Origin of the sequence: Bradyrhizobium cenepequi, assembly GCF_020329485.1 — a bacterium.
GTDB classification, from domain to species: domain Bacteria; phylum Pseudomonadota; class Alphaproteobacteria; order Rhizobiales; family Xanthobacteraceae; genus Bradyrhizobium; species Bradyrhizobium cenepequi.
In genome coordinates this window covers 56744-172086 of record NZ_JAGKJI010000004.1, presented here as the reverse complement: position 1 = coordinate 172086, position 115343 = coordinate 56744, and the positions used below count along the sequence as shown (strand labels likewise).

Below are 115343 nucleotides of genomic sequence, written 5' to 3'. Positions count from 1 at the left end.
TTCCGTCGTCGACACGAACAAAGTGCTCTTGTCCGGGACCGCAGAGGCGGACACCACGATCAAGGTCTATGAAGGGACGAACCTGGTCGGCACCGGCACGACGGCCGCCAATGGTACCTGGAGCATCATCACTAACGCCATGTCGGCCGGGTCTCATAACCTGACGGCTACGGCGACGGACGTTGCCGGCAATGTCAGTGCTGCCTCGCAGGTGGTCGATCCGGTGATCGGTAGCCCGACGACGCCGCCGACGCAGCCTTCCGGGACGCCCAAGATCGTTTCCTTCTCGAACGATAGTGGGAAGGCCGGCGACAACGTTACCAACGACAACACGCTGACACTTAAGGGCACGGCCCAGGCCAACGCGACCGTCAAGGTGTTCGATGGCAACACTCAGCTCGGATCGGTCAAGGCCGACGCCAATGGCAACTGGAGCCTGACCACTGCGGCGCTGCAGGACGGTGCTCACAGTTTCACAGCCACGGCTGGCAGCACAGGTACGACAGCAAGAGCCAGCAGCGCGACGTCCGCAGCGCTTGCCATCACCATCGACACCAAGGCGCCGACTGCGCCGGCGTTGAAGGCGAACTCTGTTGTCGATACCAACCACGTGCAGGTGTCTGGAACGGCCGAGGCTGGCAGCACTGTCAAGGTCTATGACGGGTCGAATGTCGTCGGTACCGCCACGGCGGGGACGAACGGGAGCTGGAGCGTCACCACCAGCGCTCTGTCGAACGGGACTCACGACCTCATGGCCACGGCAACGGACGTTGCGGGCAATGTCAGCGCCGCGTCGCAGGCCTTCCATCCGGTGATCGGTGGTGGATCGACCACACCGTCTGGATTGACTGGCCTTGTCGAGGTCGGCAACAATTATTTCCTCGGAAGTAACGGCCCCGAGCTGAAATATCACGGCGCCGCTGTGACAGCCGGCCAATTCGATGGCTGGACTCCAATCAGCTCAGTCAAGCTGGATGGCGGCGGCTACGATGTTGCGTGGAAAGACGCAAGCGGGCAGTTCACCTTCTGGACTACGGATAGTCAGGGCAACTTCAAGTTCTACCCGACGCACGGCGTAGCTCTTGCTGCCAACGGCACAACGGTCCAATCGTACGAGACTATTTTCCATCAGGATCTCAACGGGGATCACACCATCGGTGTTCCGGGCACAACGCCGACGACCCCGACAACCCCAACCGCTCCAGCTTCAGCGGTGAATTTCAGTTCGCTCACCACGAGCTCGAGCAATGTAGTTACGATGAAAGGCACCGCTGATGCATTCAGCCAAGTCAAGATGTACGACGGCAAGGCGTACATCGGGACGACGACTGCCGGTGCCGACGGTAACTGGAGCTTCACGAGCACGTCTGCCGTATCCAACACCGTGCACTCGTTCAAAGCGGTGGGGGTCGACAGTACCGGTCACACAACGGCCAGTTCGGGTAGCGCGATCCTTGGCTCGAACGGTAGCAATACGTTGACGAGCACATCGGGCAACGACTTGTTCGTCGGCAACGGTCACCCAGACACGTTCGTGTTCGCTGCGAATTTCGGTAAGGATGTCATCAAGGATTTCGATGCTTACGGGCGTTCGCACGACACGATCCAGTTCAGCAAGAGCGCGTTCAGCGACTTTGCCAGCGTTCTCAACCACGCTTCGCAGGTCGGGCAGGACGTCGTCATTTCGACCGGAGATGATTCACTCACGCTGAAGAACACGAAGCTTAGTTCACTTCAGAGTCACGACTTCCATTTCGCGTAAGCGAAGGGGCGCAATAAAGCGAAGAACATTCAGCGCCGTGGAGATTAATCTCCACGGCGCATGTTAGGGGACGTGTCATGACTGACTTTGGACGGCGGGGAGATGCCTTCCCGCCGGCGGGTGTTGATCAAATAGAAGTATCGAGATGGGCGATCTTTGTCGCCGCCTTGGGGCTTCTGGCAGAGCGGGCGCGATCATCGTCGCGAGAGCTGACCAGGTTGGGAGAGCGTTCGGTCGAGGTCGTGCGAGCGCGGCTATTTGCCCATCCGCCTCGTCCTGCCAACCCCTATGATGAGCCGCAATCCGAGATATCGGCATTCCTAAGTTCGTGCCGCCGGATATTCTGGAGCCTTGCCGCCTTCAGCGGCCTGAGCAATCTCCTGATGCTCACCGGCTCGTTCTTCATGCTTCAGGTCTATGACCGGGTGCTGCCCGGTCGCAGCATCCCGACGCTGGTTGCGTTGTTGGTGCTGGCGATGGTGCTTTATCTGTTCCAGAGCGGTCTCGACCTGGTCAGAAGCCGGATCAGCGTTCGGATCGGGCGTTACTTCGATGAGAGGCTCGGGCTTCGTGTGTTCGATGCGGTTGTGCGGCTGCCGCTCAAGACGCGCGGCGACGGTGATGGCATGCAGCCATTGCGCGATCTCGATCAGGTCCGCAGCTTCTTGTCCGGCGGGGGGCCGACCGCGCTCTTCGATCTGCCCTGGATGCCGATCTATCTCGGCATCTGCTTCCTGTTCCATTTCTGGATCGGCGTGACCGCGCTGGTCGGCGCGCTGGTGCTGATCGGAATTACAATCCTGACCGAGACACGAACGCGTGGTCCAGCGAGGGCGTCCTCGCGCCTCGGCATCGTGCGCAACGCACTTGCCGCAGAGGGGCGACGAAACGCCGAGGTCCTGCAGGCAATGGGGATGAGGCGACAGGCGGCGCTGCGTTGGCAGGATGTCAACAGCAAGTACCTCTCGGCGCATGAGCAGGCGAGCGACGTTGCGAGCGGACTGGGCGGGCTTTCGAAGTTCTTTCGCTCGTTTTTGCAGTCGCTTGTTCTTGCTGTCGGCGCGGCTCTCGTCATCAACCAGGAATCGACTGCCGGCATCATCATCGCTGGCTCGATCCTGACCGCGAGGGCGCTCGCCCCCGTGGAAATGGCTATCGCGAATTGGAAGGGATTCATTGGCGCCCGGCAGTCTGCACATCGGTTGGATCGATTGCTGAAGCTCCTGCCTGATGAGGCTGCGCGTCTCGGATTGCCCGCTCCCAAAGAGGCGCTCGTGGTGGAGCAGCTCTATGTGGCGCCCCCGGAATCGGAGAAGCTGACCCTGTCCGATTTCTCGTTTCAGCTGAAAAGCGGCGAGGCCGTCGGAATTATCGGTCCCAGTGGATCCGGCAAATCGACGCTGGTTCGTGCGCTGGTCGGTGTCTGGCCGCGGCTGCGCGGCAAGATCAAGCTCGACAACGCGGCGCTCGAACAGTGGTCACCGGACGAGCTTGGCAAGTGTATCGGCTATCTGCCGCAAGACGTCGAGCTGTTCGAGGGCAGTATTGCTGTCAATATTGCGCGGTTCGATCTTCAGGCAACGTCGAAGGGGGTGCTGGATGCCGCTCAGGCAGCCGGTGCGCATGACCTCATCCTTTCGCTCCCGGATGGCTATGCCACCAAGGTCGGCGAAGGCGGAATGGCCCTGTCCGCCGGTCAGCGGCAGCGCATCGGGCTCGCCCGGGCGCTCTACGGCAATCCCTTCCTGGTGGTGCTTGATGAGCCGACATCGAATGTCGATTCCGAAGGCGAAGAGGCGCTTACGGAAGCTATCCTGAATGTCCGTAACCGCGGCGGCATCGTTGCCGTGGTTGCGCACCGGCCGAAGGCGCTTGAAGCGGTCGACCATGTTCTGGTGATCGGCGAAGGAAGACTTCAGTCCTTCGGGCCGAAAGAGGAGGTGCTCAAGAAGGTGCTGCGACCGACAGCGCCGCTCAGGGTGGTGGCAGACGGACAGGGAGGCGGACAATGGATCGCCAGGTAGCGATGGATCGCCAGGTAGCAACGCCGGCGCTGCAGTCCATCCAGCGCTACATGATCGTCGGCATGTTCATGGTGGGCTTCGTCACGTTCGGCATCGGCGGCTGGGCCGCGACGTCGCAATTGTCGGGTGCCGTGATCGGCCAGGGCGTCATCGTGGTGGACTCAAGCGTGAAGAAGGTTCAACACGCCACCGGTGGCATTGTCGGCGAACTGCGCGTCCGCGACGGTGATCGAGTCAAAGCCGGAGACATTCTGATCCGGCTCGACGAGACCCAGACGCTTGCCAACGCAACGATCGTCACCAAGAGTTTCGACGAACTGCTTGCCCGCCAGGCGCGCCTCGAGGCCGAGCGCGACGGCGCCGATCAGATTGTATTTCCGCCTACGCTCGTTGAACGGGCGAGGGACAGCAATCTGGAGGCGGGGCGCGCAATCTCGGCGGAGCGCACCTTGTTCGATCTGCGCCGGGAGTCCCGGAGCGGCCAGAAAGCACAGCTCAGAGAGCGCAAGGCGCAGCTTCAGGATGAGATCAAGGGTTATGCCGGTCAGGCCGAGGCAAAGCAGAAGGAAGTCGACTACATCCGCCAGGAACTTGAGGGCGTCCGGACACTGTTCCAAAAGAACCTCGTGCCCATCACACGGCTGATCGCGCTCGAGCGCGACACCGCGCGGCTGGAAGGTGAGCGTAGCCAGTTGAGCGGCATGATGGCGCAGTCAAAGGGAAAGATCGCCGAAATCGAGCTTCAGATCATCCAAATTGATCAGGACCTGCGAACCGAGGTTGGGAAGGATCTCATCGAGACGCGCTCCAAGCTTTCCGAGCTCACCGAGCGGAAGACCGCGGCAGTGGATCAGCTCAATCGCATCGATATTCGCGCACCGCAGTCCGGCCGCGTTCATCAGCTTTCCGTTCATACTGTAGGAGGTGTGATCGCTCCCGGTGAGCAGATCATGCTCATCGTGCCGGATGCGGACGCGCTCGCGGTTGAAGTCAAGATCACGCCACGAGATATCGATCAGGTGTATGTCGGCCAGAGCGCGACCATGCAATTCGCGGCCTTCAATCAGAAGACGACGCCTGAGGTCGACGGAGAGGTCAGCATGGTATCGGCGGACCTGACACAGGACCAGCGGACCGGCGCGAGCTACTACACGGCGCGCATCCTGCTCAAGGCGGAAGAGCTTGCACGACTTGGATCGGCCAAGCTGGTGCCGGGCATGCCGGTCGATGTCTTCATCAAGACACCGTCGCGAACCGCGCTCTCGTATCTGGTCAAGCCGTTGCGCGATCAGGCGGGGCGCGCGTTCAAGGAGCGCTGAGATTCGCGAAGTGGGCGTAAGCGTCGTTCTCAGGCTGCGGCTTTGAGGGATTGCCCCGCGATAGGCCTAGCGAAGAACTGGTCGAGTTCGCGGTTTGGATGCCTGTTGACGATTCCTGATCAGGACGTCGGTGAGATAAGCGAGCGGATCGACGTCGTTGATCTTGCGGGTCTCGGTCAGGGATGCGACGCCAGCCCAATGTTCGGCACCGCCGTCGGATCTGGCAAAATGATGCATTCTTGCGACTGAGCTTGATGCCATGGCTTGGTCGTTCGACCGCGGTGTTGTCGAGTTCTGTGATTTCCATGTAATTAATCGTATAATATTGACTTGAATATACGTGAAAAATATTTATCATTTAATTTTCAGTTGTAGTAATTTTGAGGACTGTTCGGCTCAATGATCGATTGGTTGAGGGGAGAGGTGGTGTGGGACGGGCGGGCCCTTTTGGTCCCCGCAGCCGTGCCATCCGGTCAAGCCATTTGCCGAATACCTCGTGAGACGGTTCACGTGCTGCGATTGTACTCTGACGCGATTGGTCGAGAGATAGATCTTGAACGCCAGAACATAGTGGAGAAGCTTGCTCCATTCCTGATTACGAAGCTGGCCCGAGCCAGCCACGGCGAAGTCGTTGAGTTGCTCCCTTGGGAGGTCGAGGACTAGACGAGCGGGGCCGTTTCATCACACCTAAGGGAGCTCCAAGAGCAGTCATGAATCATGTTTTGACCGATGATTCGTGGAGGAGCGTTGAAGCTCATCCCACGGAAGTCGTTCGGCGTTGCAAGATGAGTTCTCCGCGACACTAATGACCGGCGAAACGGTTCTGGTCAGGCGAAGCTCGCGAAGAAATCTGGACCAAAGATAATCCAGCACGGTCCAGACTACTGGTTGCTGCGTATACATCTCGCCGCGAAACACGACGAATGAGCGTTGCGCTCCTGCGGTGAGATGCCGAATGAGATTCGCATTCGATCCATCGGGAGTTAGCTTGGCGACGTGCATCTGGCACAATGCTGTAGTGGCGCGGATGATTAGCGTTCCAGTCTCGTAGGTCGCGACCACATCGAAGTTTTTGCGTTCAAGAAATTCAACAAGGTCTTCCTTTAGATGACCTTGATAGTCAGGCGGGAGCACGATCTTCCATCCGATGGCCAGGGCGAGCACGGCAGCAAGTGTCACCTTAAATGCGCTGGAAAAATTCACGCCTTACCCCTAGCAGGCAGCAACTCAGGATCAAGCCCATGATGACCGTATTTGTAACAGCAGCTCCCAATTCGCTATGGAATGTTTCATAGTGCCATTGGCTTAAGCCCATGACACTCATGCGTATAACGTTCACCGCGATCACAGACGCGCAAGCCAACAAGCACCACAACAGATCGTAGACAGATCTCTTATGGTCGATCAATCGGCTCACGGTAACCCAGCAGAGAAATGCAAGCGACATGTTGGCGAGCGAAGAACAACCGGGCAGGATGACCAGAACTCCCGAACCGTCGGCGAATCCAACGATGTCCCCGGTCCGGGGAGTGTTCAACAACCAACCGACAAGCGAGGCATCAATCCGCAATATCAGATCGGCAAAGAACTGGAATAGTAGTCGGCTCCAGAGCACGGGCACGGTGGTTGCCACTAATATGAAAGCACCACGCCGCGCTGACGGGTCCTCCGAGAAGATGATGACGTAGAAGCCCAGCGCCGTTACTGCGAGCCAGCTCAAAGCGCCGATTGGCAGAATGACCAGAAAGGCAAATACTGCGCCTATGGCGAGTTCAAAAGGACGAACCCCGATTGTGCGGTCTTGAAGAACGAGGTATACGCCCGCGGCGCACGATATCCAAACAAGTATACTTACCTCGAACGTATCGAAGAAGGCATGTGTCCACCCAAGTTTGTTTGCCGATTGGAGGACGCGTGATGCGAGGCCGCTTATGCAGCCGAGGGCAAAGAGGCCTGCGAAGAACTCGCCGCGGGACTGATCGCTCGCCACTTTCGATCGGATTTGGTTCGAGATTAATACATTTAAAATCGTCATTTCTAATTTAATATCCTAGTGTATTTAATTTGACCATCGAAAATGTGTGCGGCAACGCAAGTTCGGGGACGCGGTATAACCCGGCAGAGTTCGGTGTCGGCAAGCGGGAGGGAACTTTCGGCTTCAGGGGCACCGCTTTCATTATCGACAAGCGCAGCTTCGCCCGGCTGAAAGGCAGCCTCGACCGTTCGGGCATTCGGTCTCGAGGAGGATATTCCTGCGGGGAAGGTTGTTCTTGGCCCCATACGAGAAGGTCGTTTTCCGTACTCAGGGACTTGATCTCCGCCGGCATGTTGTCCCCCAGCTTGCCCGGCCGACGTCTTCACCAAGACGCCCGGCGCGAACCGCGCTGTCGTACCTGGTCAAAGCCGTGGCGGGATCGGGCCGGGCGCGGATTCAAGGAGCGTTAACGGGAGTTCAGATTCAAATATTTAAAACGATTGATTAAATTCTACTGCCATCGTAGGGACTAGTTAGCCCGCCCAGGGTTCGGCTGAGCAAGGGGCTTCAGATGTCGCCAGACCTCAACTCCGGAATGTCCGAAGAGCGCGCCGATGAATGGCTCGGGCTCATCAGGCGTTTTCTGCAGATTCTCGCAGTGCGCAAGAAGCTTCAATTCTCTCGAAGGGTGTCGATCGGCGATCTTCTCACGGAGCGAGGGGATAACGCAGCCGCGTACGGTTTCGGCGAGGGCACCACGATGTACGACAATGTGCTCGTGCTCGGAGACGTCCGGGTCGGCCGGCATACGTGGATCGGACCCGGCTGCATTCTGGACGGTTCGGGCGGGGGTTTGCAAATCGGAGACTGGTGCTCGATATCCGCGGGCGTTCAAATCTATACACATCACACCGTCAATCGCTCCATCTCGCTCGGAGAAAAGCCGGTCGATTACGCCCCGACCAAGATCGGAAATGGTGTTTATATCGGACCGAATACCATCGTTCAGATGGGTGTGACGGTTTGCGACAGAGCCGTCATTGGCGCAAATTCTTTCGTCAATCGGGACGTGCCGGCGGGCGCCAAAGTATTCGGATGTCCCGCCCGTGTACGAGTGGCCGTAGAATCGCCCTCTGGGGACGTCGGCTGCGATCGCGGCGTTAGGCCTTCCCCTCGTGCTTCTGCCAGCGCTGCCGATTAGACTTGGCGACGACGTAGCGTTTGCTCGAGATAGAGTGCCAAGCGGCCTGTAACGATGCCCATGATGCCGCCCGCCATCTTTTCGACGGCGTCAACCACTCGCGCATGGCGATCTATCGTCACGAACTGCATGAGTTCAAGGAGCACGGCGCTGCCTATGACGATGAACCACACAAACATGGCGTGGCGTGGATAGGCCAGGTGGAAGAGGAGGCCGACGGTCGCAAATGCGGCAATATGTTCGAGGCTCGTTGAGGCAGGGAGCGTTGGCCTCGCGCCGATTGGCGACACCGAGGCATAGGCAAGAAAGCACAGCAGCACCCAGGCGGCGACCGCGGCGAGTTTCTGAGGCGTGAGGGGCATTGGCTCTTACAGAAAATCCCGGAGGCGAGCGATTTCGACGATTTGTTCGGCGGACAATACAGCCGTCACAAGTTGCGTTTGCGGCTCAGTGCGTATCTCGTAAAGATGGCGTTGGTGCGCAGGCTTCGCCAGGAATGCCTGGATGCATGCATCCAGAGAGCCCTCAAACAAGAGATAAGGCTCAGACGAGCGCATTCCCTTTGCCCGCTCATTCCCAATTGAAGGCCATTTCCTCAGTGTCGCAGCTGCGGTGAAATCGACGGACGGGCAGCGCAAAGATCCAATATGTGCATCCGCCTCGCGCGTCCGGTGAGGCGGCGGTGCGGTCGTTTCCGCCGCTGTAATCATGGGGTCAATCGATGCCGGACCGGCCACGATCCACGCCCCAAGAGGCATGGGAGTGTCTTGGCCTCGCCTTCGTCGTCGATCTCGGACGTCAAGCCATCGTGCAGGGGCTTCCACGGCTCAATCAAACCTGGCGGCATCATCTCGGTCCAGGCGGAAGCTCCGGCCCTGACGCCGGTACGCAGATGGCAGATACTGTGCTGGAACACCGTTCTCTCCTACTGTGCTTGGTTGTGCTGCACCAACTCCCGGGGTGGAACCTCCTTAATGCCAGAACCCGCCTACCCTGCAGACTGGGCTGCTTGCTCTAAGGTAATTAGATATATTTAAATCAGATGTGATTTAAAAGTAAATAATTGCGCGCCTCGCCGGCCACCGCCCATGGCCCCCGATCGAAAGTTGCAAGGTACGGCAAGCGGCCAGCATCATCGATGATGATGCTCACTGCGCGATGACGGTTAAGCGCGCCGAGTTCGACATGACCTCCGCACCGGAAATCGAGCTCGAGGTCGAGAGAGGGGCCCGCTCAAGCGCGAGTGAGCGTCCGCCAAGCCTCCATCTGGCTCGGACAGGAAGATCACGAAAGGCTGTGGACCTTTGTTAACGAGTCCCATCACATAGCAGTGCTCAGGCCCATGACGGGTGTGTTAAGAGGAAAAATGTGAAACCTCATGCTCTCAGTAATGTTGTTTTCTGGTGGAAATCCATTCGGGGTTGACCCGTGGTTCCACCCTGACTACTGTATTGTACAGTTAAGATAGCTCGTACTTCACGAATTATGTGAGCTCGAGAATTCCAACGCAGGGTCATGGGCCGAGATAGTTTTGAGCCTCGCGCTGCGGTATTCTGATCTCGGCACAGTCGGACGAAACCATTTGTTCGTTGCCTTTAGAAGAAACCGCTTGAATGCGCGGACCGCTCAATTGACCTCGCAGCCCAATCGGATATGAGCGGTTCGACTGTGTCGAATTGATGCGATCGAAGTTAGCGTTGTTGAGGCGCCCTCCGTGGAGCGCCAATGATGTCCAGCAATGATTAGGAGGCGGGATCACGATGACCGTGATAGCGGTAAGTTTAACGCGCAGCGAGCGGGCGAGATCGAATTGATATGCGGTAGCGGCTGGGAAAATCAGGTTGCACCGCATCTAACACGAACGGCTAGCTTGCACGAATGATGACTAACACTCTATCTGGAACATGGGCGTTGGCGATACCTCCGGTGTTTCGCGTCTCGTTTCTGAATGTACGTATTTATGATAATTGTGATGCTGCTCGGGTTGAGTCTTCGGCTGAGTCGGGTGGCGGATCCGGCCGCTAGCTGTCGGCCCGAGCGCATTTAGGCGGAAAGATGAAGAAGCACTCTCACGAGGAGATCCTGTTGAAGCTCGTTCGAGCAGACGAGCTTGCCCGAGCGGGCAATTCCCAAGTGGAGATTTGCAAGGCGCTCGGGGTAAGCGTCATGACGCTTCATCGTTGGCGGAAATTGCCTCTGCGCAAGTCTGATGCGATCGTTCCGTCCGATCCTGCGGGTGATGGGAAGGTGCCAACCAACTCGCCATCGATGGATGAAATGCGTCGTGTGCTGGAGGAACTCACGCTCGAGAACCAGCGGCTGCGGAAGATCGTCACAGACCTACTGTTGGAGAAGATGCGGCTCGAAGAAGCTTCGGCTGAGGCCTTTCCCGTTAGCCAAGCGCGTAAGGCCTGATTTGATCAAGCGCTGTTGAGCCTTCGTGACCGCGGGTGGCTTAGTGGTTCGCTGGCGAGAATCGTAGACTCCAAGGCAAAGATTCCGACGGCAAGGGTGTTTGTCTGCACGGCGGAGCTTTGTTGCGATCCCGGCGCGGGGACCGCCGTCGGATGTTGCGCTCATCCGAACGCTTAGGACTGCGAACAAACTCGCTCAGGATGGCCGGTGTATGCCGCAGACGCGCTTCGTAGACATCGCGCGACCGTCGGCTTTGGTTGGAGATCACGCTAGTCTTTCCCAACAGCCCTTTCTATCGCATCTGCGAGCTGCTGGATTTCCTGATCCGCTGCGTCGCCGGGCATGAAGCTCGCGACCGATTGACCGTTTGTAAAGGAGCGGACGAACGCCGAGCGACTGGAGATGGGAGGCGCGACGATCTCACCGAACTCGCTCAACTCCTCGACCAGTTGTCGGCCCTCGAGGGTGCGGCGATCGAGCCGGTTTGGAACCAGAATGACCTTGATCGCATCGCGCCGGCGCTCGCGTGCCGCATCGATGATGGCAAGCGTTTGTGCGGTCGCGTCGAGGTCAAGTCCGGAAGGGGTGCAGGGGACCAGAATCAGGTTTGCGAGGGCGATCGACGCGCCCATTTCACGCGCGTTCGGGGCGGTGTCGATCACCACGAGACTGGCCCGGATATTTCGCACCTCCTGAGCCCAGGCGGATACCGAGGTGCCCTCCAGGGCCATTTCGTAAACGGGGAATTCCAGATTGCCTGGCTCAGCCCACTGCGATGCGGAGCGTTGCGGATCGCTGTCGACCAGAGCGACGTCATGACCGCGGCGCGCCAGCTCGGCTGCGATACAGACCGCAATCGTGGTCTTGCCAACCCCACCTTTTCGCTGGGTAACAGTAATGGTCCTCCGCATTGGTCTAGGACAGTTCCACACGGCGCCACACTAACAAATCCTCACATTTTGAAGTAAAATCAGCCGGTTACTCATACCATTACCTAACGCATCTCTACAATTGGCTCCCTTCATCACGCCTCCTGGGACGTTCGATCGCTTGCCTGATTCTGCTGCATGCCTCATCCGCGAATTTCGAATAGTTTTGGCTGCAAATCGCGCTGAAATCGCCCAAAGAAGCGGCAGTTGAGGCGAGTGCGACGACGCCGGCACGGCGATTAACAATGGCGTGACATTGAGTTCAAATCTGAGTTAATCGCGCGTGAATTTAGTCCTTGACTCTGATTGTGCAGCGCGACTAACAATGGCTTAACAAAAGACGCGATGCACGTTAACATTGAATGCGGTTGTGTCGGTCGAGCTGACCTCTTCGCTCTCGTTGTAGTTGTAGCACCTTCAACCTTGCAGCACATTGGCGCTGACCGGCGTGTCAGCTGATCGGTGAAATCTTGAAATCTTGCTAGAGGGTACCATGGCCGTTACCTACTTGACGAAGACTGAGCTGGGTCAATTTCTCCACCACAGCGGTAACAACATCGAGGCGAGTGTCAGATCGGCATTGATCGACTCGCTGGAGCAGAGCGGTGTGTTCAATGATGGCGGGGAGGATGGCACGAGGGGATGGTTTCAATCAGGACCATTTCCCGGTGGGGCGGTCCCGCCCACCGTCCAGATCCTGGACGTGTCCAACTCCACGAGCGTCGAGACCAATCCCAATCTGAAGGCGATTATCCTCGATGACAATAGCGCCAGGCTCAACGTAAATGGCGGCGATAATGACGTGTTCGTTGCGGCGGGCAAGGGTGCCGACACCATCAACCTGTTCGACAGCGGCGACGACACGGTCTATGGCGGTGGCGGTAGCGACCTGATCCAGGGCGGACACGGTGATAGTTCGCTGGTCGGCGGGGCTGGCAACGACAGCATCTTTGGTGGCACCGGCAATGACACGTTGGACGGCGGCGACGGAAACGACCGCCTGACGGCGGGTACGGGTGCTCAATCGCTCGTTGGCGGCGATGGCAACGACTTGCTCAGGGACGCCACGTCGGGACACAGCACACTTTCGGGTGGCAGCGGCAACGACACGCTGGTCGGTGTGCAGGGCGACGTTCTGGATGGCGGTGCCGGCAACGACCAACTCTGGCTCTCCGACGGCGGTGCGGGCGCGAACTCGACGCTGCAGGGTGGGAGTGGCAATGATAGCTTCCACATCCAGTCGCATACCGGCAACGACACGATTATTGGCGGCAGTGGCAATGACACCGCCACCTTTGCGGATCGTTCGTTCTTTGATGTCACCAAGATTGACGTCGACGCGAGTACGTCAACTTACACACTCCATTTCAGTGACAACCAGACGGTTGCGGTCAGCGGAGTCGAAGATCTCCACTTCACCGACCAGGTCGTCACTCTGCCGAAGCTCTAATTCGGCTGCTGGACGCTACATTGGTGAAAGCCCCGCTCCCGCGGGGCTTTTGCTTTTGTGATCTGCAGATGGCTTGAGACGCGATTTACGCCTTTGTGAGGCCACATCGATAAGGTGATGGTAGTTTACGTTCGAAATTCGTCTTGTCCTCACCCGCGCCCGATGCACCCAATCGCGACGTCAGGAGCCGATTTGTCCGCCAGTATGAAGCGCTTGCTCAATGCGGGCTCCGGACCCGGACCTGCCCGGCGAATTGCCCGAATGGTGGACGGGCAAGGCTGGGAGGAAGTGCGCTTCGACATCGATCCGGAAGTGAAACCGGATGTTCTCGGCTCAATCCTCGATCTCGGCGATTCCTTTGCGCCGCAATCATTCGATGCAGTCTGGTCGTCGCATGTGCTTGAGCATCTCTACGCGCACGAAGTCTTTCCCACGCTGCGTCAGTTCCATCGAGTCTTGAAACCCGACGGGTTCGCCTTGATTACAAGCCCGGATGTTGAATCGGTCGCTCAATTCATCGTCGAGCACGGGATTGCCGCGGTCGCTTACAATTCGCCGGCCGGTCCGATCAGGCCGCTGGACATGCTCTACGGCCATTCGCGCGCGATCGAGGAGGGGCACGTCTATATGGCCCATCGCACTGGGTTTACGGCCGAGCGCCTCGGCAACCTGTTGTTGATGGCGGGCTTTCCGACCGTGTCGATAACGACGGAGAACTTCGAGGTCTGCGCGCTCGCGCTGATGCCCGAGGCCGATAGCGAAGGCATCCAGAGGGCTTTGTTGGAAACGGGCTTTAATTTTCAGGAGGCGTCGGCCTAGACGCTCGTCATAGTGTCGCTCCGGGCGCCGACGCAACCTGCTGTCAATAGCCCCGAGTGATTGCCATCACCCTAAATGTTAGTGTTCCTGTCGTTTTTGTTGTATATATGTTGGTGCTAACATCCGGGCATCGCCGATCGTGCAGCGGTGTGTGAGTAAAAGATCGTAACTGATGTTCGTAACAGACACATGGGCTGAGCTTTCATGATCATCCAAGCGATCGCCGAGAATAGTACTGATGCAGATCCGGTCCCTCCGTCCGCGCTGGGCTGTCTGATCATCGTGGCTCGACAGCATGGGCTGCACCTCACCTCAACGCAGCTTATCAAAGATAACCTGCTGACCAATCAGGAGGTGACGCCTGATCAGCTCGTCCGCTGCGCGGTGAGGGCGGGCATGCGGGCGAAGCTCGTCAAGCTTGATTGGGACGGGCTTTCCCACCTGAAAAAGGCGCTGCCGGCCATCGTTCGCTTGCGCAACGGAAGCCACATGGTGCTGTTGCGCGTCGATGGAGACGCCAACAACACGCGCATCGTGCTGAGTGATCCGAATGCAGCGGAAGACGCGCTGCTTGTGATCGACCGGCCGCGTTTCGAAGACATCTGGTCCGGGGATGTCGTTCTGGTCAAACGCAACTATGAAATCTCCGACGAAACGCAGCCGTTCAGTCTCGGTCTCGTGGCCGCGCTGCTGTTTCGCGAGCGTCGCATGGTTCGGGATGTCGCAATCTCCGCGTTGATCCTCGGATTTCTGGGCCTGGGCCCGATCATGTTCTGGCGCCTGGTATCGGACAAGGTGATCTTCTACCAAGCATACAACACTTTCTATGTGCTCTGTCTCGCGATGCTGGTGATCATCGCCTTCGAGGCGATGTTCTCATTCTTGAGGCAATTCCTTGTCCATCGCCTGACCACCCGGCTTGACGTCAAGCTGTCTACTTACGTCTTCGAAAAGGTTCTCAACCTTCCCATTGACTATTTCGAGCAGACCGCTGTCGGTTTGGTGGCACGCGACGTCCGTGAAGTGTTTCGCATCCGCTCCTTCCTGATGGGTCAACTGTTCGGCACGATTCTGGATTCAACGACACTGATCTTCTTCCTGCCTGTCATGTTCTTCTTCAGTCCAATCATGACTTTGACGGTGTTGGCATTCTCGGGACTGATCGTCGCATGGCTTATCTTGATGCTGCCGACCTACCGCAAGGCCTCGTCTGCCGTCCTTGCAGCGGAAGGCGCGCAGGGCGCATTTCTGGTTCAGACGCTCAATGGTATCCGGACGGTGAAGTCGCTTGCCCTCGATGCGCGGCAGCGCCATATGTGGGACGTGCTGGTCGCGCGCGTCGCCAAGGCCCGGCTTGCGGAAGGGATGACCGGAAACGCGATCCAGGTGGCCGTGCGCCCGCTGGAGCGGCTGGCGGTGAGCGGTTCGTACGCGCTCGGCGCCTATCTCGCCCTGGTAAGCAATGATCCCGTCTACGTCGGCGCGCTGTTTGCTTTTCTGATGTTGTCGCAGCGCGTCTCCGGTCCGCTGATGCAGATGGCGCAGCTCATTAACCAGTACGACGAGGCGCGAAGTGCGGTCGCTGTTGTCGGCAATCTCGTCAACCAGCCAGCCGAGGAAGGGCGCTCGGGGCACGGCGTCCGCTCGCCCCTTGAAGGCAACGTGGAGTTTTCCGGCGTCACGTTCAAATACAAGGGCGCAGTCTCGCCGGCGCTGAACCGCATTTCGTTCGAGGTACCCAAAGGAACCGCGCTTGGCGTGATGGGCAAGAGCGGATCGGGCAAGACCACGATCACGCGATTGTTGCAGCGACTGCATTCGGACTATGACGGATTGATCAAAATCGACGGGATCGATGTTCGCGAATACGATGTCGATCATCTGCGCCGTAACGTCGGTGTCGTGCTGCAGGAAAATTTCCTGTTCAGCGGCACGATCCGGGAGAACATCTCGGCGGCCAAGCCGGATGCTACGTTTGACGACGTCGTCAAGGCGGCGAGGCTCGCGGGCGCAGAGGAGTTCATCGACAAGCTACCCCGCGGCTACGAGACCTACGTCTATGAAGGTTCTCCCAATCTCTCCGGAGGGCAGCGGCAGCGGCTTGCCATCGCACGTGCGCTGATCGTCAACCCGCCGATCCTGATTCTTGATGAAGCGACCAGCGCGCTCGACGCCGACAGCGAAGCGATCGTGAACGCCAACATTTCGCGAATCGCGAATGGCCGAACGCTGATCATCATCTCGCATCGGCTGTCGTCGCTAACGAGGGCGGATGCCATTCTCGTGCTCGATCGGGGCTTGGTCGACGACATCGGGCGGCACGAGGAACTGCTGGAGCGCAATGATATCTACAGTTCGCTGTGGTACCAGCAAAACACGCATTTGGCGCCGGCGAACCGCAACGACAGGCCGAACTTCCGGAGTCCGACCCTTGTCTCCTAATCAAGCTTCGCTTGCCACCGTTCGCCAATTCCAATCGGAGACCGACGCGATCCGAGAGGAGGCCGAGCCGCTGGTTGCGCGAGCGACCTTGTTTGTGCTCTCCGCCTTCGTCGTTGCCATCGTCGCTATCTTGTGCCTTACGCGAGTCGATCGGGTCATCACCAGCGTCACCGGGAAGATCGTGCCGGCCGGCCAGATCAGCGTTCTGCAGGCGCTGGATCCTTCGATCATCAAGACGATTGACGTGCGGGAAGGCGAACAGGTGCAGCCGGGACAGCTGCTCGCGACGCTCGATGCAACCTTCACCTCCGCTGATCTGACGCAGGCGAAATTGCAGCTCGCGAGCCTTGAGACGCAGGTGGCGCGCGATGAGGCCGAGCTGAAGCAGCAGCCGCTTGCGTTCGCCGACAAGCCAGACCCTGACTTCCAGAAATACGCGGCGCTGCAGAAGGCGCTCTATGATCAGCGGATGGCGCAATATACTGCCCAGCTCAACAGTTTCGAATCGAAGATCAAGCAGACCCAGGCGACGATCGAAAAGCTTCGCGGCGATGATGCCAGGTACCGGCAGCGCGACGAGGTTCTGCAGAAGATCGAGGCGATGCGCACGACTCTTGCCGAGCACGGCACGGGCTCGCAGCTCAACATGTACATCTCCCAGGACACTCGGCTGGAATTGCTGCGGACGTTGGAGAATACGCACAACAGCCTGATCGAGGCCAAAAATACGCTGGGATCGTTGATCGCCGATCGCGACGCCTTCAAGCAGCAGTGGTTCGCGCAATTGAGTCAGGATCTGGTTACGACGCGCAACAAGCTCGACGACGCGAGATCGGCCTATGAGAAGGCGGAGAAGCACCAGGATCTCGTCCGCTGGACCGCGGCTGAACCCTCCGTGGTGCTGACCATCGCAAGGCTTTCGGTCGGCTCAGTCCTCAAGCCCGGTGATCCCTTCATCACACTCATGCCCGTCGACATCAAGCTTGAAGCGGAAATCAGGATCACGTCGCGGGATATCGGCTTCATCCGGGCTGGAGATGCCTGCACCATGAAGATCGATGCCTTTAATGCGGCGGAGCACGGCACGGCTGAAGGCAAGGTGCGCTGGCTCAGCGAGGGGGCATTTACGACAGATGAGGACGGTAAACCGCTCGACTACACCTACTACAAGGCACGATGCTCGGTGGACTCCGCTAATTTCAAGGACGTGCCGGCCAATTTCCGACTGATTCCCGGAATGACCCTTCAGGGGGACGTCAATGTCGGCACCCGATCGGTCGCGATGTATCTGCTCGGCGGGATGCTCAAGGGCATTCGAGAGGCCATGCGCGAGCCATGACACTGTCGGCGCGATCGCTCTTTCAGTGGATTCGACCGGCTTCCGCGTTCTCTCAGGAAGCACCATTTGAGCGCGGAAAGGCTGCATACGAGAACGGCCAATATCTTGAGGCGCTCAAGCACTGGAAGCTCGCGGCGCAGGACGGTGAGGCCGAAGCAAGCTATCGGATCGGACTTCTTTATGCGAAGGGCGAGGGGGTCGTGAGAAGCGTCCCTGATACCGCCATTTGGTACGAGCAGGCGGCCCAGCTCGGCAACGTCGAAGCGCAATTTCAGCTCGGCCTGATTTTTCTGTACGGAGTCAACCCCGTACTCGGTCCTTACAGGCATGAAACATGGTACCAGTCCTCCGCCGCTCGATCGGGCGACGGGGCATCAAACGTGCAAGATTTGATATTCCCGCATGGAACGAGCGTCGCGAAAGACGTCGAGGCCGCTTTTCGCTGGATATCGGCCGCAGCGGAAGGCGGGAAAGCCGAGGCGCAGACGGTTCTCGGCAACATGTACAACGAGGGGGTGGGTTGTACGAAGGACCTCCAGGCGGCGCTCGGATGGTATCGGGCCGCGGCCGAGCAGAAGTGTGTGCCGGCCGAATTCGCGCTCGGCGATGTCTACTATCAGGGCCGAGGCGTCCACGCAGATTTCGAGCAGGCAGCGATCTGGTATCGGAAGGCCGCCGATCAGGACCATGTGAGGGCGCAGGTTGCACTTGCCTTCATGAACCTGAAGGGAGCAGGGATGCCCGAGGCTCCTGCCGAGGCGGCGCGCCTGTTCCAGAGCGCGGCCAAGCATGACGATGCGATTGCGCTCTACAACATCGGTCTGTTGCGCCTGAACGGCACGGGGATCGCCAGAGATATCGACCTAGCCGAAACCGCGTTGCGCAAGGCGGCGCGCAAGGACTACCTTCCGGCGATCCAGGCGTTGGCGGAGTTCTATTCACACGGGGCAGGTGCCGAGCCGGATCTGCGGGAAGCGGCGACTTGGTACGAGAAGGCCGCCGAGCGCGGCGACGTGCAGGCGCAGTTCTTCATTGGTCGCTTCTATGCGACCGGAACAGGTGTTTCTCCGAACATCCGTCAAGCCGCAAAGTGGTTCGAGCGTGCGGCCGAGAATGGTCACGCTACGGCGGCGTTCAATATCGCGATCTTCTATCTCAACGGCTCCGGGGTCGAACGCAATGTGGAAACCGCGATCAAGTGGTTTGAGCGTGCTTCGGAGGGCGGCATCAGTGCCGCGCAGGTACAGCTTGGCAGGCTCTATTCCGCAGGCAATGGCGTTCCGCGCGATCAAAAGCTCGCGGGAGAATGGCTGAGCAAGGCCGCTGTCGGCGGAGACCCCGACGCCAAGACCGCTTACGCGCTTTTCCTCCTTCATCACGATGGTTCGGCGGACCGCCTTGCTCAGGTGCAGTCGTTGTTGACCGAAGCTGCCGGCGCGGGTTACGCGCCGGCAGCATTCCAACTCGGCGCGCTGCAAATGGGAAAGTTCGGCGGAGTTGCGAATGTTCAAGGCGCCATCCCATGGTTCACGCGTGCGGCTGAGGCAGGGCATGTCGAAGCCCAATACACCCTCGCACTTCTATATGCCGATCCGAAGAGCGGCGTGAGCGATGCGCGAGCCGCAGCGTCCTGGATGGCCGCGGCCGCGCGCGCTGGCAATGCTGCCGCGCAGTTTCAGCTTGCCGTCATGTATTGCACAGGCAATGGCATCGACCAGGATGTCGCTCAGGGTGTGAGCTGGTACGAGGCCGCCGCGCAGCAGGGACACACGGTTGCCCAGTACAATCTCGCCGTGATGCTCGGAAGAGGGCAGGGCCGCGAAGCAGATCCGAAGAAGGCGGCCGAATGGTTTCAGAAAGCGGCAGAGCGGGGTATGGCGGAAGCGCAGTTAGCGCTGGGAGACGCACTGATGTCGGGCGCCGGTGTTGCGGAAGACAGGCACATGGCAGTGCATTGGTATCAACAAGCGGCGCGACAGAAAAATGAAGGCGCAGTGAGCCGTTTGAGGGCGATCGGCCTGACGCTGGTGGATGCTGAGCGATGAAGAATGACATTGTGCGTTCTGGAGCGGAAAGATGCGAAAGGAGGCAAGCAACAGCAACAATTTGAGCACAACTCAAGCTTGCCTTCATATCGAAGACAGAAAGAGTCCGCTAATCTTGCGCTTGCGAAGTAGAGTCCCCAACGCTGAAGTGAATGTGTGACGATGGCTGATTTTCTTTCGAAGCTCGCGCGCGACGCCGGTCAAAAGGAACCTCGGACGAGGCGCGGCGCGACCGCAAGGCCTCAACCCAAGGGAGAGCCAAACGCTGCAAAGACCAACGGCGCGGCCGCCAAGGAGATCGTGAGCAAGCAACCAGAGCGTCCGCCTCCACCCGAGCCGGCTGCGCCGGCCGTCGACCTCACGGGTGCCGCGCGAACGCTTAAGGGGCTTGGACTGTTCGATGAGAATTTTTATGCGACGAGCTACCCGGACGTGATCGCGGTCGGCGCCGATCCGTTCGAGCACTTCTTCCTCTATGGCTACAAGGAAGGTCGCAAGCCCAATCCGATCTTCGACCCGATCTGGTACGTCACGACCTATCCCGATGTGAAGGACGTCGATGTGCAGCCGCTACTGCACTATGCGTCGATCGGCGAGCCCGAAGGGAGGCGGCCGAGCCCGTATTTTCAGCCCGCCTGGTATCGCGAGAAGTACGGCATACCGGAGAAGGAGAGTCCGCTCGCGCACTATCTGAAGAACCGTACCGGACCGTTCAGCCCGATTCCGGAATTCGACGCGCAATATTATCTACAGACCTATCAGGATGTCGCGACCGCCGGGGTCGATCCGTTCGAACACTTCATCCTCCACGGCTACAAGGAAGGGCGCAACCCGTCGGCGGAGTTCGACACCAAGTTCTACATCCAGCGCTATTTCAAGGGTAAGACCGACCAGAATCCGTTGCTGCACTATCTGGAGCACCGGCACGAGGACGGCATCTATCCGTCACCGCCGGAAAACGAAGCCACCATCCCGGCCGAGATCAAACGCTTCACCAAGCCGAGCCCGCAGTTTGAGGAACTGCGTCCCCTGCCCGCGAGCGCCAAGCCGCGCGCAAAGATCCTGGCCTATTACCTGACCCAGTTTCACGCCTTCCCTGAAAACGACAAATGGTGGGGTACCGGTTTCACCGAGTGGACCAACATTGCGCGCGGCGTGCCGCGGTTCAAGGAACATTATCAACCGCGAATTCCCCGGGATCTTGGCTTCTATTCGCTCGCCGACGTCGAAACCATGCGCAAGCAGGTGAAGTTCGCGAAGGCGGCGGGAGTTTATGGCTTTGTGTATTACTACTACTGGTTCAACGGCAAGCGGCTGCTGGAAAAGCCGCTCGAGCAGTTCCTGAAGGCACGCGACATCAACATGCCGTTCTGCCTGATGTGGGCGAACGAGAATTGGACGCGACGCTGGGACGGCATGGAAGGCGAGGTCCTGATCTCGCAGGATTATCTCGCTGACGATGACGAACGTTTGTTGTCGGACTTCAACCGGCACTTCAAGGACAAGCGGTACATCCGCGTCCAGGGCCGGCCGCTCTTGATGATCTATCGTCCGCGTCTCATTCCGGATACCGCGAAAGTGATTGCGCGCTGGCGTTCGATCTTCGCGAAGAAGTTCAATGAAGATCCGATCATCATCATGAGCCAGAGCTTTGATGATTACGATCCGACTCCGAACGGCATGGATGGCGCGATCGAGTTCCCGCCGCACAAGCTCACCAAATACGTGCCGCTGGCCAATTCCGAAGCCAAGATCCTGGACGATACGTATTCGGGCCAGATCTATAGCTACGACGATGTCGCCAAATATTCGATCGAGGAACCGCGTCCGAATTTTCCATTGATCAAGACCGTGGTGCCGAGTTGGGACAATGACGCGCGCCGGCAGGGCACAGGCCTTGTGATTCAGGGGTCGACGCCGCAGAAATACGAGGCATGGCTGGCGACGCTGGTCGAGCAGGCGCAGAAGCGCACGTTCTTTGGCGAAGCCTTTGTCTGCGTCAATGCCTGGAACGAATGGTGCGAGGGCGCCTACCTTGAGCCGGATCTGCATTTCGGATCCGCTTATCTGAACGCCACCGCGCGCGCAGCCACCGGCCTGACGCGGGATCTGTCGCTGCCAAAGATTCTGCTGGTGGGGCACGATGCGTTTCCGAGCGGCGCGCAGCATCTGCTGCTTAACATTGGCGGGACGCTTCGCAGCGCCTTCAACGTTGAGGTCGAGTATCTATTGCTGCAGGGCGGTGCCATGGAGGCCGAATACGCTTCGGTGGCTCCGCTCACCGTTCTCAAGCAGGCCTCGGAAATCCCTGCGACCTTGCGGCACTTCCGGGAGAAGGGGTTCACGGCCGCAGTCGCCAACACCTCGGCGAGCGGACGCGCCACCAAGTTCCTCGCCGAAATGGGTTTTCGCACGGTTTCACTGGTGCACGAACTGCCGCGGATCCTTCACGAAAAGAATCTGGAGGACATCGCACGCATAGCGATCGGCAGCGCGCAGCATGTTGTGTTCGCCTCTGAATTCGTTCGTGACAGGCTGGTGGAAGCGCTCAAGCTTGACGCCGGCGACGGGCGCTTCCTGATCCGCGCGCAGGGCAGCTACAAGCAGATCGAGCCGGCGCCCGCGGAAGCCGTTTTGGTTCGCAAGGAGTTTGGCATTGCCCCCACCGACAAGATGGTGCTCGGGGTCGGCTATGCCGACCTGCGCAAGGGGTTCGACTTGTTCCTGCAGGTGTGGAGCTTGGTTCGGCGACAGCACCCGAACGTTCATTTCTGCTGGGCTGGCGGCATCGATCCCGGCCTGCAGGAATGGCTAGGACCTGAAATCAAGCGCGCCGAGGCCACTGGCCATTTCCATCTCGCGGGCTTCCGTTCCGACATGCAGGCGCTCTATTCTGCTTCGGATATCTATGCCCTGACCTCGCGCGAGGATCCGTTCCCGACGGTGGCGCTGGAGGCGCTTAGCGTTGGCGTGCCGGTGGTCGCCTTCCGGGACTCCGGCGGCATCCCCGGCTTCCTTCTCGAGGAGAATGTCGGCCGCGTCGTGCCCTATTGCGACGTCCCGGCGATGGCGCAAGCAGTGGAGAATTTCCTGCGCTGGGTGCCATCGGCAGCGGAGCGCGCGCGCATGACCGAGATCATCCAGACCAAATTCGCGTTCGCGGATTACGTCCGTGATCTGCTCCGGCTTGCCGTGCCGTCGTTGCCGACCATCTCGGTTGCGGTTCCAAACTACAACTACGCGCACTGCCTCCCGGAGCGCCTCTATACCATCTTCGACCAGAACCATCCGGTCGAGGAGATCATCGTGCTGGACGACTGCTCGTCCGACGACAGCATCCCCGTCATCATGAGACTCGCCGATGAACGCCAGCGCGATCTCACGCTCGTCATCAATGAGCAGAATTCCGGTTCCGTGTTCGCGCAATGGGCCAAGGCGTCGGAGATGGCGAAAGGCGAGTTCCTCTGGATCGCCGAAGCCGACGATCTCTCCGAACCCACCTTCCTCTCCAGCCTGCTCGCATTGATGAATGCCGACCCCGACGTTGCATTCGGCTTCACCGACTCGAAATCCATCGACGCAGACGGTGCCCATCTCTATGCGAGCTACAAGCCCTATTACGCGACCATCGCGCCCGGTGCACTATCACGCACCGAGGTGTTCGACGGTCGCGATTTTGTGACCCGCTATCTCGGTGTTAAGAACACCATCCTGAACGTCAGTTCGGTGCTGTGGCGCCGGGAGGCATTGTTGCGCGCGCTCGAAGCCTGCCGCGACGATCTGAGCGACCTTCGCATGGCTGGCGACTGGCGCATCTATCTGGAGGCGCTCGGCACGCGAGGCGCCAAGATCGCCTACGTCGCCGATCCCCTCAACATCCACCGTCGCCACGCCGCAAGCGTCACGCATTCGCTGAAAGCGCAGAAGCATATCGACGAGATCAACAGCATGCACCGCGTCGCCCGCGAGCGATTTGGCCTCACGGACCGTGAAACAAAATTGCAGGCCGCCTATCTCGAAGAGGTGACTGCGCAGCTACTCGGCGCGCCGCAGGAAGCGGAAAAGCAGAAGCGAGCCGCGGCGAAGCCGCTGGCCAAGGAAAGCGCCAAGGCGTAGGCCTGGGAATAGTCAGTAGAGGTTGGGATTATCAATGTTCGTTCCGTCTGCCGCTTCGTTGTTCAACGCGCTCAAGATAGACTACGCGACCTTCGAGAAGGGAGGACGGGTTGAAATACCTGCCGGACTTTTCAAGCTGCTGCTGCAGATTGCCGTTGCTGCCGCCGAGTTCGACGAAGATAGCTATTTGCGACAGAATCCGGACGTTGCGAGGGCGGTCGCTCGTGGCGAGTTGGAGAGTGGGCACATGCACTATATCGGATTTGGCTATTTTGAAGGTCGCCGAGGGGCGGGGCCGACCGTGGACGCAGAGTGGTATCTTGGCAAATATCCGGACGTTGCGGCGGCAGTTAGAGATGGCCGCGTAAAGTCGGCGGAGGCTCATTTCCTTTCGATCGGCGCCGGAGAAGGCCGGTCGCCCGCGGCTGACTATGAAGCCGAGGCGGCTCAATGGAAATCAGCTATCAAGGGAATATAGGATGATGACTGTTGTTGCGGCTGCCGTTTATTCGGATGCCTATAATTAAAAGCAATACGGCCGGAGAATCCGGTACATACCGGTTTAGACCTGATACCACCGCCGGAGGAGTGCTGTGAACATTTTCCTGCTTGGAGCAACCCCGAGCATATCCGCGGAAGTGGGTGAAGACCCAATCTCAAAACTGGCGAAGACCGGCGGCAATACCGGTAATCAGCTGATCGCGCGCGGTCTGCTCGATCGGATTGCATACGACGATATCTCCTGGGATCATCGTATTGATCCCAGGGCCGTGCACGAGCGTTTCGACATGATTGTGGTCGCGGCCGCCAACTTTCTCTTTCCGAAGTTCGACTTCGGAGGCATGGCGGACTACATCGAACGAGCTGATTTGCCAGTGGCGATTGTTGGCCTGGGAGCTCAATCCAGCAACTACGATCCCAATATTAACTTGATGCCCGGCACGGAACGGTTCGTGAAGGTCATTGCGGAGCGTGCCGTCAGTATCGGCGTGCGTGGCCCGTACACCCAGGAGGTTCTGGCCCATCGCGGTGTGCACAACGTAATGGTAACCGGCTGTCCATCCTACTACATGGGAGGATCTGGCGGAATCAGCATAAAGCTGCGGCCATTCGAGGAGATCAAACGCATCTCGATCAATGCGTCTCGCGACGTTATCGCTCACTCCTTCGATAAGGAGAAGATGCGTCGACTCGTGCAGGAGATCTACAGCACGGGAGTGGCCTGGAAAGCGGACTTCATCGCGCAAAGCGAACAATCCGAAATCAGATTGGCAGATAAGCAGACAAAAGCTGTCGAAGAATCATTGAAGGAGCTTTCGACGTTCTTGGCCGACATGGTTCCCGAAGCAGATGTGCGAAGCTGGGCCAGCGATCATGTACGCGCCTTCTTTGACGTGGATGATTGGTTCAACGTCATTAAGACCTATGATTTTGTCTTCGGTAGCCGCTTCCACGGTTGCATGATTGCTTTGCAATGTGGTGTTCCTGCCATCGTCGTCTGTCATGACACTCGGACGGAAGATATGTGTCGGTTCCTCGGGATGCCTTATGTGAACATCGTGAATTTGAGGAGGATCAGCGTTGACGAGCTTTATGCGATGGTCGATGCGGCGGCGCTTAACGCGCGTTATGCGGAACTCTATCCAATATACTGCAATTTCTTGAGATTGAATCGGCTCGTCGTGAAGGAATGAGGATCTGAGAAGAGGTTATCGCAACATTTGCGCGGCCGACGCAAATGGCTTCATTACAATGAAACTGGAAGGCGGGCGGCAACGCTGTCTGCTGTTCTCGGTCCAGTGAGAAAGCAACCAAGGGTCAGGTTCTCAGATTAGCGAGAGCTTATTTCCGACATCGCGCGTAATGATATCTGGAAGGCACGTCTGCACAACTTGAGGCAAGTCGAGGCAGAGCAACACTGGTTCATTCAGTCGGGTATGGCATAATCGGAAAAAGGTAGCTTAAGGCCGCCCTTGGAAAGTATCTCTTGTAGTGCTGGTGCCGAGTACTTCTTGTGGTTCTTGAATTGAGCCACGAAGTCCTTGTACTTCTCTGGCGCCATATGCAGAAACTGCCCGAGCCTATTCGTGGCTGGTATGTTGCTGATATCAGAGACGTCGTAGTCCCTTGAGAGTTTTTGTTTCGAGTGGGCGACCATGATGTCGAATGGCTTGTAGTGGTAGTGTATGTACGCGAAATCGGTGTTCTCAAAAACGGCTCCCTCCGTGCCAGTCACGTTGTGGAATCCATGATCGGTGGTGTTGAACGATCGGCGCGAGAAGAAGTGTTTCTTTTGCGCCCAATTCATGAAAACTCCCACCTTGCCAATCAAGTTGGGGTAGGAATGATATGCTTGGAAGATTGCATGCCTTCCGGCAAGTTCCTCCAGCTCTGTTAAAATTGATAGTCTGTCGCATCTGATGGCTTGATCTACGTCGCGCAACGCGAAAAACTCATCGCAATCGAGCGGAAGGATGAAATCGTAGTTGTCGTTTGCGAGTCCTTTAATGAAACGTCCAAGCCAAATACTCCGCGATCTGTGATCTTCTAGCGTGTTCCGGGAATAGTCGAGTTTCACCCCACGCTTGCTGTAGCGTTCCAAAACCGAAAGTGTGGCCGAGTTTGTCGATCCGTTGTCGAACACATAGAGGTGCTCGAATCCGAACAGCTCGCCGTGATAGAAAAGCCAAGGCTCAATCAAGTCGTCCTCGTTTTTTACGACCATCACGCAAGCGGCTTTGACGCTCATCGGTTTTCCTCCAGGATTTGCAGGGGCACGCGGACCAGATCTCTGTTCAATCCGCCGCTACAATCGGTCCAATTCGCCCGCGTCAGATACAAATAGAGTTTCCCGTTTGCGCTGTCGAAAAAGCGGGAAGTGCTATCGTGATCGATCAACGATGGATATTCGTAGAAGATGCCGCATCCAGTTCCGCCAGACCAGGGCTGGACCTTCAGAAGGTGCCGTGGGCTGGACCAGTGTATCAAGTCCGTCGAAGTGGAATAATAGACGCCAGTGGTGTCTGGGCTCGTGGTCCTGCGCATGAAGACGGCTACCCAGTTGTTGCCAATACTGATTACGGATCGGATTTGACCCGGCACATTACCGGGGGATATGGCATCGCATTCTGGCGTCTCGCTTGTTTCGTTGTCTTCTCCGATGAAAGGCTGGCTGAACGAACCGTTGCGATATGACAGCCAGTTTCCGAGCACGTTGTTCAACGGCGCCCGAAATAGGCAGTTGTGGGGTTTTGAATCGAGCGCTGTCCATATGAAGACGTAAGCAAAGCCGTCCTTAACAATTGCATTCGACGTGGTAAAGAATCCGTACCGCTTGCCGCGGTTTGCATCGTAGCCTCTCGGAGGAATTGCTACGGACTTCGCTTTCGGATCGCGGGGAAAGTCGAAGTGCAGGCTTTCGTCCTCAGGTACGAGCGCGAGTATCGAGCTAAACCAGCACGAGTCGGTTTTGGCTGACTTGACCTGGCATTGATGATGACGATAGCCAGAAAATTCGTGGCTTGCGAGTGCAATGACGGTTTCGTTCGACGGAACGAATGCTTGAATCCAATATCTCGTATCCAACGTTGCCGCGTCCTTTGACTCTGATCCAAAGGACGAGACGAGGCAATCCGGCCGAAGATTGGTGAAGCTGCTTCCAACGAGAAATTGGTTGTTGTAGTGCGCGGCTATCAGCGCAATGGAATTGTCGCGTCTTCTGAAAGCTCGTGCGGGGGAGTCCGGGATGAAGTTATCAGAGCATCTCTGCGTTGACCATTGAAACACGACTTCTTCAGATCCGGCCGGTCGAATCGTCGGGCCGTCGGGCGAGCCCGCGACGGCGATCGTAGCCGTCAAAAGAACCAGAATGGAGACCGTAGCTGCGAGGAGTTGGGTGCGAACAGTTGGCATGCTGATTATCGATGGCTAAGGGCCTTTGACGTTTCCACCGCGCCGATGTTGGCTTGGCGCCAGATAAATCCAATCTGCGCGCGGAGTTCCTCATTCCCAGTCTGTAAGTTTCGTAGCGGCAGCGACCGCGCTTCTGATTTCGTTGTGCTCGTGCTCGGTGATCTCAAGGGGGTATCGGTTCCAGTGCCACTCGACCCTCAGATCGCTGATACGCTTGAGCATGCCAGTATCAAGCAACCTCTTCAGGACTTTGTACTCCGCGCCTTCGATGTCCATCTTCAGGACGATGAGATCGTCTTCCGACGTATTCTCTCGCAGCCATCGGTCAAGATCGATACTCTGCGCTCGATATGGAAGTTCGTAGTTCACTGACCAATTAGGCGATGTTTTCTTGCCGATTAGAACGGTCGAAGATTGGTCAGAGGCTGTACCGAAGTAGAAATTCACTATTCCATCAGTGATCCAAGCGGCATATTCCATGACGTGCACATTTGAATCGTGCGCCCTGAAATCGCGTCGCAGCTTGTCCGCTAACGATGGAGTAGGTTCGAAGGCAAAGATAATGAAAGCCGGGTTCTCTGCCTTAAATCGTCTGACGGTATGCCCGTGATTTGCACCCAGATCGACATATACTTTTCGCGCCATTGCTACGAGCTCCGCAGATTGGATCAATTTCGTCCGACGTGGCTGCCGTTCGCGCCCAACGCGATGAGCTGATTGAGATCCGGCTCGTAGATCGGAATCTCGCGGTGCTTCAGCCGCGCGAGTCTCTGCTCATTCTGGTCGATGCTTGTGGCCTCGTGGCGGCCGAAACGGGCGCAGGGTACCAAGCCGATATGGCCAGGTCCAATCATCGATATACGCATCGTGTTACCGATCCAACGTGCCGATCACGGCGGGAGTGAGGCGATGTCGTGCGCAAGGACGGGCTCCCGCTACTGGTTCAAGCCGACCCGCTTGGCTTGATATCCCCGCTCCAAGATTGCTTGCCACCAGGGTTGCTGGTCGATGTACCAGTGCACGGTCTTGGCGATGCCGCTCTCGAAGTTCTCTTCTGCGCGCCAACCGAGGTCGCGCTCGAGCTTGGAGGCATCGATGGCGTAGCGGCGGTCGTGGCCGGGGCGGTCGGCGACGAAGGTGATCAGGTCGCGGCGCGGGTCCTGTGCGCTCGGTGCGATCTCGTCGAGGAGATCGCAGATGGTTTCGACCACATGCAGGTTGGTGCGCTCGTTGCGGCCGCCGACATTGTAGGTCTCGCCGATCACGCCGCGCTCCAGCACCAGCGTGAGCGCTTTGGCATGGTCCTCGACGTAGAGCCAGTCGCGGATGTTCTTTCCATCGCCATAGACGGGCAGGGGCTCGCCCGTCAGGCCCTTGATGATCATGTGCGGGATCAGCTTTTCCGGGAAATGGTAGGGACCGTAATTGTTCGAACAGTTGGTGACCAGCGTCGGCAAATCGTAGGTCTCGCGCCAGGCGCGCACCAGATGGTCGGAGGACGCCTTGCTCGCCGAATAGGGCGAGTTCGGCGCGTACGCCGTCGTCTCCATGAAGAAGCCGTCGTCGCCGAGCGAGCCGAACACCTCGTCGGTCGAGATGTGCAGAAAGCGGAAGCGTGCACGTTTCTCGGGCGAGAGCGTCCGCCAATGGCGCAGCGCTTCCTGCAGGATGGTGAAGGTGCCGACGATGTTGGTCTGGATGAATTCGCCGGGACCATCGATCGAGCGGTCGACATGACTCTCGGCGGCGAGGTTCATCACCGCGTCGGGCTGGTACTTCTCGAACAGGCGGCGCAGCCCGGCGCCGTCGCAAATGCATTGCTTCTCGAAGGCGTAGTTCAGGTTCTCCTTCGCGCCCGGCAGCGAGTCGATATTGGCGGCATAGGTGAGCTTGTCGATATTGACCACGCGGGCGTGGCTGTCGCGCAGGAGATGACGCACCACGGCTGAGCCAATGAAGCCGGCGCCGCCGGTGACAAAAATAGTCGAGCCCTTAAAGCGCATGATCTATCGCCTCCATGCATGGAATCAGCCCATATGCGAGCGGGCAACGGACTTCAGATATTCGCCATAGCTGCTTTTCGCGGTCTTCTCGGCCACCTTCTCGAATGCTTGAAGCGAGATGTAGCCCTGCCGCAGCGCGATCTCTTCGGGGCAGGCGATGCGCAAGCCCTGGCGCTGCTCGAGGATCTGAACGAAATGGCTGGCCTCGACGAGGGAGGAATGCGTGCCTGTGTCGAGCCAGGCAAAGCCGCGGCCGAGCACCTCGACATAGAGATCGCCGCGTTCGAGATAGGCGTTGTTGACGTCGGTGATCTCGATCTCGCCGCGCGCCGACGGCTTGATCCGGGCGGCGATCTCGACGACGTCGTTGTCATAAAAATACAGCCCGGTGACGGCTACGTTCGATTTTGGCTGTTTCGGCTTCTCTTCGATCGAGAGCGCGCGGCCGGTGTGATCGAGCTCGACCACCCCATATTGCTCGGGCGTGTTGACGACGTAACCGAACACCGTCGCGCCCTTCTTGCGGAACGAGGCGGTGGATAACATGCTGGGCAGCCCGTGACCGTAGAAAATGTTATCACCTAACACTAGGGCGACCGAGTCCTGGCCAATGAAGTCGCGCCCGACGATAAAGGCGTCTGCAAGCCCACGCGGCGTCTCCTGCGTGGCATAGGAAAAGCGCACCCCGATCTCGCTGCCGTCGCCGAGCAGCCGCTGAAACAGCGGCTTGTCTTGCGGCGTCGAAATGATCAAAATGTCCTGGATTCCGCCCAGCATCAGCGTCGACAGCGGATAATAGATCATCGGCTTGTCGAACACGGGCAGAAGCTGCTTTGATACGACTGTCGTTACCGGGTAAAGGCGCGAGCCCGTCCCGCCGGCTAGGATAATGCCCTTCATAGCCCCTCACGTTTTACTATCACAAAACATAACATATAATGTGAGGTGCACAAGGTTGTTATCAATGCAGTGATAACATTGTGAGCCAGCAATTTCGAAGTGTTGTGAAATGAATGTCATCCAGACCGAGCTTCCCGAAGTCCTTATCATCGAGCCCAAGCTGTTCGGCGATCAACGCGGCTTTTTCCTCGAAACTTATCAGTCCTTCCGTTACGCCGAGCACGGGATCGCGCGGCCCTTCGTGCAGGACAACATGTCACGCTCGAGCTTTGGCGTGTTGCGCGGGCTGCATCTGCAAAATCCCGTCACGCAGGGCAAGCTGGTCACCGCGCTGCGCGGCAAGGTGCTGGATGTCGCCGTCGACGTGCGGGTCGGCAGCCCGAATTTTGGACGCCACGTTGCCGTCGAATTGAGCGAAGAGAACAGGCGGCAATTCTGGGTCCCCCGCGGCTTCGCGCACGGCTTTGTCGTTCTCTCCGAGACCGCTGACTTTTTCTACAAATGCGACGATCTTTACAGCCCAAAGGATGAGGTCGCGATCCGCTGGGACGATCCCGCGATCGGCATCAACTGGAGCCTCGAAAAGCCGTCGTTGTCCGCCAAGGACGCCGTGGCGCCGCTGCTAGCCGATCTTCAAAACCTTCCAGTCTATGGGCAAGTCTGATGCGGATATTGTTGACGGGTACCAATGGCCAGGTGGGCGGCGCGTTGCAGCCGCTGCTGGCAAAACACGGCACGATCATCGCGCCGTTGCGTGCGGAGTTCGACCTGTCGAAGCCCGAGACACTCGCTGAAAGGCTCGACAGTTTTCGACCCGATCTCATCATCAACCCTGCCGCCTATACCGCGGTGGATCGCGCGGAAGACGAACGCGAGCTTGCGTTTCTTGTCAACGCCAAGGCGCCGGAGACGATCGCGAAATGGGCAGCACAGCACCGCGTGCCGCTGGTTCATTTCTCCACCGACTATGTCTTTGATGGCTCCGGCGACGAGCCGTGGCGCGAGGACAGCCCCACGAATCCGCTCTCGGTCTATGGCGCTAGCAAGCTGGCCGGCGACACGGCGATCCAGGCAGCCGGCGGGCTGCATCTGATTGCGCGCACGTCCTGGATCTATGCCGCAAAGGGTGCCAACTTCCTGCGCACGATCGCGCGGCTGGCCGGCGAGCGCAAAGAGCTGCGCATCGTCGCCGATCAGATCGGCGCGCCGACGACGGCGAGTGCGATTGCCGACGCGATCGTCGGCATCATGTTGCCAAATGTGTTGGATTTGAACGCGCTGTTCGTGCGCAGCGGCGGCGTGGTCAACCTCGTCTGTGCCGGTGAGACCAGCTGGCACGGCTTTGCAAGTGCTATCGTCGCTGGCCTAAGGTCGCGCCGTGTGGAACTCGCCGCGGAGACCATCGTCCCGATCGCGACTGCCGATTTTCCAACCAAGGCCAAGCGGCCCGGCAATTCGCGGCTCGATCTGTCGCGCCTGAAAAATCAGTTCGGAGTGACAACGCCGGCCTGGCAGGATGCATTGACGGTGGAACTCGACAATTTCGTCGCGCTGCAAAAGATGCCGGCAAACTCGTGAATGATCGCTCCAGCCCCAGCGCGGCTCGGCATGCTATCGATGTGCCGAGCGCCCGGAGCGCATGGCCGCGATAGATGGCCGCTGCGTTAAAATCCCAGCGGCAAGTCGCGGGCGGCCGGGACGTGGTTATACCGGGGGATGCGTGGTCCCGGCGGCCAAGCCAGGCCGCTGTAGGGCACTCCGTCGCGCGACAGCTGCGGGTTGTAGGTCGGGTCTTCATTGAGCAACTCGCCCCAGCGCGCGCGAAGCAGACTGAGCTCACGTTCGAACCGATCTCGGCGGTCCGCCCGATCGTCCTTGCCCCGGCTGGCGGATTCGGCGTGCACCAGTTTCGCATGTGGCGTGAAGACGATGCGCTTGCCGGTCTGACGCAGGCGCAGACAATAGTCGACATCGTTGAAGGCCACCGCAAAGCGAGCGTCGTCCATTCCTCCGATAGCAAGATAATCGCTCCGGCGGGTCACGAGGCAGGCCGCGGTTAGCGCACTGCATTCATGCGCGACGAGTAGCTGATCAGAAAAACCGGGATCATCGCTGAATCTATCGGTATAGGCGTGGGTCGCTGCGAAGTTCATTCCCAACACGACGCCGCCATGCTGCACGACACCGCCTGGCCACGTTAAGAGTGCACCGACAGCGCCGACGTCCGGCTCGGCCAGCCGCGTCAGCATTTCTTCAAGCCAACCGTCGGAGCTTGCCTCGATATCGTTGTTGAGTAGGCATAGGACGCCGCTATCGAGCATCGCAGCCGCTTGATTGTTGAGCCTTGCGAAGTTGAACGGCCCTTCGATCCGCAAAGTTCGGATACCGCGCCCGGGCAGATCTGCGAGATAGCCCACCGTCGCCGGATCGGCGCTATCGTTGTCGACGACGAGGATATCGGCATGGCAACGTGCGACCGCAGGCGCAATGCTCTCGAGGCAGGTGCGCAAGAGCGAGAGGCGGTCGCGGGTCGGAATGATTACCGTCACCCGCTCGCGCGGAATCGGCCGCTTAATTCGGACTGCGGGGAAGAGATTGCCTTGCTGCTGGGTCACCTCCGCCCCGATGCCGCGCGCGAGCAAATGCATGTGGCTCGCGGTGGAAAGCCGAGAGCCGGCGTTCGCCCGGTTGAATTTCGGCAGCGTCGCCAAGGCTCCCGGCAAGTGCAGAATGTCTGCCTGTCGTGGACCGGTACGATCGAGCAGGCAGTTGAAGAGGCGGTAGAGATCCTTTGGACGCGCCTCAAGCCCCGCTAGCAATGCTTTTCGTCGAACTGCGAACAGGTGTGCACAGTACCCTTGCTCGAGCATTCTCTCGTAGTCGAACGCCGGAAGCGCGAGCGGCCAGAGCCGGCCATCGTCGGCGAGGAAGTCAAGATCGCCGTACACGGCCGTGGCATCCGGATAGGCGTCGAATGCGGCTGCGATGCGAGCCAGCGCGTTTTGTTCGAGCGACGTGCCTGCCATGGTGACGACGACGTGTTGCGCATCGGGCGCGGCATCTTCGAGAAACTCCAGGAGCGCATCGCTATCGACGGAAAGCGGCTGACCGTCGATCACGCCTGCGGTCCAGTTTTCGTGGCTCTGCGTCTCCAGGGTGGAGAGCGTTTGCTGAGCTCCGGCGCTGCCGGCGACAACGACGGCCAGTTCAAGCCGGCTTGCCTGCGGTCCTGGCAACGGGAAGCGATCGCGCCAATTCGCATAGTCGGCGAGGGGCAGCGAAGCCGGAATGAGCTGGTCGTACAATGTGCCGCGCAGGCGCTCGGCGCCATGATCCCCGATCGCGTCAATCATTCCGGCAAGGCCATCGGGAAACGCGACGAAGACTGCCGTTGCCGGAACCTGCTCGCCGTCGTCCTTGCGCAGTCCGATTCGATGGACACGTCCGTCGGCGAAGCGCTGCGGGACGTGGAAATCGAAAGCACGGGCGTTGCGCGATCCTTGTCCGTTGACATCATCGCCAATGTGCGTCCAGTCCGTTGCGCGGACCTGCGCAACAGTTTCTCCGTCGACGATTGCTTCGAGCGTGACCGCGATTTCGCTATCGATCCAGCCCTCGAAATGCAGGCCACCCAGCCAGCGCAATTCGCAGGTCGGTCGCAGGTCAACAAGTGCGCTTTCATTGTCCAGATCGATGGGATGGTCGATGGGAGTTCCGAGGTTGGCCAGGCGTGCCTCAAGGACGCTCGCGGCTCGCAGCAGATCCGGCTCAAGTGCTACTGCGAATCCGTAAGCACCATCCACGCCTTGCCGAAGGAGCTCTGGGACGAGGGCATCAGCGTAGGCCGTTCTCAAGACCAGACCATCAAGGACGATATCGACCGTGAAGCGGCGTTCCGGAACCTCAGGATCGAACACAAAGCCCGACACCGTGCCGTCGTGAGCGAGCGCAAGCCGGCTGATCAGTTTCGGCTTCGCCGCCGGTGCGGTGCGGGTGACGCGTGCGATACTCATGATCGTCCGACCCAGTCAACGACGGCATCGACAAGTCCCGCTTCGTCCACATTGGCAGGAATGGCAAGGTCACCTTTGCGGGGCCCAGGCGATCCGCCCGACCAGTCGCGATATGCGACGGGTCTTGAGGCTCGCTTTGCGATCTCAATCAGCGGATCGCCGAATATTGGTTCTTCGAAATCGGTGAGCAGCCAGCCTGGATTGTGCGGCGCCAGCACAGCGCCGAGTTCGTCGGCTGCTACCGAGCCCGTTATGAAGACATTTGGATAGGACATCAGGCGATCGTCGTCACACGTCGTGCCGGCGATGACGATCGATCGGGATGGCGTTCGTCGGCGTAGGCAATCCGCCAGGCGCCGCATCACACGCAAGGATGCGGGCGAGGGCGCAGATGGAACGATGATGAGCGATCTCCGTGGGCCGGAAGGCGGGGGCAGGTCGGGAGAGCGAGTTGGCCATTCCTGGAGGACGATGTTGCGTTTGGACCACCGGGCTTCGGCAAAAGCCTTGGCCGCTTTGGTCGGAACAAACAGCGGAGTTGGGTCGGGAAGCGAGGCAGCCGCCTCGCCAAGGCTTCCTTTCACCAGCCAAAAATTGAGCGGAAGATTGAGTTCCTGCATCAGATCGATCAGCCGCCGCAACGGATTTGGCTCGAGGATTTCGACACGTTTTGCACGCAGCCGCGCAAGGATTTCGGCGGCATCCGTGATGGCCGCTTCCGTGCAGAGCCTCAAATGGATCGCCTGCGGACTCGTGCCGTCGGCGGCCTTGAGATGAAGGACATCGCGTTCTCGCAAGAGCAGAATCGCGCGCTCGCCACGTTGCCGGAGGTGGCGCGCTCGCTCCTCGGCTACGGCTGCGCTGTTTCGTTGATTGCCGACGATCAGCACGGATGGTTCTGACGACCAGGGCAGCGCGCGCTCGAGCGCCGCACGTGCCGGTCGCAACGGATTGGCGGCGTCAAACGCGCGGCATTCCTTCCGGTAGCTCGGGAATCGCTGGTCCAGAACGCCTAGATTGCGAAGCACCAGGCTTCGCTTCTCGTGCAGGAAGGATTTCGAGCCGTGATGCCCGACATAGACCGACGGTGCGCAAACATTGCGAAAGCCTTTGGCGCGTGCGCGAAGGCACAGATCGACATCCTCGAGATAGCCGCGCTCAAACGTTTCCGACAGCCCGGCGACGGCATCGAGACAGGCGCGCGTGACATAAAGACAGAAGCCGATGCCGCTTGGGACGTCGATTGCACCGCCGGCGTTGGCAACGCCCGCGATGCGATCGATCTCGAGTATTTGCTCATAGCCTGGCATCGGATTGGCGTCATTCGGCATCGGGAACGAGAAGATGTCGCCGTTGTTGGACAGTGGCGTGACCGTCCCGATGTTCGGTGCCGAACACGCCACCGCCGCCAAGCGATCAACAAAGCCGGGGGCCACTATGGTGTCGGAGTTGAGCAGCACGAGGTCGCCCGTCGGCACCTCCTTCAGCGCACGATTGATCGCTCCAACGAAGCCAAGGTTTACCGCGTTCACTACAAGGTCGATCATGTTGGCGGCGGCAAGCTCCTGCAGATAGCGCCGCAGTTCCAATTCCGGGCTGGCATCATCGACGGCCAGAATGCGGAACGGGTCCTTTCCAGGCCCACCCGAAGCTCTTGCCTTGAGAAGGCTTTCGAAGCAGTCGATTGTCACCTGTACGTCACGATAGACGGGAACGATGACGGTCGGGGCGGCGGTGCGAGACCTTGGCCGAGCAGAGGGATGCACGCGCGCCCGGATTCGCGCCGGCGGAGACAGGTTGGGCGCAAGCCGTCGAATGTGGAAGATGTCTGCGTCGCATTTCAATGTCAGCGTCTGAGGTGTCGTGGATGGTGGCCGCCTAACGAGAAAGGCGGTTGCCTGAACGTCCGTGCTGGCCAAGGGGTGAAATGAATTGGGCTCGAGCAGACTCGTTAAGGTGCCGCCTTCGGTCGCAAGGCTCGCTTCGACGGTGGTCGCCTTGGTCCAAGCGACCCAGCCTGTCACGTGATTGTCAAACGTCGAGCAGGCGGCCCAGTGTCGATCCCCAGCACGTCGCAGCTCTGCGATGGCTGCTCGCAGGATCGCCGGATTGCCGTCACGGCTTATCAGATTGGCGGCCGCGGCGCGCCGCCGATCGTCTGAGGCCCAGGCGAGCATTCGACGATTGGCACCGACATCGGAAGGGTCGACAAGAAGCGCTTCAGTGAGGTCGGCGAGCGCCGTCTCTCCGCGTCCAAGCTTCCAGTTCGCCTCCGCGCGAAGAACAAAGCAATGGGCAGCCGGCGGTGGTTCAACGCGACAGCGTCGATCCGCATATTTGAACGCCGCGGCAAAGTCCTGAGCGGTGAGCGCCTGCGCCGCCAAGCGCTCCAGCGCGATATGTGAGCGAGATCCGACCAGTGCTGGGGCGTCAGTGACGGTGCCGAGAACCATTTGACGGGGCCCTGACCAATTGTGATCGCCTCCCGGCGCTCCGAAGTCTCTCAGTGTCCGGATCGCCTCAGGTGACCGAACTCTCTTGGCGCGGCCGGCTGCGGAATACCCGAACGCGGCCCGAACCAGCAGGCTTTCGCGGCTTTACGGGCGCCACGACTTGTTCTGCGGCTGCGATCCGTTCGATGCCGATGCGAATGCCGACCAGAGGCTCGCGATTGGTCGGGCCCGATAGCACCACACGTCTGCCGACCGCGCGCAAGGTCGGTGCGTTCAGAAACCCCGCTTCCGCGACGAATTCCAATTCATCCGTGCCGCTCATTTCCAGGACCACGCCTGTAATTGGTAGAGCCCGCCCACGTGTACCAGCGTAGGCGCCAAGCGGCACCATTCGGCCGCTCCCCGCCTGACCGTTGGCAAACTGGACCGCATAGCGGATATCAAGACCGGCCGGTTTCTCCGGCCATTCCAGGGCTACGCCTTCCACGCGCGACGGTGCCGTTGGCCCCGCGATCCATGCGTTGGGCCCGACAATGACGTCGCCGCGACCTGCCACGTGGCCAAGCACCTTCAAGCCCTCCGTCGCGGCATTCGCGTGCAAGCCCAGGCTTTCGCTTTGCGCGGCGACGAGGTGGGTTCGGCCGGACTGGATCGGTTCGATGCGAACCACGGCGGCTCGTGATCCTCCAAGTCGCATGGGCTGGACTTGGACCTGCAAAGTGCAGGGCATGTTGACGCGCACCACCAGGCCGGAATTCGGTTCCCAAAGAGTTGGTTCGGTGGCGTCGGGGTGCAGGATGATCTCCATCCGCCTTTCGTGCCCCTCCGCCGGGGTGACCGTTACGTAAGGTGGAGCGAGGGAGTCTTCGGCACTCCTGTAGTTCACGAAGAACAGTCCGCGGTCGAGATTCACCACTTTCTGCTGCTCAGCATCGCTCATCAACACCCCCCGAAACAGATCGTAACAAATTGTAATCCACTTCAGTTCGCCAACATATCATATCTAGTCGCCCAAAAGTTAGACATGATTGTTATCGCAAACTGAGCAAACCCGAAGCAAGACGGCGTCATGCAACCATAGATCGTGGCGCGCGTCTTTTCGCCTTCGAATTTTCGGCCTTGCGTCCAGACCTGTTCCTGCAAGCCGAGACGCCGCGGAGAGAACCATCCAACGCGCTCAAGACAGGAGCGGTGTGCTTGTCAATCTCAACCTTCCGATGCGCGAAGCTGGTCACGGCAAGACGCCTGCTCCGTCAGCAAAGGCAAGTCAGGGGAGCGCTCTCAAACGTGAGGACGAGCGCCAATGCGTGGATCCTGAGGGCGAGAGAGAGCGGCGGATGTACTCGGTCTCTGCACTCAATAGCGCAGCCATCCGGCGTAGCCTGTCGTTTTCATCTCTCAGCAGTGCGATGGAGTCGGCGATGTTCTCAACGCTGCTCAGATCGAGATGCCGGATTTGCGATTGGCAGTCGGAAGGAGGTCGTTTGAATTTCATAGCGTTGCCCACACGCCTGCCCCTTGTATTCCCGAGACTACACTGAGTTTTCAACATTTGTATGCCCAAGGCAAAACCAAAAGTTGCACGTAGTTGCGACTAATCGACGAATTTTGGGGCAGGATGATGTCAGGACGGAGTGAATGCTCTTCGGTTGGTACAGAATTTCGGTTGGTACAGAATTGCGGCATTCTAATCACAGGGAACTTTGTCAGCGCATAAGTGCGAGTGTCGCACGATCGTTCGACGACTAGCGATTGATGCCTTCGCTGCAGAAAATTCTTGCTATAAACACGACGCGCAAGCTTCAGTTCGCTCTCGATCGGCCGCGCAACTTCGCGCAACTTGAAGCAGACAGGCGACACTATCGTCGATGAAGATTCTATTCGTTCACAATAACTTCCCGGCACAGTACCGCAATCTGGCGGCTGTATTGGCAAACGAACCCGGCTTCGAACTCGTTGCCGTTGGCGCATCGAGCGCGCAGTCGATGCCTTTGGTTAAGTTGATTAAATATATGCTTCCCGAAGCCGATGTTTCCGGAACTCATCCTTTTGCCAGGCGATTCGATCTCGAGTGCCGCCGCGCTGAGCAAGTGCTTTACAGCCTTTCAACTTTGGCGGCATCGGGCTTTGAACCGGATTTGATTCTGGCCCATCCGGGATGGGGCGAGACATTGCCACTGCGCACGATGTTCCCCAAAGCGAGGTTGTTCGTTTATTGCGAGTTCTTTTACGGTGCCGAGGGGCGCGACATCGGATTCGATCCGGAATTTCCGATGTCCGGGCTAGATGGCCATATCGGGCTGCAGTTGAAGAATGCGACGACATTGCTTGCGCTGGCCGATTGCGACTTCGGAATCTCGCCTACCAACTGGCAGCAGTCGACCTTTCCTTCGCATTATCAAAGCAAGATCGAAGTGATCCATGAAGGAATTGATACATCGCGCGTGCGGCCGAATCCGCAGGCTCGCCTGATGCTGCCGAATGGCAGGGAAGTCGGTTCGTCGGAGGAGATTGTGACGTTTGTTGTACGCAATCTTGAACCGCTCAGGGGCTACCACATCTTCGTGCGTGCGCTGCCCGAAATCCTCAGGCGGCGGCCCAACGCGCAGATAGTCCTCATCGGCAGGGATGGATTGTCGTATGGACTTCCTCCGCCGCCCGGAAAAACCTGGAAGTCGATTTTCCTGGAAGAGGTGCGTGACCAGTTGGATCTATCGCGCGTTCATTTCATGGGGGGCGTGCCATATCAGACCTTCATTTCAGCGCTCCAGGTATCATCGGCGCATGTCTACTTGACTTATCCCTTCGTGCTGTCCTGGTCGGCGCTGGAAGCGATGAGCGCTGGCTGCTTGGTGATAGGGTCTGATACGCCGCCGGTGCGCGAGGTCATCAGTTCTGGCGAGAACGGCCTGCTGGTTCCATTTTTTGCGGTCGATGAGCTTGCCGAACGCGTGATTGAAGCGTTACAGGAACCCGCGAAGTTCTCGTCAATGAGGCAGGCTGCCCGCCGCTTCGTTATCGATCACTATGACGCAGAGCAGGTCTGCATACCACGAATGCGTCGCCTTCTCGATCTGCAGACGCCCTCGGTGTCGTCTCCGCGGAACGTTTGGCCGGGGCGTTCGCCGTCCGAGTTGTCGAAAGGCATCAAGCGTGCTTCCCGGAAATCGTCCGTAGCCGGATTTGGAATGCCAGACGAAGAGGGCGCGGGTCTCTCGTAGGCCGAGCGGCGTGTGGCCGGGCCATCGAGCGAATGCATCAACCGGAGGCCGGGTGTGTGCGGCACTATCGATCGATCTCCCCAAATACGATGTCGAACGCGCCAGTGACTGCGGAGACGTTGGCCAGCAAGTGCAGCGGCTGAGAATTCCATCTATCTCAGGTTGTATTCGTGAGGCTGCGCGTTAAGCAACGCTATGTGCGGCCCTTCTTGGTTGCGCGACGTTTCGCATACGTCCTTCCTACTTCAAGATCATGACGGGCCCTCCGTCTCGTCTCCTCGGCATAGCGGCCCTCCCGGGGTGCGGGAACCTTCTTCCCCGCCCGCCGCTCGCGTGACAGCTTGATGGCGAATGCCTGCCACTGCTTCTTGCACTTGGCCGTGCTGAACTCTGTCTTCGACCAACAACGGATCACGCCTTCAATCGGAGCGAGGCGCCAGTGTTCCTGTCTTGGCTGCAGGACAAGCCATGACGCGCCGACCGAGGTCGCATGATCCGGCGACGGCTAGGACTTGATGCGGTGAACATCGTCTTCAGTTCCCCTTAAGCTTCGTCGAGACATTCGCTCGGTCCGCAAGTTCCAGCTTAAACGGACCTGCCGCTGGCGATGTCGGCTGCTCGCCTCTGACCGTCCAAAACCATCTTCAGGAACGCTCGAATGCGCGTCGGGGTTAAGGGGCGAGACAACATAGCAGAGCATCGACGGATGCAGCGGCACAGGCTTGAACACGGTGACAGCTTCTTTCTTTATCGTCCGGCACTCGGCGAGGAAGACCAGCGTGCCTACGGGCTGACGCTTCCAGCGCAGGCAGGCGACGCCGCACATGCTGACATCTTTCGCGAGTTGCACATCGCGAGGTCGCGACAGCGCGTCAAGTCGCTGTTCGAAGCCAGGCACCACGAGTGTCACTTTTGCCTCGCGGCAACGTGATTATATGAGAATAGTCATATAATTGAAGAGAGCAGCGTCACTCATATTTCCATGTAAAGCAGAGCAATGATGTGCCGCTCGAGCAGATTTAGATCGCGATCGGTCTGCTCGCCAAATAGACAGCGTGGAGAGCAAAATTGGTGCTGGACCAGCGATCTGGTGGCACGCGATTTGCGAGCTTCGCGATCAGAATACTGGAGTTGGGTATCGGATATGATCACAGCACGGATTGGCCACGGACTGAGTACGGATTGCAGGCAGTCAGCGCTTCTTATTCTTGCTGTCGTGTTGTCGTTTTTTGCAGTTGGGCCAGCCCGCGCCCACGATTCCGGGCATCCCGAGTTGAACCGTTGGTATGAGAGCTTGCACAGCGGGAAGGGCCCCTGCTGTGACGGCACAGATGCAAAGCGCGTCGATGACGCCGATTGGGAAAGCAAGGATGGCCACTATCGGGTGCGCATCGATGGCGAATGGGTCGACGTTCCCAGGGAAGCTGTCGTCGATGGACCGAACCTCGCGGGTCGCGCGATGGTGTGGCCCTACTATCAAGATGGCCACCCGAAAGCGCGATGCTTCATACCGGGAAGCATGAGCTGATGGATGATCGAAGTCAGACCGACTCACGAGCTCGCATGAGCCTGCGTCGCAGGGCCCTACTTTGACGATTGTGCGCGCCGAAGCGCCAACTGCGCCGCTGAAGTAAAGACGCGTGACCGCATGAGAACGGTGGCGACGAGCCCGGTGATCCCTGACGCAGCCAAGATCATGGCAACGACCACGAACTGGTAGATGGCCGCGTAGACCGGACTGGCACCGGAGACCATCATGCCCGCCATGACTCCCGGGATCCACACCAGTCCGAGAGACTTCAGCATATCGAGCCGCGGCAGAAGGCTCGCATAGACGGCGCTCTGGAGATAAGGCGCAACCGTAACGGCAGGCTCCGCGCCCAGCGCAAGGCCTGCCTCGATCTGGCCGACATGGGCGACGATCTCGGCCCGGAAGCGTTCGGCGGCTTGCGCGCACGCATTCATCGCATTGGCGATGATCATGCTGCCCACAGGCACGAGGATCGCAATGTCGGCCTGAAGGCTCCGGGTCGCGAGCATCGCCGCGATCACGGTTCCGGCGCCGGCAGCGATCGCCCAGAAGCACAGCAGCAGCGCGCCTTCCATTTGCTGGAGCCGGCGGGCTGCCGTGAATGCCGCAGCGATCATCATCATCAACAGGATGAGAGCGCCGATCAGCAGGCTGCCATGCAGCAACACCGCCAGCAGCATTCCAACGAGGATCATTTGCACGAGGCCCCGTGCCATCGACACCGCAGTCTCGCGCTCCACGCGGACGGCGTGCCACCGGCAAAGCGCCACCACGACGGCGCATAGCGCGATGGCACCGACGGCTTGGGCGAGGCCCATCAGCACGTCGCTGCCTATGCTGCTCTTGAGCTCAGTCAGCACGCAGCACCTCCCTGGTTGGGCCGATTGCGACAAGCCGGCCTGCTTCCATGATCATGGTCCTATCGGCGAGGCGGATCGCCTGCTCGCGGTTGTGCGTAACGATCACGCAGGCTATTCGCCGCTCTTGGACGATGCCGAATACGAGCTCTTCGACCCCCCGCACGGAGGCCTCATCGAGTGCGGAGGTCGGCTCATCGAGCAACAGAACCTCAGGGGCATTCGCCAGTGTTCGAGCCAGCGCCACGCGCTGGGCCTCGCCGCCGGAAAGGTTGCCGACGTCTCGGTCGGCAAATCCGGGTAAGCCGACCCGCTCGAGCAGCGTTGCGATCTGCGTCGGCGCCATGGCTTCCCCGCGCTGGCGCGGTCCGAAAGTAATGTTCGCGGAGATTGTGCCGGGAAACAGAAAGGCCGTCTGCATGACCATGCCGACGCGCCGCCGCAACTCCTGCGGGGCGATCGACCGATAGTCGGTGGACTCCAGCAGAACCGTGCCGGCCGTGGGCTCGTCCAGTCGATTGAGCAGCCGCAGGAACGACGACTTCCCGGCTCCGCTCGGGCCGACTACGGCGAGAACCTCACCCGCCGAGACCTGCACACTGACGTCATTGACGAGCAGCCGCTGTCCGACGCTCCGGGACAGATGCCTGGTTTCCAGCATCGTGCTCGTCGGTTGAGGACGTTTCTCGCCTTGGCCCGATGCGTGCGCTAACGTTGCCGCATCGCCGGGATCGTTCGATAGGGCAGGGTTCGTCACAGGGCCTCTTTCGACACAACTCTGGATGCCGCGCGTACTCCCGGTCACCGGCCTCCTTGTATGGAGACCTAGTCAGCGGGGCAAGAAACGCAACCAGGTCATCGATCTCGGACTTTGTCGTGGCCAGCCCTGGAAATTTCTGATCCGCACGCATTTGCCCGAACGAACACGTGGTCCGGACGATCGTCCTACTGCTTCAAACGAGCAGATGCGTCCGCGATATGCTGCGCGCTCGCGCGTAGTGCGGCCTCTTCCTTCTCGTTCATCTGCGGCATGAGAACGCGCTCAACGCCGGCTGCCCCGATGACCGATGGCAGGGAAAGGCTGCTGCCCCCAAATGCTTTTTGGGGGCTCGACACCGGAAGAACAGCCTTCTCGTCTCGGAGAACCGCCTCGACGATTCGGGCGGATACGATTCCGATCCCGTACTGACTGGCGCCGATCCCCTCGATGATCGTGATGTTGGCCTGCCGGACGTCCCGTTCAATCTGCTCCTTCGTTTCCGCCGGTCGATCGAGAAGTGTCTCGACCGGATTGCCGGCAATGCGGGCGGAGGACCAGAGAAAGACGCTCGTGGTCCCGTGTTCGCCGAGCACCAGAGCATCTACGGCAGTTGGAGCAACGCCGAAGTGACGGGCGAGATGAGTCTGGAAGCGCAGGCTGTCAAGAAATGTACCGGTTCCGAACACGCGCTCATGCCCGGCAACCGCGCGGGCAACATCGGTGAGCGGATCCGGTGGATCGGTCACGACAATGATCACGGCGTTCGGTGCAGCAGCGACCATGGCAGGGACAAGTTCCCGGTAGATCTTGGCATTGGCGGTGAGGAGCTTCAGCCTGCCTTCCTTGTCGCTTCGGTCCGTTGCGCCTCCGGTCTTTTCGTTGATGCCGGCCGTCAAGAGAATGGCTGAGCAACCCGTCAAATCCGCGATGTTCCCGCTGCGAATGGCGGTGACGTCGCCCATCGCCGCGCCATAGGTCATATCCGTCGCGATTCCGATGCTTTTTGCTGGTGTCCTGTTGACGAGGATGACTTCGTCCGCGCTGCGCCGAAGACCCAGCGCCATAGCGCAAGCGGCGCCAACCGCGCCAGCCCCGACAATTCCGATTTTCCGCATGGTCCATGGCTCCCGCGCAGGTATCGAACTCACGTCCTCCCATGCGAATATAACAGTGGGGTGCTGAGCGATAAAGCTAGCGCACCAGTGCGTCATCGCAAGACCGTGCTTATTTGAAAGCACCCGCGGTGAGGCAGACGACATCCCGTCTCGCGTAGGGAGTCACCAGCTAGGGCGATTGCACGCCGACACGCTCGAACTGCCGCTCTTCGTCGTTGGTGGCGAGCAGGGCAGCGAGCCCGGCGCATTGAGTGCGGATATCGGGAATGGCAATGATCTCCCAGAACGCGGCGCGGGTGAGCGGACCCACGGCGAACAAGCGCCGTGACGGAACGCCGTCGCGATTAACGATCGCGCAATCCGCGCTGGTCTCGATGCCGATGCAAAGCGGATCGACGCACGCCAGACCCTGCTCGAATAGGCTGCGCACGGCTGGATTGGTGGTGGCGCTCTGATCCTTGACGATGCCCGTGCAATCGACGACGGCACCGATCTGCCGGTTGAGGATGTCACGCTGCCCGCGTCGCAAGGCCACGCCCGATATCCGGGCGCTTTTCGATCAGCGTGACGTGAAAATCGCAAGCTGGATGGTGCAAAAGCTGATAGGCCAGCAGAACGCCGCTGGCGCCACCGCCAATGATGATCGCGTGTCGCGATGCGGATCGGCTCATGCCAACTGCCCGTCACATCTGGATACGTGTAGCACGGGAAATGCCGGGCTACAGAAGAAGACAATGTGATTTCTCCAACTCCGTCAGGCGTAGTGGTTTACTTCCAGGAACCGACGACAACGCAGTTCGTTCCGTCGCCGAAACCGACCGGTTATGCGAACGGCGTGCTTCGCGAAAAGCTGTTTGGCGTCGGTCCTAACCTGCCCTTATCGCATGCCGGCTCGCAGTTTCGACCCAAGACGGCGTGCATAGCCTGGAACTATATCCGATTCTCGACGACCAACTCGGCGGCCCCTGCGGCTGTGAATCGCTCCGACAGATCGTCGGCAATCCGCTCGAATAGCTGGTCGCCTTGACCAGGATCAAAATCCGTCCTGAATCGCTTTTTCACGCCGAACTGCGTGAGATCGTAATGGATCGCGGCTTGGACGCCATGACGAGCCAGGCAACTCTGGACGCATTTGAGCGCGCAGCCGTCGATGGTGACTATTGGCCGACCCGAGGTCGCAACCCGCACTAGCGAGGGAACGTCGCCTCCGACGCCCGCGATGCAGGACATTTCCGCCTTCCCGGATCGATCCAGTCGAATCGCGAGATGGTTCGCCAGTTGAGCGGCGCTTGAACAGCCGGAGCAGGAATACACAAGGGGAAGATCGGTTCGTCGCGCCATTTCCTGTTCCTTTAGCACACTGCAATCGAGCCGGAAAACTCGTGCCCGACGTTGCTCCGGCGCAAACTCGCGGACTGAATGCCTATCGCTAAAGTGGTGCAAACTGTACCCAGCGATGCCCGCAGCCGGTCTTCGCTACTCCTTGATTTGGAGCTCAGGCCTGACCGCGTGGAAATGCCAGGCCTGCGGCCAGCGCATCGGCGAAGGCATGGTGCAGGTCGCGATGGATGGCTTCATCCTCGCGCATGGCGAGGATTATGTCAGTGACATCCGAATCTGGCGGCAGATTCCAGTACGTGATGGCCGATGCGGGTGCGGCATCGCTGCCTCGATCATCCGATCCGAGGCGAATCAGGTATTCCGAGTATCCCCGGACTGCCTGCTCGGCAAAATATCCGGCCAACCGATGCGCTGTCCGGGCGGATATCAAGTAGAGGATGAAAAATGCGTTGTAGAACGCCGCCTGCGCGATGGCGATCAAGATGCGTTCTGAGACGCGAGGCTGAGCTAGCGCAATAAACGACATCAGATGAACGCGCTGGTTCTCGGCCTCGTCCATGAAGGTCCGGATCCAACCGCGATCGTCGAGCATCCGGCGCAGGCATTTGAGATGCAGTAATGTTGCAGCGACCATCGGCGGGACTGCGGCCACGGTCTCAAGCACAACGACACGGTGGCCGTATCGGCCGCCAAAGAGAGCTCCGGCCATCGATGTCCCTGCGCGCACGATGCCCAGCGCAATTCGGTCAGCCAAAGTGGCCGGTACATGATGTCGAAACAGATCCGTCTTGTTGACGAGCAGCATTTTCGATCCCGTGTTGGGGCAACCCTCGGCATCCATGACCGGTCTCTGGTTAGCGGGCAGGGGCTTTCCCATTGTGTGACAAGCCTTGGTATCGTGCCGAATTATTGGGAATAATCGATCTTTTGCCGGCTGCATGTTTGCGTTGGCGCAAATTGCAGGGCGTTGCCGCACACTAGTATGTGACAGCGGAGGTACCCGCCAGATGTGCAGCATGAATTCGGCGGCATGGATTACTATCCAGACCTCGATCTCTTTGCCCGGACCGAACTGTTCCAGGGAACTCCTGCGGACGCTCTCCGAGATCTTCAAGCGTCAGCGGCACGAAAGCGTCTTGCTGCCGGCGACATCCTGTTTCAACAGGGTGACGGCACCACGTCCGTCTTTGTAGTGATCGCAGGCCGGTTGCGGGCGTCTCAGATGGCCCAGGACGGTCAGCAGATTATCATCCGTTATATTGGTCCGGGAGAGGTCGCGGGTTACGCCGCACTTATGGGTGGCGATACCCATCCCGGCACTGTGACCGCGGTGGACGATAGTCATCTGATCGGCTGGACGAGCGCCATTGTCAGACAGATCATGGAGCGTTATCCCATCGTTGCCATTAACGCCGCCGCACTGTTGGGCCGGCGGTACCACGAGATGCAGATCCGTCTGCGTGAACTCTCAACCGAACGGGTCGAGCGTCGGATCGGCCATATGCTTCTTCGCTTGGCGCATCAGTCGGGGCGCCGCACGGCGCGTGGCATCGAGATCGCGTTTCCGCTGTCGCGCCGTGACCTTGCCGAAATGGTCGGGACCACTCTGCACACGGTCAGCAGAACCCTCAGCGCCTGGGAGGAGCGGGGCATCGTCACCTGCGGGCGGTGCCGTGTGGTCCTGTGCAAGCCGCATGCTCTTGTGGCCATCGCAGATGAGGAAGACTAGTTCGAGCCTCGTGACTCGAATCTAACGATCGCATTTCATTGTGGTGGGCGGCTGCCTACTCCGTTGCGATTTGCCGCAGTGCTAGAGCGCCGGCGAAAGCGCAATCAACAATTTCGGAAAACAGGAGTTCCATCTCCTTGAACGCGGTCCGGTCGGGTTCGCTCTCCGCGAGCTCGTCAAGCTCCGAAAGAAGCGAGAGAAAGGCAGCGATGCTATTTCTGCACTCGCGCGCCTGGACAAGCTGACGCCGGGAAAAGCGGCGCCTTTCAAGCGTCGCAAATCGATCGAGGGCTCCAGCCAGAGAATCCTGGCACTTGCAGTCCAGGTTAACCTGCGTGAGAACGTGCCGCAGCCGGTTGACAACGTCAATGGTCCCGTCCCGCGGTAGGCGCCGTGCTGCAATCGCCATGTGAAGCCCCAAGCTTGCTAGAGCATGTGCGGTTCGATCGGTTCGCGGAATCCGTGTTGCCGGCTGGACCGGGCATCGGGTGCAACCGAGACAAAGCCGGCCACGCCGTGGAGAAACCCGTTGGAAAATGGCGCGTTCGGATACAGTTGCGCGAGACGTCGCGTTCCACTCTCCGCATCCTCCCGGCCGTCAAGGGCCGCACGGAAAACGCTGATGACCGCGACCATGTCGCAATCCTGCGGCGACAGGCGAAATGACCCGACGCCGGCCTCGCTCAAGGCATTGGCGTCGCCCAACAGGTTGGTGCAGGTGGAGGACAGGGTCTGAACGCCGTTGACCGTCAGGAAGTCTGCGCCATCAAGTGTCCTCAGCATCAATCCATCCGGGTCCCGCTCGCAGACGAACTGGCAATTGTCTTTCGTCAACTTGTGAAGGCGGGCGTGATAGCAGCGGGCAGAGATTGCCAGAGGCACCCGGCCGAAGGCGAAGATGTCGATCAGGACGTTCGGAACCGCGGCCGCAATTGCGGCGACCGACGACATTGGTAGCTCCGGCGGGAGACAGATTCGCGTCGCGCCACGCTGGGCGTGGAACGCGGCGCTTGCTTCGTTGTAGATGTTGATGAACGGGCCGATCGCATGCGGTCGGCCGATAAGCGGCTTGAGACAGGTCAGATCGTTCACCTCGACCAGGAGCTCTTCCGTATTGACGAGATCGGCCATCTGACGCCGCTCGCGCGGCAGCGACGTCAGGATCAACGAGCCGGGCAGGACCTGCTTGCCGGCGGCGCGGAGCCGCTCAACGACCGCAGGCAGATGTGGAGCGATGAAGGGTGATCGCTTCGAGCAAACGATCTCTCCAATCGCGACGGTGTCGACCGGCGCCTCGTCCGCAATGCGAAAGTAGAAGTCGCGCCAGCGTTCCGGCGCCCAATTATAAAGAACTGGGCCGAGGCTGAGCTGCATGAAACAAGTCCTCCGGTCGGTCTTCTTTGATCATTCAACAAAACGCCTGGGACATTCACCTCCAGGTCTTGCGATAGGCACCCACAGTCGTAGCCTGGCCTTCGGTGAACGGCGTGAGTTGCCCGGCATCGATCGGCCGGCCCGAATCCAGCGCGTTGAGCGCCTGACGGAAGTGTCGCACGACACCCTCGACATAGGCTCGGCCGCGCTGGCGCCCTTCGATCTTGAGCGCCGTGACACCCGCGTCGCGCAGACCCGTAAGCAGGGTGGCCGCGTCAAGGCTCACGGGATCCTCGAAAATATACCCGGTGCCGTATTTGGTCGTGAAACGACCCTTGCAAAGCGTCGGATATCCAGCGGCTTCGCCGATCTCGAAGCTGTTGATCGTGAATCCGCCAAGGCGTGACTTCGTCCTGCCGTTCTCCTGCTCATAGGCGACATGGCTTGCCGGGGAGCATACGCCCTGCATGTTCGGCGACTGCCCGGTCGCATAGGATGACAGCGAGCAGCGACCTTCGGCCATCACGCAAAGACCGCCAAAGACGAACACTTCAGTCTCGCAGGTGACCTCGCGGACGATGGCGGCTATCTCTGCGACGCTCAGGACGCGGGGCAAGACGACCCGGCGGGCCCCGAATGTCTCGGTATAAAAACCGATGGCATCCGCATTGGCGGCGGCCGCCTGCACCGAGACGTGCAGGCGCTGGGCGGGGTGGCGGCTCGCGGCATATTCCAGCAGGCCAACGTCGGCCAGGATCAGCGCGTCGGCCTTGGCCGCGACGGCGTCGTCAACTGCCCGATGCCAGAGAGAGACGGCGCCAGCGCGCGGGAACGTGTTGATGGCGACCAGAATTTTGACGCCTCGGCGATGTGCAAGAGCGATCGCCTCGCGAAGCTCGTCGCGGCTGAAATTCAGACCTGGAAAGTTTCGTGCATTGGTTTCGTCGTTGAATCCGCAATAGATCGCGTCGGCTCCGGCATCGATGGCAGTCTTCAATGCGGCTGGTGTACCAGCCGGACAGATCAGCTCCATCGTCAAATCCCTTTACGCGATCGATCCGAGACGCTGGCCACCGTTCGAGCAACCTGCAACACGCGCTTCAATGGCTCGGCCAGCGGCCCGAACATGCCGGCGATCTCCGCTACAGGATCGAGTTGCGCGTCATCAATCGCGTTGCGAAGCGCAAGCACCGCTGCGACATCACCTTCCACTACAAGGTCGCGCGAGAACAGCAATGCATCGCCATCAAGACTCCCTTCGACCAGACCAAACAACCCGGCCAACGAACTGGAAATTCGTGCGTCGAGATCGTCCGGCAGATCGCGCACCACAGACAGGCGCGGGCGGGGAGGGGCGGGCTCGAGCAGAAAAGAAAAAGGCAGATCGGTCGGCTCGATGCCGAATCGTTTCCGAGCATGCTCGCCCAGCCTGTCGAATATCTTTGGATGGCTCCTACAAATGCGAAGCAGCACGATCGAGAGTACGGTCTGAAGCGGCGGTAACGGTAACGGGCGCACAGCAAGCGCCAGCAACGGAGGCACCGACAAGTGTGACGACGCAGGAGGGGTCACTTTCGAAAAAGTCATCGTGCCAGAATAGAGCAGCGATCCCTGACGTAGTTTGTGCAGGAACAAAGAAGGCCTGGAATTTTGCTGCATAAGAGTCTCTGTCTTAAGGAGAAGCCTCTTGTTGCGCCGCGACGTGCCGCACTTTCAGGATCTGCACGACTTCCTGGGTTTTCTCGAGAGCAAGGGACAATTGCGACGCATTCGCGAGAAGGTGTCGGTAGTGCACGACATCACGGAAATCCATCGTCGCGTCCTTTTCGAGGAAGGGCCGGCCCTTCTGTTCGAGCGACCGGTCAGGGCAGATGGGGCGCCCTCGGATATGCCGCTGCTGACTAATCTCTTCGGTACGATCGAGCGGGTGGCCTGGGGATTTGGCGTGCGGCCGGACCGACTTAGAGAGCTTGGCGAGCTGATGGCAGAACTGCGCGCGCCCCGGCCGCCGCAAAGCCTGATCGACGCGTGGCGTAAGCTTCCCCTTGCACGGGCCGCGCTGGCGACCAGGCCGCGTACGACGTCGGCTGCGCCGGTGCAGGAGTGTATTGCAACCGGCGACGCCATAGACCTCGGCATCTTGCCGGCCCAGGTTTGCTGGCCCGGAGAGCCGGCACCCCTGATCACGTGGCCACTGGTCATGACTGCACCGCCCGAGCCTGCCGCTTTGAACCAGGACAACATGGGAGTCTACCGAATACAGGTGCTGGGGCGCGACAGAGCCATTATCCGGTGGCTCCCTCACCGGGGTGGTGCCCGTCACCATGACCAGTGGAGAAGACTCGGCCGGGACATGCCGGTCGCCGTCGTCATCGGCGCCGATCCGGCGACCATCCTGGCCGCGGTCTTACCTGCGCCGGAAGCCATTTCCGAGCTGCGGCTGGCTGGCATGCTGCGCGGGCAGCGGCCAGATCTGGTCCGCTGCATTACCGTTCCGCTCTCGGTACCAGCTGCGGCCGAAATCGTCATCGAAGGTTTCGTGTCAGCAACGGAAACGGCGCCGGAAGGTCCTTATGGCGACCACACTGGTTACTATAATTCCGTCGAGGAGTTTCCGGTGCTGCGCGTGACGGCGCTGACTTGGGGACGTGGTCCAATCTATCTTTCGACCTTCACCGGACGCCCGCCGGACGAGCCATCCCGTATCGGCGAGGCGCTCAATTATCTATTCCTGCCTCTGGTGCAGCGGCAGTTTCCAGAAATCATCGACTTCTGGTTGCCGCCGGAGGCGTGTTCTTACCGGATCGCGATTGCCGCGATTTCGAAGCGCTATCCAGGGCAGGCGCGGCGCCTGATGCTCGGGCTGTGGTCGATGCTGCCTCAGCTCACCTACACCAAATTTCTCATCGTCGTCGATGGCGACATCGATATCCGCGACTGGCGTGCTGTGATGTGGGCGGTCGCAACGCGCAGCGACAGTTCGCGCGATCTCGTCACGCTTGCCGATACCCCGATCGATTACCTCGACTTCGCCTCGCCAAAAGCAGGTCTTGGCGGCAAACTCGGTATCGATGCGACGACAAAGATGCCGCCGGAAACCGAGCGGGCATGGGGCGAAGTGCTGGCCATGGATCCAACCGTCGTGGCACGTGTTGATGCCATGTGGTCGGATCTTGGTCTGTCGAACAAGCCTTCGCCCGACGGGATGTCGCATGAGCGAAGCGACCCAGGTGAGAGCCGCTCATGACCAACGGCGGCCATTCGTTCTCGGTCATGAGCATGACAACGAGTTTGATAGTAACCCCCTACTACTCGTGAGGCCTACTGAGGCTCGATTCCCGCGGCCTTGATGATCCGTGCCCATTTGGCTATTTCGGCCTTCAGGAAAGCTTCGTGTGCTTCAGGAGTTGCACGTTCGGCCTCGACCGGGGTCATGCTGAGTTCGGCAAAGCGGCTGACGAGTGGCGGATCCTTGAGGGCGGTCTGCAGGGCGCTGACCAACGTGTCGACCACCGACTTTGGCGTGCCGCGCGGCGCATAGAGGCCATACCAGGTGGTTACATCGAAGGCGGGAATGCCGGCTTCCGCCGAAGTCGGAACGTCCGGCAACGTCGCGACGCGCTTTTTGCTGGTGATCGCATAGCCCTTGATGGTGCCAGACTGGATATAGGGCGTAGGTCCTGTAGCCGGATCGCAATAGACATCGATGTGGCCAGCGATGACGTCGTTGAGCGCTGGCCCGCCGCCCTTGTAGTAAACCGATGTGAGCTTGGTGTCGGTCGTGCTCATGAACATCAGGCCGCAGAGCTGCGAAGCGGAGCCAAGACCAACATTGCCGAATGTGATCTTGTCGCCATCGCTGCGAATACGCCCGACCAATTCCTTCAGATCCTTGGCGGGAAAGTTCGGACGTGCGACCAGGATCATCGGCACGTCGGTGATGAGGCCGATCATGGCGAAATCGCCGACCGGATCGAACGGCAGCTTGGCGTAGAGCGACGGGGCGGTTGCCTGACCGACATGCATCAGCAGCAGCGTGTAGCCGTCAGGCGCCGCCTTGGCGACGCGGTTGGTGCCGAGCGTGCCACCGGCGCCGACCACGTTCTCGATCACGATCGACTCCTTCAGCGTCGCGCTCATCGCGCTGCCGAGAATTCGCGCGATTACGTCACCAGGGCCGCCGGCCGAGAAGGGCACGATCATGGTGATCGGACGGGAGGGATAGTCCTGCGCGAATGCGGTCGCGCATGGGAACAACAGCAGAAGCAGGATCAGTGATCGCATCAAGGACATTATCGCGCACTCCCTCCCTTTGCGCTTCACCTAAGGGGCGGGAAGCGTCATCTCTTTGGCCGATGTCCGCTCGATCATGTCGAGCGCTGCGACCGCTGCTGCCTTGACATGATCGACACAGCAGCGTTCGGCGAGTTCCTCGTCGCCGCTCTGGATCGCGCGCCAGATCGCCGTGACCTCGCGCAAGCTCTTGTTGATCCGTTTCGGCTGCGACATCGAGGTGATCCGCAGCAGTGTGATCCGGTCATGCAACGGCTTGAGCATGCGCTCGACAAAGGCGTTGCGGCAGCCGCCGATCAGCGCGCCGTAGAAGTCGGTCTTGGCCTCGAGACACCCCGCGAGGTCCTGTTTCGCGGCTGCCGCTTTCAGCCGGGTCAAGGCATCGCCGATCCGGCGTACCACTTCGGGATCGTGCAGGCGGGCGCATTCGCGGCCTGCAAATCCTTCCAGCACCGCACGGGCGGCATAGAGCTGCCGGGCCTCCTCGAGGCTGATTGTGCTGACCATCGGGCCGCGGTGGGGAACCGTGTTGACCAGCCCGTCGGCCTCCAATAGCCGCAGCGCTTCCCGGATCGAAGGCCGGCTGACGCCCATCATCTCGCAAAGTTCGCGCTCGACCAGCCGCTGGCCGGGCTTGAGCGTGCCGGACATGATTGCCTCGCGCAGCTTTTGCGCGACCATCTTCCTGACGGTCGGAACGTCTTCGATGCGAAGCGTGGACTTCAGTTCGGCGCGTCGGTCCATTTTGCGAGGTGCCTTTATTCTAGCGCGGGTTCACCAGCGATTTACCGGCAGAATCAGCATTTGTCGCTCTCTCGAAATCGGTTTGTTCATGCGATCGACCAGCCTCCATCGATCGGCAGGTTGGCCCCGGTGATGTCCTGCGCCGCAGCGCTGCAGAGGAACACCACCAGGGCGCCAACAGCTTCCATCCCAACGAAGCGGCCGGAGGGCTGGCGCTCCCTGAGATATTTTTCTGTCGCGCGGTCCGCAGCTTCGCCAGCCGTGGCCGCGATGGAGGCGATCTTGCTCAGGATGGCGGGGGTCGGCAGCGTCCCCGGCGAGACAGCGTTGCAGGTGATTCCGGTGCGGGCGGTCTCGAGTGCGACCGCGCGGGTGATGCCGAGGATTGCCGTCTTGGTGGTGACGTAGTCGATGCGGTCCTCGACGGCGCGGGTCGAATAGATGGAGGCCATATTGATAATGCGGCCCCAGCCGCGTTGCTTCATGGCGGGCAGCGCGAGGCGGATCAGATGGAAAGGCGCGGACACGTTCACCGCCAGCGCCCGCTCCCATTGGTCCGGCGGAAAGTGCTCGACATCAGAGAAATGCCGGACCACGGCATTGTTGACGAGGATATCGATTGCGCCGCAGCGGCGAAGCAGATTGGCGAGCATGGTCTCAATGGCGGAGCGCTGTGACAGGTCGGCTCCGGAAGCGATGACGTCAACGCCAAATTGCGCGCGTAGCCGGTCCGCGGATTCGTTCGGCGCGACGAGATCATGCAGGACGATATTGGCACCCGCGCCGGCAAGGCTTTCCGCCACGGCCAGTCCGAGGCCCGCGGTGGCCCCGGTCACGAGAGCCCATTTGTCCTTCATCGCGGCGGTTCCCTACGGCGTTGTCAACTCTTCGGCCAGAACGGCTGCGCCAGCGCGAGCTCCGGCGGGAAGACTGTCACCGGCACGCCCGACTGCCACTGCACGATGGTCATGCCGGCGCCGACGCGGCGGCCCTTCTCGTCGAACTTGATCTCGCCCAGCGGGTAGTATTTAGAGGGACCGGCATCCATGCTGCGCAGCGCCTCGGCGACGGCGACGCGGTCGGCCCTGCCGGCCTTCTCCAGCGCGTCCTTGATCACCCACATGTCGCCATAGGTGGAGATCGCGTTCTGCGTCATCCACGGCTCCTTGTAGCGGCTCTTCAGCTCGGCGATCAGCGCCTCGTGTCCCTTGGCGCCCCAGCTTGCGACGCAGGTCAGGACGCCCTGAAGGAGCTCGGGGCTGACGGTCTGCAGCATGTCCGGTTCGGCAATCGCGATGCCGAACGAGATGGTCGGTACCTTGCCCTGGCCGAGGCCGAACTCGTTCATCTTCTCCAGCAGCAATTTCGCGTCCGAAATCACCGTCGGCAGGAAGAAGAGAAGATCGGGTTTCGCGGAGCGAATCCTCTGCACCAGTGACGTCGCATCCGCGAGTGGCGGCGTGAACGTCTCGTCGACGATCAGCTGTAATTGGTTCTCCGCCAAAAGGCCCTCGCGCATCGATTTCGCGGATGCGATGGAAGCCGCCGTATTGTCAGTGAGGATCGCAACCGTCTTCGGTCGCTTGCCGGAAGCCGTCTCTGCGAGCTTGATGATCTGCGGCAGCGCCTGACGAGCCTGCGAGCCCGCCGTTGCCGAGGTCTGGAAAACGTACTTGAAGCCGCGATCGGTGATCAGGTCCGAGTAGGAGAGGGTGAGGACGGGCAGGTTGGCGCGCTCGGTAACCTCGGTGACCGCGAGCGTGAACGAGGAGAGATAGGCGCCGCTTGCGGCGACCAGGTCAGGCTCCTGCGCCACCATGCGCTGCGCGGCATTCTTGGCCTTTTCGGTGGTGTCGCCGGAATCCAGCACCACCAGTTTCAGCCTGGCGCCGCCGAGTGCCCTGATGCCGCCTTGGGCATTGATGTGATCGACAGCCATTTCGGCGCCTTCACGCATCACCGTCCCCGGGCGCGCATAGAGCCCCGAGATTGGTACGAGCAGGCCGACCTTCACCTCGGTCGGCTGCTGTGCCCACGCGCGGGATGCGATCAGGGCGCTGGATGCGCCGGCGAGCAGCGTTCGCCGGGTGACTTGGGCCGGAATTTTCGCAGTCATCACGATTTTCCTCCCTGAATGGTCACGAAGCTGGGTTCAGGATTTCTTCGGCCAGAACGGCTGCGCCTGCGCGAGTTCGGGCGGATAGACGGTGACCGGCACACCCGATTGCCACTGCACGATGACGACACCGGCGCCGACTCGACGGCCCTTCTCGTCGAACTTGAGCTGGCCGCCCGGATAATATTTCGACGGGCCGGCATCCATGGTGCGGAACGCCTGCGCGACGGCCTGGCGGTCAGCCTTGCCGGCCTTCTCCAATGCCTCCTTCATCAGCCACATGTCGCCATAGGTCGAAATGACGTTCTGCGTCATCCAGGGCTCTTTGTATTTGGCCTTGAGCTCGGCGATCAGGTCCTCATGGCCCTTCGAACCCCAGTTGGCGACGATCGTCATGATACCCTGCACGACCTCAGGGCTGACGCTCTGCAGCATGTCGGGTTCGGCGATCGTGATGCTGAAGGAGACGGTCGGAATCTTGCCCTGGCCGAGGCCGAATTCGCTGATCTTCTCGAGCCCCAGCTTGGCGTCCGAGACTGCGTTGGGCATGAACAGCAGAAGATCGGGACGCGCTGAGCGGACCTTCTGGATCAGGGGAGTCGCATCGGACAACGGCGGCGTCCAGACCTCGTCGACGACGAACTGCAGCCCTTCCTGCGCGAACAGCTTTTCCTTGAGCGCCTTGGCGGTTGCGACCGAGGTCGCGGTGTTGTCCATCAACATCGCCACCGTTTTCGGCCGCTTGCCGGAGGCGGATTCGGCGAGTTTCATCAGCGTCGGGAGTCCGAGTTCGGACTGTCGACTTGCGGGAGCGGCGGTCTGGAAGATGTACTTGAAGCCGCGGTCGGTCAGGAGATCCGAATAGGACAAAGTCAGCACCGGCAATTCGGCGCGTTCGGTCACTTCAGTCACAGCAAGCGTGAAGGATGAGAGATAGGCGCCGGTCGCGGCGACGAGGTCGGTCTCCTGCGCCACCATGCGCTGCGCTGCGTTCTTGGCTTTCTCGGTCGTGTCGCCGCAGTCGATCACGACCAGCTTCAGCTTGGCGCCGCCGAGCGCCTTGATGCCGCCCTGCGCGTTGATGTGCTCGACGCCCATCTCGGCGCCCATCTTCATCACCTGGCCCGGTCGCGTGTAGATGCCGGATAGCGGTACGATCAGGCCGACCTTGACCTCAGCCGGTTGCTGTGCGCGCGCCACCCGCGTGAGGCCCACCGCGGCGGCAGCCGACAGCACGCTACGGCGGGTCAATCCCTTGGTCGTTTTGTTCATCTTGTTCTCTCCCTCCCCATTTTTCGTTGGCTCGTCACATGCCGAGATAGGCCTTGCGCACGCGGTCATCGGCGCGCAGGGTTTCGTTGTTGCCTTCGAGCACGACGCGTCCGGCTTCGAGGACGTAGCCGTGATCGGCGGACTCCAGCGCCTCCGCCACGCGCTGCTCGACCAGTAGCATGGTCAGGCCAGACTGGCGGCGGATCTCGATCAGCCGTTCGAAGACGAAATCCGCGGTCGATGGCGCAAGCCCCATCGAAGGCTCGTCCAGCATCAGCAGCTTTGGCGAGGAGGCGAGCCCACGCCCAATCGCGAGCATCTGCTGCTGACCGCCGGACAGGGTGCCCGCGAACTGGCCGCGGCGCTCCGCGAGCACCGGCAGCCATTCGAAGATGCGCTCGATGTTCGCCGCCCAGTCGCGCCGGCCGCTCTCGGTCATCGCGCCCATTTCCAGGTTCTCCATCACGGTCAGCGACGGGAAAACCTGGCGACCCTCGGGGACGTGGGCGATGCCGAGATGAGCGCGCTGCGCGGGTGGTACTGCGAGGAGATCGACACCGTTAAAGAATATCCCTCCGCCGCTCGGCTTCAGGATGCCGGAAATGGTCTTGAACAGGGTCGTCTTGCCGGCGCCATTCGGACCAACGATGGCGACGAACTGGCCTGCATCGACATTGATGGACACGCCGTTCAGGACGGCCTTGGCCGAATAGCCCGCGCTCAATCCCTCAATGCGGAGCATGGGCCATCCATTTTTTGCCGAGATAGGCCTCGATCACGCGGCCGTCGCGCGTGACCACCTCGGGCGCGCCCTCGGTGATGACGGCGCCATGGTCGAGCACGAGGAAGCTGTCGACCAGGCGAACCATCGCCTGCATTGTGTGTTCGATGATGGCAATCGTCATGCCGTCGCGCGCAAGCTGCTGGATCACGGCGACGACCTCGTCCGCCTCACCATGGCCGAGGCCTGCGAGCGTCTCGTCGAGCAGCAGGATGCGCGGCTGGCCCGCGAGTGCACGTGCGAGCTCCATCAGCCGCAGTTCCTTGGTCGAGAGCTCGCCGGCGACCCGGTCTGCCACCGCGGCGAGACCGACGCGAGCGATCGCGTCAGAGGCAAGCTTTCGCGCCTCTTCGTCAGTTCGCGCGCGCACGTAGGCGCCGACCACGACATTGTCGAGGATCGACATGCGCAGGAATGGACGCATGACTTGGAAGGTGCGGCCGACGCCGGCCTCGCAGATCGTATGCGGTCGCTCGCCGGACATGTTGCGGCCGTCGATCAGCACTTCGCCTTGGTTCGGTCGCAGGAAGCCATTCAGGAGGTTGAAAAGCGTCGTCTTGCCGGCACCGTTCGGACCGATGATGCCGAGGATTTCGTTCTTGTGCAGTTTGAAGCTGACGTCCTGGACGGCTTTCAAGCCACCGAACGAGCGGGAGAGGTTCCGGACCTCGATCACGACTTCGCCGGTTGCGGCGCGCTGTCGGGCAGGCCGCGGCACCGTCGCGGTAGTTGTCGGGGCTTGCAAATCACTCGGCGTCGCGGCCGCTTTTGAGGCAAGCCGCTTGCGCAGGAGATCTCGCAATTTCCAGAACAACCCTTCCGGGGCGATCAGAATGACGCAGATGATGGCAAAACCGAAGATCACGCCCTGAATGCCGGGAAAGCGCGCGCCGGCTTCGGCATGCAGCGTCTCGGCCAATGGGATCAGGATCACGGAGCCAATGACAGGGCCCCAGACCGTGCCGACGCCGCCGAACATCGCAACCGTCAGCGCCTGCGCGGACACCAGCATGCCGAACACCGATTGCGGGGTGACCACCAGCAGCACCTGTGCATAGAACGCGCCGATGGCGGCAGCTATCGCGCCGCTGAGCGTGATCGCGCGCAGTTTCCAGGCCAGCGTATTGATGCCGGCAGCTTCGGCTGCGGCCTCGTTCTGCTTGATCGCGAGCAACGCCATGCCAAAGCGGGATCGTTCGATGATCCGCGTCAGCAGGATCGTGGCCAGCATGATCGCCAGCGCCAACAACGTGTAGAGCCGGGGATCGGCAAACTGCATATAGGCGATCGGCGCGTCGCGCTTGATCGGGAGCGTGACTTCCTGGAAGCCGAGCCACTCGAACACGTAGAGAATGGCGAGTGGATAGGCCAGCATCGCCAGCGCGAAGTAGTGGCCCTGCAGTCGAAAGGTCGGAAATCCGATCAGCAGCCCGGCAATGCCGCCGAGCATTGCGGCGACTGGAATCAGGAGCCACGGCGAGAGGTCGAAGTGGATCTGTCCGAGTGCTGTCGTATAGGCGCCGATCCCGAAAAAGGCTGCGTGCCCGAACGAGATCAGTCCGGTGTATCCGCTCAGCAGATTCCAGGACAGCCCGAACACCGCCCATACCGGGACCAGCGTCAGAACCAGTTGATAGTACGAGTTGGTGACGCCGAGCGAGATAGCCGCATAGGCGATCGTGAAGACGAGGGCAGGGACCAGCGAGCGCAGTTGGGGCACGGTCATGTCCTCTCGACCATGCGCCCGAAGAAACCTTGCGGGCGGAAGAAAATGATGAGGAGGAACACGACAAAGATCGCGGCGTTCTGCAACTGCGTCGGCAAGATCAGTGTCGACATCTGCTGGACCAACCCGATCGTCATGCCGCCCCAGAAGGCGCCGATGATGCTGCCCATGCCGCCGAGAACGACGCCGGCATACATGACGATGACGTATTCGAGCCCGACGAAAGGATGGAACGGATAGTTGGTGGCGAGCAGACCGCCGGCAATTGCCGTGATGCCGGAGCCGAGCGCGAAGGCTGTGCGGTGCGCACGGTCGACGTCAATGCCCATATAGGTCGCCGCGGTCGGATTGTCGGCGGCAGCGCGAAGCGATTTGCCGATCCGCGACCGCGTGATCAACAGAGACAGCAGCGTCATGATTAACAGCGAGACGACCGCGTCGATGCCGCGCGCCTTGTTGATGAAGATGCTCATATCGAAGAACGGGCCGAGCTCCCACGCCGAGCTCGACAGCGGCGTGCGGATCGAAGCCAGCACCGATCCGAAGATGATGAGGCCGCCATTCTGGAGGATCAGCGCAATACCGAGCGTGAGAATGAGCTGCGCGTAGTGGCCTTCACCCTCGAGCGACGCGGTGCGCGTACCTGATACGTGTGAGATCAGCGCAAGGTGAACGAAATAGCCGAACACCGCGAGCACCGGACCGGCCAGCAGGATCGCGATGAACGGCCCGACCGCATTGCCGAAAACGGCCTGGATCCCAGCGGTGGTGAACAGGTAGAAGGCGACATACATGCCGAGCATCATGAAATCGCCGTGGGCGAAGTTGATGACCCGCATGACGCCGAAGATCAGGCCAAGCCCGACGCACATCAGGCCGTAAACGGCGCCGATCAGCAGTCCTGCGGCGAGCGCTTGCAGAAAACCTTCCATCAGCAAGTTCTCCGCGGTGCCGTGACGGTTTGCCGGCGATCCTTCGCTATTGTCGCTGCAACGCTGGTCTCCCGGTCCGCCATTTCACCTCCGAAATGTCTGGCGTTTCTTATGATGCCGATCGCAAAATCCGCTCCGGCGGTTCCGGCCGGCATTGCGCCGCGATCACGCTGGCGTCGCCGAGCTGCTCGCAGCCATCGATGAGTTGTTCGAGGCATCGCACGCGCTCTTCGCCGATGACGCGCGTTGCCGCAGTTCGAAAGCGTGCGCGAATGTCTGTGCGTGTTGCCGCGGCGACGTCGGCCAAGCAGTGTCTGATTGTCCTGCCGTCGCGCAGAAACACAGCCACTTCCGCGCCTTGCTTGCCGGGGAAGGTGGCAGTGAAGCCGGGATCAGCCTGCAGGCTGGTTGCCGCAACAAGGCGAAGGATCTCGGGATCGTCCAGTTCCGCGTAGTTCTCTTCCTCGATCTCACCCCGCGCAAGCGTTGCTGCGACGGTGAACGGAATGCTCATCTTCGCCTGGAGTGCGTTTTGGTAGGGCCCTTTCGAGTCGCATCCGGGATAGCGAACGGCGGCATCGGGAGTGCAAATGGCGATGCGATCAACGTCATCCATGCTGGCGAGTTCGTGCGAGGCACGGAGCGCCGCCTGCGCTGCGGTTTGGGCGAAATTGCAGGCCGGCGCCGGCTTGTTGTACACGGCCATGATCTCACACTCGCCACCTGCGAAGAGTTCGATGCTGACGGGCGCCCTCTCGCGCCGATAGGCGGCGAACAGGCCGGCTTCGCCTTCGAGAATCGTCTCCGACCCAAATGCGCCGGCGGCGGCGAGACCGATTGCCTTGATCGCATTGCACGCCGCGAAGCCGGGATGAAAATACATGTCGGAAGCGCCGGTGTGCGGCCACTCGTTCAGGCCGCTTGAGGTGTTGGCGGCGATCGCCATCGCGCTGGTTGCGGCGTCTTCGGATAGTCCGAGCGCAAAGCTTCCGGCCAGTGCCGCACCGAGCGGCGCAACCAGCCCCGTCGGGCGGTACAGACGCGCGAGGTCGGACGTAAGAAGCGCGCGACCAATCCGCGCGCCGGTCTCGTAACCGATGATGGCGGCGGCGAGCAGGGTGGTGCCGCGCAACGGGGCCTGCTCCGATAGTGCGAGCAGGGTTGGCCAGATCACGACGCCATGGTGCGATATGCTGGCGGCATGCATGTCTTCGCGAACCAAACCGTGCCCCATCACGGCGTTAGCGAATGCGGCGTCGGCCGGCGATGCAAGCCGCGAGGTGCCGATGATGGTTGCGCCATCGCTGGCGGCATGCGCGATCGTAACAGCCTGACGGCTCCAGGGGTGAGCGCCTGCTTCGAAGGCGCAGGACAGGAAATCGAGCAGGCAGACCTTTGCCTTCGCGATCACCTCAGGGCCGAAATCGCCGGGATCGACGGCAAGCGCGGATCGCGCCATCTGCCGCGCGAGCGATGCCTTGCCGGATCCGGTCGGGCCGATCGTCATCGCAATCGCTGCTCCCCTCAAGCTTTGTGATCAGCCGCGCATCTGCACTCCGGCCCATTCCTCGATCACCTTGGCGATCGAGGTAAAATCGGATGCGGCGCCATATTTGGCGTTGGTAATCGCAAGCATTTGCCGCACGACAGCACCACACACCATGGGCACGCCCATGGCTTCGGCCTCGTCGATGCAGAGCCGGACGTCCTTGTAGGAGAGGCCGGTGGTGAAACCGAAATCGAAGGTGCCGGGCAGCACTGAACGAGGGAATTTGTCTTCGGAGGCACTGTTGCGGCCGCTGCTGGCGTTGATGATATCGATCAGGACCTTGGCGTTGACGCCGCCCTTGACGCCCATCGCCACCGCTTCGGATGTGATCACCAGAGCCGCCGCTGCCATCAGATTGTTGGCGAGCTTGGCCGTCTGCGCCACGCCGGGCTTGTCGCCGGTGTAGAACAGCTTGCCGAAATTCTTCAGGATCGGTTGGACAGTCTCGTAGGTCGTCTGCGGGCACGACACCATCACCGCCAGCGTGCCGTTGACGGCACCCTTGATGCCGCCACTCACGGGCGCATCGACCAGTGTCATGCCTTTTGCCTTCAGACCCTCTGCCACCACCTTGGCGGCGCCCGGGCCGGTGGTCGACAGATCGATCACGATTTGCGCGCGGCTCCCGCTACTGATCCCCTCGGGACCGAGCGCGACCGCCTTCACAATGTCGGGTGTGGGCAGGCTGGCCAGCACGATATCCGCACGAGAGGCGACATCGGCAGCCGATTTGGCCAGATGCGCACCGCGCTTGACCAGCGGCTCGGTTGCTTCGCTCTGTGTGTCATAGACGACCAGCGGATAGCCGGCGTCCATCAATCGCCCTGCCATGGGGCCGCCCATGCGGCCCGTGCCAATGACGCCGAGCGTCTCTCCCGCCATCGTTCACTCCCGTGCCCGCGTTTCCAGGACGAACGCGCGCTTGATGTTATCGTCTTGTTATCGCCGCCTGTCGTCGGTCGAGGCAGCAGTTCCTGCGCCCGCAACCCTAACTCTTCGGATTGTCAGTCAATCTGTCAAGCAGAACATTTTGTGGTCGACAGTTAGCCGCGGGTCGGCATAAGGTTTTCGGAAAGAAGAGGAACGCGCTCAGGTGCCACAAGACGAGGTTTCAAGCGTCAGCCGGACGCTCGCCGAATTTGTCGCCGCCACGTCATGGGCTGATGTCGCGAGGGAAGCTCATGATGCCAAACGGTCAATTCTCAATTTCTTTGCGACCGCGCTGGGTTCGGCCCATGATCCCGCGGTGACAACCGCGTTGCGGACATTGTCGCCGTTCAGCGGCTCGCAGACCTCAACGATCATCGGCCGCTCTGAGCGGTTCGATGCGCTTTGCGCGTCATTCGTCAACGCGATCTCTGCCAACCTGCTCGATTTCGACGACACGCATCCCGAAACGATCATTCATCCGGCTGCGCCAGTCGCCGCTCCGGTGCTGGCGCTTGGGCAGGCGCGCAGGCTACCGGGATGCGATGTGTTGACCGCATTCATCCTCGGCGTCGAGGTCGAGTGCCGCATTGGCAATGCGGTCTCGCCGCGCCATTATGCGCGTGGCTGGCACATCACCTCGACCTGCGGGATATTCGGCGCGGCGGCGGCTTGCGCAAAGCTGCTGGGGCTGCCGGCGGACGGCATTGCGAACGCGATCGGGATCGCCGCGAGCCAGTCGGCCGGCAATGTCGAGAACCTGCCGACCGCCGCCAAGAATGTGAGCGTCGGCAATGCTGCGCGGAACGGGCTTTTTGCCGCGCTGCTTGCTCAGCAAGGATATGAGGCCGCACCCCGCGCCATCGAAGGGCCGCTGGGCTGGGCGCGCACCATGGGCGACGAACCCGATCTCGACCGCCTGCTCAGTGGCCTTGGCAACACCTGGGAGATTGCAAGAAATACCTACAAGCCCTATCCGGCCGGCATCGTATTCCACGCTGTTATCGACGGTTGCTTCCGTCTTCGCGATCGGATCGACCGGCGAACCGATCAGATTGATTCGGTGACAGTGCAAGGCTCCGCATTGTTGCTGGCGCGCGGTGACCGGCCAGTGCACACCGAGCGCGATGCGCGCGTAAGTATCCATCATTGTGTCGCATGCGGCTTGCTGATCGGCGCGGCCGGCATTGCGGAATTTACGCGTGAGACGGTGTTCCAGCCAGACGTCGCGGCGTTGCGGCGGAAGGTGAGGGCTGAGTTTGACCACGTGCTGTCCGATGGCGCGGCACGCGTGAGTGTGCGCCTGGTGACCGGCGAAGTCTTCACCGAGACCGTCACGTTCCCGCGGGGCAGTCTGGCCGATCCGCTCACCGATCGCGACATCGAAGCCAAGCTGCGCGACTGCGTGCGGACTGGTGAAAGCGATTGGGACGCGGACGGTGTCATCGAGGCAGTCTGGCAAATCGACGCGCTCGATGACATCTCGGACTTGATGCAACGCTCTCCAAACCTGAAAGGATGATCATGAGCAAAAGCGAGTTGTTCGAAAAGGGCCTCAAAGTTCGCAAGGAAGTACTCGGGGAGGACTACGTCAACAAATCCATCGCGGGTGCCGACGAATTCACCCGGACGATGGCGGAATGGTCGACCGAGTTTTGCTGGGGCGCGCTGTGGACACGGCCCGGACTCGATCGGCGCACCCGCTCGATCGTCAACCTGGCGATGCTCGGCGCGCTCAATCGGCCGCATGAACTGAAGCTTCACGTCAAGGGCGCCCTGAAGAATGGGCTTACCAAGGACGAGATCAAGGAAATATTGCTGCAGGTCGCGGTCTATTGCGGAGTGCCCGCCGGCATAGACGCATTCCGCAATGCACGTGATGCTTTCAATGAGGTTGAGACGAAATGATCTGCAGCAGGCTCGTCGGCTCGCTTCTCGGCGATGGCCGACGGGCCATCCTGGGATCAGATCAACGCCTCTGAGTTGTCCGCCTGTGGCCTGATCGTGGCACAGCCGTTAGCCGGCTGGCTTTTTGATCAGTTCTCTCGCGACCTCGATAAACCGAGTGGTGAGCGGGGACAGGCTGTCCTCTCGCCAGGCGAGCGCGATGTCCAGCGTTGCTCTGGCATCTTTGATTTCGAGCGGCTTGATCCCCGGCGGTAACGTCGGAATGAAGGACGCATCGAGAATGGTGCAGCCGAAGCCCGACCGCACGAGTTGAAGCAGCACCGGCAAGTCGTCGGCCTCCTCGACAACGTTCAGTGTCACTCCTTTCGCCGCAGTCATATCATCGACAAGCATCCTGAAGCCGCGCCATCGACTTGCAGTACCGATCACGATCGGTACCGTCGCCATGCGTCGCAGTGTTATCGATCGTTGCCTGGCCCAAGCGTGACTGGCGGGCACAAGCGCGATGAGCCGTTCAGACGAGATAGGAATGGTTTTCTGCGGACCCGACGACACATTGGACATCATGAATCCGAGGTCGATAGTGCCTTCATTCAGCGCTTCGGATTGCTCCGATGATGCAAGCAATCGGAGACCGACCTGGGCTTCCGGATACTTCTTGCGGAACTCTATGATGACATCCGACATTGGGCCAGTTGCGGCGAACGTTGAGTAGCCGACCCTCACCGTACCGCTGAGACCCTGCGCCACGGCGCCGGCGCGCGCGAACGCACGTGTTAGCCGTCGCATCGCTTCGGCCGCTTCGCGATACAAGGTTTCGCCGGCGGGGGTTAGCGCCACGTGACGCGTCGAGCGCTCAAACAGGGGGAAGCCGAACTGGCTCTCAAGCTGCCGGATGCTGCGGCTGAGAGCCGGCTGTGCAATTCCGAGCATCCGAGCGGCTTTTCGGAAGCTAAGCGTCTCCGCCACGGCAAGGAAGTATTGCGTCTTGGCGTGAAGCGAGGGATGGACCATCTGGGGAATTGATATCACCTGGTTATCAATTAGCGCTCACTTGGTATTGGACAGGCATGAATACTATTTGCCAAACCGGTGAGCAACAATGCGATTGCGGAATGCGGCCGTAGTTCTCTGCTGCTGCGACCCCATCAGTGAAGTGAAACGGAGGAAACATGCCCCAAGCGAAGGCGATGATTGTTGCGGCACAAGCCGAAGCGGCCGAGGCAGGGGCGACGATGCTGCAGGCCGGCGGCAACGCTATCGATGCAGCGATCGCGTGCGCGCTCGTGCAGGGCGTGGTGGACCCGCTGATGACCGGCATCGCCGGGTTCGGAAGCGCCGGCATCTACTTCCCGGCGCAGAACTTTCACAAATATCTCGACTTTCATGCCCCGTCGCCCGCCGCTGCGCGCCCCGATATGTGGGCGCACCTGATCGAAGGTGAGGCGAGGGATGGCTATGGCTTTATTCTCAGGGGCAAGGTCAATGACGTCGGTTATCAGTCGGCCTGCGTTCCGGCGTCGCTGAAAGCATATTTCGAGGCACACGCCAGATTCGGTGTCCTGCCGTGGCGCGATATTGTGGCTCCAGCCATCGAGTGGGCCGAGCGCGGCTGGATGGTGCGTCCGCACGTCGAGTTTTTCTGGTCTGATCCTGGCACAATGGGGCGTGCTTCAGGCGTGGAGCGGCTGGCATTCTCGCCATCCGGGCGCAGCCTCTATTGCCGTGACGACGGCACGCCGAAGCGCGTGGGCGATCTCGTGCGCAATCCGGATTATGCCAGGACGCTCCGCCTGATTGCCGAGGGCGGCTCGGACGTTTTCTATAAGGGTGAGCTAGCGCAGCGCATCGCACGCGACATGCGGGAGCACGGCGGCCTGATCACGGCTGAGGATCTCGCATCGTATCAGCCCAAATGGCTCGATCCGCTGCGAAGCACATATCGCGGCTACGAAGTTACCACCAACAATCCGCCCGGCGGTGGCCTCATGCTGATCGAGATGCTCAATATGCTTGAGCGTTTCGATCTGGCGGATATGGGACATAACAGCGCCGAGTATCTCCGCGTCGTATGCGAAGCCATGAAGCGCGCGACCATCGACAAGGATAACTTCATAGGCGATCCCGGCTTCGTCGACGTTCCCATTTCACGCCTGGCGTCAAAGGACTACGCTGCCGCTATGGCGAAGGACATCGCCGCGCGGGTCAAAGCAGATGTGCCACGGCTCAATTCCGGATTTCCGTCGAAGGATACAACCCAGGTTTCGGTCATCGACCGCGACGGCAACTGCGTGACCATGACGCATTCGCTTGGAATGCCGTCCGGCGTTATCACCGATGGCCTTGGCTTCTTTTACAACGGCTGCATGGCCGTGTTCGATCCTCGGCCAGGCCGGGCTGGTAGCATTGCGCCAGGCAAGGCGCGCTTCACTTCGGTGTGCCCTTCGATCATTTTTCGTGGGGGCAAGCCCCATCTGGTGATTGGCGCTCCGGGCGCCACGCAGATTGCGATGGGCGTGCTGCAAGCGATCCTTAACGTCCTCGATTTCGGCATGACGATGACCGAAGCGGTGAGCGCGCCGCGGTTCTCGGCAACCAGCAATGCCATCGACGTTTCAAATCGGATCATCCATCGCACGACCAGGCAGCTCGAGGCCGAGGGCTACGAGGTGATCCGCAGTCCGTACACGTTTGGGTTCGCGGCCGTCCACGGCATCCACATTGATGGCGACAAGCTCGACGGCGGCGCCGATCCCGGACACGACGGGATCGCACTGGGGATCTGAGCCTCAGACAACAACCGAAATTCCAGAGGGGAGAATGATTGTGAAGGCATCAAGCTTGGGAGTGGTCGTTGCGGCTGTGTTGGCATCGTGCGCCACAGCGCATGCGCAGGTTTCCGACGACGCGGTCAAAATTGGGGTATTGACCGACCACTCAGGTGGATTCTCATATCTCGTCGGCAAGCATTCGGTTGAGGCTACACAGATGGCGGTCGATGATTTCGGAGGGAAGGTGCTCGGCAAGCCGATCGTCGTCGTTACCGCGGATCATCAAAACAAGGCCGACATCGCCTCTACGTTAAGTCGCAAGTGGTTTGACACGGAGGGCGTTGATGCGATCACGGATGTGGCCGGCTCCGCGGTCGCGCTGGCGACGCAAGAGATTGCGCGTCCGCGCAACAAGATCCTCTTGATCTCTGGCGCAGCAACCACGGAGCTCACGGGAAAGTCCTGTTCGGCGACCACGACGCAGTGGAGCTACGACACCTACTCGTTTGCCAAGGGTACCGCGAGCCAGATGACCAAACAGGGTGGTACCTCTTGGTTCTTTCTGACCAGCGACTATGCCTTCGGTCATTCTCTTCAGAATGATGCGAGCCGTTTCGTCGAGGCGAATGGCGGCAAGGTAGTCGGCAGCGTGCGTTTTCCCTTTGGCTCACCGGACTTCTCCTCGTTCCTCTTGCAGGCGCAAGCGTCGAAAGCCAAGGAAATCGGACTGGCGATGTCGGGCGCCGATCTGCTGACCGCCATCAAGCAGGCTCGTGAATTCGGTATCGTCCAGTCCGGGCAAAATCTCGCGAGCCTGGTGATCTATATCAACGACATCGAGGGGCTTGGACTTCACGTAGCCCAAGGTTTGACGCTGACCACTTCATTCTATTGGGATACTAACGATGAGACCCGCGCCTGGGCCAAGCGCTTTATGGAACGCTCCGGCGGCTTTATCCCGAATCTGATCACGGCCGGAACTTATGCCTCGGTGATGCACTATTTGAAGGCTGTGCAGGCGGCCGGCAGCGATGACGGCAAGGCCGTCGCCGCGAAGATCCGGGAAATGCCGGTGAACGATTTCTACAACAAGAACGTTGAAGTCCGGGCCGACGGTCGTGTGATGCACAAGACTTACCTGATGAAGGTGAAGTCTCCCGCCGAATCCAAATATCGCGGCGACTTCTATCAGGTGTTGGCTGAGATGTCCGGCAAGGAATCCTTCCGTCCGCTCTCCGAAAGCCAATGTCCGCTGATTGAAAAATAGCTCTGCATTTAGTCCTGGTGCGTAATGCTTAAGGGGACGCCAGAACCAGCCTGTTCAAGTTCAAGCCGACGGTCTGCTGAAGACGTAGACCAGACCCGTGAGCATGAGTACTCCAACGCCTGCCGTCAGGATCGGGCCAGGCGCGGTCCCGATCCAGAATAGCAAGAATCCGACACTCGTGCCGGCAAGAGCCAGCAGTTTCGCTCTCAGGGGGATCGCGCCGTGCTCACGCCACGCATGCAGCGGCGGCCCGAAGCGGGGATGAGAGAGAAGCCAATTTTCAAGCCGCGGCGAGGATCGTGCGAAGCAGGTCGTGGCAAGGATCAGGAACGGCGTTGTCGGGAGCACCGGCAAGAATGCACCGACAACGCCGATGGCGATGAAGATAAGACCGAGAACAAGATAAACGCGACGCATCAGCCGCAACCACGTGCAAGAGCGAGGGCTTGTGACGGATGCCGAGCTTATCATAGTCCCAAGCAGGCCATGCGCGGACCTTTGCCGATCTTCGCTGAGAACTCGATCATTGGGCAAGCTTCACGGGCGCTTTGTCGGCCGATGCGTCAACCTACGCGGCGAGATCAGACGCATTTCCTCCGGCATCGATGAGGTGCACTCGCTCGACCTTCGCAGGAACGAGCAAGGAGCGGATCTGCGGCTCCGCCATCAGGCTGAAGGCGGTCGACATCGCGTCGGCGGCGGTCGCGTCGGCTGCGACGGTCGTCACGCTGCGGTACCGTTCGGCGCAGCCGCCGTTCGACGGGTCGAACAGGTGGTTGAAGCAGGCGCGGGCATCGAAACGGAAGCCGTAGCTGCCTGATGTCGATACTGCGCGGTCGACGATCGGAATGACTGTCGCGGTGAGGCCCGCCGAATCGGGGTCGGCGATCCCGATTTCCCAAGGCTGTCCGTCCGGACGTGGTCCGATGGCGCGGCTCTCGCCCATGTCAACGAGACTGCGCGCGATACCTTGCGCGCGCAGGAGGTCGACGATCCTGTCCGTGATATAGCCTTGCGCAATGCCGTTCAGGGTGATTGCGGCACCGCGCGGTATCGTGATGCGGTCGCGGCTGACGCGAAGCCGCTGGTAGCCGACCTTCGCAAGGGCTGTCCGCATTTCGGCCCGGGCCGGGCCATTGGGATCGGCATGAGGCTGCGAGAAATGATCTGCGTAGAGGCGCCACAGCGGCTGTACGGTTGGATCGAACGCGCCGTTCGTCAGTTCCGCATAGCGCAGCGAAATTTCCATGAGATGCACCAGTTCGAAGGCAGGGTCGACCAGCACACCCGTTCGGTTCAGCTCGACCAGCGCGGAGTCGTCCAGATAAAGGCTGAACAGCCGCTCGAGCCGCCGTGCTTCCATGCGGGCTGCCGCAATCAGCCGTTCTGCTTCACGCGGATCCTCGTGATGGATCTTCATGGTGGCGACGGCGCCGAGCATCGTGCCGCGCCACGTGAGGAGCTTGGCGTCCGCGCTTGCTTCGTGTCCGAATGGGACGAGGGAAAGGCCTGCCGCTGCGGCGCTGATGCTGATGAAACGGCGGCGCGACAACACCTGGGCCATGAATGTCTCCTCCTCAGTTGGTCGAGCCGGGCGCGGATGCCTTGTCATCCGGCACCGTGCTGGTCTCGTTCGATCCCAGCACATAATCCCGCGGCACCTCGGTGAAGCCGACGATCCGCCCGCCGTGCTCGGCGGCAAACTTTTCTGCCGCGCCGCGGTCCGAAAACGGCACGGCCTCGGCACCGCCCATTCCGCCCTTGACGCGGCTGTCGATCACGAACAGTGCCTTCCGCGCTTCGACCCAATTGTCCGCACCGGGCTTGTCCCAGCTCGCCGCCTTCGCCATGTCGGAGACGTAGATGGCCTGGATGTCCTTGGGTTCGTCCGGCAGCATCGTGAAAGCGATCGCGTCGCGCGCCGAGGAGAACCACACCGGTTCGATCAGGCTCGCCGCAAAGATCTGTCCTTTCGGCCCCGGATGCTCGCTCACGTTCATGCCGCAATAGTGGCCGGTCGCTTCAGCCGTCATCTTGAGCGGCGGCGGCAGCGCAGCCTGTTGCTTTTCACCGCAGCCGGCGAGCAGGATCATTGCGACCAGTGCGTGGACGAGGGCAATCCGCCTCATAGCTCCCTCCGCGAGAACGACAGGCTTGCGAATGCCAGCGGTACAAGGGTCCACAGCGCCAGCACCGCGACCAGGAACTCCGCGGACAGCGTCGCGCTTCCGACAAGGCCTGCCATGCCCGAGAACATGCTTACATTGGCAAATCCGGTCAGGTTGAACAGCCGGTAGACATCCGTCGGGTTGAGCAGGAGCAAGGCATTGAGCGCGCTGCCGGAAATGTTTTGCCCCTTGTCCAGCACGAGCAGGCCGAGCAACGCCATGTCGTAGACCAGCACGAGCAAGAGCCACAGGCCGATCGAGATGCCCGCAGCGGTGCCGCGGTCGCGCACCAGCGCGCTGACCCAATAGCCGATCGCGACGAATACCGCGCCCAGCAGCACGGACGAGCCGATCATGGCGGCGAAGGCGGCGAGCCCCTCCCGATCCATCTGGCTGCCGGTTGCCAGCAAGGCGCCGACCGCCGCGCCGTAGCCGAGACAGGTAGCAAAGGCCAGCACCGCCAGGTGCCCGAAGAACTTGCCGATCAGCACCTGCCAGCGGGCCACCGGATAGCTCAGCAGCAGCAGCATGGTGCCGCGTTCCATGTCGCCGACGATGGCATCATGCGAGATCAGTAGCGCAATAAGCGGCACCAGGAAGATCGTGAGACTCGACAGGCTGACGATGACGATATCGAGCGGTCGCGCACCCACATTGCTGCCGCTCGGTGCGCTGCCCAGGAAGGTCAACGATAGCGCAAGGGCCGCCAGCAGCAGCGTTGCGGCAAGCACCCAGCGGTTGCGGATGGCCTGGCGGATTTCCTTGGCCGTGATGGTAAGGATGGCGTTCATCGCGGCGTCTCCGCCGATCGCAGGAAATGGGCATAGAGCTCATCAAGACTCGGCGACATCACGTCGAGGTCCTCGACCGACGTCCCCGCCGCCATCACGCGACGCAGGAGGTCGAGCTTTTGCTCGGGCGCCGCGTCGATCTCGACGATATGCCCGTTCAGCCGCCGATGTGGCGTAGATGCAGCTAGCCAGGACGGCACCTCGCCGGAAGCGAGACCGGACACTTTGAGGCGGATCTTGGTCGGCAGCCGTGCAAGGCGTCGCAACTCGTCGAGCGATCCGTCGGCGACCTTGACGCCGCGATTCATGATGATGACGCGTCCCGCCCGCTCCTCCAGTTCAGTCAGCACATGCGAGCAGAGCAGAACCGTGGTGCCTTCGGCGGCAAGCCGCTGGATCGCGTCATAAAAGGTCTGGCGCAGTTCAGGATCGAGACCGGTGGTCGGCTCGTCGAGCAGCAGCAATTGCGGCCGTCCGATCAACGCCTGCGCCAGGCCGAGCCGCTGGCGCATGCCTTTCGAATAGGTGCCGACGCGCCGGTCGGCGGCTGCGCCGAGCCCTACGACGTCAAGCAGTTGCTCTGCCTTTGCGAGCGGCTCCTGCTTCAGTCTGGCATAGAATCGCTGCGTCTCGCGGCCCGTCAGCGAAGCATCGAAGGAAACGTTTTCCGGCAGGTAGCCGAGCCGGCGCCGTGCCGAAAACTGACCTGCGGCGGGATCCTCCCCCAGAACCCGGATCGAGCCGTGCGTCGGGTGAATCAGACCCAGCATCAACTTCATCAGCGTGGTCTTGCCGGCGCCGTTGTGGCCGATCAAGGCGACCATTTCGCCTTGGCCGAGTTCGAACGAGACGCCGGACGCCGCATCGATGCGGCCATACCGCTTGCTGACGTCGGTTATTTGTACCGTAACGGTCATGGGCGAATCCCTTCCGCAAGCATGCGGCGTGCCGGCGGCGACATCAGCGGATGACTGTCGACGACGCCGCCGGGGAGCAGGGCGGGAAATTGCCCCTGGGCCCACCGGATCACCTGCACGGCGGGACTGTTGATCAGCACCTTTGCGGCAGGTGCGGTCCATAACACCCGGTCGATCAGGTCGTTTGGCCGGTATGCCGTGTCGGCAATGCCGTCGCCGTTGAGATCGAACGCAGGGTTGTCGCTCCAGTAGTTGCCGCGGCCGCCCTTGGACCAGTCGAGATGGCGGGTGCCGACATATTTGACCTGGTTGGCATTGTTGACGAAGGCGTTGCCGGTGATGGCGTTGCCTTCGGAGCCTGCGGTGAAATGCACGCCGATTTCACAGCCTTCGAACCAATTGTTCTCCAACCTATTGTTGTTCGTGTTGTAGATGAACACGCATTTCTCTGGGCCCAGGCGCGGGCCCTTGGCCGGGCCTGCCGGCGCGGTGGCACCCATCTGCGACATGCCATCGTCCGCCGTTCGGGTATCGGACGTCGCCCAGCGCTCAGCCTGCTGCAATCCCCCGATCACGGTATTGCCTGTGATCTTCGAACCATTCGCAGCGTTGAACAGGATACCTCGGTCGCGATCGTGGTCGGAAACATTGTCCCGAACTATAAGCCGGTTCGAGAACATGAAGGCGTAGCCGATGGTATTCCTGGTCGAGACATTATTCGTGATCTCGCCGTCATTGGCGTACATGTAGTGGATCGCAAAGCGCAGGTCGCTGAAGCGGTTGCCGCTGAACAGATTGTTGCGGCTCGAGATGACGAAGATGCCGTCGCGCCCATAGCGAAATTCGTTGTCGATCACCTTGGCGCCCGGCGCATTCCACACCGACACGCCGTTGCCGGCCTCGCTGACCCGCGCCTGGCGAAGGCCGGTGATGCGGTTGTGGCGGACCACGGCATCGGGAGCCCCGTGCACATAGATGCCGAACAGATTGTCTTCGAGGCGATTGTCCTCGATGACGGCGTCGCGTGCGGATTGTTCGACGAAAATGCCGGAGTCCATCGTCTCGAGCGAACGGCCGGACCCGCGCACATCGAGGCCGCGCACCACGGCGCCGGCAGCGGTTACGGTCACGACGCTGCCCTGGCGGGATCCCGTGACGACGGCGCCTGCTTCGCCGGCAAGGATAATGCGGTGGGCGATCCGCAGCGGCCCGCGATAGGTGCCGGCGGAGAGGCGCACTTCGTCGCCTTCCGCCGCCTGGTCGAGCACCGCCTGCAGGTCACTCACCTCTGGCGTAATCGCAAGCTGCGCCGCCGACGCGCGCGCGACAAGGATGGCGGCGGCAAGCGCCGCCATCCCGAACCACGCCATATGGTGTGTTGCCCGCACGGTCACGCGTTTCGCGGATGCACCAGCATGCGCCCGCGCATTTCCATGTGCATGGCGTGGCAGAACCAGGTGCAGAAGTACCAATAGACACCCGGCTTGTCGGCGACGAAGGTCACCGACGACGTCTGCTGCGAGTCGATCTCCATGTTGATGCCGTAGTTGACGATGCAGAAGCCGTGGGTCAGGTCCTCGACGTCGTCGATGTTGGTGACATAGACGGTCACCTCGTCGCCTTGATTGACCTCGAACGTGTCGAGCGCGAAGGCGGGCGCGGCGGAATACATGTAGACCCGCACCTTGTTGCCGTCGCGGATGACCTTGGCGTCGCTCTCGAGCGTGACGCCGTCGGCCGCCGCCTGTTTGCGCGCGTCCTCGAAGAACGGATCGTCGCGCTTCCAGATGCTGAGAACGCGGCCTTCCAGCTTCGAACGGTGCACGATCACGGCATCATGGGGCTCGGCGAAGCTTGGACCGTCATGGACGAGGCGCATGCGGTCGGCTGAGATGTCGATCAGTTGATCGTTCTCGGGCTTGAGCGGACCGACATTGAGGAAGCGGTCCTTGGAGAACTTGTTCAACGACAAGAGCCATTTGCCGTCGGCCTCCTTGGTCTCGCCCATCGAGGCATGGTTGTGACCCGGCTGATAATGGACGTCGAGCTTCTGGATGATCGGGTTGACCTTCTCGCCCTTGAACGCTCGCTTGGCTTGATCGATGTTCCACTTGCACACCTGGCTGTCGAGGAACAGCGTGGTGTATGCGTTACCCTTGCCATCGAAAGCCGTATGCAGCGGGCCTAAGCCGAGTTCGGGCTCGGCGACCACAGCATCGCGCGGCTTGATCTTGTCGTCGAACACCTGGTCGAGCAGGCGTACGTCGATGACGCTTACGGTCGGCGCGAGCTTGCCGTTGGCGACGACATGGATGCCGTCAGGCGCGGTGTTCAGCCCGTGAGGGCTGTTGGATACGGGAACATAGCGCGTGTAGGCCGAACCGTGCCGCCCGTCGATCACGGGCACGCCGTTCATCTCCTTGTAGTCGCCTTTCTTGACCGCCTCTTCGATCCGCTTGATGTTGAAGACGACGACCCAGTCCTGCTCGCTCGCTGTCATTTCGGCAAGCGTCACGCCCTTCTCGGAGTTGTAGCAGGTCGAGAATGCATATTTGCCCTGGTAGTCGCAGTCGGTATTGTCGAGGTTGCCATCGACCATCACCTGCCAGGCGACCTTCATGGTGTCGCCGTCGACGGCGGAAAAGATCGACCAGTACTTGCTCTTGTCGTCCAGTACCTTGCCATCGTTCGGCAGCGGCACTTCGTATTCGCCGTTGCAGAACAGATATCCGGTGCGCGGATATTTCTGGGGGCGCATGCCGTGGATCGTGTACTGGTTGGGAATCTCGATGATCTTGTCGCACTTCATGATATCGGTGCGAATGCGGGCGAGCCGCGTATTTGCCTTGTCGTTGATGAAGACGTAGCGGCCGTCATAGGTGCCGTCCGTGAACGACATATGCGGGTGATGGCAGTCACCGTTCATCCAGATCCCGAGCCGGTCCTTCAGCCGCTCCCGCGTCTCGGGCATCAGGCCCTCGGTCATGATCTTGCGGCTCTCGTTGGTCTGGCCCCAGCCGGTTGCGCTGCAGCGGTTGAACACCGGAATGCGCATCAATTCGCGCATCGACGGCATGCCGATGATGCGGACTTCACCGGTCTGGCCGCTAGAGAAGAACACGTAATATTCGTCGAGCTCGCCGGGCGCGATCTCCGACTTCAGGCCGCCGGCGCGTGCCGGCGCCGCCTTGGTCTGTGCCGCAGCCGGCTCGGGCGCAAGGCCCCTGCTGAGGCTCAACCCACCGGCAATGCCGGCGGCGCCGATCGCGGCTGTTCCCACGATCTGACGACGGCTGATCGTCGTTGGCTTGTCGTCGTCATGCTTCTCACTGGCCATGTTCGTCTCCTTTGTGTGAACGGCTGGTTAGAACTTGTGAGCGCGCAGTAGCCGGCAGCGGCACCGGCTTGCCCGCGTGTGTGATGATGGTGTTGGGTCCGGCTCCGCCGGCACGCATCGAAGGCGATGACATGGCCTGGAACTTCTCGCGCTTGAGCCGCACCTGGATCATGTGCGGGCAGCGCTGGTCGTCGTAATAGAGTTCCTGGCAGTGCATGCAGTAGATACATTCGTTGACGTTGATGTGTCCTTCGGGATGGATCGACTGCACGGGGCATTCCTTGGCGCAGCGCTGGCAGGGCGATCCGCACTCTTTCCAGCGGCGCAGCCATTCGAAAGTCCGGATCCGGCCGGGGATCGCAAGTGCGGCGCCGAGCGGGCAGAGGTAGCGGCAGAAGAAGCGCTCAATGAACAGGCCGATGAAGAGCAATCCGCCCGCATAGGCGACAAACGGCCAGCTGCGGGCGAATTTCAGGATGATCGCCGTCTTGAACGGTTCGACTTCCGCGAAGGTCTCGGCAAGCGCAACGGAGTAGAGCGAAAGACCGAACAGGGCGAGGAAGATAACGTACTTGATTGGCCAGAGGCGTTCGTGAAGACCCCAGGGCACCGTGATCTGCGGTACCTTGAGCCATTTTGCGACCGTATTGGTGAGTTCCTGCAGGGCACCGAACGGGCACAGCCATCCACAGAATGGACCTCGCCCCCAGAATAGAAGTGCAGCCGCGGATGCCGACCACAGGATGAAGATCAGCGGGGCGGCGAGGAAGAATTCCCAGTGGAAGCCGGTCACCAGCGCGTTGATGAAGGTCACGACATTGACGACGGAGAGCTGCGCGTTGGCGTACCAGCCGAGCCAGATCAGCACGAAAGCGAGATAGAAGCGGCGAACCCAGGTGTAGAGCGTCGGCCGTCGCACCAGGATGTTCTGAAAGAAGAAGATGGCGGTCAGTACGACCAACGCTATGGCCGCGATCGCGATCGAGACCGGTTGCGAACGCCAGATCCGCATCCACAGTGGTTCTTCGCCATCGTCCGCTGGCAGCGAAACCTGCGCGGCGGGGACGGAGGTCTGCGTCGCGGGCACAGGTGCGTTGGAGGGCACCGTCACAGCACGTTGCTCGCGCCGCAGGTAGCGATCAGGCAGATTGTAATCGAGATCGAAAGTGAGGAATGCCTTGTCGCGGCCGCCGACATTTCTCTGCACGAGCAGCTGCAGTTCCCAGGGCTGCGTCGGGTCGAGCGTGAATTCGGGCGGCGTGACGAACAAGCCGATTTCGCGGAAGTCCGGCGCGCCGGCGGCGGCCAGCGTGCCCAGGCGCGTATGATTGCGGTCGCGAAAGCGGGTGCTGGAGCCCTCCTGAAGGATTTCGACGCGGTCGAAAATGCCGCCTCGCACATAAGCCGAACCCTTGAAGGAGTAGACGCCGTCGCCAGCGATAATGATCGCCTGCTGTCCCGGCTGCAGGCGCTCCTTCAGTCTCTCATAGCCGTCGTCGCCGAGCAGGCTGCGGCCGATCGTCGGGGCGCTGGCAAGTGCGACATAGAGGTCGACGAAGGTATCATCGGCCTGGCCCGCTTCAGGGTTCTGTGCGGCAGCCGTGTTTCCTGATTTCGCGAATGCGTCATTGACCTCGCCGATCGTCAGGTGCAGCCGCCGCACCGAGCCGTCGCCGACAAGACTGGCCCAGTCGCGAATCTCGCTTTGCCCGAGATCAAGCGTCTTTGTGACCGGCGGCAGCGCCGCAGCGGGAGCGGCGCTTCCTCCACCGATTCGTCCGGTCCGGATCAGCCGCACCGCGGAGCGCACGACGCTGTCGCTCATGACGAGCACGGTCACGGTCGCGCCGCTGACGATGTCGACCTGCGGCGGCCGCTCCGCACCTTGCGCAATCGGCTTCATGTCCTTGCCGATCAGGCTGTTCAGGGCGGCGACGATGCGCGGCTGCGGAATTCCGATCAGGACGATCGGCTCCTTGTGGTCGACGAGCTTTAAGCCCCTGACGGTGCCGTCGGGGTCGATGCCGACCAGGATGTGGATCGGCTTGCCCGAATAGCCGACTGAATTGGCGAAATCCGAGTTGAGATAGACAAAGCCCTGCAGCTGGTCGCCGCGATAAACCGGAACAATTGGCGGGTCACCCTGCGGCGGACCGAATCGATCCGCATTTGCGAAAAAGTCGCTGGGTTGGGCTTTTGGTAGGTAGGTGACCAGATCGCTCGCGGCCAGGGCCGCGCTCGTCCAGAGGGTGACGCCGACTGCGACGATCATGGCCAGCGCGAGTGCGGCAACCCGTCGCCGGACGACGGACGAATTCCGGGCCATGAGGCACCCCAAAACAGACTCGCGCGCCCGAAATCGGGCGCGAATTCCATGACACGCTGGATCTGGAGAAGGGGCCGTCAGCGCTGACAGCCCCAGGAGCACCGATCCAATCACCGCAAGTTGACTCCCGTTGTGGTCGGCTATCTAGTCGCAAGGGGAACGCTCGAGTTTGCTCTAGATCAAGCGCAGCTATGCAGGTGGTTCATGCTGTTGATGCGAACGTTGCTGTTGAAGAACGAACCGGCAGGAACCTTGCATTCGCTGGAAGAGCTGTTTGCGCTTGCCAGCGCGATGGAAAAGGAAGCTGCGGATCGCTATTCCGGGCTTGCCGAAGACATGCAGGCGCAGAACAGAGCGGATCTCGCGGCGGTCTTCGCCCAGCTTGCGGCCGCCGAGCGCGAGCATGTCGATAGCGTGACACGTTGGTCGCAGTCCCGACGCGGCAAGGCCCCTGATCCGGCGCTCGTACGCTGGGACGCACCGGAGACCTTCGATGTCGAGGCCATGACGGAGATCAAGGCGTCGCGGTTAATAACCCCTTACCGCGCCCTTGCGATGGCCGTGCGCAATGAGGAGCGCGCGTTTGCCTTCTGGTCCTATATCGCGGCGTTCACCGCCGATCTCGAGATCAGGAAGGCCGCCGAAGCTATGGCACGGGAGGAGCTTGTGCACGTGGCGACCTTGCGCAAGGAACGCCGCAGCGCTTATCGCCGCGAGCACAAGGAGCGCACGAGTGAGGGGGCTGCTGACGCTATCGCTCAGGTGGATGCCGGCGCCCTGGAATCCCGTCTGGCTGTGCGGCTCGCGGATCTCGAGGCGCGCCTCCAAGGACATTCGCGGAGCCGCGTCCACGAGCTTTGCGAAGAGGCCCAACTGATGTCGACCCGAGCCGCGGGATTAGGATCGTTTCCTGCTGCGTTGCAGGAGACTGATGCCCAAACCATCGCCGAGGCTCTGACCGACGCCTATCTGGACGGTGCCGAACGCTCGGACGATCCGACACGTCTCGAGCTTCTGCAGATGCTGGCCCAGCGTGCCATCGCCCGGCTTGCTTGGCTGCGCAGCCTGGAACCCGTTAGCCCTTCGGGCAAATGACTGGACTGGGGTCACGCTGAATCCTTCCGCAGACCAAGGTGGTCAAACAGATTCATCGGGAGCGGAAAGACCACGGTCGAGGACCGTTCGCCGGCGATATCGTGCAGCGCTGCGAAATAGCGTAGCTGCATCGCCTGTGGCTCCTGGGCGATGATCCGGCCAGCTTCGACGAGCTTTTCTGCGGCCTGCTGCTCGCCCATCGCATTGATCACTTTGGCGCGTCGCAGCCGTTCCGCCTCCGCCTGCTTGGCGATCGCGCGTACCATGGTTTCGTTAATGTCGACGTCCTTGATCTCGATTCCAGTGACCTTGATGCCCCAGACGTCGGTCTGCTTGTCGAGGATCTCCTGGATGTCGGCGTTCAATCTATCGCGTTCTGCGAGCATCTCGTCGAGTTCGTGCTTGCCGAGCACCGAGCGCAGCGTGGTTTGCGCGAGCTGGCTGGTCGCGGCCATGTAATCGCCGACCTTGAGGATCGCGCGCTCGGGATCGACGATGCGAAAGTAGAGAACTGCGTTGACCTTGACCGAGACGTTGTCGCGCGAAATCACGTCCTGAGGTGGCACGACCTGCACCATGACCCTGAGATCGACCTTCACCAGTTGCTGCACGACCGGAATGAGGATGATGAGGCCCGGGCCCTTCACTCCGGTGAAACGGCCGAGCGTGAAGATGACGCCGCGCTCGTATTCCCGCAGGATGCGAATGGCCTGCGTGAAAAAAATGATCACGACCAGCGCGAGCGCTGCATATGTCAAATAGTCGAGCATCATGATGTTCCTCCCTTGCCGGTCGGGACGGGCGCGCGCCGCACCACCAGAGTCAGATCGACAATGTTGGCGACCTCAACCACCTCGCCCGGCTTGAGGGTTTCGGTGCCACGCGCTTTCCATCGCTCGCCATGCGCAAAAACGTGACCTTCATTCTCGCACCAATCGAGGACCTCGGCGGATAGGCCTCGCATGGCCTGCGCTCCGACCCGTACCGGGCCGCCGCGGGCGCGCCGAAGCGAACCGAGCACCACGAAAACAAAGCCGATCAGCGTCGCCGTTACGATGGCGATGAGCCACCACGACAGTCGGTAACCGGGCGCTTCGGCCCTGAAGAGCATAACTGCTCCGAGTACAAACGCGATGACACCTCCGATGCCGATCACGACGGTCGGGTTGAAGGCCTCGAAGGCAAGAAGCGCGATCCCGACCAGCGCCAAGGCGAGGCCGGCGTAGTTGATCGGCAGCAAATTGAGGGCGTAGAGGCCGAGCAACAGGCAGATCGTGCCGACGATTCCCGGGGCGATCGCGCCAGGGGACATGAATTCGAAGATTAGCCCGTAGATGCCAACCATCAGGAGAATGAACGCGACGTTGGGATCGGTGATGACCGCCAGGAACCGGGATATCCATCCGGGATCAATAATCTCGATGATGGCATCCTTCGTCGCCAGGCGTTGCGTCTTGCCACTTGGAACCTCGATTACGCGACCATCGACCTTCCCCAGCAATTCGGCCGGATCGCGTGCAACGACGTCGATGACATGCGCCTCCAACGCGCCGTTGGCAGAGAGGGTAGCGGCCTCGCGCACCGCCTTTTCGCCCCAGTCGGCATTGCGGCCACGCAGTTCGGCGAGGCTGCGGATGAAGGCGACAGCATCATTCGTCGCCTTTGCCGTCATGGCATCCTTTGGCTCGTTCTGGCGGTCGCTATCTTTCCTATCTTTGCCGTCTTTGTCCGGGGTGCCCGGTAGACCCGGCATCGGACCGCCAATCTGCACCGGCGTCGCGGCACCGATATTGGTGCCCGGCGCCATTGCCGCGATATGGGTTGCATAGAGAATGTAGGTCCCGGCGCTTGCGGCATGGGCGCCGGAGGGAGCGACGTAACCTATGACAGGAACGGGTGAAGCGAGCACATCCGAGATGATTTCGCGCATGCTGGTGGTGAGCCCGCCAGGTGTATTCAGACGCAAAATGACAATCTCGGCGCGTTGTTCGCCTGCCTTGACCAAAGCGTCCTTCACGTAACTCGCCGACGCCGGTCCGATCGCTCCGTCGAGCGAAATGGTCAATGCAAGCCTCCGGTTCTCCTCCGCTAAGCCGGGAAGGATGGAGACAAGCAGAGCGACGACTGCAATCGCCGCAACGAGGGCCGCCTTTACGGTCTGCACGGCAAGGACTCCCTTGCAGAAAATATGGGGTTCCGTTCCGGGACCTCAATGGCCGTGGACCACCTACACGCAGGCCGTTGTGCAGTGCGATGGCTAGGGCACACCGCATGCACCGCGAGATAGTTTGTCATCTCTCCGCGATCAGCGGAGGATTGCGGATGCGTTTTTCAAGCTGACCTGATACCCGCGGCGATCAGAACCAGCGACGCGGTGTCGCCCGAGGCAGTCGATAATGTACTTCCCGATGCCTTGAGGCCGGCGCAGCAAGCAACGTTCAGTGTGCGTAAAGTCCCTCCACGATCGGCAAGCGCGCGGCTCGGAATGCGGGAAACAATCCACCGATCAACCCGACGATCAGCGCGAGTGCGACGCCCTCACCAATGAGCTGCGGACTGAGCTTGAAGTCGAACACCACCTGCGTGAAGTTGCCGCCGAGGGTGGAGGCCGTGACACCATCAAAGACCAGATATGTCGCGGCGGCACCGAGCACGCCGCCTACGGCGGCGAGCAGTAGCGACTCGGCCAGCGTGCCGACGAAGGCGGGAAAGCCGCCAAAGCCGATGGCGCGCAGGGTCGCGATTTCCGTCGCGCGGGCTGCTACCGACGAATACATCGTGTTGAGCGCGCCTGCGAGCGCGCCTAGCGCCATCGCAATTGCCAAGGGCCAGCCGAGTTTCTGGATCAGATCTGAGGTCTGCGACGCCTGCTCGGCGAAGTAGGTTGCTTCGGATTTGACATCAAGCTTCAACCGCGGATCGTTGTCGCTATAGCCCTTAAGCTCACTCAGAGCACCCGGCCCGGTGAGACGCGCGCGCACCGTCTGAACGATGTTGTTGCGGTTAAACAGGCTCTGCACCACCGAAAGGTCGGCCCAAATCTCGGATTCGAACACGCTGCCGCCGGCCTCGAACACGCCGACGACGGTCCAGCGCGTGGCGCCGAACGAGACGGTGCTGCCGAGATCAAATCCTTCGAATTCCCGAAGCAGCGCCTTGCCGACAACCACCTCGTTGCTGCCGCGATTGAACATGCGGCCGGCGGTGATGGTGATGTTCTTCCGTAACGCCACGCCTTGTTCGCCGATCCCGCGCAGCGGCAGGTTGGCCTTGGTCTTGGTGGAGCGCTTGAGACCGTCGACCACGAGATAGAGTTCCGGCGAGATCAGAGGCTTGCCGTCGGTGCCTCGTGCAATGCCGGGTCCGTCCTCAATCAGCCGCACCTGATCGCGGCTCACGGTGCTGTTGATCTCCGTCTGCGAGCCGGCGCGCAGCACGATCGCGATATCATCGGCGCCGGATCCGGCGATAGTGCGCTGGAATCCATTGGCCATCGCCAGGAATGCGAGCAGCACGATCACCACCAGCGCGATCGCAATCACCGTTGAGAGCGATAGCCAGCGACGCTGCGTAATGCTCTTGAGGTTGATGGAGGTGACGGCAGCCACCTGCAGCAGGAGCGAGCGCATCTCTATCCCCGTCCAAGCGCGGTTGCGATCTTAAGCCGCATGGCGTTGACCGCCGGAATGATCCCGGTGATCAGCCCCAGCGCGATCATCAGCGCGACTCCCTCGAGCGCGATAACGGGCGATAGGGCAAAGGCCGGCGCGACATTGGCAAGGCTCGCGCGCAGTGCCATCGCAATCAACGCCGCAATCGCAAGGCCCGGCAATCCGCCGAGCAGAGCCAGCAATATGGATTCGCCGAGCACCAACCCCAGGATCCGAGGACCGGAAAAGCCAAGTGTCTTGAGCACGCCGATCTCTCGGGTGCGCTCCCGGATCGACAGCGCCATGGTATTGCCGACGATCATCAGGATGGTGACGAAAGCTGCACCAACCACCAGGAGCACGATCAGCGCGATGTTGCCGAACTGCGCCGCGAACGCTTTCCCGAACGCCTTTTCGGTATCGGTCGAGGTCTCGGCGGTGGAATTGGCGAACATGGCGTCGATCGTTTTTGCCACGCGATCATTATTCTCCGGCGACGTGGTCTGCAGGATCATCCAGCCGATCGTGTCCTTGCCGAACGAGCGGGTCTCGTCGAAATAGGCGTACTGGAACAGCAGGAAGTTGGTATCGATGTGATCGGCCTTGCCCTTGACGATGCCGGCGATCGTGAGGTCCCAGGTGTGTCCGCCACTCTTCTGGCTGAAGATGTTGCTCGCGACCGGCACGCGATCGCCGATTTTCCAGCCCCACTTCCGCGCCAGCGATTCGCCAATCAGTGCACTGCCGCGGTCGCGGATGAAGGCCTGAAGCTGGTCGGGGGGAACGTCGAACTCGCTGCGATAGACATCGAAATAAGTCGTCGGCTCGACCGCGAGCGACATCAGGAAATTCTTCGGATCCTGATAGTAGCCGCCGAACCAATTGGCGAAGGTCACCTGCCGCACCCCTTCCACCGCGCGCACACGATTGTAATAGGCGATCGGCAGCGGTTGGGTGAAGTTGATCTTGTTGACCGTGATCATTCGATCGGCGGCGGCGCGATCCTCGCCGGCCGTGAAGGCGCGGTAAAATCCAGCGAGCACGCCGAAGATCATGAAGGCGATCAGGATCGAGACGATCATCAGCACGGCGCGCAATTTGCGGCGGAACAGGTTCTTCCGCACCAGGTCGAAATCGTTCACGCGGCAAGCTCCCGTTCGACGAAACGGCCCTTGTCGAGGTGCAGGATGCGCTTGGCATAGTTTGCCGCCGCGGGATCATGGGTAACCATCACGATGGTCTTTCCCAACTCGCCATTGAGCAGTTGCAGGATCGAAAGAATCTCGTCGGCGGAGTGGCGGTCGAGATCGCCGGTCGGTTCGTCGCACAGCAACAGGTTAGGATCCGAGACGATGGCGCGCGCAATCGCAACGCGCTGCTGCTGGCCACCGGACATCTCGCGCGGACGGTGCTTGACCCGATCGGCCAGCCCGACCACCGACAGCGCCGTCTGAACGCGCGACGCGCGCTCCTTGCTGCGCAATCTGGTAAGCAGTAGCGGCAACTCCACGTTCTGCGCGGCGGTCAGCATCGGCATCAAATTATAGAACTGAAAGATGAAGCCGATATTGGCGGCGCGCCAGGTCGCCAGTTCACCCTCGGAGAGGCCGTCGATGCGACGGTCGGCCACCGCAATCTCGCCCCCGTCGGCGCGATCGATGCCGCCGAGCAGATTGAGCAGCGTCGTCTTGCCGGAACCCGACGGCCCCATCACCGCGATAAAATCGCCGCCAGGGATCGCGAGATCGAGATGATCGAAAATTGAAATCGTTTCCTTTCCTTTGGTGAAGCGCTTGCTTACGCCGGTGAGACGTACCATCGGAGATTCGGTTGTCACTTCTCTCTCCCTGAATGCTACTGCGACGAGTTCGTCGCAGTGGTGTCCGGCGTGGGCGCACCACTTGCCCTTCGGTCACGCAAGAAATTCACTTTTACCGCCATGTCGGGCAGAATCCGTGGGTCCTTTTGCTCGAAGCGGATGCGCACTTTGACGGTGGCTTTTTCGCGGTTCGCCGTCGGCACGATCGCTATAACCGAAGCGGGGATGGTCCAGTCCGGATAGGCGTCGAGCACCGCGTTCACGGGCCCTCCAGGAGCGACTCTGCCGATGAAGGCCTCGTTCACGTCAACTTCGATCTCGATCGAGTCCATGTCGACGATGGTGCAGATGCCGGTTCGGGTGAAACCACCGACCGACATCGGCGAGATCATTTCGCCGGGCTGTGCGCTACGATCGATCACGATACCTCCGAACGGCGCCCGGATTTGATGCTTGTCGAGCACCGAGGCACTGCGCTTGGCGTCGATCTTGGCGGTCTCGAACTGCGACTGTGCCTGGCGCAATTGCGCGGTCAGCACGCCGACCCGTGCCTGCGCCTTGGTCAGATCGGCCTCGGTCGCAAAATTCTTCTGCGACAAGGTCTGCACCCGCGACATGATTCGATTGGCGTCCTGCAGGTCGGCGCTGATCGCGGCGATGGCAGCATCGGCGGTCTCGACGCGCGAGCGCGCCAGCTCATAGTCTTTTTCGGCAAGCACGCTATCCAGCCGCGCGACGATTTGCCCCTCCGTCACCGTCATGCCCTCGTCAATAAAGACCTCGACGACCTTGCCAGTGATCTCCGCCGCAACGGTTGCCTTGCGGCGCGCGACCACATAACCGGATGCAGCCAGGCTGCCGGCATCCCGGTCGTTTGGGGCGGCCTGTTGTTGAGGCAGCGGCGTTGGCTGCTGCGCCGGTGCGGCCGGCTGCGGTGCCGCTTGCTTGGGAACGTCTTCACCGCGGAACAGGTATATGCCAAGGGCCGCAAGGACGACCGTACAGGCGGCAAGGGCCGCCGAGATCGACAACCACCGGCGGCCTGACCGCTCCACCTTGGTTTCGCTGCGATCAATGGTGAGCGATCTCAGCAACTCGCTCTTGTCGTCGGTCATCTTCAATTCCATCCGGGCGCACGCGGCTGGCGCGCCCGCCGCGACCTTACGCCAGGACTCCCGCCGCAGCTGGCCTACATATCCCGACACACAGCCTCGCCCAGGCCCTGTTCGGTGATTCCACACACCCACTTCAATTACTATATCGGGTTGTGCATTTGGCGCCTTATATCCTCTTCATGACCAAGCCCATAGAGCGCGGGCAAGCCCTCCGCGAGAGCTCATCGTTCTGCTGGGATCATCGTGCCGGTTCCCTGAACCGCGACCGTCTGTCGCGCAGCCATGCGACAGCCTCGGGCGCAAGCACCCACATCACGCCCGATCGGTCCTCATTTGTGCCGGCACGTCACAGATAATATGCCTGATCAGCCTCTTGTTGACACAAATGCACCAACCCTAAATCCCTGACCCAGCAAGGAGCACCGGGAAATGAAGGTATTTGTGACAGGGGCGAGTGGATATATCGGCGGCTCGGTCGCCGTGCGTCTGGTCGAGGCCGGGCATGAGGTGAGGGGCCTGGTCCGCGGGCCGGAGAAAGGGGCCGCGGTTAGGCGACTCGGGATTGAACCGGTGCTTGGCAGCCTGGACGATCACGACCTCCTGGCCGATGAGGCCCGCCGCGCCGATGCCGTGGTGAACGCCGCGAGCAGTGACCACCGTGGTGCAGTCGAGGCGCTGGTCGAGGCCCTTGCCGGTTCGAACCGGCCGTTGCTGCACACCTCGGGCTCGAGCATCGTCGGCGATAACGCCGGCGGCGAGCCCTCGGATGCGGTCTTCGATGATGATGCGCCCATTCAACCGACGCCGGACAAGGCCGCCCGGGTCGCCATCGACCGTTTCGTGACCGGATCAGCCGCGCGCGGCGTGTGCTCGACCGTGCTCTGCAACACGTTGATCTACGGCCGCGGCCTCGGGCCGCATCAGGAAAGCATCCAGATCCCCTCGCTGGTTCGGCAGGCGCGCCGTAGCGGCATCCCGCGGCACATCGGGCGCGGCCTGAATGTCTGGTCCACCGTTCACGTTGCCGACGTGGCGGATCTCTATCTGCTTGCGCTTGAGAAGGCGCCGGCCGGCAGCTTCATGTTCGTCGAAAACGGCGAAGCGTCGTTCCGCGACATGGTCACTGCGATCGGCACTGCACTCGGGCTCGGCGAGGCAAAGCCGTGGCCGCTGCAGGACGCGATCGCGGAATGGGGATATGAGCGCGCAACCTATGCCTTGGGCTCAAACAGCCGCGTGCGGGGGCGCCGCGCCCGTGCCTTAGGCTGGATGCCGCATCATGCCTCGGTCCTGGATTGGATCGCGGAGGAGTTGCCAGCAATCGCGGGGGCAAACGAAACCGATAAGGCCTGAGAACGTGCCACGCGTGTTCCGCGAGCCCTTGACCGCGTTCACCGCGATTCTGGCTCGTCGGCGCAGATCCGCCGGCCTCGATAGTCCTTCGATATCCCCTACGAAGCAGGGGCCAATCCCGCTGCTGCCGGATTGGCAGCGGCGGTGACATCCTCTCGTCCCTCGCCGGTTGACCGATTGACGGAAGCTGCACTGTCCAAAGGCGGAAGGCTGATCGTTGCGCGCAGTCCGCGCTGTGCATTGTCGAGGATAATATCGCCACCATGGCGGCGCACGATCGTTCGCGCAATGGAAAGGCCAAGTCCGACACCGCCGGTTTCCCGATTCCTTGAATTCTCGATGCGATAGAAGGGCGCGAAAACTTGCTCTTTGGCGGTCTCAGGAATGCCCGGCCCATCGTCGGCGACCACGATATCGATGCTATCCACCCGTCGCTCGATGCTGACACGAGCTCGCTCACCATAGCGGACCGCGTTTTCGACAAGGTTGCGGCACGCGCGGCGGAGTGAATCCGGTCGGCAGCGATAGCTGATCCTCTGTCCCTCCGAGAAGGAAACATCATAACCAAGCTCGACAAGGTCGTCGCAGAGGCTCTCCACAAGGGCCGCGAGGTCCACTGTTCGAGTGCTCTCGGCAGTTGCCTCTTCGCGGGCGAACGCAAGAGTCGCCTCCGCCATGGTCTGAATCTCTGAAATCGTCGCGAGCATCTTCTCCCGCGCCTCTTGGTCGGGCACGAATTCCGCCCGGAGGCGGAGCGAGGTCAGTGGCGTGCGCAAGTCATGGCCAATGGCAGCCAGCATCCTGGTGCGGTCATCGACGAACCGGTGCAGCCGCGCCTGCATGCGATTGAATGCCTCGGATGTGCGCCGGATGTCGTCAGGGCCGGTTTCCGGCACCGGTGCGATCTCCTGGCCGCGGCCAAGCGCTTCGGCGGCGGTGGCCAGACGGCGCAACGGCCGGGCAATGCCGCGCGCAGCCAAGGCAGCTATGATCGACAGCACTAGCGCAGAGAGGCCAAGTGATACGGTTGATTGAGACGTCCAGAAGCCGTCCTGCGCGGGTTTGGCATAGGCGGTGTTCAGCCATGTGCCATCCGCCAGCCGCACCGCCAGCCCCATGCCCATGGCATCGTCGAGATAGAGAAACTTCGCCGGTCGCGATAGCGGCCAGGCCTCAGGTCGTAGGTCGATCCAGGGGGAGGAGACCGACTTGCTCGTTTCGGCGCCGGCTCGGATGAAGTCCGCTTTCACCTCGATCGGGACGCCCGGGAAAGATACGCGCGGCAAGGGCTGGGCGAGATGCTCCCAAGCCTGTTGCCGTCACGCGGGGGCGTCACTTAGACTCGCTGAGATCCAGTATCTTGCCGAATTGGTATTGCTGGCAGCAAGGATATCCTGCTGAAGCGTCGGTGGCGTTGCCTCCAGGACGCGCGCGAGCGAGGCGCATCGGCTGAGTATTTCGCCTTTCGCAACCTTGCGCATCGCTTGTCCGTGCTCGTCCCAAGAAATGAAGAACACGATCGCCTGGGACAGCAGCAGCGACAGCAGGGTGAAACAAATGAATTGAGCAGCAAGGCTGCGCTTCCACAGGCTCATCATGATTGCAGGACTTCCGCGATCAGACTGTAACCGCCGCCCCAGTGGGTCTTGATCAGGGCGGGCGTCTTCGGATCGGCCTCTATTTTCTTGCGCAGGCGGCTAACCTGGTTGTCGATGCTCCTGTCGAACGGATCGGCATCCCGGCCGACGGTCAGGTCAAGAAGCTGTTGGCGGCTGAGCACGAGGCCGGGATGGTCGAGAAATGCGCGCAGCAGGCGAAACTCGGCCGTACTGAGCGGCACCGCGAGGCGGTCTTGATCGAGCAACTCGCGGCGGCCGGCATCGAGGATCCACCGATCGAAGCGCACCAGCTTTGCCGTCAGGCGGCCTTTTCGGGGCGGCAGGCTGTTTACACGTCGAAGGACCGCCTTGATGCGGGCGAGGAGTTCGCGCGGATTGAATGGTTTGCTCACGTAGTCATCGGCGCCAACTTCCAGACCCACGATCCGGTCGGTCTCCTCCGCCATCGCGGTCAACAGGATGACCGGCAGCTCCGTTGTGCTGCGCAGGTGGCGGCACAATGACAGGCCGTCCTCGCCGGGCATCATCACGTCGAGCACCACGAGGTCGAGCGCGCTGCGTTCCAGCAGGCGACGTAACGCGACGGCATTCTCCGCAAGGCTGATGCGATAGCCGTGCTGCACAAGATATTTGCCGACCAGATCGCGGATATCGCGATGATCATCCACGACGGCAATGTGCGGTACCGAGTCCATCCAGTTGCTCCATTTCGGACCCTAATTGAGTCCGGAAGCCACGCCACCGCAAAAGTGTATCAGAGTGTATCGTCAACTCTGGGCGGGACAATCTGACATAAAATGACTTGCCGGACTCTTGATCGCGCCGCTGCCGTATCGGCAGCTTCGCCTCGATGTCAGGGAACCATCCAGGGCTGATGGCTCGGATCCGGAGCGTACGTGGCGCAAAACACGACAACGTCGGGGTGATCGTCTTTGCTGGACCGCTGTCGTCAGGCGGCCAGAATTGTCGTGAATTATCCGATGCAGCGCTTCTGAGACAGAATGCGACAAATCTCTGCCGATCCAGGCAAAGGTCTGCGACATCCCAGGCCCATCATGCGCGCAGTTAGCAAGATGGGATGCGTCAGATGCGCGATGCGGTGCACGCCGTCGCCCGTGAAAGAGTTCCGGCTGTCTCGGTCGTCCTGCCGTTCACGCGCCGCGGTGCCGATCGGCCGAGTTCGTTCAATATGGTCTCGTTCACCCTGGCAGCCGTACGGGTGAGCTGTCTACTCGTGTTCGCGCTGCGGCGGCTCTCGACCTCGGCCGCAGTCCTCGATCCGACCCATGGTCGAGAACTCACGGTTATCTCGCAGCTTGTTCCGGCGCGCGATCGCTTGCCATTCGAGCAGATAGCGCCACCGGTTGCGCTCTTTCCGGGTCGGATAAGCCGCGTGCACCGCGGGCAAATCTGACCGCTTCTGAAGCGGTGGGACGATAGGGCAAAGCCGCTACGCCGCGTGGCGGGACCTTTAGCGACGATTTCCAATTTTCAAGCAACCTCCGGCTCGGCCAAGCGGTCCTGAACAGGCCTTTGCGATTTCGTTAAATCGTTTCATTGACACGGCATGGGGAGGGGTACATAATTTCGAAACAAGTGCTGAAGAACAATCAAAGGGAAGGGACGTCGACGCTCGGACCGAACGCGTATTTGCCCAAGCAATAGGCCGCAATATAAATAAAGCTATAAAATCAATGGCTTGATTGTCGATCGCGTCGGTTCTCTGACGCGATGAGGCGATCGCCCGAGGCGTGGCATTGCGTGCCTCGCGACGGGCGCTGGCGGAATAATAAATGAAACGATCCATAAACGGGGAGGAGATGGAATGGAAATAACGCGTCGTAACTTGCTGTTGGCCGGCGCCGCGATCGGCGCTTCGAGTGCTGTATCCCGGCCGTCCGCACTGGCCGCCGGAGCGGAGCTCAAGCTCGGCGTCGTCGGTGTGCTTTCGGGGCCGGCTGCGCAGTGGGGGCTCGCCCTAAAGGGCGCAGCAGAGTTCGTCGCCGCGGAGGCCAATCGGGACGGTCTCGTCAAGATCGACGGCGCGCCCTGTCAGGTGAGTGTTGTCGCTATCGACAGCAAATACACCGCCGAGGGTGCCGCCGCGGCTGCAAACACGCTCGCGGGACAGGGCGTAAAATTCATCATCGGTCCGATTGGCTCGCCCGAACTCACCGGGCTAAAGCCGATGGCCAAGCGCAATTCGATGCTGGTGATGGGCAATGGCTACGCCAAGGACGCGCTGGGTCCGCAATGGCCGTTGGTCTTCCATGTGGGGCCCGGCCCATCAGGATGGGCCGATCCGATCATCAAGATCGCCAAACAGAAATTTGGCATCAAGAGCGTTGTGCTCGTCGCTCCGAACGATCAGGGCGGCACGGACATCGCAAGTGTCGATGCGGACGCCTACAAGAAGAACGGTATCGCTGCGACCGAGGAATATTACCAGCGCGGCACCACCAATTTTGCGCCGATCGTGACGCGCATCATGAACGCGAAGCCGGCGGCCGTGGATCTCGCATCCTCTCCACCTGGCGATGCCGGCATCATGGTCAAGCAATTGCGTCAAGCCGGGTTCGAAGGACCAATCGGTCGCCTCGGTGGTCCAGGCTATAGCGAGATCTCCCGCGTCGCTGGCGGCGACGCCGTGCTGAAGGACTTCTACTGGTACGAGCCGGTTCTGGTCGACGAGAAAGTCCACTTGATCGCCGACGAATACAAGAAGCTGTTCGGCACCGAGCGGCCGGAGAACAATTTGTTCTTCCAGTGGGTGTCCGGCGCCCGCATGGTCGTGAAGGCAATCACAAAGGCGGGCACTGTCACCGACACCGAAAAGGTGGCCCAGGCTCTACGTGCATTGCCCGTGAACGATCCAAATATCGGTTCAGGACATTGGATCGGCCAGGATTTCTTCGGCATCAATCAGGAGCTGTCGTTCCCCTTTGGGGTGGGGCTGGTCACGAACGGCCAATTGCAGCCGGTCGTTCCGGTCGAAGCGGCCACAGGCAAGTAGCGGAGCTCCCTGTGGAAGGCATCGTTGCCACCGGCCTCATCGGCGTCAGCTTGGGCGCGCAGTATGCGCTGCTCGCCCTCGGCTTCACCCTGATTTTCGGCATTCTCGGCGTCGTCAATTTCGCCCACGGCGGATTCTACGTGCTCGGAGGCTATCTCGCTTATTCCGCTGTGACCTATCTTGGAGTGCCCTATGCACTGGCGGTGATCGCAGCCGCGCTCGGCACGACAGCGCTCGGCTATCTGTTCGAGCGCTTCGTCCTCGATCGGCTGATCGACGATCACTTGGCGACGCTGATGCTGACGCTCGGGCTCTATTTGATGATGTCGAGCGGCCTTCTGGTGCTTTTTGGACCGCAGTCGCCTGCGTTCAGCTTTCCCCTGAGCGGCGTCCTTCGCGCGCACGGCTTCTACGTTCCGATCGAGAACCTCGTCGTCCTTGTTGTCTGTCTCGTGGGGATCCTCTCGATCTACGCCTTGATTTACCACACCGATTTCGGCCGCGCCTTGCGCGCGCTCGCGGACGACCGCGCGGTCGCCACCGCGCAGGGATTGCGTCCAAAGCTGCTGTTTCCGACGGCATTTGCGCTCGCGACCGGGCTTGCGGGCCTCACCGGCGCGCTGGTCACGCCGATCCTGTCGCTTGCACCGCATGTCGGCGATCCCGTGCTGGCGACATCCTTCCTCATTGTCATCCTTGGTGGTCTGGGAAGCATTGGCGGTGCAACCGTTGCGGCCTTTATCGTCGGCATGGTGGAGGCATTCTCGGCGGTCTATCTCGGAGGTTCGAAAGGCGCCCTCGCATTGTTCGTGCTCGTGCTGATCATGCTGGTGGTCAGGCCGTCCGGTTTGTTCGGTCATCGCGTACGTGGAGCGTGAGCCATGGCAAGCATTGATCTTGGCGCCGCACGCGGCGGATCCATCGCGGAGACGGCAAGCGTGGTTATCATCGCCGCCGCCTTCGTCATCCCCTGGATCAGCCAGAATCCGGCAATCTACTCGCTGGCCAATCAGATCCTGATTGGGGTCACTGCTGCCTTCAGCGTCTACATCATGCTGCGCATGAATCTGATGACGTTTGCGGTGCCCACGTTCATGGCGATCGGAGGCTATACCATGGCGATCCTCGGTCTCCGCCACGGCGTGACTGACGTTCTGCTGCTCGGCATTGCGAGCTTCATGGTGCCGGCGCTGTTCGCGCTGCCGCTGGGCGCGTTGGTGCTCCGCCTCACCGGCGTCTACTTCGTATTGGTCACCTTCGTTCTTACCGAGATCACACAGCTCTTGCTGTTCGAGATGCCGGGCTGGACTGGAGGGGCCAACGGTCTGGTCGGCATGCCGGCCGTGACCTTGTTCGGCATCGAACTCGGCGACAATCGCGCGGTGCTCTTGGTCACGACCGGCCTGGCGCTCGCCGGTGCACTGATCACGGCCGCAGTTACTCGCGGTTTGCGCCAGCATTTCGCGGCGATCGAAGAGAACGAGTTGCTGGCGCAGTCTCTCGGGCTCGTCGTCTGGCACTATAAGGCGTTCGGCTTTGCGGTCGCCGCCGGCGTCTCCGGGCTCGCCGGCTTTGCGCTGGTCAACATGCTGCTCACCGCGCATCCGACCTCGTTCAGCCCACTCTCGTCGGTGAACTACATTGCCTACACGATCATCGGCGGTAAGAGCACCATGCTCGGGCCGCTCGTCGGCGGAGCCTTGCTGATCTGGGCGGGAGACATCTTTGCGCTGCGCGGTGAATTTTCCCAGCTCCTGTTCGGATTCCTCATCGTGGTCGTGGTGCTGGCGGCGCGCGAGGGCATTGTTGGCACCGTGGCTCGGCTTCTCGCGCTCCTGAGTTCGCGCATTCCGCGCCGGTCCACGATCAACCGTGGGGCCGACGCGCTGGGTGCCCCGGCCGCCACGGAGTCGCAACCATGACCAGTGGCAGAGAACAGTTCTCCAGAGAAGTAACGCGGGCCGAGAGCAATTCCGGCGAGGGGCTTGTGATGCCGCCCGGCGACGCACTCGGTGTCGTGGAACGGCGGTTCGATCGCCGCGAATTTGTCATTGGCACAGCGAACTCAGGGGGGATGCGTCTCGAGGTTACTGGCATCTGCAAGCGCTTCGGCGGGCTACACGTCTTCAATGATGTGAGCTTCTCGATCTCGCCGGGAGAGGTGCTTGGCGTGATCGGTCCCAACGGGGCCGGTAAGACCACCTTGATCAACGTGATCTGCGGCATGCTCCCGCCAACCAGCGGCCGCGTCTTGCTCGACGGCCGGGACATGACGGCAAAGCCGCTCCACGTCGTGAGCCGCGCGGGCATCGTGCGCAGCTTTCAGCAGACCAACACGTTCCGTACTGCCACGGTGCGCGAGAATATTTCGCGCGCGGTGCGTTTCAGCAATGGCGGAGAGGGCGTGTGGCAGGCGATCGCGCCGCTGATCGACGAATTCGAGCTTGCCGCGCACCTCGACGAGCAAAGCGACAAGCTGCCTTATGGATTGCAGAAGATGCTCGGCCTCGTGCTTGCCTGTGCGGTGCGGCCGAAAGTGCTCTTGCTGGATGAACCGGCGGCCGGCCTCGAACGGCGGGAGCGCCTTCGCATCGATGCGTTCGTCCGCCACGCCGTGACGGAATTGGGATGCGGCGTTCTGATCGTCGAGCACGACATGGAACTCGTGCGTCGGCTCTGCCCAAAGATCCTGGTGCTCGATTCCGGTCGCGTGCTCGCCGAAGGCTCGCCCGCGGACGTGCTGTCGCGCAAGGACGTCATCGACGCTTATCTCGGGACGATGGATGAGGCAGAGGCATGATGCTCGCGGTGCAAAATCTCGAAGTCCGCTACGGCGGCATCACCGCTCTGCGCGGTGTCTCGATTGAAGTTGCGGAGGGCGAGACGGTCCTATTGGTCGGTGCCAACGGGGCAGGTAAATCGAGCTTGATCAATGCTGTCATCGGGCTGGCTGGCGCTTCGCGCGGCACGGTGCGTTTTGCCGGCCGGGACATCAGCGCGCTCGCGTGCGACGGCAGGGCGCGGGCCGGCATGGGCTATTCTCCAGAGGGCCGCCGCGTCTTTCCGACCATGTCGGTCGCCGACAATGTTCTGAGCGGCGCCTGCGGGCGAGGCAGTGCCGCACAACGCGAAGCCTGGGACTGGCTCTGCGGTCTCTTTCCGATGCTGCAGGAGCGCGCGAGCCAGCCGGCGGGACAGTTGTCCGGCGGTCAGCAGCAGATCGTGGCTCTGGCCCGGGCGATGAGTGCGTTTCCCAAGCTGCTGCTGTTGGATGAGCCTTTCCTCGGGCTTGCGCCGGTGTGGATCGCGCGGATCAGCGAGGCGATCCGCCATATGCAGGCGCGCGGCACCACGATCCTCATGACCGAGCAAATGGCCCGGCCGGCGCTCAAGCTTGCGACGCGCGGCTATGTGATGCGCGGCGGCGAGATCAAGCGAAGCGGTTCGGTGGCCGAAATACGCGACGTCGCGTTGGCCGAGGAGTATCTGTGATGGCTCAAATCAACGCAACTACGCGTCTTGGCGCCTTTGTCGCCGCAGCGGCTGAGACCAAACTCTCATCCGAAATTGCTGTGAAGGCTGCGATCTGCCTGCTCGATTCGCTTGGGCTTGCGCTGGCGTCGCGTGACGAGCCGACGGCCACGGCGGCGCGGGCGATGGCGACGGATGTCGCGCCTGGCCCGCGAACTGCGCGGATCTGGGCCAGCGGCAAACATGTGCCACTGTCCGAAGCGGTGCTTGCCAATGGCATTGGCGTGCATGCGCATTTCCAGGACGACACCGACCACGATTCGTGGACCCATCCGGGATCATTGATCTCACCGGTGGCAGTCTGCTTGGGTGAAGCGCGCGATGCGCCGCTGCGCGTTGTCCTCGACGCGCTCACGGCCGGCTATGCCACGTTGAAATGGCTCGGCGCCGGCGAGACCGTCGCCAGCGGTCTGATCGGGCGAGGCGTGCGCACCAGTCCGACCTTTGGCACCATAGCCGCGGCCGCTGCCGGTGCCGCCGCGCTTGGTCTCGATCCATCGAAAGCCACGAGCGCGGTCGCCATCGCGGCCTCCACCACAGGCGGCACGCTGGAGCCGGTGCGCTGCGGGTCCGACGAATGGCGCGTGCAGAATGGGCGCGCCGCCCACGGCGGGTTCGTTGCCGCTGAGCTCGCCGCGCGCGGCGTGCAAGGTGCGCCGGACGCGCTGGAAGGGCCGAAGGGTTTTCTACGCTCGCTTGCCGGCCTCGACCGCACGCCCGAGGCTTGGCTGAAAGATCCGGATCCCGCGACGATGATCGGCGTCATGGCTAAGCCGTTCGCCACCCTCGGCGACAACATGTCTGCAGTGATCGCGGCCAACCTGCTCAACGGCGACGGCATCGACCTTGCGCGCGCCAGGCGGATCACGGTGACGATCTGGCGTCCTTACACGGAATATCCCGGGACATCCTTCAAGGGACCATTCACAAGCATCGTCCAGACACAGGCCAGCACCGCCTTCGCGGTTGCCGCCATGCTACGCTACGGCCGGCTCGATTACGAGATGGGCGCCGAGCACCAGCGGGATCCAGATATCCTGGCACTGGTTGAGAAGACGACGGTGCTGCCCGACGATATGGGCACGCATCTTGATGCAACCGTCGAGATCGAGATGAATGATGGCGGTCGCTACCGCCGCACCGCGCGCGAAGCCCCTAGGACGTTGGTCTTGCAGGACGAGGCGCGCGCTACCGAAGTGTTCGAGGCCCGGATGACGCGATCGGGATTCCCATCCGGCGCCGCAAGCCGGCTGGCTGCGGAGGTCTTCGCCTCCGCACGCAACGACGGAACGATGCCGATCCGGGTGCTGCTCGATCGTATCACCTCGCCTCAGGGAGAAAACAGATGAAACTTGGATTGGAAGGCAAGACGGCCATCGTCACCGGCGGCAGCAAGGGCATCGGTCTCGAGACGTGCCGGCTGCTAGCCGAAGAGGGCGTCAAGGTGCTTATCTGCGCACGGCGCGAAGATGCGCTCACTGAGGCGCGCGCCGACATCGAGAAGACCACGGGCAAGAAGATCGAGACCTTGTCGCTCGACGTGACTGATCTGAAGCAGATAGAACAACTGCCGATGGTTGCCCGCGACCGTCTCGGGCGCATTGACATCCTCGTCAACAATGCCGGCACCGGCACCTACAAGCCGTTCCTCGAGGTCACCGACGAGGAATTGCAGTACGGCATGGCGATCAACTTCTTCGCCCAGTTCCGCATTTGCCAACGCATCATTCCCGTCATGATCCAGCAGAAGGGCGGCAGCATCGTCAATGTCTCGGGCGAGACCGGCATCATGGTGACGATGCCGCCTTTCCTGTCGTCCTGTACCGGGCCGGCCAAGTCGGCCGAGATCCGTTTCTCCAAGATCCTCGCCAACGAATTCGGGCCGCACAACATCCGCATCAACTGCGTGGTTCCCGGCTTCGTCAATACGCCGGAGCGCTTCGCGAAGTGGGAACGTGAGCTCGCCAAACGCAATCTGAGCGCCGAGGAAGCCGAGGCTGAACGGCGGCGCTGGTCCGAGAACAATGCGATGCGCAACACGCGCTGGGGTACGCCGCAGGAACTAGCCAATCTGATTGTGTTCGCGTTGTCGGATCGCGCGAGCTTTGTCAATGGCGCGGTGCTCGTGGCCGATAATGCGATGGATAAGTCCTAAAGGCCGGCCGGAAATCTTGGTGGAATGATGACGATGATGAAACGGGGTGCTGCATCCCGTCGAGGAGAATGTAATGGCTGAGATCGACAAGCCGCTGAAAGGCATCACTGTCGTAGAGCTCGGTCACAGCGTGGCCGCGCCCTATGCCGGGCTGATCCTGGCTGATCTCGGCGCGCGCGTGATCAAGGTCGAGAATCCGAACAGCGGCGACTATGCGCGCGGCTGGGGGCCTCCGTTCTGGAACGAGACAGCGAGCGCCTTCCACTGTCTCAACCGCGGCAAGGAGGACGTGACGGTCGACTTCAACGATGCGCATGAATGCCGGGAGTTGAAGGCGCTCATTCTTTCGCAAGCCGACGCCGTGATCCAGAATCTGCGGCCGGGCATTCTCAGCAAGTTCGGGCTTACCGCCGAAGCACTACGTGCCGAGAAGCCTGCGCTGATCTGGTGTGACATCGGGGCGTTCGGCACCAAGGGGCCGCTCGCGAGCAAGCCCGGTTATGATCCGCTCGCGCAGGCCAGCACGGGGATCATGAGCGTCACGGGCGAGGGCGGACGGCCGCCGGTGCGGGTCGGCGTTTCCCTGATCGACATGGGCTCGGGCATGTGGGCCGTGATCGGTTTGCTCGCCGCGCTGGTTGCGCGCAAGAGCGACGCCGAGGGACGGATCGTTTCCACGTCACTTTACGAGACTGGCCTTGCCTGGATGACGGTGCCGCTAGCCGGTTACGCGGCATCCGGCGAAGTCCGCAAGCCCTACGGTTCGGGCACGGCGGAGATCGTGCCCTATCAGGCTTTCGAGGCCTCCGATGGCTGGCTGATGATTGCCGCGGGCAACGACAATCTGTTCCGCAAGCTCTGCGGCGCATTGGGGCTCGATGCGCTTGCGTCCGATTCCGATTTCGCCACCAACGCGGCGCGCGTCGTCAACCGCGAGCGACTGTTGCCGCCGATCGAAGCCGCAGTGCGGCGATACTCGGCCGAGGCGCTCGGCAAGCTGCTTGACGAGGCCGACGTGCCCAATGCGCCGCTGCTCGGCATTGATGAAGTTGCCAAGCATCCGCAAACCCGCGCGCTAGACATGACGGTGCGTTGTGATGATGACGACATCGAGCTGGTCGGCATTCCCCTTGCCTTCAATGGGACGCGTCCTCGGGCGCGGACGCCGGCTCCGGCGCTAGGTCAGCACAACGCCATCCTTCGGACATCCTCCAGCAAGGAGACGGCCAATGCGAAGTGATTTCGAGACGATCACCGCGGAACGGCGGGACAATCACATCCTACTGGTGACCTTGAACCGGCCGGACGCCGCCAACGCCATGAACACCCAGATGGGCCTCGACCTGATGGAGCTGTTCGAGGGACTCACGGTCGATCTCGAAGGATTGCGCGTTGCGATTCTGACCGGGAGCGGCGCAAAGGCGTTTTGCGCCGGCGGCGACCTCAAGCAGCGCAACGGGATGACGGATGAGGCCTGGCAGGCCCAGCATCTCGTCTTCGAGCGCATGCTGCGCGCGATCCTGGCTTGCCCGATTCCTGTCATTGCGGCGGTGAACGGCGCCGCATATGGCGGCGGCTGCGAGATCGCGGCGGCGGCCGATTTCGTCTATGCCGCGACCAACGCACGCTTTGCACTGACGGAAGTGACGCTTGGCATCATGCCTGGCGCCGGCGGCACACAGAACCTGCCGCGGGCCATCGGCGAACGCCGCGCCAAGGAAGTCATCCTCTCCGGCCTGCCATTCTCGGCCGAGGAGGCGGAGCGCTGGGGACTGGTCAATCGCGTGCTGCCGCCGGAGGAACTGCTGACCGCAACGCTGGCCATCGCCGAGCGGATCGCCGGCAATGGTCCGATCTCGGTGCGCCAGGCGAAGCAGGCGATCCACCGCGGCCTGCAGATGTCGCTTGCCGACGGTCTCGCGTTCGAGATCGAGGCCTACAATCGTCTGGTCCCGACTGCGGATCGCCGCGAAGGCGTGCTCGCCTTCAACGAGCGTCGCAGGCCGAATTTCCAGGGCAATTAGCGGAGGCGCGAGATGCGTGAAAAAGCTCATGTTCGCGAGGTCGGGCCGAGGGATGGCTTGCAGCTCGTGAAGACGATCATGCCAAGCGCGCGCAAGCTCGCTTGGTGTCGCGGCATGGTCGAGGCTGGAATCAACGAGATCGAGGTGACGTCGTTCGTGCCGCCAAAGGTGATTCCGCAGTTTGCCGATGCGGAGGAGGTGGCCAGCGGTGCAGCCGCGATCACCGGCTGCCGGCCTTCGGTGCTGGTGCCGAACCTGCGCGGCGCGGAGCGCGCCTTCGCGCTGGATCTGGCGCAGGTCAACTATGTGCTGTCGGCGAGCGAGGAGCACAATCTCGCCAATGTCCGTCGCAGCACCGAGGAATCGCTGCAGGATTTCGCGCGCATCGTTGCAGCGCGTGATCAACGCGCCGGCGCGCGCATTGCACTCGGCGCCGGGATTGCCACCGCGTTCGGTTGCACCATTTCCGGATCGGTGTCTGAGGCGCAGGTCGTCGAGATCGCGGTGCGGCTTGCGGAAATGGGGGCCGATGAGATCATCGTCGCCGACACTGTCGGTTACGGTGATCCGGGGCAGGTCCGCCGGTTGATGAAGGCGGTGATCGCCGCCATCGGCCGCGTTCCCGTCGCGTGCCATTTCCATGACACCCGAGGGCTCGGTCTTGCCAATGTCACCGCCGCGCTTGAAGCCGGCGTTCGCGCCTTCGATGCGTCACTCGCGGGGCTTGGCGGCTGTCCCTTCGCGCCGGGCGCGACTGGCAACATCGACACCGAAGACACCGTATTCCTGCTGGAGCAACTCGGCTTCGATACCGGCGCCGATATTGAAGCGCTGATTGCACTGCGCGGGGCGGTCGAAAGCTGGCTGCCCGGCGAGCGGTTCTCCGGCGCCATCGCTCGCGCCGGATTGCCGAAGACCTATCGCGCGCCCGCCAGGGTCGCCGTCTGAAAGGATACTGCATGAACTATCATGATACTTCTCACCGGGCTGATCGCGACGTCACGGTTGTCCTGGGCGAGGATTTTCCGGAGCTGCGCAGCACGGTCCGAAAAATCTGCGAAAAGTTTCCCGGCGAATATTGGCGGGCGCTCGATGAACGCAGCGGCTATCCGGCCGAATTCGTCGCCGCCCTGACCGAGGCAGGGTTCCTCGGCGCCCTCATTCCGGAGGAATATGGCGGCTCCGGCCTGCCGCTGCGCGCGGCGGCGGTGATCCTGGAAGAGATCAATGCCAATGGCTGCACGGCGAGCCCGGCGCATGCGCAGATGTACATCATGGGCACGCTGTTGCGCCACGGCAGCGAAAAGCAGAAGCGCATCTATCTGCCGGATATCGCCGCCGGAAAGTTGCGGCTGCAGGCCTTTGGCGTGACCGAGCCCAACACCGGCTCCGACACTACCCAGCTCAAGACGCGCGCGGAGCGCCAGGGCGACGTCTACGTGATCAATGGCCAGAAGATCTGGACCTCGCGCGCGCTCTACTCCGATCTCATGCTGCTGCTGGCACGCACCACGCCGCTCGATCAGGCGAAGCGACGCACCGAGGGACTTTCGGTGTTCCTTGTTGACCTGCGCGAGGCCAAGGGCAATGGCGTGGAAATCCGCCCGATCAAGGCGATGATCAACCACAACACCACCGAAGTCTTTATCGAGAACTTGCGGGTGCCGGCGGAGAATTTGATCGGCGAGGAGGGGCAGGGCTTTCGCTACATCCTCGACGGCATGAACGCCGAGCGCATCCTGGTCGCCTCCGAATGCGTCGGCGACGGGCGCTGGTTGCTCAACAAGGGTGTCGCCTATGCCAATCAGCGCAGCGTGTTCGGCCGTCCGATCGGGCAGAACCAGGGTGTCCAGTTTCCGCTGGCGCGCGCCTATGCCGAACTCGAGGCGGCCGACATGATGGCGCGACGCGCTGCGGCCCTATTCCAGGCCGGACATCCGTGCGGTGCGGATGCCAATATCGCCAAGCTGCTTGCCTCCGAAGCAACATGGAAGGCGGCGGATACGACGTTCCAGACCCATGGCGGCTTTGCCTTTGCGCAGGAATACGATGTCGAGCGCAAGTGGCGCGAGGTCAGACTTTACCAGACGGCCCCGATCTCGACCAACATGGTGCTCGCCTATGTGGCGCAGCACGTGCTCGGTCTTCCCCGGTCCTACTGAGGAGGCGATCATGCTTAATATCACTCGCGAGACCGCAAAGTTCGTCGCAGGCCTGAGGCCGGCAGACTTGCCCGACCGGTGCAAAGAGGCCGCACGGATCGGCATCATCGATTGTGTCGGCGTCATGATCGCAGGCGCAGCCGAGCAGCCGGTGCGTATCGTCTCGGCCATGCTGGCGCCGTCCACGCAGAACGACGGGGCGCCAGAAATTCCCTCGGGCCGCAACCTCGCGGCACCGGATGCAGCACTTGTCAACGGCGTCGCGGCGCATGTGCTCGACTATGACGACGTGGCCCTCGCTGGCCATCCGAGCACCGTGCTCGTTCCCGCCATCCTTGCCGAGGGCTGGTCGCTTGATTCTGACGGTGCCGATGCGGTTGCCGCCTATGTCGCGGGCTATGAGCTGTGGGCCCAGCTTGCAGATCTCGAACCGGGACACCTGCATGAGCGCGGCTTCCATCCGACCGCGGTGATGGGCGCACTCGCGGCCGCAGCGGCATGCGCCCGCCTGCGCAGGCTCGATCCCGAGAAGACGGCACACGCCATCGCCATCGCGGCCTCGCTGGCCTCGGGCCTTGTCGCCAATTTCGGCACGATGACGAAATCACTTCACGCCGGCCGCACGGCACAATCGGGCGTGCTCGCCGCACGGCTGGCGGACCAGGGATTCACGGCTTCGCTGGACGTGCTGGAACACCGAACCGGGTTCCTGCGCGCCCATTCCCCGTCCGGCGCACCAAAGATCGAGGACGGCACGCTCGATATCGGCAGGCATTGGCGGCTCGCCGAGCTTGGAATCAATGTGAAGCGCTATCCGACCTGCTATGCCACGCATCGCTCGATCGATGCGATGCTCGGCCTGGTCGAGCAACATAAGCTGAACCCCAATGACGTCACGGAGATCCGGGTTCACACCGGCGTCACGCAAAAGCTGATGTTGCGCAACAACAATCCGCAGACAGGGCTCGAAGCAAAATTCAGCATGGAATTCGCGATGGCCGCCGCACTCATCGCGCGCCGGGTCGGTCTTGCCGAATTGACCGATGAATTCGTTACACGATCGGATGTCGGCGCCACCTTCGCCAAGGTACGCTGCACGACGACCGATGAGATCATGCCCGGCGATCAGCCTTTTGCGCCGTCGGATCAGGTGAGCGTTGTGCTCGCGTCAGGCGAGGTGCTGAAACACGCACCCGTCGTGCATGCCAAGGGAAGCTGGCAGAAGCCACTCACCCGCGAGGAGCTGAAGGGTAAGTTCCTGGACTGCACGACGCGAGTGTTCGCTCGCGCCCATGCAAGCGACCTGTTCGAGCAGCTGTGGCGGTTGGAAGAGGTCGGCTCGTTGCGCTCGCTGCGTCTCACAAGCGATCGGACCGACGCATGACAACAGCAGGATCCGGCGGTGGCGCGAAGCCTCGCATCTGGCATCAGTCGGTCAACGAACTCGACCATCTGGCGGTCTACAAGCGCGCGCTGGAGGCGCATGCGGCGAAAATCCTCGGCGACGCCGTCGAGCTTGTCGTGCATGGTCTTCCCTCCGGCAGCTATGGCGGAGCGTCGGCCACGGCGGTGCTCGGCAATGCCTATGCCTATCACCGCATTCTCGGCCGCGTGATCGATAATGCGATCAAAGCGGAACGGGAGGGCTATGAGGCATTCGTGATCGGCTCCTTCAGCGAGCCGTTCTTGCGCGAGATTCGTTCCGCCGTCGACATCCCTGTCGCCTCGCTCACGGAGAGTGGGCTTCTCGTTGGTTGCTCGCTCGGACGCTACGTGGCGTTGGTGTCGAACGCGCCGGCAGTGCAATGGATGACGAAGGTTGCGGTCGACAAGCACGGGCTTTCCGCACGCGTGCTCGATGTCGTCGCCCTCGATCCGCCGCTCGACGAGCCGGCGCTGGCTGCCGCCTATGCCGACCCGGCTGCTGTCATCGCCAATTTTGCCGCCGCAGCCGAACGCCTGGTGGCGCGCGGCGCCGATGTGATCATTCCGGCCGAAGGTGTGCTGGCCGAGCTTCTCGTCCGTCACGGCGTGCACGAGATCGCCGGCGCGCCGGTGATTGACGTGTTCGCGGTCGCCTGGGCTTACGCGCTGATGGAAGTTCGACTTTGGTCGAAAACCGGACTTCGTGTCGGCCGAAGCTGGCATCACAGGCGCGATGATCCCGCGGTCGTCGCCCGACTTTGGGAGGAGAGTGTCCGATGACGAGGTTTCCCGAGACGCAAGTCGCTGGCGTCTATCATCGCAGACTGGGAGACGTGCTGGTCACGGGGCTCAGTGACGGTTACGTCGACATGGGGTACTCGATCTTCCGCAACATTCCGGAGCAGGAGACCAAGGCCATTCTCGCGCGCGATCACCGCACGTCGCCGCCGCGCATCTCGGTCAATGCTTTCGCTCTGCGGGTGGATGGCCGGACCTACCTGATCGATTGCGGCTCCGCCGATCTGATGGGGCCGACCTGCGGTCGCCTGCCGGGCAACCTTGCGGCAGCAGGCATCGAGGCGGCCTCCGTCGATGGCGTGCTGCTCACCCATGTCCATCCCGACCACTCCAACGGGCTGACCGACGCAGCGACCGGCACGAGACTGTTTCCCAATGCCGAGGTCATCGTGCATGAAAACGAGGTCAATCATTGGTTCAACGACGAGGCGATGGCAAAGGCAGCAGAGCGACCCCGCCGCCGCTATTTTGAAGCCGGCCGAACCCAGCTCAGACCCTATATGGCTGCCGACCGAGTCCGCACCTTCCGCGGCGGCGAGGTGCTGCCGGGCGTTACCGCGATTCCGATCCCCGGTCATACCCCCGGCCATACGGCCTACGTTGTCTCCTCCGGCGGCCGGTCGATGGTCGTGTGGGGTGACACGGTGCATGTGCCCGAGATCCAGGTGGCGCTCCCGCATGTCACCATGGAGTTCGACACCGATCCTGACGCCGCGGCCAAGGCGCGGCAGATGATTTTCGATATGGTGGTGACTGACGATATGCTGATCGGCGGAATGCATTTGCATTTTCCTGGCTTTGGCCATATGCGACGCGAAGGCGGGCAATATACTTTGGTAGCAGAGCAGTGGGCCTTCGAAATCTGATCGGTGCGTCCGACGGTTGAGGCCGCGGAATTCACTTCAGCGCCGCTTGCGCTAAAGTGAGTTCGGACCTCAGGTGGAGACGATGACAAATCGGCAGATGGTGGGCCGTGGAAGCAAGCTGACGATCCGCGACGTGGCGACCGCAGCCGGCGTTTCGACGGGCACCGTTTCGCGTGTCCTGAATGCCAATGCCACGGTTCGTCCCGACGTCCGCCGAAAGGTCCAGCGCGCGATCGACGAGCTCGGCTATGCGCCAAACGCGGTGGCGCGCAGCATGCGGATCCGCTCGACGCATACGATTGGTTGCATCCTGCGCGAGATCAACATCCCGCAGCTCGCCGGCTTCGTGAAGGCGGCGCACGACGTGCTCGACGACGAAGGGTTTTCGTTGGTCATCTCCAACTCGGAGGGCCGGGAGGAGCGTGAGCGCGAACTGCTCAGCCGGCTGTCAAGCCGGCAGGCCGACGGCGTCATGATGGGTCCTTATACACCGATGGAAGGAGAGTTCGAAGCATTCCTGCGCGAGCTCTACATTCCGATCGTGTTGATCGATCGCGCTCAGCCGCCGTGGGCCGATGCCGTCATGGCGGATCACGCGGGAGGCATGCGCGCCGCCGTCGGCCATTTGCTCGACCTGGGCCATCGCCGTGTGGCGCTGATCACGGGTGAGCGTGGGCTATATCCGGCAAGCGAACGCATCCGCGGTTATCGCGAGGCCTATGCGGCGCGCGGGCTGCAGCCCGATCCATCTCTGATCCAGGCCGGCAGTTTCTTGCCCGGCGCGGGTTTCCGTATCACCTCGGCGATGGTCGGCCAGCGCAATCCACCGACGGCAGTGATCTCCGGCGGCATCGACATGCTGTCGGGCGTGCTGCGCGCGGTGCGGGGAAGGGGCTTGCGGATTCCCGACGATGTCTCGGTCATTGCGTCCGGCCACTCCGAACTTGCGGAGCTTGTCACGCCGCCGATCGCTGTCATCGGATGGGATCAAGGCGAAATCGGCCGGATCGCTGCCGGCATGCTTCTCGATCGAATCCGAAACCACGACGTGCAGGAGGCCCGTCACGTGCTGGTGCCAAGCGAATTCATACCCCGGGCGTCAGTGGGGCCGCCCAGGCGGGCGGCCTGAGTCCTTTGCGCGAACGGCTGCTTACATTCATCGCCATCCACAGCGGCGGCGGCCGCGATGCCACCAGCAGACCCACCGGCGTCCGCGCGGTCGGCGCCGCGGTCCACGCCAACGAGGCGGCGGCCCCCACTGTGCTTTTGTGACGAGCTGCGGCCGGTGCTCGACCTTACCGAGGTCAGGCGGCACCGACATCGCCTCTGCAATCCCGACGAAATGAACGCCCAAGGCGCCGACAGCAGCTACGGCGACGGCACCTTGTGCGAGACCAAGGAAAGCTCGGCGAGTTGAAGGGCTCATTGTCCTTCTCCCTCTTTCGTTATGCGGTCCGCCTCGTGGACTCAAAGACATAAAGCAGGAGCTTCAACGCTGAATCGGTCATGCCACGGCCTTGATCCGCGTGACGATCATTGGGGCGTACTGTGGATCGTAGCTTCCGACCAGCAACATCGATATCCGACGAAACCCTGAGTCAGAGGTCGGCAATGTTCCGAACTACTTTCGGCAGGAACTCTCGGGCGTTCGTTATCGTCGGCCTCTTGCGCCCAGGGTCAAATGGGTCACCGTCGCCGCGAGATTGACCCCGATTGCGCGCTCGACCGAAATCGGCTGCAAGACAACGCTTCGGCGGGATCCGCCGATCAGAACGTTTGCGCCAAACCCAGGACCCAGCGCAACATTGGCGCTGGCCCCCACATAACTCCCGCGCATCGTGCCGGGACCAATCCGCGAGTTCTTGGCAAAGACGGCCCAGGATAAAACGCCGCTTCCGGTGACGCCGAGGTCAAGACCGACACGTCGTATCCGTCCTGCGTAAATGTAGCGTTGCGACGAACCTTGTCGGTAGAATACGCACCGCAGTGACTGCGTCGATCCGACGAGGAATCCGATCCTCGGGCTGCTGGAACACAACAGTCGACCGACCCTGAATGCCTCTGCTTGCGCGGGCGATGCGGTAGTGGAGATCAACGCGGAAATGCACAGGGCGCCCAGAAGCCGTATCGTTTGCATGTCACCCCTCGACTTGATTTCGACTGTTGCAGCCACGAGATCGCCGGGGCCGCGACGCCCATCGCAAGCATGAATGCGCTGTCTCCACAGATCAATGATCCGACAAGCTGTTCACTTGGCCGACGGCGACATCGTCGGCGTGGGCACGGAGGAGCGAACCCGACGGCTGCCAAAGTGCGGATGCCGCCCGCCGCGGTGACGCCAATAGCGATGCTTGCGCGGGTTCATGTTTGTATTCTGGGCTGCGCTCTTTGGCGCCGCCGCACCTTGGTCGGTCGATTGGGCTACGGAGACGCTTGACGGCGCCACAACGGGTTGTGACTGAGGCGACGACCAGCGCGCCGAGTACAGTTCGGATATTCATCATCGCCTCCATATCGCTTCAGAATCCAATGTTGATGTTGGCCCTGGCCTCGTGCGATGCGCCTGCCATGATCCCTGAAGCCCATCGTCGATAGCGCTGACTAAGGGCGGCAGAGAATGCGGAAGCCGGCTGGCCGATGACTACGACCTTATCGGTGCCTTTGCCGCTCGCCCATCGGGGATTCTATGTAGGAACTGACCGCAGAAACTGCGCATCGCGGGCATCCCGCGTGGCACCAGGTCCCAGGAGGTCGGGGCGCTCAACATTCTTGGGTACACGACTAGGCGTGACCTATCCGGGCTGGGCACCTTCTTGTTCATGGGATTGATTAGAATCATCGTCGCAAGCTTGATCAACCTCTTGCTGCGCTCGGCTCGACTTGACTGGTTGATCTCGATAGTTGGCGTCGGCGTCTTCGCCGGCTTGACTGCCTACGGCACCCCGCGGATCTGAAGGAAGACCCGATTTCCATGCCGGTGTGGAATATGCACTTAGTGCCAATTGTTAGCAGGTCATGAATGGCGGTTATGAAAAGCCTTGGCCTCGTGCAACTCGCGGATGGCTCCTCCGCATTTTTATCATTGTTGTACCTATTCGCTGCCGTCCATTCACAACCGGTGCTTAGAGCACGAATTCGCGAGTTCCAGGCTAAGATTGCTCCACGTCGATGGCGCTTTTCTACCTGACGGTGTAGAATGCGGCTACATATCCGATCGGGTAGGGGAGGTTGGCCTAGGTAAGGGGCGGCTCTCAGCATCGAGAGCTGCGTGGAAGGCGAGTGCGTACCGTGAAGCAACATAGTGCTCCCACGTGCGGGTCGGATCGAACCAATGCACAGGGATGGCCAAGCATTGGTGCATCGAGCGCGCGCGATCGGCTGTATTGGAAGGTCGCTTCTGACCTTCTCTTTGTGATGCGCCCTTCATGCGGAGGGCGCTTTGTTTATGAGGACATAAACCCAGCATTCGAATCTCTTGTTGGGATCGCGTCGGAAGACATCCGGGGGATGGCCGTTTCCGACTGTATGGGGCAACAGGATGCAAGGTCCGTCCATGAGGTGCTCGATATTTGTCGTGCCAGAATCGCCGAGGTCCGGATCCGACATCGGCTCGCTCTTGGAGGATTGCCACGAATCGTCGAGACGATCGTTGCGCCGATTTGCGATTCCCTGACCGGCAGCATTGTCACGTTGATCGGTAGCCATCGGGTCGTGGAAGGAGCGTCATCCCAAGACTTCGGAACGCTCTCCGACAGCAATGCAAGCAAGAATGCCACGCTGGTATCCATTCAGGAAGACATGCAGCAGCGGATTGCCTCCGATCTCCACGATTCGACCTGCCAGCATTTGATTGCCGCGAGCCTCGGGGTGATGCGGATGCGGAGCAGCTTGAGTGAGCCGGCGAAAGCCGAGGGACTTTGCGACGATATCGATGCGTCGATTGATCAGGCGATCAAAGAAATCCGGGCCTTTGCCTACCTGCTGCACCCGCAAAATCTGACGGTTGCCGGGTTGAAGGCGGCGTTGGAGAGATATGCAGAAGGGTTCGCGGTGCGCACATCATTGAGAGTCGATGCCAGCATCTCGTCCGAGATCGATCGACTACCTTACGAAACGCAGCGTTCACTGCTGCGGGTGGTTCAGGAGGCGCTGACGAATGTCTTTCGTCACGCAAGAGCGACGGAAGTCAAGATCGCGATCGAGTCAACCGACAACCACTTCCAACTAAGGGTCAGCGACGATGGGCGCGGCATGCCACCCGGCCAAGCCCGCGACGAAGCGATGGCAGAGCCGCCCGGCGTCGGAATCCCAGCGATGAGGGTTAGACTTCAGCAAATCGGAGGCACCCTCGAGATCCGCTCCGGGCCGGGAACGGGACGGCCCGGCACGACATTATCCGCAGTGTTCCCGCGCGGGCCGGCGACTGGAAAAACGCAGTCGGCCAAAGGCCGTCCACGTCATCATGATCCGCGCAAACGGGTCCACTAGTCTGCAGTCGAACTCGGCTCGCCGGTGCCGGCTGAGCTAGGCGATGCCACAGGAGTCGGAGCTCTCCTGCCATGAAGCGCTTTCTTATCGCGGATGATCATGAAGCGGTACGGTCGGGACTGCGAGCGGTTCTGGAACAACGTGCCGACTGGGAAGTCGTTGCTGAGGTCAACGACGGCAGCAAGGCCCTTGCCGCGGCGATAGCGAACCAGCCCCATATCGCGATCGTCGACTTCTCCATGCCGCGCATGACGGGAGTGGAGGTCGCGCGGCGGATCAGGGAATATCGTCTGCCGACGGAGGTACTGATCTTCACGGTGCACAACTCCGACCTTCTGGCGCAGCAGGCATTCGAGGCGGGCGCCCGGGGATTCGTGTTGAAATCGGATGCCAACAGGCTCCTGTTGGCGGCGGTCGAGTCGCTTTTGGTCCACAAGCCATTTTGTACCGATAGCTGTTCGTCCGAGTCGAACGAGGGCTCGACCGGAGATAGAGACAGGCTCTCGCCGCGGGAGCGATTGGTGGTCAAGCTCATTGCAGAGGGCTACAGCAACAAGGGCATTGGCGCCATTCTGAACCTTAGCGTCAAGACCGCCGAAGCGCACCGGGCGGCCGCGATGCGCAAGCTGGACATCCACTCGACGGCAGACCTGGTTCGCTACGCGGTTCGTGCCCGGCTGCTGGAAGCATGATGCATCAGGGCGCTGGCGATCCGGCGCCTGATCGTTCTGTCGTTCAGCCTTTGCCGTGGACCCAGGGGTAGCTGACCTCAGTACATTGCCCACGAAATCCCAGGGTTTCGCGGGATAACCGCTGGAACGCCAACCAGTATGATTCTGAACTCGCTGTCGGCTATCGCTGTTGACTGTCCGACAGCCCTGGCGCCCAGCGTATAGGAACGACGCTGTGAAACGCATCCTGATTGCGGATGACCATGAAGTCGTACGTTCCGGACTTCGTGCGATCGTTGAGACGCGCTCCAACTGGATTGTAGCTGCAGAAGCGCCCGACGGCGAGCAGGCAATCGCATTGGCGTTGGAAACGAGACCGGACATCATCATTGCCGACTATTCCATGCCTCTCGTGAACGGACTGGAAGTCAGCCGCCGCGTCAAGACGCTTCGCCTGCGTTCGGAAGTATTGATCCTCACCATGCACGAAAACGAGGAGATCCTGACCGAGGCCCTTCTGATCGGGATACGTGGCTTCCTGCTCAAATCGGATGCCAGGAAACATCTCATTTCAGCAATCGAGGCCCTGCTCGAGGGCCGACCTTACTTTACCAGCGTCGTGTTGGAGAAATTGCTGACCGATTACCAGCTTAACAAGCAAAACAAGTCCGGCACACTCCTCACGTCGCGGGAGCAGAACGTAGTTCAGTTGATTGCGGAGGGACATACCAACAAGGCCATCAGTTCCATATTGAAGCTTAGTGTGAAAACCGTCGAGACCCACCGGGCGTCGGCCATGCGCAAGCTAGGCATGTCATCCACGGCCGAGCTGGTTCGCTATGCAATTCGCAAGAAGCTGGTTGCGCCCTGACGGCCCAAGCAGTTCAACGGGCGGCAATCGCCCCGGGGGCAGCGAGCCTTGTGGACCGATATTCAGCAAATCCAAGTGAAATCAAATCGTAAGCTCCTACGCAGACGCTGCAACCAAAGGGTGTTGTAAAAGTTCTTTGGAGTCTCCAACCAAGGAGACAGCCATGAAACTGAAAGCTGCTGTTGTTGGGTTGGCCGCGCTCGGCTGCCTTTCGCTCACCGCCGGCTCGGCCTCCGCGATGCCGAACGGCCTTCGAGAGGCCGCCCGGATCGCCGGGCCCAACGGCCAATGCCGAGCAGGTCCGCTGGGTCTGCGACGCATGGGGCCGCTGCTGGTGGCGGCGCCCCGTCTGGGGTCCGCGCCCGGTGTGGGGTCCTCGCCTGGGATGGGGGCCGCGATGGCGCGGCGCCTATGCCTGGGGCGCGCGTCCCGTCTGGGGTCCGCGTCCCGGCTGGGGCCCACGACCATGGGGCCCGCGACCCTGGGGTTGGCGTCGCTGGTAGTGGTGATCAGAGAAGAGCGGCGCGCGGTCGCTTTCCCGTAGCCGCTCAGGCTACAGCACCGTTCGCACCGCTTTAGCAATTGTCGGCCGTCCCGTTGCTGCCGCCGAAGTCGTGGATGCCAGCGGCAGAGGCCCGTGACTCCGCGCTCGATACGCTCGCCGGATTCGGATGCGCGCTCAACATGTGCGTGTCCGTGAGCTGGTCCGGCATCATCGAGGCGAAGGGGGATCATCGCTGCGTCGCCTCGAATGCAGTGTCTTGGCAGTGATGGGTCGAACGGATGGATTCGAACGAACTCTAACGCGTGCACGAAATCGAATGATCTCTCGCTGTCGACCAGCGCCGCGATGCTATGTTCTTCCGCTCCGGGTGCCACGATTTTGTTTTATGATGGTGCCTGTTGCGGCGTTGATGTCAATCTGACGCAACTTGAGTGCTCCGACTTTCGGCCCTTCAACACAGCACCTCGCGTAGCCGATGCATAAGCGGTGACGCTGCCAGGTCGCCCAGCGGTCGCAACGTTCGGCCCTCTCACAGCTCGACCGCGCGCCTCGAACTCGCTGGCCTACGACTGCCTGCTGATGACGCGAGCGTGACTATGCGCCGGGACTATTGGCCGGAGTTCACACGGCCCCGCCGGTGATATCGCCCGAATGCCACGCGTGGATTGACTGCGCATGTGGCCATTCGTCCCGACGCCGCCGCCATACATGCCGCGCGCGTGCGGAAGGAACAATTACCCGGAATTCCGGTAGATCGGGACTGCAAGCAATAGCGATAGTCCCTTGCCGCTGCGGGAACAGCTTCGGCAATCCAAATCAAGCTCGCCGCCGATAAAACTGCCATCAGGTAGCGCATGAAATCACCTCGTCCATCGCCTTGAGGAGATCTTATAGTGTCGCGGCAGGACCCGCCTGAAAATACGGGCTTCCCCGGGACGAGCTTGGCAAGAGTCCCAAGCGCGAACTTTGCGGACAATGATGACGTTCATCCGGAATCGAGAGGTCCGGCCGTATGAGGAGAGGGTCATGGCATTCATTCTCTGCTGGCGGCGTTCTCCTCGGGCTGCTCTTTTTTGCCGCCTCTCTGACGCCGACGCTGTTGCCGCGGAATTCTTCGACACAGGGCGTGCTTTCGGGGTTTTCTCTGGCGGCTGGATATGCCATCGGCGTGTTCGGCGGTTGGCTTTCGGCTTACATGGAACTCGCGCGGCTCAACGGCCGCGTCGTGAGCGTCGCTAGACTCGCCGCCGCGATCGGTTGCGTGATCGTTGCGATCATCTCCCTCTGGCAGGCGGCGCGATGGCAGAATTCGATCCGTGAGCTGATGGGGCTTGAGCCGGTCGATTCGGTGCATCCACTCAAGGTCTGCATAATTGCCCTGGCAGTTTTCGCAACCCTCATCGCGCTCGCGGGGGTCTTCCGACTGACGCTGGACTTCGTGGCGACAAGAGCCAACCGCTTCCTGCCAAGGAGGATGTCCAACGTCATCGGCATCATTGCTACGGTTGCGCTGTTCTGGTTGGTCATCAATGGAGTTCTCGTTCGAGCCGCCCTGCAGGTCGCCGACGCGTCCTTCCTGGAATACGATGCGCTGATCGAGCCGGAGACTGAGCCGCCGACGGATCCTCTGAAGACCGGCAGCAGCGCTTCCCTGCTCGCCTGGGACAAGCTCGGACGGGCAGGGCGGGAGTTCATCTCCTCGGGACCGACCCGCGAAGACATACGCACATTCTCTGGCCGGGGAGCGCTAGCGCCAATTCGTGTCTATGTCGGACTACGATCGGCTGAGACAACGGAACTGCGTGCCAAGCTTGCACTGGAAGAACTAAAGCGGGTCGGCGGGTTCGAGCGATCCGTGCTTATCGTGGTGACGCCGACCGGCACCGGTTGGGTCGACCCGGCGGCGATGGACAGCGTCGAATATTTGCATGACGGTGACGTCGCGAGCGTCACCCTACAATACTCCTATCTCGCCAGTTGGCTATACCTGCTTCTGGACCCCGGCTATAGCGCCGATGTTGCCCGTGCGCTCTTCAGGGAGATCTACGGATACTGGATCACGCTTCCCAAGGATCGAAGGCCAAAGCTCTATCTGCACGGGATCAGTCTTGGCGCCATGAATTCTCAACAGTCGACGGACCTGATCGAAGTCATGGGCGACCCGTTCGCCGGCGCACTCTGGAGTGGGCCGCCCTATTCGAGCAGGCTCTGGCGCTGGTTCACTGACCATCGCAATCTGGGATCGCCCTTTTGGCTTCCCCGCTTCCGCGACGGATCGTTCGTGCGGTTCATGAACCAGCATGGAGAGGCTGCCGACCCCGCTTCAGGTCCGAATGCCGCGTGGGGACCGATGCGGGTCGTCTACCTCCAATATGCGAGCGACCCGGCGATGTTTTTCGACTATCGCAGCCTCCATCGCCAGCCGGATTGGATGCTGCCGCCGCGCGGCCCGGACGTATCGCCGCAAGTGCGCTGGTACCCGATCGTAAGCTTTCTTCAACTGACGTTGGACATGCTGAGGGCCACCGACGCGCCGATCGGGTTCGGCCATGTCTACGCTCCGGCGCACTACATCGACGCCTGGATCGAGGTGACGGATGCCCGCGACTGGTCCCCGGAGGAGATCATGCGGCTAAAGCGACGCCTCTCCAAACCATAGTCCGCCACCGCTGCTCCAACACCAGCCACAAGCAGCCAATGACAGCGAGCTCTTGCCCGTGCGGATTCATGCACCTCGCGTATCGCGGATTGCCTGAGCCACCTTCGTCGCCTGCGATACCCGTCCGATTCTCGTGCCCGTGACGATCCTTCTTCGGCGCGTGCTCAAGCGCGGGACCATGCCTTCGTGGGCGGTAGATCCGGCAGAGGGATAGGGAATGAAATTAGCGGCTCGACGCAGCGCGAGCGCCTTTCGAGCCGCTTCGACATGGGCCGTTCGAGCTGCCAGGTGGTTAAGGCGCTCGAGCTCCCTGTTCACCCGTTTCAACGCTGCGGCAAAGACCTGTTTGCGTTGTGATGGACGCTCGGCAATTCCGGGGAAGTTCGCGCCGCGAGCTTCGCCTTTTCCTCGCATCTCTCGTCGCTTTTGTCGGCTGAGCGTTCGCTCCTTGTCGCGCATCTCGCGCAGGCGGGATCGCATGGCTGCAAGATCAGCCGGCTCGAGGTCATAGATAGCGGGATGATGCGTGGGGCGGATCGTTTCGTATTCGTCGTGGTCAAGGAGGCTGCGTTCGAACTTGCATGGGGCCGACATTTTCTTTCCCTCCATTGCACGGCGTGCTTGGTACCCGCTCAATCTCGGATGGCGGCGAGA

101 protein-coding genes and 4 pseudogenes (2 of these 105 running past the window's edge) are annotated in these 115343 nt (G+C 61.1%); 46 read left to right on the top strand and 59 right to left on the bottom strand.

Features of this window, described 5'->3' with window-relative positions:
• The 3 genes from J6497_RS07795 to J6497_RS07785 all read left to right on the top strand — a co-directional run.
• Window positions 1-1762, top strand: partial view of an Ig-like domain-containing protein gene (locus J6497_RS07795; protein WP_225703670.1) — the 3' portion only. The gene continues 983 nt to the left of window position 1, outside the view; 1762 of the gene's 2745 nt are visible here — the last part of the coding sequence; the start codon falls outside the window, past its left edge; its stop codon occupies window positions 1760-1762.
• Window positions 1763-1839: 77 nt separating this feature from the next.
• Window positions 1840-3786, top strand: coding sequence for a type I secretion system permease/ATPase (locus J6497_RS07790; protein ID WP_225703669.1), 1947 nt, complete (start codon window positions 1840-1842; stop codon window positions 3784-3786).
• 2 nt (window positions 3787-3788) lie between these two features.
• Window positions 3789-5105 carry an HlyD family type I secretion periplasmic adaptor subunit gene (locus tag J6497_RS07785; protein ID WP_225703756.1) on the top strand — a complete coding sequence of 439 codons (1317 nt, stop codon included), beginning with the start codon at window positions 3789-3791 and terminating at the stop codon, window positions 5103-5105.
• A 29-nt stretch (window positions 5106-5134) separates the two neighbouring features.
• Here the strand turns inward: J6497_RS07785 and J6497_RS07780 are convergent.
• From J6497_RS07780 to J6497_RS07770, 3 genes and pseudogenes are all read right to left on the bottom strand, one after another.
• Window positions 5135-5400 (bottom strand): annotated as a pseudogene (locus J6497_RS07780) (transposase domain-containing protein); the annotation flags it as partial.
• 413 nt (window positions 5401-5813) lie between these two features.
• Window positions 5814-6308, bottom strand: a complete 495-nt coding sequence (locus J6497_RS07775) for a hypothetical protein (RefSeq protein ID WP_225703668.1) — start codon at window positions 6306-6308, stop codon at window positions 5814-5816.
• Entirely contained in the window at window positions 6286-7140 is an 855-nt protein-coding gene (locus J6497_RS07770) for a hypothetical protein (RefSeq protein ID WP_225703667.1), read from the bottom strand. The genes J6497_RS07775 and J6497_RS07770 overlap by 23 nt, the downstream gene beginning before the upstream one ends.
• Before the next feature lie 511 nt (window positions 7141-7651).
• Here J6497_RS07770 and J6497_RS07765 point away from each other — a divergent pair.
• Window positions 7652-8281: an acyltransferase gene (locus tag J6497_RS07765; RefSeq protein WP_225703666.1), complete on the top strand. Its 630-nt coding sequence runs from the start codon at window positions 7652-7654 to the stop codon at window positions 8279-8281.
• Here J6497_RS07765 and J6497_RS07760 read toward each other — a convergent pair.
• Window positions 8278-8643, bottom strand: coding sequence for a VanZ family protein (locus J6497_RS07760; protein WP_225703665.1), 366 nt, complete (start codon window positions 8641-8643; stop codon window positions 8278-8280). The two genes, J6497_RS07765 and J6497_RS07760, sit on opposite strands and share 4 nt — an antisense overlap.
• A 1693-nt stretch (window positions 8644-10336) precedes the next feature.
• On the opposite strand from J6497_RS07760, the gene J6497_RS07755 reads away from it, so the two are divergent.
• A complete protein-coding gene (locus tag J6497_RS07755; protein ID WP_225703664.1) occupies window positions 10337-10696 on the top strand; it encodes a helix-turn-helix domain-containing protein in 360 nt (119 codons plus the stop codon).
• 269 nt (window positions 10697-10965) lie between these two features.
• Here the strand turns inward: J6497_RS07755 and J6497_RS07750 are convergent, their stop codons facing one another.
• The gene (locus J6497_RS07750) at window positions 10966-11607 is read right to left on the bottom strand and encodes a nucleotide-binding protein (RefSeq protein WP_225703663.1); all 642 of its coding nucleotides are present in this window, start codon (window positions 11605-11607) and stop codon (window positions 10966-10968) included.
• Window positions 11608-12118: 511 nt separating this feature from the next.
• Between J6497_RS07750 and J6497_RS07745 the strand changes: the two genes are divergently transcribed.
• The 8 genes from J6497_RS07745 to J6497_RS07710 all read left to right on the top strand — a co-directional run bounded on the left by J6497_RS07745 (window position 12119) and on the right by J6497_RS07710 (window position 25530).
• On the top strand, window positions 12119-13075 hold the full coding sequence (locus J6497_RS07745) for a calcium-binding protein (protein ID WP_225703662.1): 957 nt from the start codon (window positions 12119-12121) through the stop codon (window positions 13073-13075).
• 204 nt (window positions 13076-13279) lie between these two features.
• A complete protein-coding gene (locus tag J6497_RS07740; protein ID WP_225703661.1) occupies window positions 13280-13894 on the top strand; it encodes a class I SAM-dependent methyltransferase in 615 nt (204 codons plus the stop codon).
• A 204-nt stretch (window positions 13895-14098) separates the two neighbouring features.
• Window positions 14099-16336 (top strand): peptidase domain-containing ABC transporter, encoded by a 2238-nt coding sequence (locus J6497_RS07735; protein WP_225703660.1) that lies wholly within the window; start codon window positions 14099-14101, stop codon window positions 16334-16336.
• Window positions 16326-17675, top strand: coding sequence for an HlyD family type I secretion periplasmic adaptor subunit (locus tag J6497_RS07730; RefSeq protein WP_225703659.1), 1350 nt, complete (start codon window positions 16326-16328; stop codon window positions 17673-17675). The genes J6497_RS07735 and J6497_RS07730 overlap by 11 nt, the downstream gene beginning before the upstream one ends.
• Window positions 17672-19720 carry a tetratricopeptide repeat protein gene (locus J6497_RS07725; RefSeq protein ID WP_225703658.1) on the top strand — a complete coding sequence of 683 codons (2049 nt, stop codon included), beginning with the start codon at window positions 17672-17674 and terminating at the stop codon, window positions 19718-19720. The genes J6497_RS07730 and J6497_RS07725 overlap by 4 nt, the downstream gene beginning before the upstream one ends.
• 300 nt (window positions 19721-20020) lie before the next feature.
• On the top strand, window positions 20021-23836 hold the full coding sequence (locus J6497_RS07720; RefSeq protein ID WP_225703657.1) for a glycoside hydrolase family 99-like domain-containing protein: 3816 nt from the start codon (window positions 20021-20023) through the stop codon (window positions 23834-23836).
• A 34-nt stretch (window positions 23837-23870) separates the two neighbouring features.
• The gene (locus tag J6497_RS07715) at window positions 23871-24314 is read left to right on the top strand and encodes a hypothetical protein (RefSeq protein WP_225703656.1); all 444 of its coding nucleotides are present in this window, start codon (window positions 23871-23873) and stop codon (window positions 24312-24314) included.
• A 115-nt stretch (window positions 24315-24429) separates the two neighbouring features.
• Entirely contained in the window at window positions 24430-25530 is a 1101-nt protein-coding gene (locus J6497_RS07710) for a polysaccharide pyruvyl transferase family protein (RefSeq protein WP_225703655.1), read from the top strand.
• 233 nt (window positions 25531-25763) lie between these two features.
• On the opposite strand, the gene J6497_RS07705 is transcribed toward J6497_RS07710, so the two are convergent.
• The 6 genes from J6497_RS07705 to rfbA form a co-directional block, all read right to left on the bottom strand.
• The gene (locus J6497_RS07705; protein ID WP_225703654.1) at window positions 25764-26585 is read right to left on the bottom strand and encodes a glycosyltransferase family 2 protein; all 822 of its coding nucleotides are present in this window, start codon (window positions 26583-26585) and stop codon (window positions 25764-25766) included.
• Complete coding sequence (locus J6497_RS07700) at window positions 26582-27748, bottom strand: hypothetical protein (RefSeq protein ID WP_225703653.1); 1167 nt, start codon at window positions 27746-27748, stop codon at window positions 26582-26584. Before J6497_RS07700 ends, J6497_RS07705 begins: the two co-directional genes overlap by 4 nt.
• A 90-nt stretch (window positions 27749-27838) precedes the next feature.
• Window positions 27839-28393: an FkbM family methyltransferase gene (locus J6497_RS07695; RefSeq protein WP_225703652.1), complete on the bottom strand. Its 555-nt coding sequence runs from the start codon at window positions 28391-28393 to the stop codon at window positions 27839-27841.
• A 23-nt stretch (window positions 28394-28416) separates the two neighbouring features.
• Window positions 28417-28614, bottom strand: coding sequence for a hypothetical protein (locus J6497_RS07690; protein ID WP_225703651.1), 198 nt, complete (start codon window positions 28612-28614; stop codon window positions 28417-28419).
• Between the two features lie 69 nt (window positions 28615-28683).
• The gene (gene rfbB / locus J6497_RS07685; protein WP_225703650.1) at window positions 28684-29751 is read right to left on the bottom strand and encodes a dTDP-glucose 4,6-dehydratase; all 1068 of its coding nucleotides are present in this window, start codon (window positions 29749-29751) and stop codon (window positions 28684-28686) included.
• 24 nt (window positions 29752-29775) lie between these two features.
• Entirely contained in the window at window positions 29776-30651 is an 876-nt protein-coding gene (gene rfbA / locus J6497_RS07680) for a glucose-1-phosphate thymidylyltransferase RfbA (RefSeq protein ID WP_225703649.1), read from the bottom strand.
• Between the two features lie 109 nt (window positions 30652-30760).
• On the opposite strand from rfbA, the gene rfbC reads away from it, so the two are divergent.
• Window positions 30761-31315, top strand: a complete 555-nt coding sequence (gene rfbC, locus J6497_RS07675) for a dTDP-4-dehydrorhamnose 3,5-epimerase (RefSeq protein WP_225703648.1) — start codon at window positions 30761-30763, stop codon at window positions 31313-31315.
• Window positions 31315-32229 (top strand): dTDP-4-dehydrorhamnose reductase, encoded by a 915-nt coding sequence (rfbD, locus tag J6497_RS07670; RefSeq protein ID WP_225703647.1) that lies wholly within the window; start codon window positions 31315-31317, stop codon window positions 32227-32229. The genes rfbC and rfbD overlap by 1 nt, the downstream gene beginning before the upstream one ends.
• Before the next feature lie 86 nt (window positions 32230-32315).
• On the opposite strand, the gene J6497_RS07665 is transcribed toward rfbD, so the two are convergent.
• The 3 genes from J6497_RS07665 to J6497_RS07655 form a co-directional block, all read right to left on the bottom strand.
• Window positions 32316-34664, bottom strand: coding sequence for a glycosyltransferase family 2 protein (locus J6497_RS07665; RefSeq protein WP_225703646.1), 2349 nt, complete (start codon window positions 34662-34664; stop codon window positions 32316-32318).
• Window positions 34661-37117, bottom strand: a complete 2457-nt coding sequence (locus tag J6497_RS07660; RefSeq protein ID WP_225703645.1) for a glycosyltransferase — start codon at window positions 37115-37117, stop codon at window positions 34661-34663. Before J6497_RS07660 ends, J6497_RS07665 begins: the two co-directional genes overlap by 4 nt.
• Window positions 37118-37184: 67 nt before the next feature.
• Window positions 37185-38057 (bottom strand): hypothetical protein, encoded by an 873-nt coding sequence (locus tag J6497_RS07655; protein ID WP_225703644.1) that lies wholly within the window; start codon window positions 38055-38057, stop codon window positions 37185-37187.
• A gap of 928 nt (window positions 38058-38985) precedes the next feature.
• Between J6497_RS07655 and J6497_RS07650 the strand changes: the two genes are divergently transcribed.
• Window positions 38986-40338 (top strand): glycosyltransferase family 4 protein, encoded by a 1353-nt coding sequence (locus J6497_RS07650; RefSeq protein WP_225703643.1) that lies wholly within the window; start codon window positions 38986-38988, stop codon window positions 40336-40338.
• Window positions 40339-40843: 505 nt separating this feature from the next.
• Here J6497_RS07650 and J6497_RS07645 read toward each other — a convergent pair.
• The 8 genes and pseudogenes from J6497_RS07645 to J6497_RS07610 all read right to left on the bottom strand — a co-directional run bounded on the left by J6497_RS07645 (window position 40844) and on the right by J6497_RS07610 (window position 46783).
• On the bottom strand, window positions 40844-41248 hold the full coding sequence (locus J6497_RS07645; RefSeq protein ID WP_225703642.1) for a hypothetical protein: 405 nt from the start codon (window positions 41246-41248) through the stop codon (window positions 40844-40846).
• 674 nt (window positions 41249-41922) lie between these two features.
• Window positions 41923-42729 (bottom strand): ABC transporter permease, encoded by an 807-nt coding sequence (locus J6497_RS07640; protein WP_225703641.1) that lies wholly within the window; start codon window positions 42727-42729, stop codon window positions 41923-41925.
• Window positions 42719-43387, bottom strand: a complete 669-nt coding sequence (locus tag J6497_RS07635) for an ABC transporter ATP-binding protein (protein WP_225703640.1) — start codon at window positions 43385-43387, stop codon at window positions 42719-42721. Before J6497_RS07635 ends, J6497_RS07640 begins: the two co-directional genes overlap by 11 nt.
• A gap of 284 nt (window positions 43388-43671) precedes the next feature.
• Window positions 43672-44601 carry a lactate/malate family dehydrogenase gene (locus J6497_RS07630; RefSeq protein ID WP_225703755.1) on the bottom strand — a complete coding sequence of 310 codons (930 nt, stop codon included), beginning with the start codon at window positions 44599-44601 and terminating at the stop codon, window positions 43672-43674.
• A 169-nt stretch (window positions 44602-44770) separates the two neighbouring features.
• Window positions 44771-45094 (bottom strand): annotated as a pseudogene (locus J6497_RS07625) (FAD/NAD(P)-binding protein); the annotation flags it as partial.
• A gap of 16 nt (window positions 45095-45110) precedes the next feature.
• Window positions 45111-45272, bottom strand: a complete 162-nt coding sequence (locus tag J6497_RS07620; RefSeq protein ID WP_225703639.1) for an FAD-dependent oxidoreductase — start codon at window positions 45270-45272, stop codon at window positions 45111-45113.
• A gap of 259 nt (window positions 45273-45531) precedes the next feature.
• The gene (locus tag J6497_RS07615; protein ID WP_225703638.1) at window positions 45532-45942 is read right to left on the bottom strand and encodes a putative zinc-binding protein; all 411 of its coding nucleotides are present in this window, start codon (window positions 45940-45942) and stop codon (window positions 45532-45534) included.
• A 154-nt stretch (window positions 45943-46096) separates the two neighbouring features.
• Window positions 46097-46783 carry an alternative oxidase gene (locus J6497_RS07610; protein WP_225703637.1) on the bottom strand — a complete coding sequence of 229 codons (687 nt, stop codon included), beginning with the start codon at window positions 46781-46783 and terminating at the stop codon, window positions 46097-46099.
• 189 nt (window positions 46784-46972) lie between these two features.
• Between J6497_RS07610 and J6497_RS07605 the strand changes: the two genes are divergently transcribed.
• Complete coding sequence (locus J6497_RS07605; protein WP_225703636.1) at window positions 46973-47671, top strand: Crp/Fnr family transcriptional regulator; 699 nt, start codon at window positions 46973-46975, stop codon at window positions 47669-47671.
• Window positions 47672-47726: 55 nt separating this feature from the next.
• On the opposite strand, the gene J6497_RS07600 is transcribed toward J6497_RS07605, so the two are convergent.
• Genes J6497_RS07600 through ubiT form a run of 4 tightly spaced genes read right to left on the bottom strand, consistent with a single transcriptional unit; the run spans window position 47727 to window position 50704 of the window.
• Window positions 47727-48080: a hypothetical protein gene (locus tag J6497_RS07600; RefSeq protein ID WP_225703635.1), complete on the bottom strand. Its 354-nt coding sequence runs from the start codon at window positions 48078-48080 to the stop codon at window positions 47727-47729.
• Between the two features lie 17 nt (window positions 48081-48097).
• Complete coding sequence (ubiV, locus tag J6497_RS07595; RefSeq protein WP_225703634.1) at window positions 48098-49045, bottom strand: ubiquinone anaerobic biosynthesis protein UbiV; 948 nt, start codon at window positions 49043-49045, stop codon at window positions 48098-48100.
• A gap of 55 nt (window positions 49046-49100) precedes the next feature.
• Window positions 49101-50078 (bottom strand): ubiquinone anaerobic biosynthesis protein UbiU, encoded by a 978-nt coding sequence (ubiU, locus tag J6497_RS07590; protein ID WP_225703633.1) that lies wholly within the window; start codon window positions 50076-50078, stop codon window positions 49101-49103.
• Window positions 50079-50080: 2 nt separating this feature from the next.
• A complete protein-coding gene (gene ubiT, locus J6497_RS07585) occupies window positions 50081-50704 on the bottom strand; it encodes a ubiquinone anaerobic biosynthesis accessory factor UbiT (RefSeq protein ID WP_312010247.1) in 624 nt (207 codons plus the stop codon).
• 28 nt (window positions 50705-50732) lie between these two features.
• Between ubiT and J6497_RS07580 the strand changes: the two genes are divergently transcribed.
• Complete coding sequence (locus J6497_RS07580; RefSeq protein ID WP_225703632.1) at window positions 50733-52292, top strand: UbiD family decarboxylase; 1560 nt, start codon at window positions 50733-50735, stop codon at window positions 52290-52292.
• Between the two features lie 74 nt (window positions 52293-52366).
• On the opposite strand, the gene J6497_RS07575 is transcribed toward J6497_RS07580, so the two are convergent.
• The 10 genes from J6497_RS07575 to J6497_RS07530 form a co-directional block, all read right to left on the bottom strand.
• On the bottom strand, window positions 52367-53329 hold the full coding sequence (locus tag J6497_RS07575; RefSeq protein WP_249793444.1) for a tripartite tricarboxylate transporter substrate-binding protein: 963 nt from the start codon (window positions 53327-53329) through the stop codon (window positions 52367-52369).
• Between the two features lie 39 nt (window positions 53330-53368).
• Window positions 53369-54082, bottom strand: coding sequence for a GntR family transcriptional regulator (locus J6497_RS07570; protein ID WP_225703631.1), 714 nt, complete (start codon window positions 54080-54082; stop codon window positions 53369-53371).
• Between the two features lie 86 nt (window positions 54083-54168).
• Window positions 54169-54939 carry an SDR family oxidoreductase gene (locus J6497_RS07565; RefSeq protein ID WP_225703630.1) on the bottom strand — a complete coding sequence of 257 codons (771 nt, stop codon included), beginning with the start codon at window positions 54937-54939 and terminating at the stop codon, window positions 54169-54171.
• 23 nt (window positions 54940-54962) lie between these two features.
• Window positions 54963-56198 (bottom strand): ABC transporter substrate-binding protein, encoded by a 1236-nt coding sequence (locus J6497_RS07560; protein ID WP_225703629.1) that lies wholly within the window; start codon window positions 56196-56198, stop codon window positions 54963-54965.
• A 36-nt stretch (window positions 56199-56234) separates the two neighbouring features.
• On the bottom strand, window positions 56235-57470 hold the full coding sequence (locus J6497_RS07555) for an ABC transporter substrate-binding protein (RefSeq protein ID WP_225703628.1): 1236 nt from the start codon (window positions 57468-57470) through the stop codon (window positions 56235-56237).
• A 34-nt stretch (window positions 57471-57504) separates the two neighbouring features.
• Window positions 57505-58212: an ABC transporter ATP-binding protein gene (locus J6497_RS07550; protein ID WP_225703627.1), complete on the bottom strand. Its 708-nt coding sequence runs from the start codon at window positions 58210-58212 to the stop codon at window positions 57505-57507.
• The gene (locus J6497_RS07545) at window positions 58199-59977 is read right to left on the bottom strand and encodes a branched-chain amino acid ABC transporter ATP-binding protein/permease (protein ID WP_225703626.1); all 1779 of its coding nucleotides are present in this window, start codon (window positions 59975-59977) and stop codon (window positions 58199-58201) included. The genes J6497_RS07550 and J6497_RS07545 overlap by 14 nt, the downstream gene beginning before the upstream one ends.
• Complete coding sequence (locus J6497_RS07540) at window positions 59974-60909, bottom strand: branched-chain amino acid ABC transporter permease (RefSeq protein ID WP_225703625.1); 936 nt, start codon at window positions 60907-60909, stop codon at window positions 59974-59976. Before J6497_RS07540 ends, J6497_RS07545 begins: the two co-directional genes overlap by 4 nt.
• A gap of 109 nt (window positions 60910-61018) precedes the next feature.
• Window positions 61019-62416 (bottom strand): MmgE/PrpD family protein, encoded by a 1398-nt coding sequence (locus J6497_RS07535; protein WP_225703624.1) that lies wholly within the window; start codon window positions 62414-62416, stop codon window positions 61019-61021.
• 30 nt (window positions 62417-62446) lie between these two features.
• Entirely contained in the window at window positions 62447-63340 is an 894-nt protein-coding gene (locus tag J6497_RS07530) for an NAD(P)-dependent oxidoreductase (RefSeq protein ID WP_225703623.1), read from the bottom strand.
• A 211-nt stretch (window positions 63341-63551) separates the two neighbouring features.
• On the opposite strand from J6497_RS07530, the gene J6497_RS41515 reads away from it, so the two are divergent.
• Window positions 63552-64907 (top strand): MmgE/PrpD family protein, encoded by a 1356-nt coding sequence (locus tag J6497_RS41515; protein ID WP_225703622.1) that lies wholly within the window; start codon window positions 63552-63554, stop codon window positions 64905-64907.
• A gap of 2 nt (window positions 64908-64909) precedes the next feature.
• Window positions 64910-65293, top strand: coding sequence for a carboxymuconolactone decarboxylase family protein (locus tag J6497_RS07520; protein ID WP_028164705.1), 384 nt, complete (start codon window positions 64910-64912; stop codon window positions 65291-65293).
• 108 nt (window positions 65294-65401) lie between these two features.
• Here the strand turns inward: J6497_RS07520 and J6497_RS07515 are convergent, their stop codons facing one another.
• Window positions 65402-66106, bottom strand: a complete 705-nt coding sequence (locus J6497_RS07515; protein WP_225703752.1) for a LysR family substrate-binding domain-containing protein — start codon at window positions 66104-66106, stop codon at window positions 65402-65404.
• Between the two features lie 15 nt (window positions 66107-66121).
• Window positions 66122-66307: pseudogene (locus J6497_RS41900) on the bottom strand (helix-turn-helix domain-containing protein); the annotation flags it as partial.
• Window positions 66308-66465: 158 nt separating this feature from the next.
• On the opposite strand from J6497_RS41900, the gene ggt reads away from it, so the two are divergent.
• Window positions 66466-68079, top strand: a complete 1614-nt coding sequence (gene ggt, locus J6497_RS07505) for a gamma-glutamyltransferase (RefSeq protein WP_225703621.1) — start codon at window positions 66466-66468, stop codon at window positions 68077-68079.
• Window positions 68080-68119: 40 nt separating this feature from the next.
• Complete coding sequence (locus tag J6497_RS07500; RefSeq protein WP_376708179.1) at window positions 68120-69331, top strand: ABC transporter substrate-binding protein; 1212 nt, start codon at window positions 68120-68122, stop codon at window positions 69329-69331.
• 60 nt (window positions 69332-69391) lie between these two features.
• On the opposite strand, the gene J6497_RS07495 is transcribed toward J6497_RS07500, so the two are convergent.
• The 8 genes from J6497_RS07495 to J6497_RS07460 form a co-directional block, all read right to left on the bottom strand.
• Window positions 69392-69748: a YbaN family protein gene (locus J6497_RS07495; RefSeq protein ID WP_225703619.1), complete on the bottom strand. Its 357-nt coding sequence runs from the start codon at window positions 69746-69748 to the stop codon at window positions 69392-69394.
• 151 nt (window positions 69749-69899) lie between these two features.
• Window positions 69900-70895 (bottom strand): FAD:protein FMN transferase, encoded by a 996-nt coding sequence (locus J6497_RS07490; protein ID WP_225703618.1) that lies wholly within the window; start codon window positions 70893-70895, stop codon window positions 69900-69902.
• A 13-nt stretch (window positions 70896-70908) separates the two neighbouring features.
• Window positions 70909-71460, bottom strand: coding sequence for a nitrous oxide reductase accessory protein NosL (locus J6497_RS07485; protein ID WP_225703617.1), 552 nt, complete (start codon window positions 71458-71460; stop codon window positions 70909-70911).
• A complete protein-coding gene (locus J6497_RS07480) occupies window positions 71457-72290 on the bottom strand; it encodes an ABC transporter permease subunit (RefSeq protein ID WP_225703616.1) in 834 nt (277 codons plus the stop codon). Before J6497_RS07480 ends, J6497_RS07485 begins: the two co-directional genes overlap by 4 nt.
• A complete protein-coding gene (locus J6497_RS07475; protein ID WP_225703615.1) occupies window positions 72287-73207 on the bottom strand; it encodes an ABC transporter ATP-binding protein in 921 nt (306 codons plus the stop codon). Before J6497_RS07475 ends, J6497_RS07480 begins: the two co-directional genes overlap by 4 nt.
• Window positions 73204-74577, bottom strand: coding sequence for a nitrous oxide reductase family maturation protein NosD (locus J6497_RS07470; RefSeq protein WP_225703614.1), 1374 nt, complete (start codon window positions 74575-74577; stop codon window positions 73204-73206). The genes J6497_RS07475 and J6497_RS07470 overlap by 4 nt, the downstream gene beginning before the upstream one ends.
• 20 nt (window positions 74578-74597) lie before the next feature.
• On the bottom strand, window positions 74598-76544 hold the full coding sequence (gene nosZ / locus J6497_RS07465) for a TAT-dependent nitrous-oxide reductase (RefSeq protein WP_225703613.1): 1947 nt from the start codon (window positions 76542-76544) through the stop codon (window positions 74598-74600).
• The gene (locus J6497_RS07460; protein ID WP_376708178.1) at window positions 76534-78816 is read right to left on the bottom strand and encodes a 4Fe-4S binding protein; all 2283 of its coding nucleotides are present in this window, start codon (window positions 78814-78816) and stop codon (window positions 76534-76536) included. Before J6497_RS07460 ends, nosZ begins: the two co-directional genes overlap by 11 nt.
• Before the next feature lie 258 nt (window positions 78817-79074).
• On the opposite strand from J6497_RS07460, the gene J6497_RS07455 reads away from it, so the two are divergent.
• Window positions 79075-79965, top strand: coding sequence for a ferritin-like domain-containing protein (locus tag J6497_RS07455; RefSeq protein ID WP_225703611.1), 891 nt, complete (start codon window positions 79075-79077; stop codon window positions 79963-79965).
• Window positions 79966-79976: 11 nt separating this feature from the next.
• Here the strand turns inward: J6497_RS07455 and J6497_RS07450 are convergent, their stop codons facing one another.
• The 6 genes from J6497_RS07450 to J6497_RS07425 all read right to left on the bottom strand — a co-directional run bounded on the left by J6497_RS07450 (window position 79977) and on the right by J6497_RS07425 (window position 86549).
• Window positions 79977-80738 (bottom strand): slipin family protein, encoded by a 762-nt coding sequence (locus J6497_RS07450; protein WP_225703610.1) that lies wholly within the window; start codon window positions 80736-80738, stop codon window positions 79977-79979.
• A complete protein-coding gene (locus J6497_RS07445) occupies window positions 80735-82129 on the bottom strand; it encodes an NfeD family protein (protein WP_225703609.1) in 1395 nt (464 codons plus the stop codon). The genes J6497_RS07450 and J6497_RS07445 overlap by 4 nt, the downstream gene beginning before the upstream one ends.
• 274 nt (window positions 82130-82403) lie before the next feature.
• Window positions 82404-83594 (bottom strand): ABC transporter permease, encoded by a 1191-nt coding sequence (locus J6497_RS07440; protein ID WP_225703608.1) that lies wholly within the window; start codon window positions 83592-83594, stop codon window positions 82404-82406.
• A 2-nt stretch (window positions 83595-83596) separates the two neighbouring features.
• Entirely contained in the window at window positions 83597-84757 is a 1161-nt protein-coding gene (locus J6497_RS07435; RefSeq protein ID WP_225703607.1) for an ABC transporter permease, read from the bottom strand.
• Window positions 84754-85434, bottom strand: coding sequence for an ABC transporter ATP-binding protein (locus J6497_RS07430; protein ID WP_225703751.1), 681 nt, complete (start codon window positions 85432-85434; stop codon window positions 84754-84756). Before J6497_RS07430 ends, J6497_RS07435 begins: the two co-directional genes overlap by 4 nt.
• Window positions 85435-85469: 35 nt before the next feature.
• A complete protein-coding gene (locus J6497_RS07425) occupies window positions 85470-86549 on the bottom strand; it encodes an efflux RND transporter periplasmic adaptor subunit (RefSeq protein WP_225703606.1) in 1080 nt (359 codons plus the stop codon).
• A gap of 429 nt (window positions 86550-86978) precedes the next feature.
• Between J6497_RS07425 and J6497_RS07420 the strand changes: the two genes are divergently transcribed.
• Window positions 86979-87902: an NAD-dependent epimerase/dehydratase family protein gene (locus J6497_RS07420; protein ID WP_225703605.1), complete on the top strand. Its 924-nt coding sequence runs from the start codon at window positions 86979-86981 to the stop codon at window positions 87900-87902.
• A gap of 98 nt (window positions 87903-88000) precedes the next feature.
• On the opposite strand, the gene J6497_RS07415 is transcribed toward J6497_RS07420, so the two are convergent.
• From J6497_RS07415 to J6497_RS07410, 3 genes are read right to left on the bottom strand one after another with little or no spacing between them, the layout of a single operon-like run.
• On the bottom strand, window positions 88001-89188 hold the full coding sequence (locus J6497_RS07415; RefSeq protein ID WP_312010245.1) for an ATP-binding protein: 1188 nt from the start codon (window positions 89186-89188) through the stop codon (window positions 88001-88003).
• 33 nt (window positions 89189-89221) lie between these two features.
• Complete coding sequence (locus J6497_RS41510; protein ID WP_312010244.1) at window positions 89222-89500, bottom strand: hypothetical protein; 279 nt, start codon at window positions 89498-89500, stop codon at window positions 89222-89224.
• Entirely contained in the window at window positions 89497-90216 is a 720-nt protein-coding gene (locus J6497_RS07410) for a response regulator (RefSeq protein WP_225703604.1), read from the bottom strand. Before J6497_RS07410 ends, J6497_RS41510 begins: the two co-directional genes overlap by 4 nt.
• A gap of 392 nt (window positions 90217-90608) precedes the next feature.
• On the opposite strand from J6497_RS07410, the gene J6497_RS07405 reads away from it, so the two are divergent.
• From J6497_RS07405 to J6497_RS41190, 17 genes are all read left to right on the top strand, one after another.
• The gene (locus tag J6497_RS07405; RefSeq protein WP_225703603.1) at window positions 90609-90935 is read left to right on the top strand and encodes a hypothetical protein; all 327 of its coding nucleotides are present in this window, start codon (window positions 90609-90611) and stop codon (window positions 90933-90935) included.
• A gap of 411 nt (window positions 90936-91346) precedes the next feature.
• On the top strand, window positions 91347-92534 hold the full coding sequence (locus J6497_RS07400; RefSeq protein WP_225703602.1) for an ABC transporter substrate-binding protein: 1188 nt from the start codon (window positions 91347-91349) through the stop codon (window positions 92532-92534).
• Window positions 92535-92545: 11 nt separating this feature from the next.
• Window positions 92546-93412 (top strand): branched-chain amino acid ABC transporter permease, encoded by an 867-nt coding sequence (locus tag J6497_RS07395; RefSeq protein ID WP_225703601.1) that lies wholly within the window; start codon window positions 92546-92548, stop codon window positions 93410-93412.
• A 3-nt stretch (window positions 93413-93415) separates the two neighbouring features.
• Window positions 93416-94456 (top strand): branched-chain amino acid ABC transporter permease, encoded by a 1041-nt coding sequence (locus J6497_RS07390; RefSeq protein ID WP_225703600.1) that lies wholly within the window; start codon window positions 93416-93418, stop codon window positions 94454-94456.
• Window positions 94453-95334 carry an ABC transporter ATP-binding protein gene (locus tag J6497_RS07385; protein WP_225703599.1) on the top strand — a complete coding sequence of 294 codons (882 nt, stop codon included), beginning with the start codon at window positions 94453-94455 and terminating at the stop codon, window positions 95332-95334. The genes J6497_RS07390 and J6497_RS07385 overlap by 4 nt, the downstream gene beginning before the upstream one ends.
• Window positions 95331-96026: an ABC transporter ATP-binding protein gene (locus J6497_RS07380; protein WP_225703598.1), complete on the top strand. Its 696-nt coding sequence runs from the start codon at window positions 95331-95333 to the stop codon at window positions 96024-96026. The genes J6497_RS07385 and J6497_RS07380 overlap by 4 nt, the downstream gene beginning before the upstream one ends.
• Complete coding sequence (locus tag J6497_RS07375) at window positions 96026-97414, top strand: MmgE/PrpD family protein (RefSeq protein ID WP_225703597.1); 1389 nt, start codon at window positions 96026-96028, stop codon at window positions 97412-97414. The genes J6497_RS07380 and J6497_RS07375 overlap by 1 nt, the downstream gene beginning before the upstream one ends.
• Entirely contained in the window at window positions 97411-98220 is an 810-nt protein-coding gene (locus J6497_RS07370) for an SDR family NAD(P)-dependent oxidoreductase (protein WP_225703596.1), read from the top strand. Before J6497_RS07375 ends, J6497_RS07370 begins: the two co-directional genes overlap by 4 nt.
• 73 nt (window positions 98221-98293) lie before the next feature.
• The gene (locus tag J6497_RS07365) at window positions 98294-99460 is read left to right on the top strand and encodes a CaiB/BaiF CoA transferase family protein (RefSeq protein WP_225703595.1); all 1167 of its coding nucleotides are present in this window, start codon (window positions 98294-98296) and stop codon (window positions 99458-99460) included.
• Window positions 99450-100244, top strand: a complete 795-nt coding sequence (locus J6497_RS07360; RefSeq protein WP_225703594.1) for an enoyl-CoA hydratase-related protein — start codon at window positions 99450-99452, stop codon at window positions 100242-100244. The genes J6497_RS07365 and J6497_RS07360 overlap by 11 nt, the downstream gene beginning before the upstream one ends.
• Before the next feature lie 12 nt (window positions 100245-100256).
• Entirely contained in the window at window positions 100257-101192 is a 936-nt protein-coding gene (locus J6497_RS07355; protein ID WP_225703593.1) for a hydroxymethylglutaryl-CoA lyase, read from the top strand.
• Window positions 101193-101203: 11 nt separating this feature from the next.
• Window positions 101204-102406 carry an acyl-CoA dehydrogenase family protein gene (locus tag J6497_RS07350; RefSeq protein ID WP_225703592.1) on the top strand — a complete coding sequence of 401 codons (1203 nt, stop codon included), beginning with the start codon at window positions 101204-101206 and terminating at the stop codon, window positions 102404-102406.
• Between the two features lie 10 nt (window positions 102407-102416).
• Entirely contained in the window at window positions 102417-103790 is a 1374-nt protein-coding gene (locus J6497_RS07345; RefSeq protein WP_225703591.1) for an MmgE/PrpD family protein, read from the top strand.
• Window positions 103787-104611 (top strand): aspartate/glutamate racemase family protein, encoded by an 825-nt coding sequence (locus tag J6497_RS07340; RefSeq protein WP_225703590.1) that lies wholly within the window; start codon window positions 103787-103789, stop codon window positions 104609-104611. The genes J6497_RS07345 and J6497_RS07340 overlap by 4 nt, the downstream gene beginning before the upstream one ends.
• On the top strand, window positions 104608-105495 hold the full coding sequence (locus J6497_RS07335) for an MBL fold metallo-hydrolase (RefSeq protein ID WP_225703589.1): 888 nt from the start codon (window positions 104608-104610) through the stop codon (window positions 105493-105495). The genes J6497_RS07340 and J6497_RS07335 overlap by 4 nt, the downstream gene beginning before the upstream one ends.
• An 82-nt stretch (window positions 105496-105577) precedes the next feature.
• Entirely contained in the window at window positions 105578-106624 is a 1047-nt protein-coding gene (locus J6497_RS07330; protein WP_225703588.1) for a LacI family DNA-binding transcriptional regulator, read from the top strand.
• A gap of 156 nt (window positions 106625-106780) precedes the next feature.
• Window positions 106781-106912, top strand: a complete 132-nt coding sequence (locus J6497_RS41190) for a hypothetical protein (protein ID WP_283844399.1) — start codon at window positions 106781-106783, stop codon at window positions 106910-106912.
• Between the two features lie 234 nt (window positions 106913-107146).
• Here the strand turns inward: J6497_RS41190 and J6497_RS07325 are convergent, their stop codons facing one another.
• The gene (locus J6497_RS07325; protein ID WP_225703587.1) at window positions 107147-107632 is read right to left on the bottom strand and encodes a DUF992 domain-containing protein; all 486 of its coding nucleotides are present in this window, start codon (window positions 107630-107632) and stop codon (window positions 107147-107149) included.
• A gap of 616 nt (window positions 107633-108248) precedes the next feature.
• On the opposite strand from J6497_RS07325, the pseudogene J6497_RS07320 reads away from it, so the two are divergent.
• From J6497_RS07320 to J6497_RS07305, 4 genes and pseudogenes are all read left to right on the top strand, one after another.
• Window positions 108249-108446: pseudogene (locus J6497_RS07320) on the top strand (Bax inhibitor-1 family protein); the annotation flags it as partial.
• A gap of 556 nt (window positions 108447-109002) precedes the next feature.
• Window positions 109003-109983, top strand: coding sequence for a sensor histidine kinase (locus tag J6497_RS07315; protein WP_225703586.1), 981 nt, complete (start codon window positions 109003-109005; stop codon window positions 109981-109983).
• Window positions 109984-110054: 71 nt separating this feature from the next.
• Window positions 110055-110675: a response regulator gene (locus J6497_RS07310; RefSeq protein WP_225703585.1), complete on the top strand. Its 621-nt coding sequence runs from the start codon at window positions 110055-110057 to the stop codon at window positions 110673-110675.
• A 214-nt stretch (window positions 110676-110889) separates the two neighbouring features.
• Window positions 110890-111525 carry a response regulator transcription factor gene (locus J6497_RS07305; RefSeq protein WP_225703584.1) on the top strand — a complete coding sequence of 212 codons (636 nt, stop codon included), beginning with the start codon at window positions 110890-110892 and terminating at the stop codon, window positions 111523-111525.
• A 1112-nt stretch (window positions 111526-112637) separates the two neighbouring features.
• Here the strand turns inward: J6497_RS07305 and J6497_RS07300 are convergent.
• Window positions 112638-112874, bottom strand: coding sequence for a DUF3551 domain-containing protein (locus J6497_RS07300; RefSeq protein ID WP_225703750.1), 237 nt, complete (start codon window positions 112872-112874; stop codon window positions 112638-112640).
• A gap of 168 nt (window positions 112875-113042) precedes the next feature.
• Between J6497_RS07300 and J6497_RS07295 the strand changes: the two genes are divergently transcribed.
• Window positions 113043-114689, top strand: a complete 1647-nt coding sequence (locus tag J6497_RS07295) for an alpha/beta hydrolase (protein ID WP_225703583.1) — start codon at window positions 113043-113045, stop codon at window positions 114687-114689.
• 66 nt (window positions 114690-114755) lie between these two features.
• Here J6497_RS07295 and J6497_RS07290 read toward each other — a convergent pair whose 3' ends face one another.
• A complete protein-coding gene (locus tag J6497_RS07290) occupies window positions 114756-115283 on the bottom strand; it encodes a hypothetical protein (RefSeq protein ID WP_225703749.1) in 528 nt (175 codons plus the stop codon).
• A gap of 38 nt (window positions 115284-115321) precedes the next feature.
• Window positions 115322-115343, bottom strand: the end of a protein-coding gene (locus J6497_RS07285; protein ID WP_225703582.1) for a class I SAM-dependent methyltransferase. Its footprint extends 623 nt past the window's final position; only the last 22 of its 645 coding nucleotides appear in the window; the start codon falls outside the window, past its right edge — the gene reads right to left on this strand; the stop codon is at window positions 115322-115324.

Bases quoted from the DNA above. Each gene is read 5' to 3' on its own strand.
- rfbB (WP_225703650.1), bottom strand. From the start codon at position 29,751: ATGCGCTTTAAGGGCTCGACTATTTTTGTCACCGGCGGCGCCGGCTTC.
- J6497_RS07460 (WP_376708178.1), bottom strand. From the start codon at position 78,816: ATGATCGTCGCAGTCGGCGTCACCCTCTGGACGAGCGCGGCCCTGGCC.
- J6497_RS07735 (WP_225703660.1), top strand. From the start codon at position 14,099: ATGATCATCCAAGCGATCGCCGAGAATAGTACTGATGCAGATCCGGTC.
- J6497_RS07310 (WP_225703585.1), top strand. From the start codon at position 110,055: ATGAAGCGCTTTCTTATCGCGGATGATCATGAAGCGGTACGGTCGGGA.
- J6497_RS07315 (WP_225703586.1), top strand. From the start codon at position 109,003: ATGGCCGTTTCCGACTGTATGGGGCAACAGGATGCAAGGTCCGTCCAT.
- J6497_RS07695 (WP_225703652.1), bottom strand. From the start codon at position 28,393: ATGGCGCGAAAAGTATATGTCGATCTGGGTGCAAATCACGGGCATACC.
- J6497_RS07655 (WP_225703644.1), bottom strand. From the start codon at position 38,057: ATGAGCGATGCTGAGCAGCAGAAAGTGGTGAATCTCGACCGCGGACTG.
- nosZ (WP_225703613.1), bottom strand. From the start codon at position 76,544: ATGGCCAGTGAGAAGCATGACGACGACAAGCCAACGACGATCAGCCGT.
- J6497_RS07715 (WP_225703656.1), top strand. From the start codon at position 23,871: ATGTTCGTTCCGTCTGCCGCTTCGTTGTTCAACGCGCTCAAGATAGAC.
- J6497_RS07405 (WP_225703603.1), top strand. From the start codon at position 90,609: ATGCGCGATGCGGTGCACGCCGTCGCCCGTGAAAGAGTTCCGGCTGTC.
- J6497_RS07375 (WP_225703597.1), top strand. From the start codon at position 96,026: ATGGCTCAAATCAACGCAACTACGCGTCTTGGCGCCTTTGTCGCCGCA.
- J6497_RS07705 (WP_225703654.1), bottom strand. From the start codon at position 26,585: ATGAGCGTCAAAGCCGCTTGCGTGATGGTCGTAAAAAACGAGGACGAC.
- J6497_RS07635 (WP_225703640.1), bottom strand. From the start codon at position 43,387: ATGCTGGAAACCAGGCATCTGTCCCGGAGCGTCGGACAGCGGCTGCTC.
- J6497_RS07765 (WP_225703666.1), top strand. From the start codon at position 7,652: ATGTCGCCAGACCTCAACTCCGGAATGTCCGAAGAGCGCGCCGATGAA.
- J6497_RS41510 (WP_312010244.1), bottom strand. From the start codon at position 89,500: ATGATGAGCCTGTGGAAGCGCAGCCTTGCTGCTCAATTCATTTGTTTC.
- J6497_RS07575 (WP_249793444.1), bottom strand. From the start codon at position 53,329: ATGCGATCACTGATCCTGCTTCTGCTGTTGTTCCCATGCGCGACCGCA.
- ubiV (WP_225703634.1), bottom strand. From the start codon at position 49,045: ATGCAGCTCAGCCTCGGCCCAGTTCTTTATAATTGGGCGCCGGAACGC.
- J6497_RS07330 (WP_225703588.1), top strand. From the start codon at position 105,578: ATGACAAATCGGCAGATGGTGGGCCGTGGAAGCAAGCTGACGATCCGC.
- J6497_RS07420 (WP_225703605.1), top strand. From the start codon at position 86,979: ATGAAGGTATTTGTGACAGGGGCGAGTGGATATATCGGCGGCTCGGTC.
- J6497_RS07390 (WP_225703600.1), top strand. From the start codon at position 93,416: ATGGCAAGCATTGATCTTGGCGCCGCACGCGGCGGATCCATCGCGGAG.
- J6497_RS07560 (WP_225703629.1), bottom strand. From the start codon at position 56,198: ATGACTGCGAAAATTCCGGCCCAAGTCACCCGGCGAACGCTGCTCGCC.
- J6497_RS07540 (WP_225703625.1), bottom strand. From the start codon at position 60,909: ATGGAAGGTTTTCTGCAAGCGCTCGCCGCAGGACTGCTGATCGGCGCC.
- J6497_RS07340 (WP_225703590.1), top strand. From the start codon at position 103,787: ATGACAACAGCAGGATCCGGCGGTGGCGCGAAGCCTCGCATCTGGCAT.
- J6497_RS07300 (WP_225703750.1), bottom strand. From the start codon at position 112,874: ATGGCAGTTTTATCGGCGGCGAGCTTGATTTGGATTGCCGAAGCTGTT.
- J6497_RS07650 (WP_225703643.1), top strand. From the start codon at position 38,986: ATGAAGATTCTATTCGTTCACAATAACTTCCCGGCACAGTACCGCAAT.
- J6497_RS07785 (WP_225703756.1), top strand. From the start codon at position 3,789: ATGGATCGCCAGGTAGCAACGCCGGCGCTGCAGTCCATCCAGCGCTAC.
- ubiU (WP_225703633.1), bottom strand. From the start codon at position 50,078: ATGGAGCTGATCTGTCCGGCTGGTACACCAGCCGCATTGAAGACTGCC.
- J6497_RS07610 (WP_225703637.1), bottom strand. From the start codon at position 46,783: ATGGATGCCGAGGGTTGCCCCAACACGGGATCGAAAATGCTGCTCGTC.
- J6497_RS07455 (WP_225703611.1), top strand. From the start codon at position 79,075: ATGCTGTTGATGCGAACGTTGCTGTTGAAGAACGAACCGGCAGGAACC.
- J6497_RS07355 (WP_225703593.1), top strand. From the start codon at position 100,257: ATGCGTGAAAAAGCTCATGTTCGCGAGGTCGGGCCGAGGGATGGCTTG.
- J6497_RS07520 (WP_028164705.1), top strand. From the start codon at position 64,910: ATGAGCAAAAGCGAGTTGTTCGAAAAGGGCCTCAAAGTTCGCAAGGAA.
- J6497_RS07770 (WP_225703667.1), bottom strand. From the start codon at position 7,140: ATGACGATTTTAAATGTATTAATCTCGAACCAAATCCGATCGAAAGTG.
- J6497_RS07335 (WP_225703589.1), top strand. From the start codon at position 104,608: ATGACGAGGTTTCCCGAGACGCAAGTCGCTGGCGTCTATCATCGCAGA.
- J6497_RS07630 (WP_225703755.1), bottom strand. From the start codon at position 44,601: ATGCGGAAAATCGGAATTGTCGGGGCTGGCGCGGTTGGCGCCGCTTGC.
- J6497_RS07450 (WP_225703610.1), bottom strand. From the start codon at position 80,738: ATGATGCTCGACTATTTGACATATGCAGCGCTCGCGCTGGTCGTGATC.
- J6497_RS07620 (WP_225703639.1), bottom strand. From the start codon at position 45,272: ATGAGCCGATCCGCATCGCGACACGCGATCATCATTGGCGGTGGCGCC.
- J6497_RS07295 (WP_225703583.1), top strand. From the start codon at position 113,043: ATGAGGAGAGGGTCATGGCATTCATTCTCTGCTGGCGGCGTTCTCCTC.
- J6497_RS07360 (WP_225703594.1), top strand. From the start codon at position 99,450: ATGCGAAGTGATTTCGAGACGATCACCGCGGAACGGCGGGACAATCAC.
- J6497_RS07565 (WP_225703630.1), bottom strand. From the start codon at position 54,939: ATGAAGGACAAATGGGCTCTCGTGACCGGGGCCACCGCGGGCCTCGGA.
- J6497_RS07480 (WP_225703616.1), bottom strand. From the start codon at position 72,290: ATGAACGCCATCCTTACCATCACGGCCAAGGAAATCCGCCAGGCCATC.
- J6497_RS07370 (WP_225703596.1), top strand. From the start codon at position 97,411: ATGAAACTTGGATTGGAAGGCAAGACGGCCATCGTCACCGGCGGCAGC.
- rfbD (WP_225703647.1), top strand. From the start codon at position 31,315: ATGCGGATATTGTTGACGGGTACCAATGGCCAGGTGGGCGGCGCGTTG.
- J6497_RS07600 (WP_225703635.1), bottom strand. From the start codon at position 48,080: ATGGCGATTGCAGCACGGCGCCTACCGCGGGACGGGACCATTGACGTT.
- J6497_RS07475 (WP_225703615.1), bottom strand. From the start codon at position 73,207: ATGACCGTTACGGTACAAATAACCGACGTCAGCAAGCGGTATGGCCGC.
- rfbA (WP_225703649.1), bottom strand. From the start codon at position 30,651: ATGAAGGGCATTATCCTAGCCGGCGGGACGGGCTCGCGCCTTTACCCG.
- J6497_RS07290 (WP_225703749.1), bottom strand. From the start codon at position 115,283: ATGTCGGCCCCATGCAAGTTCGAACGCAGCCTCCTTGACCACGACGAA.
- J6497_RS07605 (WP_225703636.1), top strand. From the start codon at position 46,973: ATGGATTACTATCCAGACCTCGATCTCTTTGCCCGGACCGAACTGTTC.
- J6497_RS07665 (WP_225703646.1), bottom strand. From the start codon at position 34,664: ATGAGTATCGCACGCGTCACCCGCACCGCACCGGCGGCGAAGCCGAAA.
- J6497_RS07530 (WP_225703623.1), bottom strand. From the start codon at position 63,340: ATGGCGGGAGAGACGCTCGGCGTCATTGGCACGGGCCGCATGGGCGGC.
- ggt (WP_225703621.1), top strand. From the start codon at position 66,466: ATGCCCCAAGCGAAGGCGATGATTGTTGCGGCACAAGCCGAAGCGGCC.
- J6497_RS07345 (WP_225703591.1), top strand. From the start codon at position 102,417: ATGCTTAATATCACTCGCGAGACCGCAAAGTTCGTCGCAGGCCTGAGG.
- J6497_RS07440 (WP_225703608.1), bottom strand. From the start codon at position 83,594: ATGCGCTCGCTCCTGCTGCAGGTGGCTGCCGTCACCTCCATCAACCTC.
- J6497_RS07725 (WP_225703658.1), top strand. From the start codon at position 17,672: ATGACACTGTCGGCGCGATCGCTCTTTCAGTGGATTCGACCGGCTTCC.
- J6497_RS07740 (WP_225703661.1), top strand. From the start codon at position 13,280: ATGAAGCGCTTGCTCAATGCGGGCTCCGGACCCGGACCTGCCCGGCGA.
- J6497_RS07425 (WP_225703606.1), bottom strand. From the start codon at position 86,549: ATGACCGACGACAAGAGCGAGTTGCTGAGATCGCTCACCATTGATCGC.
- J6497_RS07550 (WP_225703627.1), bottom strand. From the start codon at position 58,212: ATGCTCCGCATTGAGGGATTGAGCGCGGGCTATTCGGCCAAGGCCGTC.
- J6497_RS07490 (WP_225703618.1), bottom strand. From the start codon at position 70,895: ATGGCCCAGGTGTTGTCGCGCCGCCGTTTCATCAGCATCAGCGCCGCA.
- J6497_RS07690 (WP_225703651.1), bottom strand. From the start codon at position 28,614: ATGCGTATATCGATGATTGGACCTGGCCATATCGGCTTGGTACCCTGC.
- J6497_RS07325 (WP_225703587.1), bottom strand. From the start codon at position 107,632: ATGCAAACGATACGGCTTCTGGGCGCCCTGTGCATTTCCGCGTTGATC.
- J6497_RS07555 (WP_225703628.1), bottom strand. From the start codon at position 57,470: ATGAACAAAACGACCAAGGGATTGACCCGCCGTAGCGTGCTGTCGGCT.
- J6497_RS07495 (WP_225703619.1), bottom strand. From the start codon at position 69,748: ATGCGTCGCGTTTATCTTGTTCTCGGTCTTATCTTCATCGCCATCGGC.
- J6497_RS07545 (WP_225703626.1), bottom strand. From the start codon at position 59,977: ATGACCGTGCCCCAACTGCGCTCGCTGGTCCCTGCCCTCGTCTTCACG.
- J6497_RS07385 (WP_225703599.1), top strand. From the start codon at position 94,453: ATGACCAGTGGCAGAGAACAGTTCTCCAGAGAAGTAACGCGGGCCGAG.
- J6497_RS07700 (WP_225703653.1), bottom strand. From the start codon at position 27,748: ATGCCAACTGTTCGCACCCAACTCCTCGCAGCTACGGTCTCCATTCTG.
- J6497_RS07400 (WP_225703602.1), top strand. From the start codon at position 91,347: ATGGAAATAACGCGTCGTAACTTGCTGTTGGCCGGCGCCGCGATCGGC.
- J6497_RS07485 (WP_225703617.1), bottom strand. From the start codon at position 71,460: ATGAGGCGGATTGCCCTCGTCCACGCACTGGTCGCAATGATCCTGCTC.
- J6497_RS07750 (WP_225703663.1), bottom strand. From the start codon at position 11,607: ATGCGGAGGACCATTACTGTTACCCAGCGAAAAGGTGGGGTTGGCAAG.
- J6497_RS07430 (WP_225703751.1), bottom strand. From the start codon at position 85,434: ATGGTACGTCTCACCGGCGTAAGCAAGCGCTTCACCAAAGGAAAGGAA.
- J6497_RS07470 (WP_225703614.1), bottom strand. From the start codon at position 74,577: ATGGCGTGGTTCGGGATGGCGGCGCTTGCCGCCGCCATCCTTGTCGCG.
- J6497_RS07535 (WP_225703624.1), bottom strand. From the start codon at position 62,416: ATGACGATCGGCCCGACCGGATCCGGCAAGGCATCGCTCGCGCGGCAG.
- J6497_RS07380 (WP_225703598.1), top strand. From the start codon at position 95,331: ATGATGCTCGCGGTGCAAAATCTCGAAGTCCGCTACGGCGGCATCACC.
- J6497_RS07570 (WP_225703631.1), bottom strand. From the start codon at position 54,082: ATGGACCGACGCGCCGAACTGAAGTCCACGCTTCGCATCGAAGACGTT.
- J6497_RS07660 (WP_225703645.1), bottom strand. From the start codon at position 37,117: ATGGTTCTCGGCACCGTCACTGACGCCCCAGCACTGGTCGGATCTCGC.
- J6497_RS07790 (WP_225703669.1), top strand. From the start codon at position 1,840: ATGACTGACTTTGGACGGCGGGGAGATGCCTTCCCGCCGGCGGGTGTT.
- J6497_RS07615 (WP_225703638.1), bottom strand. From the start codon at position 45,942: ATGGCGCGACGAACCGATCTTCCCCTTGTGTATTCCTGCTCCGGCTGT.
- J6497_RS07755 (WP_225703664.1), top strand. From the start codon at position 10,337: ATGAAGAAGCACTCTCACGAGGAGATCCTGTTGAAGCTCGTTCGAGCA.
- ubiT (WP_312010247.1), bottom strand. From the start codon at position 50,704: ATGCAGCAAAATTCCAGGCCTTCTTTGTTCCTGCACAAACTACGTCAG.
- J6497_RS07350 (WP_225703592.1), top strand. From the start codon at position 101,204: ATGAACTATCATGATACTTCTCACCGGGCTGATCGCGACGTCACGGTT.
- rfbC (WP_225703648.1), top strand. From the start codon at position 30,761: ATGAATGTCATCCAGACCGAGCTTCCCGAAGTCCTTATCATCGAGCCC.
- J6497_RS07760 (WP_225703665.1), bottom strand. From the start codon at position 8,643: ATGCCCCTCACGCCTCAGAAACTCGCCGCGGTCGCCGCCTGGGTGCTG.
- J6497_RS07410 (WP_225703604.1), bottom strand. From the start codon at position 90,216: ATGGACTCGGTACCGCACATTGCCGTCGTGGATGATCATCGCGATATC.
- J6497_RS07365 (WP_225703595.1), top strand. From the start codon at position 98,294: ATGGCTGAGATCGACAAGCCGCTGAAAGGCATCACTGTCGTAGAGCTC.
- J6497_RS07745 (WP_225703662.1), top strand. From the start codon at position 12,119: ATGGCCGTTACCTACTTGACGAAGACTGAGCTGGGTCAATTTCTCCAC.